Here is a 112,326-nt window from a genome sequence, read left to right on the forward strand (position 1 = left end):
GATTGTGTAAAAAGAAAGCAGTAAGAATGATTTTAGAATCTCGCTTGGCTTTTGTGCTAAAAATACTCAATACAAAGATTTATGTGTAAATTTTTTTTACAAATACTTTAATTAATGGGACATATTATTTTTTTGGAGAGATGAATTTAAATGTAAGTTTTATAATTTTTTTATTAATGTATTTATGCAATTATGTAAATAAAAATATTGCTCAGGAGTAAATATGCGTTTTTATCTAATGCTTCCAGCTTTAATTATAAGTGCAAATTTAGCCAGTGCTTATGATACTACCATTATTTATAATGGAGATAAACCTATTTTCAAACTTGATTTTTACAATAAAGGAGAAAATGTAACCTTTTTTGGGGAAACCCAAACCTCTCCTTATACTTTAAGCGAAGTCCAAAAAATGAGATCATTCGTGCAACTCAATTTTGGGCTAATATTATAGGTTCTCATGCAATTAACTCCGAGCCTATTCCTATAAGTGTAAGCACTGATAATATTGCTAATGCTAATGCATCTTCTTATGATTTCTTTCCTAATCCTAATATTTAATAGAGTGTTGCAAGGAGAAAGCATAGATGCTATCAGACAAGAGCTATTAGATGGTGAATTCTCTAAGGATGATGTAGAATATATAGGACATATCAATATGGGAACACTTGATTGGTATATAGCTTCACATCCTACTACTCTACCTAAAAATGGAGATCAATTTGAAACTTTCTCAACTTTTACTCACGAGCTTTTCCATGCCTTGGGTGTGTTATCCTTGACTTATGATGAAGAGACTTCAGAAACCTTTTTTCAAGATTCTTTAAATAGTTTTAGTAGTCACTTATAAGAATTCTAGAATTCCTTAAAAGCTGGTGATTTTAGAAAATTACATATTAATGCTATTTGCCATATCTTGATTTTGATGAAGGACGCTAGCTTGTTTTTTGGCTTTGATTAGTTTAAATGCCACCCAGACAATCTGAATAGGCAAGAAAAGACCCCAAAAAATACCAAGAACCGCAAGCTTGATGATTTTTATAAGCCACCAGCCACCAGCATTTGTGTGTAGCATAAGGGCATCATGCGTCTCTCCAGCCAAGCTAGTAAAAGTACCTACAAAGATTTTTAGTATATTTGCCACACACCAAGTGCCTATCATAGCTAGCCCTGCTGTGTCTCTATTTTCTGCCGTGTAATATACATAAAGCCCCACCACAAAGAAAACAGCCAAATAAACAAGCTGTATGCTAAGCCACCTGACCTCGCCTTTTGCGTTGCTTGCTTGCGCGCTTGCTTCTTTTTTAGAGCAGTTTAGACAAATAGCTTTATTATCTCTTGTATAAAGTGCGTTTTGAACGCAGTCTTTACAAAGTCCTACCCCGCAATCAACGCAAGTCGCCACAGCACCTATATTTTCGTGATAAAAACAATTCATTGTTTTCTCATTTTAACTAAAAATTCGGTGCTATTTTAGCAAAAAAATAAGTCAAGAGTTTTTTAAAAGATATTTTGAATAATTAAATAAAAAAGCCTATGATATTAATGGAGTAAAGGCTCAAGAAGAGATGCGAATAGTTCAAACCTAAGAAGAGGTAGAGGAAGCTGGCAAAAAAGAGATAGTTTTCTTGGCTGATGGAAACTCTGTTAATAATGATAGCCTTAGCAATGCTTCGGGTCATGCTTATTTTAAAGGAGAAAATGTCGCAGAAGTTATTAAAGATGTTATGCTAGGTTATGATAAAGTAAATGGCATACCCATTAATGGATGGGAGGCGGATGATTTAGATATGAGTCATATCGAACTTGATAATTCTTTGATGAGTCATCAAAATTGGCGCAATTACCTTTTTTATATGGAAGCAGAATTAGCCTTGCTTCAAGACCTAGGCTATGAATTTGATAGAAAGCTTTACTATGGAGATTCTATTTATGAAAGCAATCTAAATTGGCAAAGCGATCATGGTTATTATGCTAGACAAGATGGCAAATGGCTTGTAGGGGAATATAATCCAACAGAATATGGAGTGGGTTTGCATATTTATGGTAAAAATAATGCAGCCACTCAAAGCCATGATATCCTATCTAATGGTATAGCTGCAAGTGGTATTCGCATAGATGGAGCTAATAATGCATTGACTATAGCCAGTGGCACTAGGATTCATGCTTTGGGCGATTATTCTAATGCTTTGTTAGTTGTCTATGGTAAAAACCATATTATTAATCATAATGGGGAATTAAAAGCCACAGGTAAAGAGGGTATGGCTATCAATATAGATTTTGGAGGTAACATTTTGGGCAATGTTCAAGAATACCGTGGTTCTTATATGCATCAAATATCTGGTAGTAATCAAGACGATCTTGCGCGTTACAATCCAGATGGAGCCTTGGTTAAAAGCTTAAATCTTAGCTCTAATAGCTCTACCATAGGCTTTTTAACTTCCATTTATATAGCTGATAATGCTTATGTAGAAAACATTAATATAAGTCAAGGTGCTAAAGTAGAAGGGGATATTATTTCTAATTGGAATCCTAATAATGATTAAGTTATCAAACGACAATAAAGGTAAGTATTATACAAATCTTAATTTTGGTTCCACTAACTTATCAAGAGCTACTTTCAATGCCTTAGATAATGCTTGGAATATTAAAGCCAATATTCTAGGCTATGATAGCTTTAAAATGAATGTTAATGAGAATGTTAATCTACAGGGTAGTGCCTTTGTTTATGATTTAACAAATAAAGCCCATTTCGCTCTGTTAAAAGCAAAGATAATGTTAATCCTTCCGTGTTGTATATTAAAAATGATTTTACACAGAATCAAAATGCCGCTCTAACCGCAGGTATTAATGCTAAGGGGCAAAGCCAAGTATATGTGGGAGGTAATGCTAATTTAGAAAGAATTAGCAGTAATTCAAAACTACACTCCTTATGCTAAAAATTCAGGCGATATTTCTTTAGGCTATGCTTTGAATTCTTTAGTGCAAAATGGAAAAAATGAAGATATTGCTTTGCTTTTTGAAGAACTAGATTTTACTAGAGATACGCAAACTATTTCCCAAGGTTTAAATAATCTGAACGCTAATATTTATTTAGATAGCGCCAAAATTTCTCTAGATTTCCAAGAAGAACTTAATAAAGAAATTTTAGGTGATATAAGAAGGGAATACTCCAATGAATGGCAAAGCTTGGTAAGCCCATTTGGAAGCTATCAAAGCTCAAGGGCTAATGGGGATTTTAATGCTTATAAGGGCTATGGAAGTGGAGTAAAAATTAAAGCTATAAAAGAATTTGATCAATCTATTTTAGGGTTTAATGTAGTGTTAAATAATAATGATATAGATATAGATGATACTTTGGCTAATACAAAAACCACAGGGGTTTATGCAGGTGTTTTTTCTAAATATGATTTAGAGGATTTTTATCTTTTGGGAAGTTTTAGAGTGGGTTATGAACACACTAAGCTTAACAGAAATGTAAATATAGGAGCTTTTAATTCAAGTTATGATTCTAAGTTTAATTCTTATCTTACTAGCGAAATGTTAGGCGTAGGTAAAAGTTTCAATTATCAAGGAATAAGCTATGGACCTTTGGTATATATAGAACATAGTTTTTTGCATCGCTTAACTATTGATGAAGAAAATCAAAGTTCTACAGCTTTAAATATTGATTCTAAAAACTTCAATGCTTTAAATTCATTTATAGGGTTTGATGTAAATTATGAAAAAATTATCAGCAATAAAGCCATTATGAATTTTTCTTTCTTGGGTGGTTGGAATCATTATTTCTTGGATTATTTAAAAAATAATGCTAGTTTCAAAGGCGCAAGTTCAAATAAATTCTATGCTAAAAGCAAACTAAGCAATCAAGATTCTCTATACTTGCAAGGAGGAGCTGATTTTACTTATAATCAATTTTTCTTTACAAGATTGATGCTTTCAAGTGATATTAAAGATAATACAGACTTTAACACCAAGCTTGAAATAGGGGTTAAATTTTAAAATATAAGAAAATAAAGCCTTATAATATGGCATTATTGGACTTTATTTATGTCTTTAAAGCTCAAATGAATATTGGAATATTTGGAAAAATAAGAGAGAATCCAAATATAATGGCTCTCTACAAGTTAGGATGCAATTTATTAGTCAGACTCTCAAACTCCCACACTTTAAGGTTAAATATCCAAATAACACGAAAAATTTATTGATTGATATATAGGTATTTTAATTATTTTTGATACATGACATAAAAGCAATACAATAAAATGAATAATGACTAAATAATTAATAAAATTCGCAATACCTTGCTAACTATTAATTTATTTCATAAGCTCTGATTATGGGATTTTATTTGTTGAAATTAAGTAGTGGTACGCCCAAGAGGATTCGAACCTCTGACCTACGGCTTAGAAGGCCGTTGCTCTATCCAGCTGAGCTATGAGCGCATTTGGTACCAAAGGGGGGACTCGAACCCCCGACCTCCGGCTTATGAGACCAGCGCTCTAAACCAGCTGAGCTACCTTGGCATACCAAATAAAAAAGAAATGCAATTATACTCTTTTAATTTTAAAAAAAAATTAATTTTTAAATTTAACAAGAGTATTTTTTGGATTTTTTATAATGATGGTTTTAGTTATTTAAGGTTTGGGGGTGGGGGATATTTTTTGAAGTTTGTGGTGTAAATTTTGTAGAATCAGTAATACTAACTCATTGTATCAATTTGAAGATTCCCTAGATGAATGGCGTGAGAAAACTCTCGCAAGATTCTTTGGGTTTTGGCATCTTGATTTTTTTGCATAATATCATTGTAGTTGGAGGAGAGATTCTTATTGTAACTTTTTGTGTAGATTCCATCGAGATGATTGAGATTGTTTTGGAATTCTTGTGCGATTTCCCCCCATCCCTCTTGTGTAATTCCTAAAAACCATTGAATTTGATTTGATTCTTGGGGGTTTTGTAGAGTCTTTTCTCTTTGTTCCACTCGCTCTACACTTGCACTTAGATTCCCCGCTCTTGTTAGGATTTGTGCTACAGAGATTTTTTCATTAGGGGACATTCCCGCAGTTACTCTCTCAAAGGCTAAATATTGTTCATCACTCATTAACTCTAAGCTTATCATTCCGTAAGTAACACGCTCTTTTTGTAATAATTCCTCATTGTTGTTTTGAAAATCGCTTTCTCTAGATTGTATTTTTTGAGTAGCACCTATGGTGTTAGAATCGCTAAGTAAGCGATTAGCCTCATTAATAATTCCTCCTAAATTTCCTAGATTCCCTAAACCTTGATTGATTATCACTCACAAAATCCTTACAATTTTTTTGTAAGCAATTCAAGCAAAAATGATTCCAAAAGTTATTTTTAGGCATTCAAAAAAGAAGTTTTTTAAAATTTATTTTTAGTAAAGCACCTATAAAGGAATTTTAATTTATTATTGCAAATAAAATTTAAGCTTTTGAAATTCTTTCAGGACATTTTTAAGGATAAGGTTTTGGAAAAAATACTAGATATTATTGAGGGAATTTCCTATGAAAAAGGACTCCCTATTGAAAGTGTTATGGAGGTTGTCAAAGAATCGGTTATAAAAGTCGCACAGCAGACTTTAGATTCAAAGATTCTCTATGATGCAGAAATTAATAAAAAAAATAAAACTTTGCATTTATACCAAGTTATTAGTGTTTGTGGCGATGATGATGAAACAAAAGAAGACAAAGAACATTACATTCCACTCTCAGAAGCTAGGAAGCATGATGGTGAGATTAAGGTGGGCGATGAATTGCGTTATGAGTTGAGTTTGGAAAATATGAATCGCAGTGCTGTTAATACGCTATTTAGGGAGCTAGAATTTAGAATTCAAAGATTAGTTGAGACACAATTATTTGACAAATACAAAGCGCAAATTGGCAAAATTGTCAGTGGAAATGTGGTTAGAATTGATGATCTTGGAAATACTTTTGTGGAGATTGATGAGATTCGGGCTGTTTTGCCTAAAAAGAATCGGATTAAAGGTGAGGAGTTTAGAGTTGGTCAAGTTATAGGTGCGGTTTTGAAATATGTGGGGATTGATAAGCAAAATGGTATTAGCATTGAACTTAGTCGCACCACGCCCAAAATGCTTGAAGAGCTTTTAAGGCTAGAAGTTCCAGAAATCAAAGATGGTGAAGTGGAAATTGTGGCTTGTGCAAGAATCCCTGGAGAGAGAGCAAAAGTTGCTTTAAAAACTGATTCAATGAAAGTTGATCCTGTTGGGGCGACTGTTGGTGTGAAAGGTGTGCGTATCAATGCAGTCTCCAAAGAGCTAAAAAATGAAAGCATTGATTGTATTGAATTTTCAAACCAACCTGAAATTTATATCGCAAGAGCACTCTCACCTGCTTTGATTGTGAGCGTTGTAGTGGAGGATAAAAAGGCTGTTGTAAGTATTTCTAGCGAGCAAAAACCAAAGGCTATTGGTAAAAATGGAATTAATGTGCGTTTGGCTTCTATGCTGACGGGCTATGAGATTGAATTAAAAGAAATTGATCATGGCACTTTGGCTGATGGGCAAACAAAAGAGCCTGAAAAAAGTAATTTAGATATTCTTTCTTCTTTATTTAAAGAATAAGTTTTTACATTATTTTTAAAGGTTTTATGCGCTAGAATCGCATACTAAGACAAAGTATTTTAAGGTTTTTTAAATGATTAGTTTTATGCAAAAACACAAAAAGTATCTGGTGATAACTATTTGGGTAAGCACGATTGCTTTTGTTGGTGCTGGTTTTGTGGGTTGGGGGAGTTATGATTTTTCTTCTACAAGCAATGCCGTAGCAGTTGTAGGGGAGAATAAAGTTTCTATCAATGAAATGCAACGCGAATATTCTAGACTTTATGGTATTTATAATCAGCTAGTAGGTGGCACACTAGATGAAGAACAAGCCAAAAAAATGGGGATTGAAGAACAAGCCCTAAATAATCTAATCGTTAAAGCTTTAATGTTGAATTATGCCTATGATTTGGGACTAAGAGTAAGTAAAGAAGAGATTATACAAGAAATCACTTCCACAGAAGCATTTCAAAATAATGGGCAATTTGATGAACAAGTTTATAAGAAAATCTTACAGGAAAATCAGCTTAAACCAAAGGATTTTGAACAGAGCATTAAAGAAAACTTAATCCTAAAAAAACTTGATGCACTTTTAGATATACCACTTACACCCCTTGAGATAGAGACATTAGGTGCAGTGTATTCTATGGAAGATTTGGTGCATATTCAAGTGATTGATAAAAAAACTATTAATGTTAATCCAAACAATGAAGAGATTAAACGATACTGGGAAGAAAATAAAGATATTTACCAAACAGAGCGAGGATATGAGATTTCTAGTGTGTTTATTCCTTTGGATTCAGTTAAGATTCAAGAGAGTAATTTAAAAAGTTATTATGAAGATTTTAAGAATCAATTTTTGGATTCTGAGGGGCAAATAATCCCTTATGAGAAAGCTAGAGAGCAAGTGAGTGAGAAATATAAAGATGCTCAAGCTCAAAAAGAAGCTCTAAAAGAATATATTGCTTTGCGAAAAAATGAAAATCCTAAGGCAGAAAATTTGATTATTTATGAAGGAAATGGAGATTATGGTGCGGAGTTTATCAATCTTTTAAGTCAAGCTAAAGATCAAGAAACGCTAAAACCTATTAAAATCACTAAGGATAAGAAAAGTGGCTATATTACTGCTAAGATAACTAAAATTATACCTAGCAAACCCAAGCCTTATGAAGCAGCACAAGCTAATGCTAGAGAGGATTTTGTTAATGCTGAAAAAGTGCGCCTTTTAGAAGAGAAAGCTACTCAAAGTCTAGAGTCTTTTAAGGGTGTTGATGTGGGTTATGTTGGTTATGGAGAAACAAAAGCTTTAAAAGGTTTAACCAAAGAAGAATCACAGGAATTCATTCAAGAGCTTATGAATAGAAAGGAAGAAAAAGGCTATATTTTGCTAGGAAATAAAGCAATTTTATATAAAATCTTTGATCAAAGGGTGAAAAATTCTGCTATAATTAGCCAAAATTTAGACTTTCTAATACAAAATGGGGTACAAATTAAAGCAAGAATGGTCGAAAAAGAATTCTTGGATTATTTATCAAAAACTTATAAAATAGTTAGAAAAATCTAAGGAAAATAATGGAGACGAATTATAAAGGAAGCGAATTGGAGCAGGTCATACTAGGAATCGACATAGGTTCTACTAAAATTTGTGCTGTAATTGCAAATTGTAGGGAAGGGATTCCGCATATTATAGGGACTGGATTTCATAAATCGCAAGGCTTAAAAAAAGGGACAATTACTAATATTGAACAAGCGAGCCGAGCGATTAAAGAGGCCGTCAATGATGCAAAGCGAGTTGCAGGAACAACTAATAACAAAGCAATTGTTTCAATTTCAGGTGCTTATACCAAAAGCACAGATAATTCTGGAGTTGTGAATATACCTAATAACGAAATTGGAATTAAAGAGATTAATCGTGCTATTCAAACGGCTCTCTATAATGCAACGATTCCTAATGAATATGAAGTGATTCATATCCTGCCTTATAATTTTAAGCTTGATGATCAAGATTTTATTGATGATCCTATGGGAATGACAGGAAGCCGATTGGAAGTTTCTGTGCGAATCATTACCGCACAAAAATCTAGTCTAGGAAATCTTAAAAAAGCTATTAAGGCAGCAGGAATTGAGATACAAAATATTGTGCTTGCTTCTTATGCTTCTTCTATTGCTGTTTTAAGCGAGGATGAGAAAAATCTTGGTGTAGCATGTATTGATATGGGTGGAAGCACTTGTGAAATGATGATACATGTTGGAAATTCATTACGCTACAATGACTTTTTGGGGGTGGGTTCTAATCATATTACTAATGATTTGGCAATGGCATTGCACACACCACAAAGTATTGCAGAACGCGTTAAGATAGAGTATGGCGGATTGTTGAGGGCAGAAGAAGAATCGGGAAATCTAATTGAAATACCAAGCATTGGTGGAGATGACAATTCAAAACATCAAGTTTCTCTATCAACTGTGTATAATGTAGTTTATGCGCGAGTGGAAGAAACGCTAATGATTCTTGAAAAATCATTAGAAAAAAGTAATCTTAAAGAACAGCTTGGAAGTGGGGTTGTCTTAACAGGTGGTATGGTGCAGTTAGAGGGCTTAAGAGAACTTGCATCAGCTTTGTTTGGAATGCCAACAAGGATTGCCAAGCCAGTTGAGATAGATGGACTTTTTACGGATTTAAGGGGTCCGGAGTGTTCTACAGCCATTGGACTTATTTTATATGCCTCGGGAAAATATACAAACTATGAAATTGATTCAGAGAAAAGAATCCGTTATTGTAATGAAAAGCTAGAAGAGGGTGTAGGGCATTTTCACGATGGTATTAATTTGATGAATCCTCTAAGGGATAAAGCACATACGCCTAGCAGTCCTGTTAATAGTATTCCTAAGAGTGCTGCGGACATTAAGCAAGATCTTTCAGGAATCACAGAGATTAGAAAAATCACTACAAAAAATAACAATATTTTTGTGCAAATTTGGCAAAAACTAACACAAATGTTTTAATTTTGGGAAGGAGTAGATAAAGATGGTTGATGTTCAAGAAGTAAAACACGATTTTAATGCAAATATCAAAGTAATAGGTGTTGGCGGAGGTGGAAGCAATATGATTGGGCACCTTATTGCAACAGGCACTTATGATGGGATTGAACTTGCTGTAGCAAATACTGATGCTCAAGCAATTAGTACTTCTTTAGCGCCTGTAAGAATTCAGCTAGGTGCAAAACTCACCAAAGGTTTAGGAGCAGGCATGAAGCCACAAGTTGGTGAAGATGCAGCTTTAGAGAGTTATGAAGAGTTAAAAAAATTTTTAGAGGGCACGGATATTGTCTTTATCTCTGCTGGACTTGGTGGAGGAACAGGAACAGGAGCGGCACCTGTAATTGCAAAAGCCGCAAAAGAGGTGGGAGCTTTAACTGTTTCTATTGTGACTAAACCTTTTAGATGGGAGGGGCGCAAACGATCTGAATTAGCAGAAGAGGGTTATCGGAAGTTAAGAGCAGAGAGTGATTCTATTGTGGTGATTCCAAATGACAAACTTCTGTCTATTATTGACAAGAATCTTGGTTTAAAAGATAGTTTTAGAATTGTTGATGATGTTCTTGTAAGAGCAGTTAATGGTGTGAGTGGGGTGATTTTATCACATAGTGCAGGGGATATTAATGTGGATTTTGCTGATGTAAGAACCGTGATGAATCACAAAGGACTTGCCTTAATGGGTATTGGAGAAGCAAGCGGTGCAGATGCTGCTAAAGAAGCAGTAAAAATTGCCATTGAATCTCCTTTGTTTGATAATATGTCTATTAGTGGTGCAAAAGGCGTTTTGGTGCTTTTCTATCTTAATCCAGACTATCCAATGACAGAAATTTCTAATGCAATGGATGTGGTTTATGATAGCACTGATCCAGAAGCAGAAGTTATTTTTGGAACAACTACAGATGCAGCGGTGGAAAGAGATAAAGTAAGAATTACCATTGTGGCAACAGGCTTTGAAAAGGAAACTTCTCAAGCACAGACTACAAACAATGATGATAGCTCAACTTTAAAATTGGTAAATCCCAAGGATTTAAGTCAAAAAATCAATCAACAAACTTCATTGGTGAATGCTAAAAAGAAAGTAAGTGGTGATGACTTTGCTAATGAAGAATATCTAGAAGTTCCTGCCTTCTTAAGAAGACAAATGGATTAAAGGAAGTTTTTTCCTTTATTCCACTGTTACGCTTTTTGCCAAGTTTCTTGGCATATCCACATCATTTCCTAATCTTACAGAAATTTCAAGTGCAAAAATTTGAAGCGCGACCATCATTTCAAAGAATTCTTCCATATAATGGTGAGATTTGGAAATTTTAATCCAATCATCGCAACCCTCATAATATTCTGCGCTTAATGCACAAATCATCGCATCTCTAGCGCTTAATTCTTCAATATTGCTTTTGATTTTGTCATAAAGTAAGTTTTTTGGCATTAATGCAACACAGAATAATCCACTATCGGCTAAAGCAATAGGACCATGTTTCATCTCTCCACTAGGATAACCTTCTGCGTGAAGGTAGCTAATTTCTTTGAGTTTGAGAGCCCCCTCAAGCGCAAGAGGATAAAAAATATCTCTCCCAATAAAAAAGAATCCATGCCCATGTAAATAGCGCCTGGCAAGTCTTTTGATGCGTTCGTGCATTTTTTTATTAACTTCAGTAAAACGAGTGGCGTTAATCATTGTTTGGGCTTGTTGTTTGCATTCTTCTTTAGAGAGTAGATTTTTGGATTGCGCCAAATAACAAGATAAAATCCACAAAACCATTACTTGTGTAGCAAAAGCTTTGGTGCTCGCTACTCCTTTTTCGATTCCTGCTCTTGTAAGCAAACAAGCATCACTCTCCCTTACCATACTGCTATTATCAACATTGCAAATACTTATGGTTTTTAAATGGTTGTTTTTTGCTAGTTTTAGGGCTTCAAGTGTATCTGCAGTTTCACCACTTTGTGAAATAACAATAAATAGCTCATCTTTGTATAAAATAGGATTTTTATATCTGAATTCACTTGCAATTTCAACTTTGGTTTTGATTTTTGCTATTCGCTCTAGCAGATAGCTTCCCACAATAGCAGCGTGGTAGCTTGTCCCACAAGCACAAAGTGTGATGGAAGAAATATTATTGAAATCAAATTGATTAAGTTCTTCAAGGCTAAAGCTATCTTCACTAACTCTCCCCATCATAGTTTCTAATAAAACTTTATGTTGCTCATAGATTTCTTTTTCCATAAAGAAAGTAAATCCATCTTTTTGAGCAGAAAGTTTGTCTCCAGTTAGCTTTTTAATATTATGAAGCATTGAGAAGTTGTGAATATCCATTACACCTAAAGTGTTATCCTCAAGATAGCATACCTCTTTCGCAAGTCCTATTAGTGGAGCATCTGAGGAGGCAAAAAAGATTTCATCTTTTTCTCCCTTTCCTATGATAAGTGGCGATCCATTTTTGGCGTAAAAAACTTTATCGGGTGCCTTTTTTGTGATCAATAAGATAGCATAGGCTCCTTTTAAGTCAGCAATGGTTTGTTTAAAAGATTCTAGTGGATCGTCGTTTTTTTCTAAGTAGGATTCAAATAAATGCACGATGACTTCGGTGTCAGTTTGTGAAATAAAATGATGCCCTTCTTTTTGAAGTATTTCTTTGATGCTTTGGTAATTTTCAATGATTCCATTATGCACAACATTACTAAATTTTCCAAAATGAGGGTGTGCATTGGCTTCTGTAGGTTTGCCATGAGTAGCCCAGCGTGTGTGTCCAATGCCCACTCCAAAACCTGTTGAAGTGAAATTTTCACATTTTCTTTCTAAATTAATGATTTTGCCTACAGCCTTAAAAGTATGTAAAACTCCTTGTGAAAGCACAGAGATTCCAGCAGAATCATAGCCTCTATATTCTAATTCTTTTAAGCCATTTAGTAAAAGTGATTTTTTTTCATTATTGCCAATGTATCCAACGATTCCACACATAATTATTCGCTCCCAAAATTAAGTGTTTTATTGTGCCATAAAATGTGTAAATATAAGATAAAGAGAGGAAAGACAAGAAAGGGGAAGAGAGGCTAAATTTTTGCCTCTTCTCTTCTTTGAAGGTATTCCCAGCGTTCATTAACATCTTTTTGCCACTGCTCGATAATATGCTCATTTTCAGGTTTAAAAAGATGCTTAAATCTTGCTTGAGCACCAAGGTAATCACGCACAGGAACGATATTTTTAGGGCGGTAAGTGATTCTTAATTCGCGTCCATTGATGATTTCATAGAGAGGAAAAACTAAAGAATCGGTGGCTAAATCGCTCATTTCAATGGTTTGATTTGAAGGGAATCTCCACTCTGTGGTGCAGGCACTCATAGCATTGATAAAAGTTGGTCCTTCTGTCTCAATGGCAGTTTTGATTTTTTTGCTCATATCTTTCCATTTATTAGGGGCGACTTGCGCAACATAAGGAGATCCGTGTGCTGCCATAATAGAAAGTAGATCTTTTTTCTTGTCTTTTTTTCCGTAGCTAACGCGCCCTGCTGGAGTTGTTGTTGTAGAGGCACCAAGAGGTGTTGATCCACTGCGTTGTCCGCCTGTGTTGGCATACACTTCATTATCTAGGCAGATATAAGTAAAATCATGCCCTCTCTCAAAACAGCCGCTAATGAATTGAAAACCAATATCATAAGTTGAACCATCTCCCCCAAATGCTATAAATTTTGGTTCTTTATCACTATAAAGACGATTTTTTCGCTTTAAGGCTTTATACATTGCCTCCGCACCCGCAATGGCAGTGGAGCTATTTTCAAAACCAATGTGAATCCAAGGAACATCCCAAGAAGTGTAAGGATAAACAGCTGTGCTAACCTCTAGACAGCCTGTTGAAGTTGCAATTAATAAAGGATAGTTAGTAGCATTTAAAACTTCTCGAACAATGATTCCGTGTGCACAGCCCGGACAGAGTAAATTAGCACCTTCAAATCTTTCAGCTGCTTTTGAAAATTGTTTTAAATTTTTAATCTCACTCATAGTATTCTCCTTAGTTATAGCCCAATTTAGGACCTCTAAGTCCAATAAATTGTTGTGTTTTGTGGGTCAATTTTCCTGCTTTAGCATCACAATCAAGCTCTTTAAAAATCTCTTCTAAATGATTTTGTGTCAAATCTCTACCCCCAAGTCCGTAAATATAATTGCTTACAATTGGCTTTTTATCCATTGCATAAAGTGCTGCTACACCTTCATTAAAAAGCATTCCCATAGCACCAGCAGGCAAACTTCTATCTAAAAATGCAACAGCCTTGCAGTTTTGAAGAGCCTTGCTGAGTTGTTTATAGGGGAATGGTCGTAAAACGCGAATGCTAACAACACCTGCTTTGATGCCTTGTTCTCTTGCTTTTTGTGCAGCGATTCTTGCTGATTCCACGGTGGTTCCAAGAGCAACAATGATAACTTCTGCATCATCGGTTTGGTATTGTTCTACGACATTGTATTTCCTGCCTGTTAAAGCTTCAAATTCCTTGAAAGTTTTCTCGATAATAGGCATAGAATTCATAATGGCATTATGAAGTTGAGCTTTGTGTTCAAAATGCCAATCTTCTTCTGTTTGCGACCCATAAGTTGCGGGTTTGCTAAAGTCTAGCATCGCATTTTTTGGTTTATAATCCCCAATAAAACGATAAGCTTCCTCATCTTTAAGTGGGCGCACACTTTGAGCAGTGTGAGAGCAGATAAAACCATCTTGATGCACCATTACAGGTAGCCTCACTTCATAATCTTCAGCAATTTTAAAAGCCATAAGGTTGAAGTCATAAGCTTCTTGTGGATTGTAAGTGCAGAGATTAACCCAACCTGCATCACGTCCTAGATACATATCAGAGTGATCACCATTAACATTCAATGGGCTTGCTAGGGCTCGATTGACAACATTTAAGACAATGGGCAATCGCATACCAGCGGCTTGATAAAGCACTTCAACCATTAGCGCAAAACCTTGAGAGCTTGTTGCAGTTGCTACTCTGCCTCCTGCAGCTGCAGCACCAACACAGCCACTCATTGCAGCATGTTCTGATTCGACCATTACAAATTCGCCATCAATATAACCATTTGCAAGGAAACTTGCATAATTTTGAACAATAGGGGTTGATGGAGTGATAGGATAAGCAGAAACTACATCAATTTGTGCTTGGCGCATTGCGTGGCTTGCAGCCATATTCCCATCCCATACTTCAATTGTTTGTAATTCATAAACTGCTGCCATAATTAATCCTTTTTCTTTTCTTCTTTTGCAGGCCATTTTGCCAATGCCGCTTCGTTAGTTTCATAGTCGTTAAACATTAAAAGCGATTTTGGATTGGTGGGGCAGACATCAACGCACACACCACAGCCTTTGCAATGGACATAATCCACTCCTGTCATTTTTTCATCACGAACTAAAATGGAAGAATCGGGGCAATAAACCCAACAAAAATAGCAGTTGATACAATGTTCGTTATTATAAACGGGCTTTTCAACTCTCCAATGAGCCACACTTGCCTTATAAGAGCTATCGGGGCGATAATCTCTTTTGTCTGCGTGTTCTTGGACGATTTCATCACCTTTTGTTTCAAAAGGGAATAACACAGAGCCAATTTCAAATTCATTCCAGCCTTTATATTCCATAGTTTCCTCCTATTTCACTTCGTTGTAGGCTTTTTTGATGACTTCCATATTTGCATCAATAATTTTTTGAGGAAGTTTTTTGCCTAAGACTTTTTTAAATGATTCTAAGAAAAATTCTAACTCTAAAGTTTTAGAGACTTTGAGAAATGCTCCAAGCATTGGCGCATTTGGAATAGATTTACCAAATGCTTCTAGGGATAATCCAATGCAATCTAGCGTATAGATTTCTTTTCCATTTAACTCAGGTTTAGTTTTAAGAAATTCTTCTTTGCTTAAATGAGTTGTGATGATATATTTAGTATTTGCTTTTTCATTGGCGCAAATATCAGTGATATAAACTAATCCTGGGTCAATCACTAAAACATAATCGGGATTCATAAATTTTTCGTGATTCAAGATAGGTTGATCATCGATGCGGTTGTATGCAGTCATTGCTGCACCTCTTTTTGCAGATCCATAAAAGGCAAATGCTTGAACTTCTTTTCCTGTTCCTGCAACTACATCGGCTAAACCTTTAGCGCCCGTTACCGCACCTTGCCCTGCACGACTATGCCATCTAATCTCTAGCATGCTATCTCCTAAAATTTTATTACACCTTAAATTATAAGGGAAGCGCACTTAAAATGACTTTTAAAATTTTGGCTTAGTAAAAGAAAGATTATCTTTTTGGAAAATGATATTGAATCTTGGGCGGAGAAATTGAGTGAAAAATTTAAAAATTTCACTCCCAAACATCCTTAAATACTTTGTATAATGGAAATTGCCTCCAAAGAATCACGAGCAATCTTATCTGTATATTTTTGTAACACGCTTAAGGAAGCGTAGCCACTTAATACCCCAAAAGATTGAATATTTGCTTCTTTGGCTGCTAGGATATCTAAAGGCGTGTCTCCAATCATATAAATATGAGAATTTGAAATCCCTTTTGGCAGAGCTTCTAGCGCCTTTAAAATAGGTTCTTTATTGGGTTTTGGTTTGGTTACATTTTCTCTTCCAATGATGCAGTGGAAATATTGTAACACATTGAAGTGTTGAAGTAAATCTTTGGAATACAATCCAGTCTTGGTGGTTACAATTCCCAAATAAGCAAATTCATAAGCCTTTAGAATTGATTCTTTTGCATTTTCTAATAGAATCGTTTTTTTATTGCAGATTTGTCTGTAATGCTCTTTGTAAGCTGTGATATATTGTGGGCATTCTTTTTCTTCTATTCCAAGGGCAATGAAAATGTCTTCTAAGGTGTAGCCAATGAGTTTTTTGATGCTTTCTATATTGGGAGTATCTTTGTTAAAAGCTTTAAAAGCGGTGCAAAAGGATTCGTAAATGGCTTGAGTAGAATCAATAAGTGTCCCATCTAAATCAAACAAAACAATTTTATTTTTCATTATTTTAAGCCTTTGTTATTTTGCTGTAAAGTGGATAAATGGAATTTTATCTGTAATTACTTTAAGATACAAAAAGCTAAGATTCTAATTTTAATTTAATATTTTTGGAGTTTAATGCCTCATCGTTATGACAGAATCATCACTAAGCTTACAAGGCGTCCTTTAAGTCAAAATGAATTTTTACTCCTACTTGATGAGGTTGGTGGGCTTTTTAGTGAGAGAGAAAGTGAGTTAGAAATTATTAAAGGTTCTGGGATACCTTTGGTTTTTGCGCATGATAAAGTCTATCTTAAAACGACTTTAACTCCTATTTGCGAAGAAAGATTTTGCATTGTGGATATTGAAACTAATGGGCATAATCCTTTTGTGCATCAGCCCATTGAGATTGGGGCGATTGTGTATCAAGGAGGAAAAATTTGTGGAACTTTTCATTCTTTTGTATTTTGCGAGGAAATCCCTGAATATATCACAAAACTAACAGGAATCACATCCCCTATGCTAGAAAAAGCACCTAAGATTCATCAAGTTTTAGAAACTTTTAAATTATTTTTGGGGGATTGTGTTTTTGTGGCTCATAATGTTAGTTTTGATTATCAATTTCTAAGTAATGCACTTTATCGTTATGGTTTTGGGTATCTTTATAATCCACGACTTTGCACGATTAAACTTGCTAAAAAAACATTCACTTCTCCACGCTATTCTCTAGAATTTTTAAATGAATTTTTAGAAATTAGACATTCACCCTTACATCGCGCATTAGAAGATTCTAAAGTAGCTTTAGAAGTATTTAAAAAGTCACTTGAAAGTTTGGATAAAAAGATTTACACAAGTCATGATTTGATAAAATTTACAGAACATATAGATTAGATGGAGGAAATAATGCAAACCCAAAATTATCCTAAGAATTTTGAAGCAATTCCAAGCCCTTGTTATGTGCTAGAAGAGGACAAGTTTATTAAGAATCTGGAAATTTTAGATTCTATTCAAAAAGAAAGTGGAGCAAAGATTCTTTTGGCTCTTAAAGGTTATGCGCTTTGGAGAAGTTTTGATATTGCCAAAAAATACTTGAGTGGAATCACTGCAAGTGGGCTTTATGAAGCTAGGCTTGGTTATGAGACTTTTGGTGGTGAGATTACAACCTTTAGCCCAGCTTATAAATATGAGGAGATGCAAGAATTAGTTAAAATCTCTGATCATATTATTTTTAACTCTTTTTTGCAATGGCAGACTTTTAAGCCTCTGATTGATGAAGCAAATCAATGGCGTGAAAATAAAATACAAGTTGGTTTGCGAGTTAATCCTCAATATAGCGAAGTTACTCCTGCAATCTATAATCCTTGCATTAAAGGATCTAGACTTGGGATTACACCTAAAGAATTTAAAAAAGGAGTAAAAAAATATGGTTTAGAAGGTATTAGTGGATTGCATTTTCATACACATTGCGAACAAAATAGTGATGCGTTAAGAAGAACTTTGAAGTATTTCATTCAATATTTTGGGCGATATATTCCACAAATGCAGTGGATAAATTTTGGTGGAGGGCACCACATTACACGCAAAGATTACGATAGAGAATTGTTAGTTAAGATTATTAAAAAGTTTAAAAAACGATTTGAAGTGGAAGTGTATTTAGAGCCTGGAGAAGCGGTGGGTTGGCAATGTGGATTCTTAATTGGTAGTGTGATAGATATTGTGCATAATGGTGTTGATATTGCTATTTTAGATGTGAGTGCTACTGCACATATGCCTGATTGTCTTGAAATGCCCTATCACCCTATGGTAAGAAATAGCTATTTAGCTAAGGCTATTTCTAAAAATGGTCATTTAAAGCTTAAAGGAGAGCAAAAATATGCCTATCGCTTTGGTGGTCCAACTTGCTTAGCAGGGGATATTATTGGGGATTATAGTTTTAAAGAGCCACTAAAGCTAGGCGATAGAATCATCTTTGAAGATATGGTGCATTATACTATTGTAAAAAATAATACTTTCAATGGTGTTCCTTTGCCAAGTATTGGTATGATTGATAAAGAAGGGCGATTTAAACTTTTTAAATCTTATTCTTATGAGAATTACAAAGATAGAAATAGCTAAAAGCCATAAATAATAAAGACTAGAGTAGAATCTACCTTTTAGATTTTTTTAAAACAAAAAAGACTATAATGAAGTCTTTTTAAAGTGTGTGTAATTTAAATTACACAATGAGAAGCTTAACAATGAGTTTGTATTTAAAGTCAATATTAATGCTTCTCGAGTGAATTTAGTAAATTGCAAGGAAGTTTAACAATGAAAGGTTATGGCAAAATATTATTGGGAGCATTTTGTAGTTTGGTAATGTTTTCTGGTTGCTTTGGTGAAAAAGATTCTAAAGCACAGCAACAAACTATGGTTATTCCTGTCAATATTTATAAAGTTGCTTCAAAAGACATTCCTATTTCTTTTGAATACCCAACGCAACTTACAAGTCCCCAGAAAGTAGAAATCTATGCTAGAGTGGAGGGGACACTTTTGGAGCAGAATTTTGTAGAGGGAAATGTGGTAAAAGAAGGGCAGAAGCTTTTTAAAATTGATCCTGCAAAATATCAAGCCAATGTCAATGTTGCTAAAGCACAATTGCTTTCAGCTCAAGCAACTTTTAAAGAGGCTTCAAGAGATTGGGAGCGTTCTAAAAAACTTTTTGAGCAAAAAGCACTCAGCCCAAAAGAGCGTGATCAATCTTTATCGACTTATGAGAGCGCACAAGCAGGGGTTGCTAATGCAAAGGCAAACTTAGATAATGCGATGATTGATTTAGGCTATACTGATGTTGTTGCAACCGCAACAGGAAAGACAAGTTTGACAAACTATGATTTGGGAAATCTTGTTGGATCAGCCTCAAGTAATAACGCACTTGTTACGATTACTCAGCTTGATCCTATTAATGCAGAATTTTCAATTCCAAGCAAGGATTATTATTTTTTAAGAACGCTTAGTCGTAATAATTTAAAAGTTTCTTATATCCTACCAAGTGGAAATGCTTATAGTAAGGAAGGGAAAATAGATTTTATTGATAGTGTAGTGGATTCAAGCACGGCGACAATCAAGGCAAGAGCGGTTGTAGAAAATAAAGATTTTCTTTTGATACCTGGAGAATTTTCACGAATCAAATTAGAAGGATTAGTTGCCAAAGATACCATTGCGATTCCGCAAAATACATTACTTCAAGATTCTCAAGGAAGTTATGTTTATAAAGTGGTTGATGGCAAGGCGATTCAAACAAGAGTAGTTTTGGGACAGAGTGTGGGCAATAGTTTTTTAATTCAATCAGGATTACAAGAAGGCGATATAATTATTACTGATCAGCTTATTAAACTTCGCCCAAATGCACCTGTTAATATTATCAATAGCCAAGCACAATAAAAGGGAAAATCAATGTTTTCTAAATTTTTTATCAATCGCCCAGTTTTAGCGATGGTAATGTCTATTATTATTGTCATTGCGGGGGGATTATCTATTGCTTCGCTTGCAGTTGAGGAGTATCCGCAAGTTACACCACCGCAAGTTGTGGTTCAAGCAACTTATCCTGGTGCGAGTGCGGAAGTGATTTCTTCTAGTGTGGCTAGTATTTTAGAAAATAGCATCAATGGGGTAGAGGGAATGATTTACATGCAGTCTTCTTCTACTTCAAGTGGTAGTTTAAGCATTAATATTTATTTTACAAATGAGACAGATCCTGATCAAGCAACTATTAATGTTAATAATCGCGTCCAAGCTGTTATGAGTTCTCTACCTCAAGAAGTGCAAAGACAAGGAGTAACGGTAGATAAACGATCTTCTACTATTTTGGCAGTCTATTCACTTTTTTCTGATTCTCCTGCTCATGATACCACTTTTATTGCTAACTATGCTGCGATTAACATTTTAGAGGAATTAAAAAGGGTTCCAGGAGTGGGCGATGCAACACTTTTTAGTCGTCAAGAATATTCTATGCGGATTTGGCTCTCCCCTGATAAACTGACTAAATACAATCTAACTCCAGCAGAAGTTATTGCTCTTGTGCAAGAGCAAAATTCACAATTTGCCGCAGGATTTTTTGGTCAAGAACCTGTTAGAAAAGATTTGGATTTTACTTACACGGTAACAACTCAAGGAAGATTCACAACTCCTGAAGAATTTGGAAATATTCTAGTGCGCACAAATCCTGATGGATCTTCGCTATTGCTTAAAGATCTAGCAAGAATAGAGTTAGGAGCAGAAGATTATAGTGTGAATGCGTTTTATAATGGGCGTCCTGCTGTTGCCTTTGGATTGTTTTTACAGCCTGGAGCAAATGCTTTGAGTGTTGCTGAGGGAGTAGCAAAAAAAATAAAAGAACTCTCTCAATCTTTTCCAGAAGGGTTGCAATATGCAATTCCTTATGACACGACTTCTTTTGTTGATGTTTCGGTAAAGGAAGTAATTAAAACCTTTATTGAAGCCATAATTTTGGTTATTATTGTTATTTACTTCTTTCTGCAAAATTTTAGGGCAACTATTATCCCTGTGCTTGCGATTCCAGTCTCAATTATTGGGACTTTTGCAGGAATGTATTTGCTTGGATTTTCAATTAACCTTTTGACACTTTTTGGCTTAATTTTGGCTATTGGGATTGTGGTAGATGATGCGATTATTGTAATTGAAAATGTTGAGAGGCTTATTTCTGAAGAGAATCTTTCAGTAAAAGATGCCACCATTAAAGCAATGGAAGAAATAGCAAGTCCTGTTGTGGCAATTGTTTTGGTTTTATCAGCAGTTTTTATTCCTATTGCTTTTATTGGGGGGTTTAGTGGAGAGATTTATAAGCAGTTTGCTATTACCATTGTTATTTCTGTGGTTATTTCTGGATTTGTAGCTTTAACTCTTACCCCTGCTCTTTGTGTTTCTATTTTAAAAAAGATTGAACCTAAGCCATTTTGGATTGTAAAGAAATTTAATGATTTCTTTACTTGGCTTACGCATCAATTCACTGATAAGGTTGCCCATGCTATTAGGCGTGGAGTATTTTATGTGATTTTGTTTGTAGGATTGCTTGCGGTAACTTATGGTTTATTTACAAGAGTGCCAACTGGACTTGTTCCAGCTGAAGATAAGGGAATGCTTATTGTCTCTATGAAACTCCCACCTGCAACTGCTCTAAGCAAAACGTCAGATACGGCTTCTTTTATGGAAAGCACCATTCGAAACAATCCTAATGTAGAGGCAGTTATGGCATTGGCGGGTTATGATATGCTTTCAAGTGCGGTGAGAACCTTTGGAGGAACTGCGTTTGTAAAGCTTAAAGATTGGGATTTGCGAAAAGAAGAAAGTCAAAAATCTCAAGTATTAGCACAGAGTTTAACAGGGCAGTTAATGCAGAATCCTAATGCGGTTATTTTTGCTTTAAATCCACCTCCAATTATGGGGCTTAGCTTGACAGATGGTTTTGAGATATATATTCAAAACCGCACGGGAGGCTCAATTCAAGATTTGCAAAAATACACGCAAATGGTTTTGCAAGAAGCGCAAAAGCGCCCTGAATTAACCGGAGTAAGAACGACTTTGAGCGTGGATATTCCACAATACAATGTTAAGCTTGATAGGCAAAAAGCCAAATCACTTGGTGTGAATATTGATGATGTATTCTCTACGCTTCAAGCGACTTTTGGCTCTTATTATGTGAATGATTTTAATCTTTATGGTCGAACTTTTAAGGTAAGTATGCAATCTGAAAGTGCCTTTAGAGAATCACCGGATAATTTGCGTGATGTTTTTGTTCGATCTAATAATGGTGATTTGATACCCATTAGCTCGTTAGTTACTTTTGAGAGGATTATTGGAGCTGATGTGCTAGAGCGCTTTAATCTTTTCCCAGCAGCAAAGCTTATGGGAGATGCAGCGCAGGGTTATTCCTCAGGGGATGCGCTAAAGGCAATTGAAGAAGTTGCTAATCAAGTTTTACCCCAAGGGTATTCTATAGCGTTTTCAGGTAGCTCTTATCAGGAGAAAAATGCAGGTGGTACAGGTGCAATTGCATTTATTTTTGGATTGATTTTTGTTTTCTTGATTCTTGCAGCACAATATGAGCGGTGGTTGATGCCATTAGCAGTTTTAACAGCTGTGCCTTTTGCTGTTTTTGGTGCGATTTTGGCTACTTGGTTAAGAGGATTAAATAATGATATTTACTTTCAAATTGGACTTGTAATGCTTATTGCACTATCAGCTAAAAATGCAATTTTGATCATTGAGTTTGCAATGGAAGCAAGAGAGAAGCATGGCAAAAATATCTATGATTCTGCAGTGGAGGCAGCAAGATTGCGATTCCGTCCTATTGTGATGACTTCTTTGGCTTTCACCATAGGTGTTTTGCCACTTGTTGTAAGTAGTGGTGCAGGAGCTGCTAGTCGTCATGCTATTGGAACAGGGGTTCTTGGTGGAATGTTGGCAGCGACTTTCATTGCTACTTTTTTTATTCCTCTTTTTTATACTTATTTTGCGAGATTTGGAGAATTTCTTGGTAGTTTAAGGAAAAAGCATGAATAAGACAATATTAGTTTGGATTGGTTTGGGACTTTTGATTGGTGGTTGTTCTTTGTCTCCCAAATATGAACAACCAAAAGCAAATTTACCACAAGATTTTGGCGTGGAATATTCTAACGAAACCATTAGTCAAACTTGGTGGAAAGACTTTGGCGATGAATATCTTAATGGTATTGTTGAAGAAGCCTTAAAGAATAATTATGATCTTGCCATTGCAATGGAAAGAGTTTCTCAAGCAAGAAGTTCATGGGGATATGCAAGAAGTGATAGATACCCTTCTTTATCTGCTCAAGGTGAAGCAACAAGAAATAAGAAAAATCCAAAACAAGGAGAGTTTGACAATTATAATAATTTTTCTTTGAGCGGTATTTTGAGCTTTGAGTTAGACTTGTGGGGTAGGGCTAGAGATGCTGATAGAAGCGCTTATGCGACTTTGTTAGCTAGTAAGGCTAATCGCGATACGATTCGATTGAGTTTGATTGCTAATGTGGTAGAGAGTTATTTTGGAGTATTGACTTTAAATAATCAAGTGCAAATCTCTCAAAATACGCTTTTAAGCCGAGAAGAGAGCTATCAATATCGCAAAAAAGAATTTGAAGCTGGAAAAATTTCAGAAATTGATATGCAGCAGGCAAGATCAGAAATGGCGTCGGTTAGGGCACAACTTCAAAGTTTGCTAATGGAGAGAAATGCTGCGCAAACAGCTTTGATGATTTTGCTTGGTAGAGATCCGCAAGGAATTTTTAATGTGGCACTTCCTATGGAATCGCAAATACTTCCTAAAGCCCCTAAAGTGCCAGTTGGATTACCTTCGACGCTTTTAGAGAAAAGACCAGATATTGAAGCAGCAGAGCAGAATCTCAAAGCGGCTAATTTTTCTATTGGTGTAGCAAGGGCAGCGTATTTTCCAACCATTTCTTTAACGGGGCTTATTGGCTATGCTAGTCCAGAATTAAACGAATTATTTAGCAATTCTACTTCAACTTGGAATTATGGTGGAAATTTTGTGAGTAATGTGATTGATTTTGGGAGAACTAGCTCTAATGTGGAGCTGACAAAATCGCAATATAGAGAAATGCTACTCAATTATGGTCAGACACTTAGACAAGCTTTTGGTGAGGTAAGAGATTCGTTGTATAATCATAGTATGAGTTTTGAGCGTTTAAATAGCCTAAATGAACAAGTTGAAGCATTAAGGAGAACATTAGTGTTAGCAGAGTTGCGTTATAGGGAAGGTTATACTAATTACCTTGAGGTTTTAACAACACAAAGCAATCTTTTTGCAGCAGAGCTAACTCAGCAAAGCGCGAATCTAGAAAATCTTTCTTCAGTGATTAATGTTTATAAGGCTTTTGGTGGTGGCTGGGATAAAATCAAATATGCAGAAGAGGAATAATCAAATCCTTTTTGTGGATTTTGATTTATTTGCAACTAAAAATAACTTTTCCCCTAGCCATTTTTTCTACTTCTTTACCTGTTGGCATGACAATATCTTCTAGGCTATTAGAATCTGATTTTGCAAGAATTGCAGTGCTATGAAGTGGCATATTCTCCATTTCCGAAATTAATCCTAAAGAAATTTCTTTAATTGTGCATTGTTTGTCTAGATTTTTAGAATAATCTTGAGCAATTGTATTGGCTTTATCAAGCAGGGCTTGGTTAAGTTTTCTATCTATTTTTTCTAAATCATCTTTTTGAATGATTTTGGTGATTCTTGGAATAGGCAAAAGCAAATAATCATTGGAAGCAACCTGTTTTTGAATAAAGTCTAGGATTTTATTAAAATCTTGAGACTTTTCATCTTTAAATTCACAATTTAAGCTATAACTACTCTCAAAACCTTTTTGCTCTCTTGTATTGTTTTGATATTCATAAAAAGGGCTAATATCAAAACTTCCACCTTTACAAATCGAATTGTTTTTTAAAAAAGTGTTAATGGAGTTATAGGTTTGGATGATTTTATTTTTATTTTCTAGCGAGAGATTTTTCTCCTTATGGAGTTTCTCACTTCCAATGATTTGAATAACAGAAGAATAAGTTGTGGGAGATATTTTTGTGCGAATAGAGAGATCTTGCTTAATAAGCATTTCATTTGCATTTAAAGAGAGAGTGGCAAAAAGTAAAAGTAAAGCCTTTTTATACATGGGAATCCTTGTAATTTAAGATATTGGTATTATATCTTAAATTACAAGGATTCAAAAAGAATCCTTGCCTACTTATAACGCTTTTTTGGCGCTTTCTACAATTTTTGTAAAACTTTGTGGCTCATTCATAGCTATATCTGCTAGAATCTTACGATCTAGTGTTATCCCTGCCTTTTTTAGACCAAACATAAATCTAGAATAACTGATCGCATTGATTCTGCAAGCTGCATTAATCCTTACAATCCAAAGTTTTCTAAAGTCTCTTTTCTTTTGTTTTCTATCGCGGAAAGCATAACATAAACTTCTTTCTAATTGTTCTTTTGCTTTTCTGAAATGCTTATGTCTTGCACTATAAAATCCGCGTGCTAATTTTAAAACTTTTTTGTGGCGTCTTCTTCTAACGACACCTGTTTTTACTCTTGCCATTTTTTATTCCTTTACCATAATGTGGTGTGGTATTTCTACCAAACTTGCCCTAATTTAGGGGAATGACATACTAATGTATGAAACTTTAAATTTTTACGCCATGCAAAGCATTTTTTTAACTGATTCGCTATTGGCGCTATGAACATATTTGGGTGCATTAAGATTTGCAATTTTTCTTGGGCGCTTTTTAGTTAAGATGTGACTTTTAAAAGCTGAACCACGCTTGATAAGATTTTTTTTGAGTTTAAATCTTTTTGCGGCACCACGATTTGTTTTCATCTTTGGCATTGTTTTACTCCTTTCATAAGATAAATTATTTTTTTGGTGTTACTAACATATTAACATACCGACCTTCAATTTTATAGTCTTTGTCAATATTAGCAACATCTTCTAGCATTGCTGCAACTTTATTAAGCACTTCAAAGCCAACTTGAGGCTCACTCACTTCTCTTCCACGCAAAAATACACGGAATCGAACATGTTTATTTTCTTTTAAAAATTCTTTGGCGTGTTTAACTTTATAGTTAATATCGTTAATTGCAATTTTTACAGAAAGTTTGATTTCTTTGATTTCAATTTGTTTTTGTTTCTTTTTTGCTTCTTTTTGTCTTTTTTCTTGCTGATAACGGAATTTTCCATAATCCATAATCTTGCATACAGGAGGCTTAGCATCAGGCGCGATTAACACCAAATCCAAACCTTTGCTTTCTGCAATTTTTAATGCTTCATCAGAGCTAATTAAGCCATATTGCTCACCATCATCACCTACACAGCGAATCTCTGGAAAATCAATTTCCTCATTGAGGACTACATCAACATTTTTACTCAAAAGCTAACCTCACGCATTTTCTCCTTTGAAAATTTAATAAATTCATCAAATCCCATTGTGGATTGTTTTTTCTCCCTTCTATCTCTGATAGCTATTATTCTTTCTTTTTCTTCCTTTTCTCCTAGTACGACAATCATAGGCACTCTTTGCTTCTCGGCATTCCTAATGCGCTTATTGAGAGTTTCATTTTTGCTATCAATCTCTGCATATACATTGATATTTAAGAGTTGGTTGCGCAACTCTTTGGCATAAGATTCTTGAGCTTCTACAAGTGGAATAATAATAATCTGCGTAGGTGCGATAAAAAAGGGAAACTCACCTCCAAAATGTTCAGTTAAAATAGCAATGAATCGTTCAAAGCTCCCTAAAATAGCTCTATGAATCATCACAGGTTGTTTTGAAGAATTGCTCTCATCAGTGTATTCTAGTTTGAATCGTTCTGGCAAATTCATATCAATTTGGATAGTTCCGCATTGCCATTTTCTGCCAATTGCATCGGTGATTTTAATATCAATTTTAGGTCCATAAAATGCACCACCACCCTCATCAATTTTATAAGGAATGTTGCAAGTCTCTAAGGCATTTTTTAGAGCTTGTGTGGCTTCTTCCCAAACTTCATCGCTACCAATAGATTTTTCAGGTCGTGTGGAAATCTCCATTTCATAGCTAAAATTAAAAGAATCCATAATTTTTTTAGTAAAATCAATAATATTTTCTACTTCTGTTGCAATTTGGCTAGGGCGACAGAAAATATGAGCGTCGTCTTGCGTAAATTCTCTTACACGCAAAAGTCCGTGCAAAACTCCACTTTTTTCATGTCGATGCACAACTCCATATTCATAAAAACGCAAAGGTAAATCCCTATAACTGCGTAAAGTGCTTTGATAAACTTTGATATGTCCAACACAATTCATTGGTTTGATTCCGTATTCCACTCCATCAATTGTCGTAAAATACATATTTTCGCCATAATTACTATAGTGCCCACTCGTTTTCCATACAGCACTTTTTAGAATCTCTGGTCCCCTTACAGGCTCATAGCCTCTTTGAATCAAAGCTTTGGTTAAAAGCTTCTCAAGATTTCTGCGGAGACGCGCACCTTTGGGTAGCCAAATAGGTAATCCTGCGCCAATTTCTTCATCAAAAGTAAAAAGCTCCATTTCAGTGCCCACTTTTCTATGGTCGCGCTTTTTGGCTTCTTCCATTTGTCGTAAATACTGATTAAGACTTTCCTTATCAGCAAAAGCGATACCGTAGATTCTAACAAGCATTTCTGCTTTTTCATCACCGCCCAAATAAGCTCCAGCAATTTTAGTGAGTTTAAAGGCATTTAAGAGCTTTAAAGTAGGCAAATGAGGACCACGACAGAGATCTTCAAAGTCACCTTGTGAATAAATGCTTAATGTTCCATCACCTTGGGGGATTCTGCTAATAACAGCTTGTTTTAAATCATCACCCTTAAATTTTTCAATAGCTTCTTGGCGTGGCAAGTGGTATTTGGTGATTTGCTCACCTTTTTTAGCAATTTCTTTCATTTTAGATTCAATTTTAGCCAAATCCTCTTCGCCAATTTTGTGATTTACTCTAAAATCATAGTAAAATCCCTCTTCTACAACTGGACCTACAAAAAATTGGGCTTCTGGATAGAGAGATTTGATCGCTTCTGCCATTAAATGTGCACAAGTGTGACGCATAATAGCAAGTGAATCAGGGGAATTATCAAAATAAATTGGTTCGCCTTCTATTTTTAATTCAGAAGCAGTTTGTGTATCATAGATAGTATCGCTTGTTTTAAACCCAATAATTTGAGACATTATAGTTTGCCCTTTTAAAAAATTGGCTAGGATTATAGCAGAAAAAATAGAAAATATGGCTTAATCTATCCCAAAAAATAAAAAGCTTTTTGGGATATGAAAGTTTAGAAATTTAATTTTGGCGAATCTAAGTCGCTTTTTCTAGCAGCGAGTAAAATTAAAAGGAAAGTTGCAGCAACAAAATAGTATAAAAATGCGGGGACAGGAATTGGATCTCCAGTAGCATAAGAATGCAATCCCGAAAGATAGAAATTAACCCCAAAATAAGTCATTAAAATTGAATAAAATGCCACAACAGATAAAGAGGCAAAAATGTAGGGATTATCACCCTTTGGCAAGAATCGTGTGTGCAAAACTATAATATACACAACAATAGAAATTAATGCCCAAGTTTCTTTGGGATCCCAACCCCAATATCTTCCCCATGATTCATTTGCCCAAACTCCACCCAAGAAGTTTCCAATCGTTAGCATTGCAAGACCTAGAATCATCGCCATTTCATTGATGGTATGTAAGGTCAGAATAGTTTTGTCTATTTGGGGATATTTTTTGCTCCTAAAGATAAAAAGCCCCAAAGTGATTGCGCCAAGCATAAAGCAAAGCCCTAGGAATCCATAGCTTGCTGTGATGATAGAGACATGGATATTAAGCCAATAGGATTTTAAGACAGGGACTAGGTTACCAATTTGTGGATTCATAAAACCTAAATGTGCCACAAAAAGTGAGATTCCTGCTAAAAAGCTTGAAGTAGCTAGGGCTAGATAACTTCGTTTAAAGAAAAATACTCCAGCAAATCCTGCTGCCCAAGCGATATAAATCATTGATTCATAGGCATTACTCCAAGGTGCGTGTCCGCCCACATACCAGCGAAGTGCAAGTCCAATGGTGTGGCATAAAACTAAAAGCGCAATAAACAAATGGAGCATTTTTGTTGTTAAGATATCAGAGTTTTTATTTCTAAAGATTTGCACCAAAACAATGATAAATAAAATGATTCCTGCCAAGATATATAAAAGCGTGAGATTATCAAAGATATTATAGTGATTTAGAAAAATTTCTAAGTCAATTTTACTAGGACTTGGGAGCAAGTCAGCACCAAATTTTTGCTGCATGTGATCTAAAGCCTCAATAGCTAAATTAGCATTTTCCCAATTATTTTCAACTAAACCTTGATGAAAGCTTGCAAAATAGGCTCTAAAGAGTTTATGAATTTGTTCTCTATCTGTTTCACTAAATCCCACCATAGCTTCTGTAGGTGCATACCAAGTAGAAGTTTCTTGGCTTAAATCAGGAATAATTCTTAAAGATTGTGCAGTGTAGATGAGATAGGCAGCATTGATTCGTTCATCAACTTCAATAATATCCTTATCAAACTGATCTCTCATAGCAGGTTTTTTGCGATTGGCTTCTTCAAGCAGGTTGAGAAGTTTGTATTGGTCTTTGTGGAATGCATCATCAAAGGCAATATATTTTTGATTCTCATCTACTCCAACAAGCTTTTTAAGCTTAGGAGTTTTAATCGCAATCATTTTAACTTTTTTAAACTCATTGGGATACATCATCATTCCTAGGAATAACTGCATATTGCTAAGCCCCAAGAAATTGTCTTTTTTGGTTATTTTATGGATATATTCCATAGCAAGTGTGTCTATGGGTTTGACCCTGCCACCAAAATCTTGCACAAGAAGTTTTCCAAAGATTTTAGAATGTTGATTGGAGTTTTGCTTAAGAGTAGAAATCAAATCCAAAATACTTTCTTGTGTAATAGGGGGTAAATCTTGTTCTTGTGTGGCATTAGCATCGTTAGCATAAAGTGGTGTTTGGAGACTAAGAGCACCAAGCGCTAAAGAAGCAATAAGGGCTAGATTTTGAGCTTTGAGATAGCGACTAAGTTTATAGAAGCGACCATTTTTAGCAAAAAATGACCACAAAAGCCCTAAAGTTAGCATTGCATAGCCGATGTAAGTGGGGATTTTACCTGGGTCTCGATTCACTGATAGAATTGTTCCTTGCTCATCTTGGTCATAAGAAGACTGAAAGAATCTAAAATCGCCATAATCTAAAACATTATTCATAAAGATTCTATAAGGAGTTTCAGTTTTATCGGCTTCATCAATTACGGCTATCTCTGAAGCATAAGAAGAAGGACTCATAGAGCCTGCGTATCGTTCTAATTGAAAATCTTTTAATTCAATACTAAAAGGCAAAGTAATAGGGCGTGTTCCCCATTCTAATGCAAATTTAGCATCGCCTAAATCAAAGGGGATAGGAGTGTGATCCATAACATTTTTGACTACTTCAATAACTTCTTTGTTGTCTTGATAGCTCATTTCAACCTTTAAAATTTCTGGGCTTATTTTATCCTGCGCAGGAATGTATTCTAAGAATTTAATTTCCAAATTATCATTTCCAAAAGGCAGTTTATAATCAAATTTTTGTTGCACTAAGGGGCTGATAGTGGTTGGGAAAAAAGCGCGGTAGAATTTATCATCCATTTTAGCTAGGATAGTTAAAAATTCCTCTCGGGATTGTATGATATTGCTTTTCTCACCTTCGCGAATATGCATAACGCCCTCAAAGCCATAATAGCGAGTGATTGCAGCGCCGATAAAAATCACTACTAAAGAGGAGTGAAAAAGGAAACTCGCATATTTTTTTCGTTGCCAAGCTTTTGAAAGAATGAGTAATCCAACTAGATTTAAAACTAAAAGTAAATGCAATAAATCAAACCATTGTGCGTCATAGATTAGTGCTCTTGCAGAAGGTGTTCCATAGTCATTTTCTATGAAAGTTGCTACTGCACAAGCAGTGCCATAGCTGATTAACAAAATAAATGTAACCCAAAAATTACAAAATCCATGAATAACGCTATTAAGGAGTGTTTTTATTTGATTCATATTTGCCTTTCTGTGGAGTAAAATTGTAATTTTACTTTATTTTTAAATAACCATTGGTAAATCATTAGATATTTTGAGTTTGAAATAACTCTTGCAATTCTTTAGCAATCTCCTTCTCATCTTTGTTATCAGAGTTTTGAGATTTGATAAATTCTAATGTCGCTAAAAATCGCTCTTTTGGCATATAGCCTGGATAAACAAAGAGAGTTTTTCCGTGAGGAGAAACAAAAACAAGTGTTGGAGTTGGCTTAATGTTGTAAAGGCGCGCTAGTTCGGAGGTTTCTTGGGCATCTTTTAGGAAATCTACAGAATGAGATTTTGAATAACTTAAGTTGATATAATAAGGTGAGTAGCTATTTTGCAAGATAGTTTTAACCTTACTATCATCGCGAATAAGCTCTTTAAGCTTATCACAATATATACAACCATTAGCAGCAAAAACTAAAAAATAGGGCCTGTTGTCTTTAGTTGTGATTTTTTGTGTTTCAAAAAATACATCAGCTACTTCTTTATAAGAATTTTTATCAACATTTTGCAAAGCATCAAGTTGTTCTTGTGTGTTTTTTGCACCACTTGAAATAATATTTGAATCAAGCTTTTCTTCACAGCCAATCATTAAAAATGCTAAGACTAAAATAGAGAGTAAATTTTTGATTTTCATTTTTTTCCTTTCAAGTTATTTTTATAGTTACTTCTTAACTTACGCACTTCTTTTGTAAAGTTGAAGTAAGCAAGGGGTAATTTGAATAATTGTGCCCCCCCCCCGCAGTGTTTGCTTTTATAAAAGCTTCTCCTAGTTTATAAGTAAGACATTCTTTTTCTTTTAAAGATTCTTTGTAATCAGGATAAGATTCTAAATTAGGGAGTTTAAGATTAGGATTCTTTTTAATAGCTTCTTGGTATTGTTGTTGTTCTTGTTTGTGTTTATCTTTGATATAAGATAAAACATAAGGCATTCTAATATATCCTAGTAAAGATTTAGAATTCTCTATCATAGCTTGTCCTAGTTTGTATGATAGATGATTGTGGATTCTATCTTTGGCAGTTCCATAACGGATAGTAAAGTTTAGTTCTTTAGTTTTAGAATTAAGCTGTTGGTTCTTAAGGCTTAGTTCTTGATTCTTTAGGTTTAATTCTTTTTGAACAGAATCTAATTGATTCTTGGTTTGGGTGAGTTTTTGGGTTTTTGAAACTAATTCTTGTTTAAGAGAATCAAGAGAGATTTTAGTAGCTTGGGGTTCTTGGGTATTAGCCTTAATTTCTGGTTGTTGTATGATAGGTTTGGGTGTGATTGTTTCAAAAGTGAGATATTGAAATTTTTTTTCATAAGATGGTAAGGGAATGTCGTATTCACAATCTTTAAAATAAGCAAAACGATTTTTATTATTGTTGCAGTAGAGAGCATCATAGAGAAATTCCAGTCTTTCATTTGCAGTTTTTAGAGAGTCAAGCTTTTCTTCTATGGCTTTTGGAGAGAGGAATTGGGATTTGTCGTAGGTGTATTTGAAATCATCTTTAATCATTAAATTATACTGATGCGTGGTGTTTGAATCCCAATTATGCACACATTCTCTGCTCCAAAAAATATTGGTTTTGATTTCTTTAGCGGGATTTCCAGCATTAGCAGTATTTGAAAAGAATATTTTAGCGACAACACTTTTTGCGCCTACAATAGCACCTGATGCAATAAATGTTTTTTTTAAAAAAGCAACTTCTTGTCCTATCCAAGTATGATCTCCAATATAAATGCTCTGAGTGGGATTGATTCTTGTATTTGTATTGATATCGTAAATTAGATGGGGATCAGCATTTCTAAACCAAATAGAATGAGAAAGTAGGTTGCTATTTCCTATGATAATATGTTTTCTCTCGGATAAAAGCAATGATCTCTGTCCAAATGGATTAAAATAATTGTTATTGCCCACATAACAGATAGAATCTGTATGTATTGTAATGTTTAGCATTACAGCCCCATTGTCTCCTAAAAATACCACTGAATTATTACCAGCAAAAGTAATGTTGGTTTTTTTTAGAAAACATCGTGATGCGAGGAAAAGGATATTATTTGTGCCATTGAAAGTTATTTTTGAGGATTCTTGCTTACTTATATCCCCATAAATTATATTACCATTTTCTCTTAGGTGTTTTTGCATTTTTACTCCTAGCTTATTTGTCCTGTTTTTAAGATTCCTTTTGTTTGTTCTAAGATAAATCTTGCAAAATCCTCACTATCATTGAGACATTTGGAGACTCGGTAGTCTAAAATGCCTATTTTCTCTGCTTCTTGTTTGTATTGAATAGAGAGTTCAAAATCTGTTTCTGAATTATCAAGGCTAAAAGCAATAGGATAGATGATGAGTTTTTTCCCTTTGTAATTTTTCAAGTAATCTCCCAAGCTTGGCTCTAGCCATTTAACAGGTCCTAATTTAGATTGATAGGCAACTTGGATACTTGCAAACTCTAATCCTACTTTAGGTAGCATTTCTTTTAGTGTATCCACATTAGCTAGAATCTCTTTTTGATAAGGGTCGCCATTATCAATATTTTTTTGCGGAAGTGAGTGAGCAGAAAAAATAAGATGAAATGCTTTGGAATCTTCATCACCTAGAGTCTCTTTAATGCGATTTAAAATAGCTTTGTTATAGCTTTGATTATCAAAATAGTGCTTAATAAAATGCACTTTGGGCTGGTAATTAAGAGCTTTAAGAGCTTTTAGAAAATCATCATAAGAGCTTTGTGTCGTAGTATAACTAAAATGTGGATAAAGGCTAAAAAGCACCACTTCTTGTATATTTTTGCTTTGTAATTCTTTGGCAACAAGATTGGCAAAGGGTGGTGTGTAGCGCATTGCATAAGTGTAAAAGTAGCTATTATCTAGGATTTCTAGCTTTTGACAGAGTTTGAAAGTGTGCTCGACTAAAGGAGATTTATTGCCAATTTTTCTGTAGTTGTTTTTGGATTCTTCAAGGCGCCTATAGGTAATAAAACTCGCTACCATAGAGCGAAAAAAATTGCTTTTAATAGGTAAAATATAAGGATCATTAAACATATTTTTTAGAAAAACTTCAACTTCATCTAAAGAATTAGGACCGCCCATATTAAGAAGCACAACGGCTATATTTTTTGTATTTTGCATTAATTTACCTTTTTTGCATTAATCATTCCGCAGAAATTTTTACCTTCATAAAACTCGATTCTATAGACTTTACCTTTTTTGTCTAGTGAGAAGTTTTGATTTATATCTGTGGAGGTTAAAAATATTTCTTCTTCGCTTACCACACCATTTTTGGAATAACCAATCACATTAACTCTAGCTTTTGGGTTTTTTTTGATTAAAAATCCTTCTTGGAATTCTAGAGTTTTTCCAAAATTGACTTTTTTGGTAATACTTTTATCAATCTCTATTTCCATACTTTCAATGCTACATTGCATAGAAAAATACTCAGGCTTTAAAAAAGAGATTTTTTGGTGTCCGATATAGACTTCATAGCCATTTTTGACTTTTTTAATTCTCCCTAGTGGATGAGTAAAAGTGAATTGATTATCTTTTTTAAGTAAGGGGATAAAATTAAGTGTGTTTTTGATTTCGCTTAATTCAAGGGTGATATTGTTATTAATATTAAGAGTCTTGTAGTCTTTTACTTTATTTTCCACACCCTTTAGATCTAGAGTAAAATTGCGTGTATATTCTATGCCTAAGATTTGCATTAAAGCTTCAATGGAGTTTAATTGATAAAGGGTTTTGAGTGGAAGTTCTTTGATATTTTTGCTAGTTTCTATGGCAAGAGCAGGTTTTAAGTGAGTAATGGCATAATAAGTTAGAGAGTTTTGCTGTTCTTCATCTTTGAAGCGCGTTTCAGTGTTTCTTACTCCAAAAGTGTGAAAATCATAATGTAATTCTTTGTTGAGTTTGGTTTCAATTTCTTTGGCTATTTCATCAAGATTTCCAAAAGGAATGTTATCAAGCATCTTTTGATCGATAACATAAGTTTGTCCCCACGCCTTTGGATTAAAGATTGAATTTTCCCATTTTTCTCGGTAAAATCCGTGTCCATCGTGAAGGTTAATTACAAAATTTACTTTAGGACTAGTGATAATTTCTTTGATTCTAGCAACATTGTCAAAATCAGGATCATTAGGTGCAATATGGGCAAATTTACGATTCATATCCTTGTAGATTCCGCGCTTAAAGGCTAAAATACTATCAGGATTGAGATTGGGCACAACCAAAACATTGCCTTTTAGAATATGATAAGAATCTGCCAAAATACTAGGCGCAAAATATCCGCCAGGCTCATCCCCATGAATACCGCCAATGACAAGCAAAGTTGATCCATCGTTATCGCCTTTGAGTTCATAGAGATTAAAAGGAGTATTTTTGGCGTTTATAAAATTTAAGCCAAAAAGAAAAAGGATAAAGATTTTAAAGAAAAATAATTTCACAAAATTCCCTTCAGTGTCATCTTAATATAAAGTAAGCCATTTCTAAAATACGATGAGAATATCCCCACTCATTATCATACCAAACCATAACCTTTGCCATATCCTCTAGAACAAAAGTTAAATCCAAAGCCACAACTCCACTTAAGGGGCAATTGACAAAATCTTGAGAAACACCATAAGATTCATCAACGCCCAAGATTCCCCTTAAATGACCAAGTGCAACTTGTTTAAAAAGGGTGTTAATGGATTCTTGAGTGGCATTTTTTAGGAGATTAACATTGAGATCAACCATAGAAACATCAGCTACAGGGACACGCACACTATGTCCGTGGAGCTTATTTTTCATCTGGGGCAAGACTAAATGCAAGGCTTTTGCTGCTCCAGTTGTCGTGGGTATGATGTTAATTCCAGCAGCTCTTGATCGCCTAAAATCACCCTTTCTATGCACAGAATCAATGAGATTTTGATCATTTGTGTAGCTGTGAATGGTGGTTAAAATTCCATTTTTAACGCCAAAGTTTTCATCTAATAGTTTGATAACAGGGGCTAATGCGTTAGTTGTGCAGCTTGCATTAGAGATAATTTTTTCTCCCTTATAATCTTGATGATTGACACCAAGAACAAAAGTTTTTGTAGAATCTTTTGCAGGAGCTGATAAAATCACGCGTTTAGCTCCCTTTTGCAAATGGCATTCAACAAGGTCGCTTTCTAAAAATAATCCACTTGCTTCAATAACAATATCAGCTCCGCAAATATCAATTTCTTGCGGAGTTTTTGCATTGCTAAAGGGGATTTCTATACCATTAAAAACAAAACGATTAGTTTGTGAATTATAAGAATCTAAAGTGATGGTGTGAGTTTGATGGACAGAATCATGCACAAAAAGATAAGCAAGCATTTGAGAATCAGCAAGATCATTAATGCCAACAATTTCAATTTTATCCTGCATTTCGCATAGCGCAACGCGTGCAATGCAGCGTCCGATTCTGCCAAATCCGTTTAAAAAAACTTTAACTTTTTCCATTAATTCCACCAACAAGCGCTTTTAAAAGCGCAATTGTAACATAAAAAAATAAAGAATTAAGATTTATTTTTCGCTAAATTAGGGTATAATGTGATTTCTAAAATATTTATAAAAAAATAAAGGAAATGAAATGTCATTGTATGATAGAAAGCCAATGAATAACTATGGGCAGTATACAGAAAGTAGCTTTGCGCAAAGTGATATGGCATTGGTTAGCTTTGTAAAACAGACTTATCAGCTTTTTGCAGGTTCGCTTTTAGCAGCAACTATTGGTGCTTATATTGGTATTAGTACTTTAGGTGGTGTGGTAGCGCAGTATTACATTGGATTTGTAATTTTAGAGCTTGCATTGCTTGTTGGATTGTTTTTTACCAAAGCAAAACCGGGCATTAATCTTTTGATGCTTTTTGCTTTTACTTTCGTGAGTGGTTTGACATTAACTCCAATTCTTAGCAGAGTGCTTGGAATGCCTGGTGGAGCTTCTATTGTAGCACAGGCGTTTTTATTGACAACAGCGATTTTTGGCGTGATGAGTATTTTTGCGCTTCGCACTAAAAAAGATTTAGCGAGTATGGGCAAGATTCTGTTTATTGCTTTGATTGTTGTTGTGATTGGCTCACTTATCAATCTTTTTTTGGGAAGTCCGATTTTGCAAGTTGCAATTGCAGGGGTAAGCGCAATTTTATTTAGTATTTTCATTGCCTATGATACACAAAATATCGTAAGAGGACTTTATGATAGCCCCGTTACGGCAGCAGTAAGCCTTTATTTAGATTTTTTAAATCTCTTTGTGTCCTTGTTGCAATTGCTTGGAATCTTTGGATCTAGAGAGGAATAAGAGCTTTGAATCAACTCTCTGATTCAGAGTTAAGAATACTTGATGCCAATCTTAATCGTTTAAGAGAAGGTATTAGAGTAGTTGAAGACATTTTGCGCTATAGCTTTAATGAAAAAGCTTTGGCGCTCAAACTAAAAGATCTTCGCCATTCTTGCAGATTAAAAAATTTTCATTCTTTGTTGAATTCAAGAGATTCTCAAAATGATGTTTTAAAAACTTCTATACCACAAGAACAAATACGAAAAGGTTTGAAAGATATTGTGATTGCTAATTTTAAGCGCACTCAAGAATCAGCGCGAGTTTTAGAAGAGATTCTTAAGCTTCAAAAAATTGAAGAGAGTGAGCAGTTTAAAAATATTCGCTATTCTCTTTATATTTTAGAAAAAGAAATCTTTAATGCTTTGTTTATGAATTAGATTTCTTTCTTTTATTGCTTAAAGCAGCCAAGATTCCACCACAAGCAATTAATGCCATTCCTGAAATAACAAGGGCATTAGGAATCTGATCGCCCAAAATGATCCCCGCTAAAGTCGCCATAAAAATTGTAACATAGCTAATTGCTCCAATAATGGGTGGATTTCCTAGCATATAGGCTTTTGTAAGGTAGATTTGCGCATAAGTTGAGACAACTCCAAGCCCAAGGACTAAAATCCATTCATAAAAAGTAGGCATAACAAAAGGCATAAATAAAGAGATAGGGTAGTTTTCATAAGGAACAAGCTGTGTTAAAAGGGGAAGAAGTGAGCCAAAAAATCCTAATGAACCAATAATGATTCTAGGATCATAATTTTTGGCTAACTCTGCCACTGAGAGATAGGCTAAAGCAGCGGCTACTCCACTATAGATTCCTATGCTTAATCCCCAAAAGCTTAAATGGAGATTTTGAGGATTGGAGATGAGTAAGATTCCGCTAAAGCCAAGAAAAATAGCAATCCAGACTTTAAAAGAGACTTTTTGGCGGATAAAAAATACACTAAAAAGAGCCAAAAAGATAGGCGAGGTGTAAGAAAAGGCAAAGGCGATTCCAAGGGGCATCACAGACATATTATAAAAATATGCTATCATCGCACTTCCACCAGCAAAACCGCGAAAAATCAAAATAAATGGTCTGCCACCTTGTGGCGTTTTTGGGGGTTTGAGTGCTAGAGCAATGAGAACCCAAACAAGCCCAAAGAAATTTCTAGCAAAAGCAACTTCAATGGCAGGTAGATTTGGCGTTAAGACTTTAACAAACATTCCCATAAAAGTAAAAAGCAAGGCAGCAATAAGCATAGCTATAATAGCTTGTTTGTTTTGATACATTTTTATTCTTTTTTTGAAGTTTTGCTGAATCATACTCTTTTTAGTCTTATGGTTTAATTTGACAAAAGAGGTATTTAAGGGGTAAAATTTGCTTTTTAAAAGGGCTTTTATGGATAAAATTTATGGAACTATTGCGATTATGGGGCGACCTAATGCGGGGAAAAGCTCACTTTTTAATCGTTTTTGTAAATCAAGAATTGCTATTACCTCTGAGATTGCTGGGACAACAAGAGATGTAAAAAAGGCTAATGTTACTTTAAAGGACACTCCCTTTTTGCTACTAGATACAGGTGGGCTTGATGAGAGTGATTCTTTGTTTGTGCAGGTTACAAAACATTCGCATAGCGCTGGAGAGAGTGCGGATTTGATTTTGTATGTTGTTGATGGCAAAATGCCCCCAAATCCTTTGGATAAAAAAATCTTTTATGCCTTGCAAAAGAAAAATTCCAATATTTTTTTGGTGGTCAATAAAATCGACAATGACAAGGAGCAAAGTAACGCTTGGGAATTTAGTGAATTTGGTGCTTGTCATACATTTTTTGTGTCAGTATCCCACAATCGTGGAATTGGAAAATTAGAAGATAGTATTGTTAGGTTGCTAAAAAAAGATTCGCTCACACAGCTTTTTAATGTAGATGAAGAAGAATCATTGGAAGAGTTTTTGGAAGCTTCTGTGGCACAGGAAACAGAAGAAGTTATTAATATAGGGATTATAGGCAGAGTAAATGTGGGCAAAAGCTCACTTTTGAATGCACTTTTAGGGCAAGAGCGATCGGTGGTTTCTAGTAAGGCAGGGACAACGATTGATCCTGTTGATGAAATGGGTGAGATTGAAGGCAGAAAAGTAAATTTTGTGGATACAGCGGGTATTAGACGCCGAGGGAAAATTGAAGGATTGGAGAAATTTGCGCTTAATCGCACTAGAGAAATTTTAAAAAGATCAGATATTGCAGTTTTAGTTTTAGATGCTTCAAGTCCTTTTGTGGAGTTAGATGAAAAAATTGCTGGTTTGATTGATGAATTTAAGCTTGGCGTTATTGTGGTATTAAATAAATGGGACATTGCTCACAAAGACTACAAGGGGATTATGGAAGATTTTAGATTGCGCTTTAAGTTTTTGGATTATGCGCCTATTTTAACCATTTCAGCAAAAAATGGACGCCATATTCAAAAGTTAGAGCAAGAGATTTTGAAGGTTTATGAGCATTTTTCTTATCGTATCCCGACGGCTAAGCTTAATGAAATAATTAAGGAAGCCACGATGCGACATCCTATTCCAAGTGATAGGGGTAAGATTGTCAAGGTTTATTATGCGACACAATTTGAGACAAAGCCACCTCAAATTGCCTTGATTATGAATCGCCCTAATAGTTTGCATTTTAGCTACAAGCGTTATTTGGTTAATTTTTTGCAAGAAAGGTTTGATTTTAGCGGAACACGCATTATTTTTATTGCGAGAGGAAAAAATGCTTTTGAGGAAACAAAACAAAAGAATTTTGAGGAATAATTTATAGGTTTAGAATCTAAAAATGGAACGACTGAGTTTTAACTAATATCTATAAACACTTATTTTCAGTATTTATAGATTTTTTAAAGAAACTTAAAAGAATCCTATTTATAAAAAACAAAATTTCATCAATGCTAATCAAGGCTATAAAAAATTCTTTTTATATTTGTTTGTATAAATCAAAATTAATTGCTTTGCGAGAGAGATTCACTGCCAAACACCTTCATTTCGTGCTTTACTTTTGGCAATTAAATCAATATCCCCTTCTCTCTCACTAAGCCAAGTCCATTCCTTTACATTAAGAGTGAACCAATCACATTCAAGTAAATTGCAATGAGTAAACATTCCCAAACAACCCAAATCATACTTATCTCCCTTGCAATGATAAGTTTCTTTGTCGATTTTTATCATTCCTGATTCTTTGGCATATTCATCTATCCTTTTATACATATCTTCTAAATTATATTTGCCTTCTTTTAAAATCTTTTCTTCATCTAAAACTATTCTTGTGCCTAAAAGTGGGTATGCCATTTTTATCCTTTCATGCAATATTAATTTCAATTATAGAAAACAAAAGCTATTTTTCTAATATAATTTAAGTGATAGGTAGGATTGAATTTGCAAAAATTAAAAATTTGGTATTTAGCTTTTTATATTTTTCTTTCTTTTTTAAATTTATTTTATAGTATAATATTTTTGTTGTGATGATAAGAAATTAAGTTTTATATATTGCTTACGGAATTAGTTAGAGAATTTAGTAAAAAATTCGGTATTAATTCTTATGAAAATAATGCGGTTAATAAAAGGTAAGTATTATTTTGAAATCTGATTTTAGCCTAAGAATACAAAGGGTTTAAAATGGACAAGGGAATGAAGATTCTTGAACTTTATGGTGAGTTAGCAAAACTCTTACAAGATGAAGAATTAGTGAAAAATTTAAAAGAGCTTTATAAAAAACATCCTGAAAAATTTGATAATTTCAAAAAGGTTTCTGATTTTATAAAAGTTTTTGACACGCAAAATAAAAGGTAAAATTTTTTTGAGATTATAAATGCAAAGTTAAGATTTCACAAGGAGAAGAAAATGAGCAACAAAATAGAGAATTATCCAAACATAGAGAAGTTACAGACAATATTAAACGAATTAGCATTTCATCAAATACACCAAGCGTGGATAGACAAGAAAATTCCACAACACAGCTTGATAATACTAGAGAGATGGGCAGAGTTTTATCCAAATACAATCAAGAATCTAGGAATGTCAGATCTAATGACACTAGCATTACCACAAGCACAAATGGAGCTAGAAATCTTGGAGAGCAAAGAAGCGGACAAGAAGAGAGAACAGGGGCTAACAGATATGGAGATACTAGCAGAAGAGCAAATCAATCTCAATCAATACATAGCCATAGAACCCCAAATTTATTCTCCTTTGTTTCAAGAAATGATGATGAAAGATAAGGAGCAGACACAAGAAGAAACAATCAACGATCAGTATTGGAAACTACAACAAGAATTAATGGATATGAGAGAAAAAATCTTAAATCTGGACGAAAATTAGATTTTGTAAGCGATGATGAAGTCTATCTTGGCTCTTTAAAAGATAGATTTCAAAAAAATCTTCAAGCCATTAAGCTTTTAAAATATAGAACAAGAAAACCGCTATGCCACTAAACAAGAACAAGAAATTCTAAATAAATTTTCAGGATAGAGTGAATATTTTCTCTATCTCAATACCAAGATTATATAGCAAATTTAAATTTTAGAAAGACATAAATTGATGACTACTCAGGCAAAGCAGAAATTAATGAAAGACAAGCGGAAGTGGGTAGGCATAGTCATCCCCACCATCCCATATTTAATGACTTCAATTTTCGTAAATCCGCAAAGGATTTTAAAGCAAAATTAGAAGAATTTAGCAACAAAAATAAGAACCATACTCAAACCAAAGAAAAGGAGTTAAAATGATGAGTAAGCCCATAGTTATTAATAATCAACAAGTGCAATTTAACTTCAAAGATAATCAAATATTTTGCACTAGCCTAGATGTAGCTAAGGTTTTTGGGAAACAACATAAAAATGTTTTAAGAGATATCGAAAACATTTTAAATGATTTGCGAGAAATAGGGACTTCTAATGATCTGCTCAATTTTGAGCTTTCATTCAAAGTCCATAAAATACAAGGCTTTAAAGGTAGAGAAAGAAAATGCCCATATTATAATCTAACTCGCGATGGTTTCTCTCTTTTAGCAATGGGCTTTACAGGTAAAAAAGCTTTACAATTCAAAATCGCTTTCATCAATGCTTTTAATGAAATGGAAAAACTTTTACAAAAAGAAATTAAAAGCCCCAATAAATACTTAACAGATTTAATGGAACTCATTTATCCAAATTTACCACAAAACGATTACAAGGTTAGTGTGGTTATCACAGATAGCCCTTATTCCAAAGAAGCTAAAAATGTATTTTCTTTAAATTATCTTGTCGATAATCGCACACCAAAAGATCCAAAGAAGTTGCAATGAGTGATAAAGAATTACAAAAAGAAATATTAGCCTTAGAAAACGATGTTAAGCAACTAGAAGCAACTATTAATGCAATCAAGAAAAGAATTACTCATCTTAAAGACATTGCTTGGGATAGACAAAGCAAAAAAGAAAGCTCTCAAATGTATAAAGTATTAAAAGATACTAAAGAGCATACAAGAGTTAAAAGCAATGTAGGAGATATAAAAGTAGATAAAGACTTTATGGAAAAATAAATTAAAAAGCATTTAGATAATCCAAATTTAAGAGGAATGGTAACAACTAAAGAAATGCTTTCTTTTCCTAAGGTTGCTAAGGGCGTTAGGGTAGAATTTAACGTAGAACATAAAGATTTCACTTGGAAAGTTAAAGCAAATGATGAAAATATTCTTATATATGGAAGTAGAGAATATATACAAAACAATAAAGCAGTCAATAGGCTTTTAACAAGTTATAGTCAAACAGAAAAAGGAGAGAGAATAAATAATAGTGGGAATGGGCAGACAAAGTCAGCTCTGCCTCCGTTATTTAAAGACTCCAATTTTCGCAGACCCACTAACGAAAATATTATACCACAACAAAACCAATCTGTGAATGATTTTAAACAAAGTGGTTGATTTTATAAGGGAGTACAAAAGTATTTAACGAGCTATATCAAAGATAGTAATAATACTAGAATTTGCGACTAAGAAAGCAATAGTGGCATTTTTAGAATAGCAACAGATAAAATCAAAGGGGAGGGTCTCATCCCGCCACTATCCCCCTCTGATGAGATAATTATAACCTTTTATTCTGATAGAAATCTTAATAAACAAATGGAATTTAAAATATAAATGTTACGGATGCAAGGGTTAAAATCAATAAAATACAATATGGTGGCCACGACTGGACTTGAACCAGCGACCACTACCATGTCAAGGTAGTGCTCTACCAACTGAGCTACGCGACCTTTTAAAACAAGAAGCATTGATAAAAGAGAGTGAAATTCTATCAAACCGCTCTTTTATTTTTTCTTAAAAAAGGTTTGAAGAATGATGAGAAATACTCCAAGATTAATCATCATATCTGCAAAATTGAAAATTGCAAATTCAAATTTATAATGCCAATAAATATAATCTACAACGCCAATATGCAAGAATCGATCAAGAATATTTGAAATGCCACCACCAAAGATAATGCCAATAGGTAAAGAATGGGCTTGAAAAATTTCTTTATGTTTCCAAAGATAAGCAAAGATTCCAATAAGCAAAAGAATTTGAAGATATTTTAACCATTCTTTTAAGAAATCAAAGAGAGAAAATGCAACCCCTTGATTATAAGCAAGCACCAAAGAAATAATATTTCCTTGATATTCAAAGTTATTCTGCACAAACCACCACTTGATGGCTTGATCAATTAATAAAACAAAAAATAAGGCTAGAGAAAAACTAACTAAGGATTTTTTTGTCATCAATAAAGCTTTCCTTTAAAGAATGTTTCGCACTCGCACAAAACTTTTTCAAGCATTTTTGTGTCCTTGCCTTCAAGCAAGATGCGTAGTTTGTTTTCTGTTCCGCTGTAGCGAATTAAATGGCGAATCTTTTTGCTTTCAATTTCTTTAAGAAGCGTTTGGTAGTTTTCTAATGTATCTAAGTTGGGTTTGCTTTGGACATTGATATTTCTTAGGATTTGTGGATAGAGCTTGAAGCAATCAAGCGCTTTTGAGGCTGTTTTTTTGGATTGCAAAATATAAGCCATTGTCTGCAAAGCACTTACTAATCCATCACCTGTTTTGGCAAAATCACTAAAAATAATATGCCCACTTTGCTCCCCACCAAAATTAAGACCATTAGCTAACATACTCTCTAATACATATTTATCACCAACATTAGAACGGATAGTTTTAATTCCGTGTTCGCTTAGAAATTCTTCTAGGGCATAATTGCTCATAATAGTTGCCACTGCGGTATTGTTTTTTAGCGTGTTGTTTTGTTTGGCAGCAAGTGCTAAAACCCCAATGAGTTTATCTCCATGCACCACTTCACCCTTTTCATCAACAACTACTAATCTATCAGCATCTCCATCAAGAGCAAAGCCAATGTCAGCTCTTACTTTGCGCACTTCTTCTTGAAGCATTAAAGGTTGTGTAGCACCACAATTTTCATTAATATTAAAGCCATTTGGAGAATCATTAATCACAAAAACTTCTGCTCCAAGTTCGCTAAAAATCGTAGGAGCAACCTTGTAAGCTGCTCCATTAGCACAATCAAGCACTACGCGGATTCCATGTAAGCTTAAATCTTTTGGAAAAGAGTTTTTAATATGCACAATATAGCGCCCTACAACATCATCAATTCGCTTACTGGAACCAATTTCTTTGCCACTTTTTTGTGCAGATTCTAACAATGATTCATCATAATAGATTTTTTCAATGTTTTCTTCATCTTTTTCATCAATTTTATAACCACTTTTGCCAAAAAATTTGATTCCATTATCCATAAAGGGATTGTGACTAGCGCTAACCATAATTCCACCATCACATCGCATATCTTCTGTAAGATAGGCAATGGCAGGAGTTGGCATAGGTCCAATTTGAATCACTTCATAGCCCACCGCAGTTAGTCCGCTTACAAGTGCATTTTCTAGCATATAGCCACTACGCCTTGTGTCTTTGCCTACCAAAATTCGGTTAGTTTTAGAATGTTCTTGGTAGTAGATTCCTGCTGCAATCCCTAATTTTAAGGCACAAAATGCATTGAGCTTTACTCCTGCTTCCCCTCTTACTCCATCAGTTCCAAAAAGTTTCATAATGACTACCTTGAAATTTAGTTTTTCTTAAGCACTTTTATTTGCTTTTAATAAAAATTAAAATAAAATTTTAGCTTAAATTTTTTTATAAAAGGATTAACGCTCTATGGCAAATCATAAATCAGCAGAAAAACGTATCAGACAAACAAAAAAGCGCACAGAGAGAAATCGTTACTATAAAACAAGAATCAAAAATATGACAAGAAGCTTAAAAGAGGCGATTGAGGCAAAAGATCTTAGCAAATCTCAAGAAGTTATGAAGCAGATTAATCAAGCATTTCACAGCTATGTAAGCAAGGGAATCTTGACAAAAAATACTGCTGCAAGAAAAGTTAGTCGTTTAAATTCTTCTGTTAAAAAACTTGCTTTAGCTAACGCTTAAAGTTAGCTAAATTCCTAATTCATAAATGTTAGCTTCAAAATTAAAACCTTTCATTGATCGCTATGATGAGATTAGCAATTTGCTTATACAGCCGGAGATTCTAAGTGATATAAAAAAAATGACTGAACTAAGCAAAGAGCAGAGTGATTTAGAAAAGCTTGTCCAAAAATCTAAACAATATTTGAAAAATCTTGAAAGCATAGAAGAAAATAAAGGGCTTTTAGATGATAAGGAATTAGGGGATTTAGCCAAAGAAGAGATTAAAGAAGCGGAATTAGAAAATGAGAATCTAGAATCAGAAATCAAGATTCTATTGCTACCCAAAGACCCTAACGATGAAAAAAATATTTATTTGGAATTGCGCGCAGGAACGGGAGGAGATGAGGCAGGAATCTTTGTTGGAGATTTGTTTAAAGCTTATGTTCGCTATGCTGAATCAAAGGGCTGGAAAGTTGAGATTATTAGTTCTAGCGAAAATAATGTGGGCGGATATAAAGAAGTCATTGCTCTTATTAAGGGTAAGGGCGCATATTCTCGTTTGAAGTTTGAAGGTGGGACACATCGGGTGCAACGAGTGCCAGAGACAGAATCGCAAGGTAGAATCCACACTTCAGCAATCACCGTGGCTATTATGCCAGAAGTTGATGATGTGGAAGTGGTGATTAATCCTAATGATTTAAGGATTGAAGTTTTTCGTGCGGGCGGACATGGTGGGCAGTGTGTTAATACCACTGATTCTGCTGTGCGTATCACGCATATCCCAACAGGCATTAGTGTTTCAATGCAAGATGAAAAATCCCAACATAAAAACAAAGATAAAGCTTTAAAGATTCTAAAGGCTAGAATCTATGAAGCTGAGCTTGAAGCTCAAATGGAGCAAAATGCAGAAGCAAGAAAATCCCAAGTGGGAAGTGGAGATAGAAGCGAGAGAATCCGCACTTATAACTATCCGCAAAATCGCCTAAGTGATCATAGAATTAGCTTAACCTTGTATAGTTTAGAGGAGATTATGCTAAATGGTGATTTAGATCAGGTGATTGAGCCTATTATTGCTTATTTCCAAGCAGAAGCATTGCAAAATAGTGGAATTGCTTAGGAAATTGCATTTTTTAAGGATTTTTTTACATTTTTTTATTATAATTACAATTTTCTTACGGACAGATGGGTGAGTTGGCTGAAACCACATCCCTGCTAAGGATGCGTAGTCGCAAGATTACCGAGAGTTCGAATCTCTCTCTGTCCGCCACTTATTTCTTACCTTAACAAAATCCAATTTTTGAAAGTTTTGATTATTTTTTTGTATTTTAGTATTTTTTAAAAGTCATAAAAAATGCTTGATTGTTATAAAAAAGATTCTAGAAAATTAATTAGAATATACTTATTTGAGAATTTATAAAAGAGTTTATTTGTCTTTTGGATAAACTTTTATAAAATTTTCAAAAAACTTGGTTAAAATTCATAGTAAAAAAGTGGTGTGGTATGCTAGAACAAGATTTACAAATCAAACAAATTTTACAAGAAGCAAAGACTATTGCTATTTTGGGACTTTCACCAGATGAGAGTAAGCCTAGTAATAAGGTAGCAAAATACCTTTTAGAACAGGGTTATAGGGTGATTCCTATTTATCCTAAAGGTGGTGAGATTCTTGGGATCACTGCTTATTGCACTTTACAAGAAGCATTTAGTGGTGAGGCTAAAAAAGGTGGAATTGATATTTTAAATATCTTTCGCAAAAGCGAAGCGATTCTTGGAATAGCAAAAGAAGTGCTAAGTTTGGAAGCTAAACCAAAGTGCGTGTGGGTGCAGCTTGGTCTTTTTAGTCCCAAATCCAAAGAGATTTTAGAAAATCAAGGTATTTCATATTTTGAAAATTTATGCATTAAATTAGAACATCAAAGGTTGTTTGCATGATTCCATTGGCAAAAATTATGGATGCAAGCCGCAGATTAAAAGGGATAGCGGAGCATACAAAGTTGGCTTTTGCGCCAAAACTTAGTCAATTAAGTGGTGCAAAAATTTATGTCAAGCAGGAAAATTTACAAAATACGGGCTCTTTTAAATTGCGAGGAGCATTTAATAAAATTGCTTCATTGACTACAGAGGAGCGAGAAAAGGGCGTGGTTGCTTCAAGTGCTGGGAATCACGCTCAAGGTGTTGCCTATAGCGCAAAGCATTATGGAATCAAGGCAGTTATTGTGATGCCCGAATCAACCCCTTTATTGAAGGTAATGGGGGTAAGAGAGCTTGGCGCAGAGGCAATTTTATATGGTAATAATTATGATGAAGCTTATGCATACGCCTTGGAATATGCGCAAAAAAATAATTTGCATTTCATCCACCCTTTTGCAGATGATGAGGTTATCGCAGGGCAGGGGACAATCGCTTTAGAAATGATAGAAGATCAAAATAATCTCACAACTATTGTTGTGCCTATTGGTGGTGGTGGATTGATTTCAGGGGTGGCAGCTGCTTATAAGCAAATGTTGCCTAGCGTTAGAGTGATAGGTGTTGTGGCTCAAGGTGCTCCTGGAATGTATCACTCATTTTGCAAAAAGTCTATCCAAACCACGAAATCTGTGCGAACAATCGCCGATGGAATTGCGGTGCGCGATGTGAATGAAAAGAATTTTAATTATATCTTAGAATGCGTAGATGAGATTGTAGTGGTGGATGATGAAGAAATTGCTAATGCAATTTTGTATCTACTAGAAAAACAAAAATTAGTTGTGGAGGGTGCTGGGGCAAGTGTTGTAGCAGCGCTTTTGCATCAAAAATTTAAAATCAACCCAAATGAGTTAATTGGCTTAGTCTTAAGTGGTGGCAATATTGATGTTACTATGCTTGGCGTGATTATTGAAAAAGGTTTGGTGCGCTCTCATCGTAAAATGCGCTTTAGCGTGGTGTTGGTTGATAAACCTGGAAGTCTGCAATCTTTAAGTAATTTACTCTCAAAGCTTGGAGCAAATATTGTTAAAATTGATTTTGATAGGACTTCTACTTCTTTGGGTTATGGTGATGCAAATGTGATTGTAATGTTGGAGACAAAAGGCAAAGATCACCAAGAAGAAATTCGCGAAGAATTGCATAAAAATGGTTATGAATTTATAGAAATGTAGGTTTCTTTTGAACGAAAACAAAAAGGCTTATCTTTTTTTATTTTTTATTTTATTGATTGATTTTTTCTTACTTTTGTGGGTGGGCAAAAATTTAAGCATTAGTTTTTATGAAGCACAATCTTTTTTTAATCCGCGCGATTTTGCTGGATATTATGCCAAATTAAGTGTTTCTTTATTTGGTAGAAGTGATATTGGGCTTAGAATCGGATTCTTGCTTTTACATTTGTGCAATGGTGTTTTAATGTTTTTATTAGCAAAAACATTCTTAAAGCGCCCTAGTGATGCGGTGTTTTGCGCATTACTATTTTTGCTTTTGCCTGGTGTAAATGCAGGGGCGATTCTAATTTCTAATAGCGGAATCGTGATTTTTTTTAGCTTGTTTTTATGTTTGTGGCATCAAAAAACGCAAAAATTTCCTTATTGGCTTTTGCTGATGATGGCTTTTGTAGATAAGAGTTTTTCGTTGGTGTTTTTGGCTTTGATTTTTTATGGAATTGCTCATAAAAATACTTTTTTGGTTTTTGCCTCTTTAGTGTGTTTTGCGGTTAATATGTATTTGTTTGATTTAGGGATTGGAGGACATCCTGAAAGTCATTTTGTGGATATGATTGGACATTTGCTCCTTATTTTTTCTCCTTTGGTTTTTTTATATTTTTTATATATGATTTATCGATTTGCAAACTCTAAAGCTAAGCCTTTAATGTGGTATATTGTTGTGGTGGCTTTGAGTTTTATTTTTATTTTTTCATTGCGTCAAAGGGTGGATATTGAATCTTTTGCGGCTTTATTGATAGTTGGTATTCCTTTGATGGTGAATTTATATTATTCGGGGCTTAGAGTTAGGTTGCCTAAGTTTAAAGGGCGTTACAAAATTCCATTTAAAATTACATTGGCTATTTTGTTGTGTATGACGGGGTTGTTAATCTTTTCGAAGCCTTTGTTTGTAGTGCTTTCTAATGAGGAAAATCATTTTGCTTATCGGCATTATATTGCTCAAGAATTAGCAAAAGAGCTTAAAGAGCAAAAAATCAAGGCAGTTAGAACTGAAGCAAGAATGCAAGAGAGATTATTGTTTTATGGAATTCAAAAAGGGGGAAGAAAATTGAGCCAAATTCCCAAAAAAGATTCCATTAAAATCCCAATTATTTATTATGACAAAGAAGTTACCACATTTTATGTTCAATAAAGCCTTTAGTTTATTTGAGATTTTACTAGTTTTAGGAATTTTGGGTATTTTAAGTGGGGTTGGTTATTTATTTTATCCAAAATCTGCGTTAAATTTAGCTCAAGAGCAGATTATCAATCATTTAAATTACACGCGATTCTTGGCTTTGAATACCTCTAAAGATATTACGCAAAGCTTATTTTGTCAAAGTGATTTGTGCAAGGAAGAGAGAAGTAGATTTGAAGAGAGTTACTGGAGATTACAATTTTCTAATCTAAAAAACATTGAGTGGGCGTATTCTATCTTTAGTGATAGTGCAAGGAGTTCAAAGACGAAAAATTTTGATGATAGACCTATGGATTCTTTTGAAGTGGCAAGGGATCCTATGAGTGGAAAATATTTAAGCGTTTATACTTATAATAATACGAAATTTGCTAATACGCTAAGAGAGGGTGATTTGTCAATATCTAAAAGATATGGGGTGAGTAAAGTGCAAATGTATGGGGGCTGTGGGAATCAAAGTGGCGGTAGGGTGATTTTTGATAATAGGGGGTTTTTGAGGTGCAAAAAAACTGGAGAAAAGGTGAGTTTTCCAACTAAGGAGGTGGTTTTGGAATTAAGCGATCATTTTGGGAATCTACTTAGGGTTTGCATTTTTGAAAATGGACTTGTTAAAAAATGTTAAAAATTATGCAAAATTGTGTTACAATAAAAAAATATTTTTAAGGCTTAAAAGATTAAAACGACAGAAAAAAATAAAATTGCTAAAAAGCATTTTGGACAGAATTTTTTACAAGATGAGAAAGTTTTATCACAGATTGTCCAATCCATTCCCAAGGAATTTAGAAATTTAAAATTCATTGAAATTGGGGCTGGCTTAGGTGATCTAACAAATAAGCTATTAAGCTTAGGAAATATCACTGCTTATGAGGTTGATAAGGAATTAATCCCTTATTTGAAAGAGCGTTTTAAAGTAGCCCTTGAAAATGGACAATTAGAGCTCAAAATTGGCGATATAATAGAAATTTGGAGTGGAGAGAGTTTAGAGGATAAGCCTTACTTTCTTATTTCTAATTTACCTTATTATATTGCCACTTTATTGGTAGTTAAAGCAATCAAAGATCCATTGTGTAAGGGTTGTGTCGTGATGACGCAAAAGGAAGTTGCCTTAAAATTTTGTGCAATTCAAAATCAAAGTGATTTTAGTGCTTTAAGTGTTTTAGCCCAAAGCGTGGGGGAAGCAAAGATGCTTTTTGAAGTTCCACCAAGTGCTTTTGTGCCTCAACCCAAGGTAACTTCAGCCGTATTTTTGATAGAAAAAAATCAGATTCCATCAAGTGATTTTTTTGTAAAGCTAGAAGAATTGCTAAAGATTGCCTTTAGTGCTCCAAGAAAAACGCTTTTTAACAATCTCTCCAAGGTTTATTCTAAAGAAAAAATTATGGAAACTTTGGAGACATTAGGGATTGTTTCTAGTAAAAGACCTCACGAGATTGATACGACCGATTATCACCGACTTTTGAAATTACTATAAAAGGCGGATTATCATGGAAGAAAAAGAAACACAAAATACACAAAATATTCCTTCACAAGAAACAACAGAAACACAAAGGGAGCCAAATAAAAGGCGTTTTAGACCAAGAAACAATCAACAAGGAGAGGAAAAACAAGCTCAAAATGGACAGCATCGACACAATCAACGCTTTTCTAAAAAATCTCAAAATTCTACACAAGGCGATCAGAAATTTCGTAATAAAAATATGGGAGGCAAAGAATCAAGCCATATTGATTTAAAAAAAGCGGTGGAAGTGAATGCAAGAGTGCATCAAAATTCACTCACTACCTATTCTCAAGCACATTTTAATCCTAATGCAAAAGTTAGAATTACTCCTATTGGAGGACTTGGAGAGATTGGCGGAAATATGACAATCATTGAAACGCAAAATTCTGCCATTATTATTGATGCGGGGATGAGTTTTCCTGATAGTGATATGCATGGTGTTGATATTTTGGTGCCAGATTTTAGTTATTTAGAAGCGATTAAAGATAAAATTGCAGGGATTGTAATTACACACGCACATGAAGATCATATTGGCGCTATGCCTTATTTATTTAAAAAATATCAATTTCCTATTTATGGGACTCCACTTCCTTTGGGTTTAATTGGATCAAAGTTTGATGAACATGGGCTTAAAAAATTCCGCTCTCTTTTCCGCCCAGTAGAAAAGAGAAAACCCATAAGAATTGGTGAATTTGAGATTGAATGGATTCATATCACGCATTCCATTGTAGATTCAAGTGCTTTAGCTATTAAGACAGAAGCAGGAGTGATTTTTCATACAGGAGATTTTAAAATAGATCACACCCCAATAGATGGATACCCAACAGATTTAAATCGAATTGCACATTATGGCGAACAGGGAGTTTTGCTTTTGTTAAGCGATTCAACAAATTCGCACAAATCGGGTTATACGCCAAGTGAAGCAAGTGTTGGACCTGCTTTTGATACGCTTTTTTCTCGCGCTAAGGGGCGTGTGATTATGAGCACTTTTAGCTCTAATATTCATCGCGTTTATCAGGCTATTCAACATGGATTGAAATATGGGCGTAAAGTCTCAGTGATAGGGCGATCCATGGAAAAAAACCTAGAAATTGCAAGAGCTTTAGGATATATTGATTTGCCACAAAATATTTTTATTGAAGCACACGAAGTCGCAAAATATGCAGATGAAGAAGTTTTGATTGTAACAACTGGTAGTCAAGGTGAGACAATGAGTGCGCTTTATCGTATGGCAACAGATGAGCATAGGCATATTAAAATTAAGCCAAGTGATATTGTGATTCTTTCAGCTAAGGCGATTCCTGGAAATGAAGGATCGGTGTCTAATATTTTGAACTTTATTAACAAAGCAGGAGCAAAGGTTTATTATCAAGACTTTAGTGAGATTCATACAAGCGGACACGCTGCACAAGAAGAGCAGAAGCTTATGTTGCGACTTGTAAAGCCCAAATTTTTCTTGCCAGTGCATGGAGAATATAATCATATTTTAAAGCACAAAGAAACAGCTATTTCTTGTGGAATTGATGAAAAGAATATTTATCTTATGGAAGATGGCGATCAAGTGGAAGTAGCACATAATTATTTGCGTAAAGTCCGAAGCGTAAAAACCGGCAAAACATATATTGATAATCAAGTTAATGCAACTATTGCTAATGATATTGTTTTGGATAGACAAAATTTGGCTGAAAATGGGATTGTTAGCGTGATGGTGCAAATTGATAAGGCTAAAAATGCCCTTATTGGTAAGCCTAGAGTGCAAACTATGGGAATTATTGCGAATAAAGATATTATGAGTTTTAATAAAGAGATTGAAGAGTTTTTTAGCCTTTTTGTTAAAAATTGCAAAAAAGAACTCTATAATAGCCAAAAAGCAATGGAGAATGAGGTGCGTAATGCCCTAAGAAAGCTAATGTTTAAGAAAACTAAGCGTTATCCTATTATTTTTCCAAATATTATTTTTAACTAGAATCCTTGTGATTCTTGCCTAGATTTTATTGAAGGATTGAAATGTTTGAGTGGATTTTGAGTGCAGAAATGTGGGTTGCTTTGCTGACGCTCATTGGCTTAGAGATTGTTTTGGGGATTGATAATATTATTTTTATTGCTATTTTGGTAGGTAGGTTACCAAAAGAGCAAAGACAGAGGGCAAGAATCTTTGGTCTTGGTTTAGCCATGCTAACGCGTTTGATGCTGTTACTCTCACTTTTTTGGATTATGAAGCTTACAACTCCGCTCTTTAGCGTGTTTTCGCAAGATATTTCTGGGAGAGATATTATTTTGATTCTTGGAGGTTTGTTTTTGATTGCAAAATCTACCTTAGAAATCCACCATGATATTGATAATGCCGGTGAAAAGAGTGATGAAAATCTATTAAAAGAAGGAGCTAAGCGAGGATTTTTTAGTGTGCTTATTCAAATTGCAATTTTAGATATAGTGTTTTCGCTTGATTCGGTTATTACAGCAGTGGGAATGGTTAATAATATAGAAATTATGATGATTGCTGTTATTGTAGCGGTTTTGGTAATGATGCTTGCAAGCAAGAGCATTTCAGAGTTTGTTGATGAAAATCCAACCATTAAGATTCTTGCCTTAGCTTTTTTGATCTTGGTGGGCGTAACTTTGGTAGCAGAAGGTTTGGAATTTCATATTTCTAAAGGTTATATTTATTTTGCTATGGCATTTTCTTTGGGGGTGGAATCAATTAATATTTATATCAAAAAGAAACACGCTTCACAAAGGAAATCTTAAAAAATGGCTACCAAAACCCTAACTATTATTGATACTTTTGGTTTTTTATTTCGGAGCTACTTTGCACTTCCTCCATTAAAGAATCACAATGGATTTCCAACAGGACTTTTGACAGGCTTTGCAAATTTAATTATGCAGTTACATAAGGATTATCCTAAAGATTATCTAGTGTTTGCCCTTGATTCTAAAGGAGAAAATTTTCGCAAACAAATCGATCCGCTTTATAAAGCAAATCGCCCAGAAGTGCCACAGGATTTGAAATTGCAACTTGAGGTTGCCATAAGATGGGTAGAAGATATGGGCTTTAAAAATATTAGTATTGAAGGCTTTGAAGCAGATGATGTGATTGCTTCTATTAATAAGCAAGTCAATAAGCTTGATGTTAATGTGCGAATTATTAGCCACGATAAGGATCTTTATCAGCTAATTGATAAAGATACTTTTTTGTTTAATCCTAGTAAAAAAGAAGAAATTAGAGAAGAAGAATGTAAAGAAAAATATGGCGTTTATCCTAGTCAATTTGTAGATTATCAAAGTATTGTGGGTGATGGTGTAGATAATGTCCCCGGGGTGAAGGGCATTGGGGCAAAGGGTGCGGCTAATTTGCTAAATAATTTTGGTAGCTTAGATGCAATTTATGAGCATTTAGATGAGATTCCGCAAAAGCGAACTAGGGAGCTTCTAAGTGTGGCTAAAGACGATGCATATCGCAGTAGAGAGCTTGTAAGGCTTAGAGATGATTTGTTAGAAGAGTTTGATTTAAGTGAATGTAAAATGCCTCAAGACTCGCCCTTGCTTAAAATCTTGGATTCTTTAAGAGAATATGATTTAAATAGTATTTTAAAAAAAATAAACAAAAATGCTACACCTCAAATAAAAGATACGCCAATCAAATCACAAGAAAACAAGCAAAAAAAGCAGTTTGTTTATAAGCCACATTTGATTGGGAGTGATTTAGAGCTTAGGGAATTTTTTATGGCATTGCCCAAAGAGAGTATTTTTTCTTTTGACACTGAAACAACTTCTTTAGATGTAAGAAAGGCAAAGATTGTTGGCTTCTCTTTTAGTGTAAATGGTATAGATTGTTATTATGTCCCTATTGCACATAATTATTTGGGTGTTGAATCGCAAGTGAGTTTGGAATGTGCTAGAGAGTGTATTAAGCAGATTTTTCAATCTCAATGCGTGATTGGTCATAATCTCAAATACGATCTCGAAATTCTAAAAACAAATTTTGATTTTGTTACAGAGGATTTTTCAAAAGTACGCGATAGTATGCTTTTGGCTTGGCTTTTACAGAGTGATTCTCTTTGCAATTTAGATTTTTTGATGAAAAAATATTTTAATCACGAAATGATTCATTACAAAGACATTGTAGGTAAAAATGAAAATTTTTCAAATATCTCAATTCAGTGTGCATGTGAGTATGCTAGTGAAGATGCAGCAGCTTGCTATCAGCTTTATTTTAAACTTCAAAGCTTAGCGGATAAATCGCTTTTAGAGATCGCACAAAAAGTGGAATATCCCTTTATTCAAAGCTTGATGAGTATGGAGTTATTAGGTATTAAAATTGATTTGGAATATTTTTTAAGATTAAATGCGCAATCAAGAGAGAAGTTGCATCAAATCTCTGAAGAAATTTTTATTTTAGCCAATAAGCGCTTTAATCTTAATTCTCCCCAGCAATTAGCGAGTGTTTTGTTTGATGATTTAAAGCTACAAACAGGCAAAAAGACTAAAATAGGTTATAGCACTTCTGAATTGGTGTTAAATTCACTTTATGATTCGCATCCCATTATTCCTAAAATTTTGGAATATCGAGAATCTTTTAAACTTTATAGCACTTATATTGAGCCTTTGATTGAACACGCAAAAAATAACTTAGAGCATCGAATCTACACTTCTTTCATGCAAACAGGCACTAGCACAGGACGCCTTAGTTCCAAAAATCCTAATTTGCAAAATATTCCTGTAAAAACTTTAGAGGGAAGACGCATACGCGAGGGCTTTATTGCAAAAGAAAATTGTTTGTTAGTGAGTTTGGATTATTCACAAATTGAATTGCGCCTTTTAGCGCATTTTTCGCAAGATAAGGCAATGATTGATGCATTTTTACAAGATGCAGATATTCACCTAGAAACAGCCAAAAAGATTTTTGGGGAGGAAATAGCACAAGAGAAACGAGCAGTTGCCAAAAGTATTAATTTTGGTTTAATTTATGGAATGGGTCCTAAAAAGCTTTCTGAAACACTCAAAATTAGTTTTCAAGAAGCCAAAACTTATATCCAAAATTATTTCACTTCTTTTCCGATGATTAAGGATTTTTTAAAAAAACAAGAGGAATTTATTTTGGAGAATGGTTATTCTAAAACGCTTTTGGGCAGAATGAGAAAATTTGATTTTGATGGGATTCAAGAATATCAAAAGGCAGCTTTTTTAAGGGAGGGAATTAATGCAATTTTTCAAGGTAGTGCAGCTGATATTATCAAAATGGCAATGAATAAAATTATACACTCCTCTTTAGAATCAAAGTTATTATTGCAAGTGCATGATGAATTGATTTTTGAAACTCCAAAAGAAATAGCTAGTGAAGAAGCCAAAAAGATTGCTTTAATTATGGAGAATATTGCCACACTAAGAGTGCCGCTTAAATGCAGCATAAGTATTGGAGAGAATTGGGGGAAATTAAAATAGGTAAAAAATCACTTCTGTTTCTCTTTGGCAATTTCTCTTAGAGTGCTTTTGATGCATTCCATCTCTTTTGCCCATTCTTTCCATAGCCCTTTTCTTTTGTTTCTTGCAACACTCTCTAATGTTTCTAATTTTGTAATAACTTCTTCTTGAGTGAGATCAAAATATTGAACCACTCCATAACCATCTTTGATAATTTGCTCATTAAATAAATTTCCACCATTTTGCAAAAAACACCAGCCATTTTGATAGCTTAGAAAATATATTTGTTCAGAAAAAATTTTATTTTGTGTGTAATTCATTGCAAAATGGTGCATTGCTTTTAGAGTTTTTGGGTTAATTTCACAAATATCTGATTGGAAGTTTTTGCTAGGGGTAGCCACGCCATAAAGCTGACAATAAAGCCTTCCAAAATCCTTAGAATAAACTCCAAATAGTGCAGGGGCGTAAATGGACTTTAGAATTCCTTGTAAAGGAATGGGAGTAAAAACAAGCGAAAAGAGTGGCATACAAAATAAGGCTAAAACTAAAAAGGTAATCCTAAAAAATTTCATTGAATCCCGCTTGCTTTAAGAAGGCTTTGCACGTAAGGATTTTTTGGATTTTTAAAAACTTCTTGGGTTTTGCCACGCTCAAGTGCTTCGCCATTTTTTAAGACAATGACATTTTGACAAAGAGTAGCAATGACACTTAAATCGTGGCTAATGCAGAGATAGCTTAAGCGGTATTGTTTGGATAGTTTTAGAAGTAAATTAAGAATCTGTTTTTGTGTATTTTTATCTAAAGCACTTGTTGGCTCATCAAGTAGTAAGACTTTTGGTTTTAAAATCAAGCTTCTTGCAATACTCACTCTCTGCCTTTGTCCGCCACTTAGCTCATTAGGATAGCGCTCCAAAAAGCTTTCATCTAAACTTGTATCCAAAAGGACTTGTTTGATTCTAGCTTGGCAATCTTGGATATTGTGGGCAATTAGCCCTTCTGCTAGGATTTGGGCGATGGTCATTTTGGGATTAAGTGAGCTAAAGGGATCTTGAAAAATCATTTGGATATTTTTTCTAAAATCCCTTAATTTTTCTCCTTGAAGTAAAAAGAAATCTTGATTAAGTAAATCCACTTTTCCTTTGGATTCTACTAAGCGGCAAATAGCGTTTGCAAGAGATGTTTTACCACTGCCTGATTCTCCAATAATACCCAAACTCTCCCCCTCTCTTAACTCAAAACTAAGAGGTTTAAGAGCTTCAAAACTCTCCAAAGTTTTCCCCCAAAAGCTTTTTTTAGTAGGATATGAAACTTGCAAGTTTTCAACTTCTAAGAGTGGTTTTCCAAAATCTAAGTGAGTATTGTAAGAGAAATGAAGGGATTGCACCAAAAGTTTAGTGTAAGGATTTTGTGGATTTTTAAAAATATTTTGTGTAAAACCTCTCTCGATAATTTCACCTTGTTTTAATACAAGAATGGTTTTGCAGAGTTTGGAGATCACTAAGAGATCATGGCTAATAAACAAAACACTAAGATGAAGCTTTTTTTGTAAAGATTGCAAAAGCAAAAGAATTTGTTCTTGCGTGGTGGAATCTAAAGCGGTTGTGGGTTCATCAGCAATAAGAAGTTTGGGTGAGTTTGCAAGGGCGATGGCAATGCAGATTCTCTGCCTTTGTCCCCCGCTTAATTCATAAGGATATGATTCTAGCACTTTTTGTGGTAAATGGACATTTTCTAAAAGCTCTATTAATTTACTTTGAAGATCTGTTTTAGGGAGGTTTGGATTGTGGATTAAAAGTGCTTCGGCAAGTTGCTTTTTAATTTTATGAAGTGGGTTTAGGGCGCTAAGTGGCTCTTGAAAAATATAGCTAATTTCTTTGCCACGAATCTTTTGCATTTTAGTTGATGAGTATTGAAGTAGATTCTGTCCCAAAAAGTTAATTTCACCTTTTTGGTATTGGAGATTAGGAAGGAGTTGTAAAATGGCATTGCCTAGCATAGATTTTCCACTGCCTGACTCTCCAACAATCCCTAAAATACTCCCTTCTTCAAGTGTAAAAGAAATGTTTTTTAGACTAAAATTGCCAAGCTTTAAACAAAGATTTTTAATTTCTAAAAGTTTCATTATTTCCCTTTAAGCAATCTCGCAATCCCTCTCCAATGAAAACCAAAAGACAAAGTAAGATACTAAGAGTAAAAAATCCGCTTAAGCCTAGCCATGGGGCGTTAAGATTGTTTTTGCCTTGGGCTAAAATTTCCCCTAAACTTGCATTGGGTGGCGGTAATCCAAGCCCTAAGAAATCCAAAGAAGCTAGAGTGGTGATACTTCCGCATAAAATAAAAGGCAAATAGGTTAGCAAAGCCACAAGGGCATTAGGTAAAATATGATAGAAAATAATCCGATAGTGGCTTACTCCAAGCATTTTTGCAGCTTTAATATAATCAAGATTCCGCACTTTTAAAAATTCCGCTCTCACAAAAGGAACAAGCGCAATCCAAGAAAATAAAAGTACAGCAAAAAGGATAGTCCAAAAGGTCGGTTGCAATAAACTAGCTAAAATAATTAAGATAAATAAAATAGGCATTCCACTCCAAATCTCAATAAGTCTTTGTCCAAATAAATCAATTTTTCCTCCAAAATATCCACAAATAGCACCGATTAAAAGCCCAATAATGGAGCTAAAAAAGGTGAGAATAAAAGCAAAGAGTATGGAAGTCTTAAGCCCATAAAGCAAACGCGCCACAACATCTCTACCTAAATCATCAGTGCCTAGAGGATTTAAAAGACTTGGTGGAGTAGGAGCGGGAGAGGGTAGTGTATAGATAATTGTATCATAAGAATAAGGGATAGGTGGCATAATTAAAAAACCCTTTTGTTTGATTAGATCTTGCAAATAAGGATCATTGTAGTTGGCTTCACTCTCAAAATCTCCCCCAAAGGTAGTTTCAGGATAATTTTGAAAAATAGGAAAATAGCTTTGATTGTCATAGCGGATATAAAGAGGCTTGTCATTAGCGATAAATTCCGCGTTAAGGCTAATAATGAAAATCCCCAAAAAAATCCATAGGGAATAAAAGGCTTTTTTGTTGGCTTTAAAAGTGTGGTAATGTCGCTGTGTGAAAAATCCCATTTTATACCTTCTGGAAGTTGATTCTAGGATCAATTAAAACATAGAGCAAATCGCTAATTAGCGTGATGATTAATCCAAAAAGCGTAAAGAGATACAATGTCCCAAAAATCACAGGATAATCGCGCGTGATAATGGATTCATAACCAAGTAATCCCAGACCATCTAAAGAAAAGATAATTTCTACCAAAAGCGATCCGGTGAGCAAGATTCCAAGTAGAGCTTGGGGAATTGATGAGAGAATTAAAAGCATTGCATTGCGAAAAATATGTCCATAGAGCACTTGATTTTGGTTTAATCCTTTGGCAAAGGCAAGCTTGACATATTGTTTGTGAATCTCCTCTAAAAAAGAATTTTTTGAAAGCAAGGTCAAGGTCGCAAATCCGCCAACGCTAAGGGAGATGACTGGTAGTGTAATATGCCAAAAATAATCTTTTATTTTTTCTAATAAAGAAAGCGATTCGAAGTTGTCGCCTATGATTCCACGCAAAGGAAACCAACTAAAATAAGTCCCTCCTGCAAAGAAAATAATTAGTATCAAGGCAAAAAGAAAAGTGGGAATCGCATTGCCAATAATAATGAGTGTGCTTGTGAAGTGATCAAAAGGAGTGCCATTATGGATAGCTTTTTTAATGCCTAAGGGAATGGAGATAAGATAAATAAGCAAAGTGCTCCAAAGTCCAAGAGAAATAGAAACAGGAAGCTTTTCTACAAGGAGATCTAACACGGAAGCATTTTTGTAAAAACTCTCTCCAAAGTCTAAGAAAACATAGTTTTTTAGCATTAAAAAATATCTTTCCAGTAGCGGTTTGTCGAATCCATAAAGGGTATTAATTTTTTGGATTGTTTCTGAATCTAGCCCTTGATTTTTATAGATTCCACCACTAGAGACTTCACCTTGTAGATTCTGTGATTCTAATTTAGCAATCATTTGCTCAACAGGACCACCTGGGGCGGCTTGAATGATAAAGAAATTAAGCGTGATAATCCCAAAAAGAGTAGGAATAATAAGCAAAAGTCTTTTTAGGATATAAGTTCCCATACAAATTCCCTTAACGCCTAAAAGATGGATATTTTTCTTGTATTTTTAAAAGTTTATTTTCATTAACCCACCAAGTTTCAAATCCGACATCATAAATGGGTGTAATTTGGGGATGTTCTAAAAAATTCCAAAAGGCGATTCGGAAAGTTTTTGTATGAAAATGTGGAATTACATAATAATTCCACAAGAGCACTCTATCAAGTGCTCTTGTTGCAGTAAGCAAGTCTTGATAGTCTTTGGCGTTAATGATTTTTTGTATTAGAGAATCAATTACAGGATTTTTAATCCCCGCATAATTATAGCTACCCTTTGCATCAGCAGCACTAGATCCCCAAAAAAAGCTTTGCTCATTACCTGGAGAGAGGCTTTGGGGGAAAACTCCTACAATCATATCATAATCAAAGGCGCGAAGCTGATTAATGTATTGGCTAACATCAACTAATCTAATTTTCATTTCAATGCCTAAAATTTGCAAGTTTCTAGCAAAGGGTATGGCAACGCGCTCCATCGCAGGAGAAACAAGTAAGAGCTCAAAAACAAAGGGTTGATTATTTTTATCATAAAGCTTACCATTTTTTGTTGCAAAACCGGCTTCTTTAAGTAGTTTTTGTGCTTTTTTAAGATTGTCTCTATTGTTTCCATTGCCTTGTGTTATAGGGAGCTTGAAACTTTGGGTAAAAAGCTCTTGTGGGAGTTTATCTCTAAAAGATTCTAAGAGTTTTAATTCCTCTCCAAGTGGAATCCCAACACTTGCAAATTCGGAATTATCAAAAAAGCTTGTTGTCCTTGCGTATTGATTAAAAAAGAGATTTTTATTGCTCCATTCAAAGTCAAATGCTAACCCTAAAGCTTCTCTTACTCTAATGTCTTGAAAAATGCTTTTGCGTAAATTAAAAACAAAACCTTGCATTCCACTAGAGAGGGAGTGCAAGATTTCTTGTTTGATAATCTCGCCACTATTAAGCGCCTTGCCATTATAACCTAAAGCCCAATTTTTAGCACTCATTTCTTGTCTGTAGTCATACCTCCCTGCTTTAAAAGCTTCAAGTGCTACAGAATCATCTTTGTAATAATCAAAAGTGATTCTATTGAAATTAAAATATCCAATGCGCGTTGGGTGATCTTTTGCCCAATAGTTTTCTACTCTTTTGTAAGTGATGCTACGCCCAGCTTCAAAAGATTCAATTTTATAAGGACCACTTCCAAGTGGGATTCTAAGTGGGTTTGCTTTGGGGGTTGTGGTTTCATAATAGTGTTTAGGGAGAATAGGTAAATCCCCTAAAATTAAAGCTAATTCTCGATTTTTAGAATCTTTAAAATTAAAGCGAATAGTGTGTTTATCTACCACGATAGCTTCTTTAATGTCAGCATAGTAGCGATTCATTGAAGGATTTTCTCCGCGCGCAATGAGATTAAAGCTAAATTCAACATCAAATGCGGTAATTTCTTTGCCATCATTGAATCTTGCATTGGGATCAAGATGAAAAATCACAAAGGTATTGTCTTTTGCTCTTTGGATTTGTTTGGCAATAAGCCCATATTGGCTGCTTGGTTCATCTAAAGAGCGTACCATTAGTGTATCATAAATTAGATGTAGCCCTTGAGCACTTGTGCCTTTAAGCAAAAAATCATAAAAACTATCAAAAGTCCCAATGGCATATTCTTTGATATGTCCCATCTTAGGGGCATTGGGATTGACATAGTCAAAATGTTTGAAGTTTTTGTATTTCACTTCACCATTAATAGCAAAGGCATTGTCGCTGTAAGTGTCTGCGCTAAAAAGATTCAAAATAAAGAAAAAAAGAAAAAATAAATAACGCATTGTATTCCTTGGATTTTTTCAAAAAACTTTTTTGATTCTAGCAAATAAAAGATTATTTTTACTTAACATTTTATTAACATTTCTTCACTATACTTTCGCGTTTAATTTTACTTCAAAAGGATTAACAATGACAAAACAATTTCGCAATATTCACATTTATCTTAGCTTGTTTTTTCTGCCGGTTGCATTAATGTATGCGCTAACAGGGGTTTTGTATATTAGTGGGTTTAACCAAGATAGCGGAGCAACTAAGAACACTTACATTCTTAATGCCGAGATTGCTAAGGGGGGAGAAGTAGAGGCGATGTTGAATTATTTGCAAAGTAATAATATTCCTTTACCCTCTAAAACAGAGCCTACACTTAATAAACGCGGTGCTTTGAGCGTGGGTGGAGCGCATTATTCAGCAAGTATTGCTAAAAGCGGTGAAAATCAATGGACTATCACAACGCTAGAGCGCTCTTTTATTGGCGATCTTATTATGCTTCATAAAGCAAAAGCCAAATGGTATTTTGATGTTTTAGCTATTGGTTTTGGTATTACGATGGTTTTGCTTTACCTCTCTGGATTGATGATTACTCTTTTTAACTCTAAGAAAAATAGAAATATTCAATATGGGACAATTTTGGCAGGCTGTCTTGTAAGCATTGTTTTGGGCATTTTAAGTGTAATGTAGTCAAGAATGGATTTTTCCATTCTTGAATCTGCATTGCTTTTATTCTCTCAAATAATGCGTAAAAAGTTTCTTAAAGCTCACCAAACCAAAGAAGCAAATATCGTAATTAAAACAATCGAAAATAAATTAACCCATACGCCATATTTCATCATTTCTATTTGTTTGACATAGCCTGTTCCATATACAATTGCATTAGGTGGAGTTGCCACAGGTAGCATAAAGGCACAACTTGCACCAAATCCAATTACAAGCGGCAAGATATGTTCTGGCATTCCAATAGCTTCGCCAACTACTCCAAAAATCGGCACAAGTAGAGCAGCACTTGCTGTGTTGCTTGTAAATTCGGTTAGGGCAATGATGAAAAAGGCTACTACGATAATAATAATTAGCCAATGGCTATTGCCAAAGATTTGTGCTACACCATTTGCCAAAACTGCACTAGCTCCAGAATCTTTTAAAATCGCACTCAAAGCTAATCCCCCACCAAAAAGCCACAAAACACCCCAATCTGTATTGTTTTGAATATCTTTCCAAGTGGCTACTTTGGTAACCCCAATAGCAATTGCACAAGCAAGGGCAATAATGGTGTCTAAATCATCAATACCCCCCAAAAGAGAACTGATTTTTGCACTAAATATCCATGCAAGTGCAGTGAGGGCAAAAATGATTAGGATAATGGTTTTTTTGTGATTCCATTGTGTGTTTTCTAATTCTATGCTAAATTGAGTGTTTAAATTAGGCTTCAAAAGTAAATACAAAATAATGATGCAGCTAGGTAACATAATTAGCATAAATGGTATTCCAAGCTTCATCCAATCAAAAAAGTTCATTTGCAAATATGCAGCTGCAATTGCATTTGGTGGGCTTCCAACCAAAGTTCCAAAGCCTCCGATACTTGCACTATATGCCACACCCAAAAGCACAAACACAAAAGTATTGCGGTCTTTGTCTATTTTGAGATTAGATAGAATACCAAGTGCCAAAGGTAGCATAATAGCAGCAGTGGCAGTGTTGCTAATCCACATTGAAAGAAGGGCAGCAACACAAAAAAGCAGGATAATAGCTAAGCTCATTTTGCCTTTTGCTAAGTAAATGAGATAATTTGCAATGAAACGATCTAGTGCTTGAATATGCAATGCACTAGCAATCGCAAAACCTCCAAAAAACAGGAATATTACCGGATCAGCAAAAGTTTTTAATACGCTAGAGGTATTTTCTAAGCCAAAGATTACTGCCAAAAAGGGCACGCACAATGCAGTAATGGCAGTATGGGTAGCCTCTGTAATCCACAAAATCCCCACAAAAATCAAAATGCAAATCCCGATGTTTGCATTTCTCTCAAAGGGTAAAAAAGTATATAAAAGTGCAAAGATAAGAATATCAATTGCAATAATAATTAGAGATTTTTTTATTGATTCCAAATCAATTTTCCCCTATTTTTGGATTATTTGAACCAATTTTTGATTTTATCCACAAGCCCTTCTAGGCAGTTGATAGGCTTTGCTTCTTCATAGCCAAAAGATTGATGTAATTCATTGAGTAGTGATTTTTGTTTTTCTTCAAGCTTAGTAGGATAAGTAATATTAACAACAGCAATAAAATTTCCTTTTTTATTACCATTGACACTTTTCACACCTTCACCATGAAAAACAAATTGTTGTTTGTCTTTGACGCCAATGGGGATTTTAAGCTCTAATTCTTTGGTTAGTGCAGGAATCTTAATGGTTCCTCCAAGCATCACAAGAGTAAAAAACACAGGGACTTCTAAATAAATATCATTATGATGGCGGATAAAATGTTCATCTTCTAGAGCTTGGATTTCAATGTATAAATCTCCCCTTGTGCCATCTGGCATAAGATTCCCGCGTTGGGTTACTCGGATTTGATTATGACTATCAACACCTTCTGGGATATTGACTTCAAATTTCTCTTTTTCTTCTTTGTAGCCTCTGCCATGACATTTTTCGCATTTTTCACTAATCATTTGTCCGTTTCCATGGCATTTAGAGCAGGTTTGAGCAAAAGTCATAAAACCTTGTGAAAAAGTTTCTCTACCGCTACCTTTACAAACTTTGCAAGTTTCTACCTTTCCATCTTTTGCACCGCTTCCTTGGCAAGAATCGCAAGATTTTTTATAAAGGATTTCTATTTCTTTTTTGCAGCCAAAAACCGCTTCTTGAAAGGTTAATTCAAGGGCTATTCCCAAATCGCGCGGATATTTTTCATTTTTCTTACTTCTTTGGCTAAATCCGCCAAAACCTCCAAAATTGCCACCAAATACCGAATTAAAAATATCAAAAATACTCTCTCCCATATCGCTAAAGCCAAATCCGCTACTCTCCAATCCCTTTTTACCATAAGTATCATAAATTTGTCTTTTTTCGCTGTCGCTTAAGATTTGATAGGCTTCATTGACTTTTTTAAACATTTCTTCGGCTTCTTTATTATCAGGGTTTCTATCTGGGTGGTATTTTAAAGCCATTTTGCGATAAGCTTTTTTGATTTCATCTCCACTTGCATTGCGCTGCACTTCTAATATTTCATAATAATCAAATTCTTCCAAATTAATAACTCCTAATTATTTTAAAAAATTAATGGCAGATTCTAGCTAATTTTAACTAGATTTATTATTAACTTTACTCTTGGATTTGGGGTAGATTTATTGATTATTCATTTAGTTGCAGTTATAATCTACTTTAGATTTAATAGGCATTTTTTTAATATAAAAAGGCTAGGGTAATATTTTATGAAATCACTTCCAGAAAGTTTTGCAAAATTAGTAGAATCTTTAGAAAAACTTCCAAGCATAGGTAAAAAATCAGCAATGCGTCTTGCTTATTTTTTGGCTTTTGAAGATAAATTTAGTGCCTTGCAGATTGCCCATAATATTGAGCATTGTATGCAAGAGTTACGAATTTGTGAAGAATGTTTTGGGATTAGCAAAGAGTCAGTTTGCGAGATTTGTTCAAATGCGATGCGAAACAATGGCGAACTTTGTATTCTAACAAATCCTAAAGAGATTTTTTTATTAGAAGAGAGTGGCGAGTTTCATGGGAAGTATTTTGTGATCACTTCTTTAGAATCGTTAAATATAAAGTTTTTGGAAAACAAAATTATAAGAGACAAAGTAAGGGAAATTATTTTTGCGCTTAGCCCATCTTTAAATAGCGATAGTTTAATGCTGTATTTAGAAGACAAGCTTAGTCATTTAGACTTGCAATTTACCAAAATTGCACAGGGAGTGCCAACGGGCGTGAGCTTGGAAAATATTGATCAACTCTCTATTATACGAGCTTTGCAGTCTCGCGTGAAGATTTAAAAGGGGGGAATAATGGTAGAGATTATAGAGAATTTAAATCTTTATATTGTTATCATTGGTGTGATTTTGTTTATCAGTGTTTATGCAAGTAAAATTTCAGAGAAAATTGGAATCCCATTGTTGCTTATGTTTTTAGGGATTGGAATGTTGCTTGGAAGTGAGGGGATTGGTGGAATTGAATTTGATAATGCACTGCTAACTCAAGCCATAGGGACAATTGCATTGATTTTTATTTTGTATAGTGGAGGGCTTGACACTTTTTGGGAAGAAGTGAAGCCAGTTGCGATTAATGGAATCTTGCTTGCAACATTTGGTGTTTTAATTACAGCCTTGGTGATGGCTTGTTTTATTTATTTGATTTTAGACTTTACATTTTTAGAATCAATACTTTTGGGTTCGATTGTTTCTTCTACAGATGCCGCAGCAGTTTTTATGATTCTGCGTTCTCAAAAGATTAGGCTTAAAAATAATATCCGTCCGCTTTTGGAATTAGAATCAGGAAGCAATGATCCTATGGCAATTTTTTTAACAATTATTGTTTTGCAAATTCTTACGATGCCTCAAGCTAATGCGGTGAGTGAATGGTTTTTTTATTTTGTTATACAATTTGCGATTGGAGGGGTGCTTGGGCTAGTGTGTGGCTATCTATTCCCTAAGATTTGCCAGTTTATTAATATTTCTCAAGCAGGGCTTTATCCTCTTATTAGTGTAGCGTGGTTATTTATGATTTTTGGACTTTCTTCACTTTTAGGCGGAAATGGTTTTTTAAGCATTTATATTGCAGGAATTATGACAAATAAATTTGCTTTTCCTAATAAAGCACATATTATTGCCTTTCACGATGTGATTGCTTGGATGATGCAAATTGTAGTGTTTTTGGTTTTAGGTCTGTTGGTGTTCCCATCAGAACTCCCAGAAGTAGCTATTCAAGCCTTAATCCTTTCTTTAGTGTTAATTTTTATTGCACGTCCAATGAGTGTGTTTATTTCTCTAATGAAGAGTAAATATAGCACTAAAGAAAAAGCTTATATTTCGTGGGTGGGATTGAGGGGAGCAGTGCCTATTATTTTAGCTACTTATCCTTATGCTTATAAGCTTGAAAATTCACATATGATTTTTAATATGGTGTTTTTTATGGTACTTGTTTCAGTACTTTTACAGGGAGTTACGATTGGTTTTATGGCAAAACGACTTGGAATCATTGAAGAGTAGCTTGGAATTATTTTTGCTTTTTGTTTGCTAAAGAGATTCAATGTGAGGAGTTTTTGTGCGTTTTTTTGTTTTTTTGTTTTTAATGGTAGAAATTTTAGTGAGTTATGAAATTTATCAAGGAATAGCTCCTCAAAGCACTTATCATTCGCTATATGAAACAAGAAAGAATCGTTTGCTTGGTGTTTATGGGACTTATAATAAAGTAGAATCAGATGCTAATCTTGGAATTGTGGGTTTTGATTCTCAAAATCACGATTTAGATGAAAAACCTTTTGGGTTTGGAATAAAGGCAGGATATTTATTAAGCCCAAATCATAGAATCTCGCTTGGTTTTGAAAATACTTTAAAGAAAAATGGATTTTCTTATCGCACTTTAACTCTTGGTTATTCCTTCACTCCACGGATTCCAAATACACAAAGTTGGCGACTTTTGCTTGGAGTGGAAGCAGGATTGGCATTTGGAAAATTTGATTCTGGAAGTTTTGTGATTAATAATAGTGCTATGGGGAAACTTGATTATACTGGGCTAACTTATGGTGTTAGAGCTGGGGCAATTTATGAAATGCAATTTGGGGAGTTAGAGTTTGGCATTCAATCAAAACGATTAGATTTTGGGGAGGAGAGTAGTAGTGTGCTTATTAATGATGCTCCAACAGGGACGAGTTTGGATTTAAGCGACACTTCTAGCACGGGAATCTATTTTGGTTACAATTTCTTATTTTAAAGAGAATCTTTGATAAAGATTCCCAAAAATCCTTCTAAGAAATTCGTGTATCATCTCTTAGAAGAGCAATATGAAGCGTTTAATCATTATCATTCCATTACAACAGATTTGCCCGATCCATTAGGCGTTGCAAGACAATTTACAAGTGATAAAGTAGCGCTTTTTTGCGCTTTGTTTGCCTATGGAAATGCAAGGGCAATTGTGCGATTTTTAGAATCTTGTAATTTGTATTTTTTGGAGCAAACAAGCATTCAAAGCAATGCGTGTTTAAGCGAGATTCCCTATTGCACAAATAAGCCTTATCGCTTTCAAAACCAAGATGAAATACAAGATTTTTTTGAATCTCTTTTAATGAGTGGGAATTTATATGAAATTTTTTATCGAGCTTATAAAAAGGATTCTTTACTAAAGGGAATTGAAGCTTTGCAGAATCATCTCTATAACAATCTTCAAAACACAACAAAAGGCTTAGAATTTCTCATTGGCAAACCTCAATCTAATTCTCCTTTGAAGCGTTGGAATATGTTTTTGCGTTGGATGGTGCGTAAAGATTGCATTGATCTTGGATTTTGGGAGGGGATTAGGCGGAGTGATTTGATTTTGCCTTTAGATACGCATACCTTTAGAGTGTCTCAAAAGCTTGGTATTCTAAAAAGAAAAAGCTATGATTTAAAGGCAGCTTTAGAAGTGAGTGAGTTTCTAAAAAAGCTAGATTCAAAAGATCCAATCAAATATGACTTTGCTCTTTATAGAATTGGTCAGTTAGGACTTATTTAGCCCTTTAGACCAAGTAGAGTATTGAGCATTTCATCGATGGTTGAAACCATTTTGGCATTGGCGCTATAACCGCTTTGGTATTTGATTAGATTAATGAGTTCATCATCTACAGAAACTTCAGAAATCGCTTTGTATTCTTGTTTGACAGAAATATAAACAGCTTCTTTGGTTTCTAGTGTGATTTGTGTGCTTTCAGTTTGAGAAGAAACCCTTCCAGCAATATAGCGAAAATATCCACTAATAGTCTCACTTTGTTGTGTTCCATCTTGACTTGTAAAAGTGATTTTGTCATATTGGAGCTGTTGCATGAGGTTAGCAATTTCAAAGTTTCCATCAACAGGTTCTCGATAGGCGCGAATTAGTGTTGCATCGCTTTTGTAAGGTTCGGCAAGTTCAATATTATCCGCGCTATTTCCGGCAAAAAATCGGTTGATTCCAAGCGCTCCTGCAAAATTTGTCCCATCATCTTGAATAGAAATATAAATTTCCTCAGCAGGATTTTTTGAAGTAATGGTAAATGTCTTTGTCTCGTTATTGTAAGTAGCTACAAAGCGATCATCAAAGTCATCACTAGCATTCATATTGCCATTGTCATCAATGTTTGCATTGAGTTGATCTAAAACATCTTGCATACTTGTAAGATTGTCGATATTAACACTTCTTGAGCCAAGTTCTTCGCCTTTTTTGTTATACATTACTACTTTAAAACTTCCAGAATTGATATTGTAATCGCTAGTAACTAACGCATCTTGGCTGTTGATATTTAAGGTGTCGCTTTTTGCGCTTAGCTGCGAACTTTGTGCATAAATGTTGTTGGTTGCTTCAATGAGCCCATTTGCAAAGGTGTCTAAATCATTGATATAAACCTGTAATTTGCCCAAAGTTCCATTGCAATCTAACACTTCTTCAGTGCGGATTAAATCAAGTATAGCACCTACTTTTCCTTCATTGATAGCATTGGTAAGATTGTATTCTTTATGATCGCTTCTTAGATATTTAATTGTATAGATTCCGCTTGGATTTTGAGAATTATCAAGAGTGAGTGGATGAAATGAAGCGCCATCAACAATAGCTTTTCCGCCAACAGTGAGAGTGTAGCCATCATCAAAATCAGCAATATTTTCATTCACACAAGCACTGCCCATAACACCTTGTTTAAAAACATCACACCCAATGAGATTATTGATTTCAAATTCATATTGATCTCTTAAATCCCTTAAATCATTGGCTTTTTGATTGAGCTCTTTATATTCATATTCAGCGATTTTCTTATTAAGCTGCGCAATTTGCTCCCCTAGGCGATTAACTTCATCAACTGCCACCTTAAGTTCATTGTTTAAGCTTTTTTGAAGATTTACAAGCCTATCTCTTGTGTTAGAGATATTGTTAGCAAGTGTGGATGCTTGTTCAGCAAGGGCAATTTTTTGTGCAGAATCTCCGGATTTGGTCGATAAATCTTTCCAAGCATTAAAATAGTTTTGCAAGTCATTATAGATGCCCACTCCATCAACTTCGGGATAGTAAGATGAGGCTTCTTTTAAGCCTTCAAAGTTTTTTTCATAAAAGGTTTTTTCCGCACTTGCTTTTTTGTAGCGAGAAAAAGTGTATTCATCATGGATACGCTCAACGCTTAGGATATTTAATCCTTGTCCGATGACATAATTTGATGAAGTTTGAAGTGGTGTTTGTGCTGAACTTCTAACCACTTGGCGGGAGTAAAATTCATTATTAGCATTTGCAATATTGTGACTCACCGTATCTACCATAACTTGATGTCCGGTTAGTCCAGTATAAGGAGTGTTTAAAGAAGAAAGTAATCCACCCATAGCTTCTCCCCTAAACTTCAGTTTTTAAGAAAGAAGAATTGCTTAGAGTGCTTTTGCTATAGCCTTGTTGCTCTACAGGAACAATGTTGCGCAATAGTGAAGTGTAGAATTCAGAAACTGCTAATGACATTTTTCCAAAGCGATAATTAAGTTTTTTTAATTCTTCAAGTTTATCGTGAAGTTGTGCGGTGAATTCGCTTGCGCCTTCTCCCAAAAGCTTTTGTTTTTCCTCATAGCTTAGATCGGCAAGTGTAGCGTTTGGATAGTCTTTTTTTAGTTTTGTTTCAATGCTTTTGGCGTAAGCTTCTTTTTTGCGGATAAAGGAACTTGTTAGCTCTTCTTTTTGTGCGATTCTGGCAAAAATAGGTTCGTTTTTTGCTTCTTTGATATCTGAAATATCTTGTTCTGTAATTGCAATGAGTGCTTTAATGTCCTCTAATGCATCTTTTAAAAATTGCAAAGACATAGATAACTCCTAAAAGTGAATTATCTACTATCTAAGCAATTCTTGTGCCAATTTCTCTGCACTCTCCTTTAGATTGATTTGATAATTACCATTTTTAATGGCATTTTTGATTTCTTCTACTCTAGAAGAAGAAGCCTTTTGTGAAGAGGTTTTTTGTCTATCTTCTATCTGCTCATTTTTGGCTTGATTAACCGGTGATGTATTTTTATTGTTTATTTGATTAATCGTGCTTGAAAAAGCAGAATTACTCATTAAGTGACTAATCATTACTTTTTCCTTCTTTTGGTGTAAGTTTTATATCTCAATAAATCGACCATTTTTTTTAAAACTAAAGTTTTTTTCTGATATTTTTAGAAATGTCTTGCAAAAACTTCTCTGTTTCGGTCTTTGGCGGTGCTACATAGTCTTTCATATCATAAAGCGGAATATTTGCTCCCCCAATTTTTATGGTATAAAGTATGACAAAAAGCATAAAATAAATAAACAACCCAAAGCCAATGGAAGGTATAAACCAATCTTTCATTTTATTCCTTTTAGCTTTAAAAGTATAGCAAATTTTCTTATTTTTTAGATTAAGTTTGGTCTTAATATCTTTAAAAGATTCTTTTATTGTGGTATAATCTAGGACTTTAATATTTTTCTAAAGATTCCACAATAAAAGAGGTCATATGCAGCAAGTTAGGATTTTTGTGTTTAGAGTTTTTTTTGTTTTTGGGTGTTTTTTGTCAAGTTTAGTGGCGGCAAATATTCAAGAATCTCAATGGGAAAATGGGCAGACTCTGCTAACATTTTTTGAAAAAAATTCAATTCCTCTTAAGGTTTATTATGACTTGCCGCGCGAAGATAAAGAATTAGCCGATGAAATTGTTAGTGGAAATACTTTTTACACCCTTTATGATGAAGAGGGAAAATTACTGCAAGCCTTGATACCTATTAATGAAAACTCTCAACTGCATATTTACAAAGAAGATGCGACTTATGGAATGCGTGCCATCCCAATTGTTTATTTTGAAAAAGAGCATAATATAGCCCTTTCTGTGGAAAGTTCGCTTTATAATGATATTGTAAAATACACTGGCGATACCTTTCTTGCTTCAGATTTTATTCAAGCTTACAAAGGAAGTGTGAATTTTAAAAGACAAATCAAAAAAGGTGATAAATTAGCTATCATTTATGAGCGAAAATATAGATTAGGAAAGGTTTTTGGTAGTCCTAATATCAAGGCTTCTATTTTAAAAACAAGCAATGAGAAAAAGTATGTTGTTCGCTTTGATGATGGAAATTTTTATGATTTGGAGGGAAATAATTTAAATAAATATCTTTTTATGATTCCATTGAAATACAAGAGAATCTCCTCTCATTTTTCAATGGGGAGAAAGCACCCAATTCTTGGCTATAAACGACCGCATTTAGGCACAGATTATGCCGCACCAAGACACACTCCAATCAAAGCAGCCTCTCAAGGCAAAGTGATTTTTGCAGGAACTAAAGGCGGGTATGGTAAAACTGTGATTATTCAACATGAAAATGGCTATCGCACTCTTTATGGACATATGCATAAAATAAACAAAGGGATTAGGGCGGGGGTTTATGTTTCTCAAGGCAAACAAATAGGAACCGTTGGGAGCACAGGGCTTAGCACAGGTCCTCATTTGCATTTTGGACTTTATAAAAATGGCAGTGCTATTAACCCGCAAAAACATTTAAGAATTGCAACTATTAAGCTTAAGGATAAAGAGAAAGAGAAATTTTCTATTCTTGCAAAATCATTCCAGAATCAGTTAGAAACTATTTTGGCTAATAATCTTGAAAATGAGCCTTTTAAAAAAATGCAAAATTCCTATATAGTGTATCTTAGCGAGGAAATAGGAAATGATGAAGACTCCAAAAGAAATAACTAATATTCGTTTTTGTGCTTGTGAATCATCGCTTTATATTAAGCCCAAAAGAATGCTCTTTTGTGAAAATGGTAGAGAGAGAAGTTGGGATATTATTGAAGCACACGATAGCGTTGCAGTTCTGCTTTATCATAAACAAAAAGATTCTTTTGTGGTGGTTAAGCAATTTCGCCCCGCAGTTTTTTTGAAAGAACAAGTAAGAGAAAATAGGAATCTAAAGTGTGAGATTGGCTATACCTATGAGTTGTGCGCAGGGATTACAGATAAGCCAAATAAGACTCTAAAAGAAATTGTGCAAGAAGAAATTTTGGAAGAATGTGGTTATAGTGTTCCATTAGAAAAAATAGAGAAAATTACAGAATTTTATAGTTCTGTTGGGTTTGCAGGTAGCAAACAAACCTTGTTTTTTGCACAAATAGATGAGGAATTTAGAGTTCATAAGGGAGGGGGGATTGATGATGAGAATATTGAAGTTATTTTTGTTCCGCGCACAGAGGCTTATTCCTTTGTATTAGATGAGACTTATCCTAAAACCTCTGGAGTTATGTTTGCCTTTTTGTGGTATTTTAAGGAAAAAAATAATGAAAGGTGATTTTGCACTTCAAGAAATCACAAGAAAACTTGATGAAATTAAAGAAGTTTGGCAAATTTATGAGATTTTTGAAAAAGCAAAAAAAGAATTTAATAAGGAATATGAAACTCTATCAAAAGATAGAGAATCGCTTATTGATAGTTTTAATGAAATTTCTGCAAAAAACGCCCTTTTGCTTTCTCAAAACCAAGAATTAGAAACTAAAAATAAGCTTTTAGAACAAGCTTTAACGCAAAAACAAAAAGAACTAGATGAATTAGATTCTAAGAGCGTTTTAGAGGGGATTTGCTATGATTTTTCAAATCTTGAAGGTTTGTGTGAAGATTTGAAAGAGCATTTAGGAAAAATAGACACTACATTGCCCACAAAGCCAAATGCCTTACAAAAGCTAGAAGTCTCTTATCAACAGCATAAAAAGTTGGTTGCCAAACCTGCTAATTCCTATGTAACCTTAGCTGAAGCACAGAGGCTTTATGAGCGCATAAAAGTGTTTTTGGAGCATTTAAAATCACTGGATTTGGAGATTGCAAAAATGCTTTTGGAAGTGCGAGATTTAAAGAATCAATGTCAGAAGAAATACGAAGATTCTTATAACGAAATCCTCTAGAAGACTTAGAGTAAAATTCAAAATGAAAAAAATCAAAATCTTTGTCTCAGCCTTGGAATATTCAGCTAATATTCATCTTTATTATTTATTAAACGCATTACAAAAAAGAGAAGTAGATTTTGAAATTTGTGGGATTTTTGATTCTGAAGCTTTAAAGATAGAGAGCACTTTTAGTCCTAATGAATTTAGAGTAATGGGATTTGTTGGAGTTTTGGGGTTGATACCCAAGTTTTTTAGGATTAAAAAATCTCTAGTCGCATTAGCAAAAGAATGTGATTTCGCGCTTTTTATGGATTCTTCATCGTTTAATATACCCTTGCTTAAGTCACTTCATCAAGCTAAAAATAAACCGCATTTGGTCTATTATATCTTGCCACAAGTGTGGGCGTGGAAACCTTATAGGGCAAAGATTCTTTCTGTTTTTTGCGATTCATTGTGGGGGATTTTACCATTTGAGGGTCATTATTATCCAAAAACTTCAAATTTTTCGTATGTAGGGCATCCTTTATTAGATGAGATACCTTTTTCTTATACAAAGGTTAATTCTAGTAATCTTATAGCTTTTATGCCTGGGTCAAGAATTTCTGAGATTAAAGCCCTTTTTCCTATTTTTAAAAAGCTTATTAAGCATTTAAAAAAGATTAATAAAAAGGGATTATTGATTGTTCCAAAGCATTTTAAAAATCGTAATTTATTAGAAATTTATGGGGATTTGGAGGATTTTGAGATTTCTTTTGAGACCTATGAAGGATTAGGGCGCTGTGAGTTTGCTTTTGTTTGCAGTGGAACAGCAACACTAGAATCCACACTTCTTGGAATTCCTACAATTTTAGTTTATAAGGCAAGGTGGCTTGATTATTGGATTGCAAAAAGATTGGTAAAGCTTAATTATATTGGATTGGCTAATATTTTTTTGGAATTCCTTGCGTATGGATTACCTAAAAACAATAGTAATCCACAAAATTTTCCTATTCATCCAGAATTTTTACAAGATCAAGTAAAAGTAGAAGCTCTCTTAAAAGCCTTTTATGAATTTGATAATGAGAAATTTTTTGCACAGAAAGAAAAATTAATGGAATATTTAAAAAATGGAAGTGCAGAAAATTGTGCAAGAAAAATTGAAAATTTTGTGAAAAATTTACAAAACTAAAGGGCTTTTTAACTCTCTTTAGCATAGTATTATAAATTATTTTCAGTATTTTGGAGATTTTTGTGCAACCAATGACAGAATATGGCTATAATAAGCTAATTAATGAGTTAAAAAATCTTAAGGAAGTCGAGCGACCAAACAACATTAAAGAAATTGACACCGCAAGAGAACATGGGGATTTAAAGGAAAATGCCGAATACCACGCCGCAAGAGAAAGGCAACTCTTTTTAGATGCGCGGATTAATGAATTGACACAGCTTGTCGCAGAGGCTCGTGTGATTGATCCAAGCACTATTGCTCACGATAAAGTAAGCTTTGGATCAACTATTACGCTAGAAGATTTGGATAGTGAAGAGCAGTTTTGTTATACAATTGTTGGAGCAACTGAGAGTAATCCAGATAAAGGTTTAATTTCCTATCATTCGCCTTTGGCAAAGCAGCTTTTAGGAAAGGTTATTGGCGATGAGGTAACAATTCAACTTCCCAAAGGCAAAGTGGATTATGAAATTTTAGATATTTGCTATAAAGAAATTCAATTTTAGGTAGAAAAATGGCAATTTTAAAAATAAGAAAATTAGTCCCAGAGGCGATTTTACCAAAATATCAAACACAAGGTTCTGCAGGATTTGATTTGTGTGCAGTGCAGTCTGCTACTATTCCTGCTGGCAAATGGGCTTTGATTCCAACAGGCTTAGCTTTTAGCTTTAAAGAGGGTTATGAGATACAAGTGCGCCCAAGAAGTGGTTTAGCCTTGCAGTATGGGATTACTCTGCTTAATACCCCAGGAACAATTGATAGCGATTACCGCGGAGAAATTAAAGTGATTATGATGAATCTTGGCAATGAAGACTTTGTGATTAACAAAGGCGATAGAATCGCCCAAGCAGTCTTGTGTAAAGTCAAACAAGCTAAAATCAAAGAAGTGGAAGTGCTTGATGAGACTAAGCGCGGTGAGGGCGGATTTGGTAGCACGGGTAAATCATAGGCAAAAGGAGAAGTTTTGAGCTTAAAGCAAAATGTAGATTATATTAAAGAAGAAATCAATAATGATGAAAAAATGCTGGAGAGTTTAATACGATTTGAGGGGTGGTTTAAGCGATATAAGATTCCTTTGGTGATAGTTATAGCATTTTTGGTGATATTAGGTGTTGGTTATAGTGTTAATAGATATTATCAGGAGCAACAAAAAGAAAAAAATTCATCACTTTATCAAAAAGCACTTTTGGGTGATGAGGTAGCTATTGCTAGTCTTAAAGATTCAAAAAGTTTGCTTTATGATTTGTATCTTTATCAAAAAGCTCTAAAAGAAGAGAATGCAGCAATGCTCAAAGAACTTGAATCTTCAAAAGATCCTATGATTGCAAGGCTTTCAAAACAGCAAAATATAAGTTTAAAGGAAGATTTAAAAGAGCTTAACTCTAAAGATTCTAATGAATTAGGCTATCTTGAAGCTGCCTTTTTGGAGATTAAAAAGGGAAATACCAAGGAAGCAAAGGCAATTTTGGCAAAGATTCCTAATGATTCGGCTATTAGAGAAATTGCAAACTCTTTAGAACATTTAACCATTAAAGGAATTAATCATGCCAAATAATACATTAAAGATTCTAGTAGGGATTGTTTTATTAGCTTTTTTAAGTGGATGTGGCTCTAAATATTACTTTGAGCCCAAAGAGGAAGAAATTGCTAATGATATTTCTTATGGTGATTCTTTATCAAGTGATATTATAGGAATCACTCGCGATGGAGCAACTTTAGCAAGTGGGCAATTTATTACTAAATATTCTCAGATTCCAGAAGTGAAGTTGCCCAAAAATGCACGCTATCTTAATGAATCAGAGAAGTTTTATATCGCAACAACTAACAATAAAGAAATGTTATTAATCAATAAAGAAACGCTTAGTGAAAGTGTTATTGCTTTGGAAGGGAATCCAATTAGCGCTTCTATAGAGGAAAATTTGGCGGCTATTATTTTTGATAATAACTCTTTTGTGCTTTTTGATCTTGACCTTGGACGCACATTATATAAGCAAGAAAACGCATCAGCACCCACTAATAACACTTTGATTGCCTCACCTTATTTTTTGAGCGATATCGCTGTTATTCCAACCTTGGATGGTAAGCTTGTTATAGTAGATAAAAACACTCATCAAATGATTCGTAGCATTGTTGTTAATGGAGGTGAAAAATACTTTAATAATGTTATTTTTCTAGAAGCCATTAATGATAGAATGGTGGCAGCAACCCCTAAGCGCGTTATTTCTGTTAGCCCAAGCATTATTAATACCTTTGATGCTAATTTGCAGGACATTTTATTTTTTGGTGATCAAATTGTGCTTTTTACAACTGATGGAGAGGTGATTTTAACAGATAAAGATTTAAATGAAATTAGGCGCCAAAAATTCCCCTTTGCACATTTTAGCGCAGCAAATCACGGAGATAAAATTATGGTTTTAGAAACACAGGGTTATCTGATAAGTTTAAGTGAAGATTTACAAGAGTGGCAGATTTTTGCTTTGCCAAATAAAATCAAAAAACCGACATTTTCAGCAACAGGTAAGATTTTTGTGGGTGATGAAATATTAGAAGTGAATTGAAATGATTCTTTGTGATATTGGAAATACTTTTTTACATTTCTACTATCGCGGTAGAGTTTGGAAAGAAAATAGAAACAATCTTAGCCAAAAAGATTTAAATGAAGTGGTAATTTACATTAGTGTTAATCAAGAATCAACAAGATCGCTTCTTTTGTCGCATCCTTATTGTTTTGATCTTACGCCTTATATGAGTTTGGATACTAATTATAAGGGTTTGGGAATTGATAGGATTGCAGCTTGCAATGCCATTAGCGATGGCGTTATTATTGATGCAGGGAGTGCAATTACATTAGATGTTATGCATGGTGGTTTGCATTTGGGGGGTTGTATTTTGCCAGGGATTGCGCAGATGCAAAAAAGTTTCAAATCTATTCCAATTCTAGATTGCGGGATTAATCTCTCTGTCCCCTTGGATACTTTTCCACAAAACACTAAAGATGCTGTTAGTTATGGGGTTTTAAAGCCTATAATGCTTTTAATAGAAAATTTTTCTAAAAATAAAAAAATTTATTTTACAGGTGGCGATGGAAAATTTCTCTCGCGTTTTTTTGAAAATGCAATTTATGATGATTTACTTATTTTTAAAGGAATGCAAAATATTATTACAACAAAAATTACTTCCAAAGGAATCTATTTATGATAAAAATCGCATTGCCAAAGGGAAGAATTGCACAAGAAGCATTGAAGATTTTTGAAGGATATTTGCAAAGTCCGTTAGATTTTGAAGATAGAAAATTGATTCTCAAAAAACAAAATTTTGAATTTATGCTTGTAAGAAGTCAAGATGTGCCTGTCTATGTGGAGAGAGGTGCGGCTGATATTGGGATTGTGGGATTAGATGTTTTAGAAGAGAAGCAAAGCCATTTAGTGAGATTGCTAGATTTAGAATTTGGGAAGTGCAGGGTTGCTATTGGTTCGCCCAAAGATGTAGTCTTGGATTTTTCAAAGCCAAACTTAAAAATTGCAACTAAAATGGAAAATATCACAAAGGCTTATTTTTCTAAAAAAGCCATTAGTGTAGATATTATCAAGCTCTATGGCTCTATTGAGTTAGCACCACTTGTAGGAATGGCAGATGCTATTGTGGATTTGGTTGAAACTGGAAATACACTAGAGCAAAATAATCTTAAAATAGATGCGGTGATTATGGAAGTTAGTGCGTATTTAGTGGCAAATCCAAATAGCTTTTATATGCAAAAGAGAGAAATTTTGGAGATTCAAAAGTATTTTAAAAACTATATCAAAAAGGATTGAAAATGGGTCAGACAATTACAGAGAAAATTTTTTCAGAACATGTAGGCAAAGAGGTTTATGCAGGTGAAATAGTGGATTGTCCTATTGATATGGTGATTGGAAATGACATTACCACTCCTTTATCAATCAAAGCATTTGAGCAAAGTGGCGCAGAAAGTCTTGCCAATCCAGATGGATTCTGTATAGTGATGGATCATTTTATTCCCGCTAAAGATATTGCTAGTGCTAATCAAGCAAAAATCAGTCGCGATTTTGCTAAAAAGCATAATTTAAAGCATTTCTTTGATGAAAAGGATATGGGAATAGAACACGCTCTCTTACCCGAAAAAGGCTTGGTTGTGAGTGGAGATGTGATTATTGGGGCTGATTCACACACCTGCACTCACGGAGCTTTGGGCGCATTTAGCACAGGTATGGGAAGCACGGATTTGGCTTATGCGATGATTACAGGTAAAAATTGGTTTAAGATTCCAAATGCCATTAAGGTAGAATTTGTAGGTAAGCCCGCAAAGCACATTTATGGTAAGGATTTGATTTTAGAAGTGATAAGACAAATTGGCGTGGATGGGGCTTTGTATCAAACTTTGGAATTTTGCGGAGATGGCATACAATATCTAAGTATGGATGATCGATTTTCGCTCTGTAATATGGCGATTGAAGCAGGTGCAAAAAATGGAATCATTGCTTCAGATGAAATTACGCGTGAGTTTTTGGCTTCACGCAAGGAATTGCGCGCAAAGCCTAAAGAGTTTTATTCTGATGAAGATGCTAATTACACAAGGGTTTTGAAAATTGATATTAGCACATTAGAACCAGTAATCGCCTATCCCTTTTTGCCTAGTAATGGTAAGAGTATCTCTCAAGCGGTCAAAGATGAATTAAAAATTGATCAAGTTTTTATTGGAAGTTGCACAAATGGTAGATTAGCAGATTTGAAAATTGCAAGTGAGATTTTAAAAGGTAAGAAAGTGCATAAGGATGTTCGCCTTATTATTACTCCTGGAACTCAACAAATCTACAAAGAAGCACATCAGCTTGGATATATTGATATTTTATTAGAATCAGGTGCGTTGATTTCTAATCCGACTTGTGGAGCTTGTTTGGGTGGATATATGGGGATTTTAGGCGATAATGAACGCTGTGTCTCAACAACTAATCGTAATTTTGTGGGAAGAATGGGAGCAAGAAGTTCAGAAGTATATTTAGCAAATTCTGCAGTGGCAGCTATGAGTGCGATAAGGGGTAAAATTGCCGATCCAAGAGATTAGAGACAAAGATTGCTAATTGAATAAATATTACTTTTTGCGTTATAGAGAAGAAGTGCTAAATTCACTAAAAGGCAAAATCGTATAGGGGGTGCCGAGATTCTCGCCTTGTGCTTTTTGGTTTAGTGTGATAATAATAAATTTCTCACAAAATTCTCTTTCTTTAATTATCTTATTAAGTTTTTGTTCTAAAGTTTGGAATTGAATAAAAGGCAAACAAAGAATCCCAAGCATAGAATTAGGTAGATAAAAATCAAGCTTATCAGTAAAAAATACCACTTCTTTGAAATTATAGAGTAGCTCCAAAAAAACCATATTTTCAAAAAGTGTAGAAAAATTTCGCTCATAACTAACAGCATTTTTGAGTGTGAAATCATAAAAATAAAGCTTCTTGGGAGCAAGATCGTGTTCAAATTTTTCTACCCAAAAGAGTGTTTTGCTCTCTTTTAAAATATTGGCGTATTCATAGAATCGATCTTTAGAGATTTTTCCTTCTTTTTTGAGTTTGGTGTAGATTTGATGGAGAGAGACTTTTAATCCAAGATTTTGAATGAAATTTCTTAGAATCCAAAAGTTTGTTTTATCGTTGGCAAATGATTTTAGTAATTCACCTTTTTTATATTCATTAAGGGTTTCTGCTTCAAAAAGATTGCCGTATTTAAGATAGTGATTAAAAGAATCATGGGGAGTTTGTTTGTGGATTTGGAGATATTCTTTGAAAGTTATGGGTGGCATTTCTTGGGTTTGAAAATGTGGAAGCTCATAGGGAAATTGGCTAATTAGCGTGATATAGGGGAGATTTGGGAGTGGAAATTCTGGAGTGTAAGAATCAAGAATCAAAACTTCAATGTTTTTTTTGTGGCAAAAGGATTCAAGATTATTGAGATCTTGATAGGAATTGATTTTAGAATCAGAGAGATTAATGTAGAGTTTTTTGAGATTTTTAAAAGATTCTTGTTGGTAGTATTGCAAAATAAAATCAGTTTTTCCAATATTTTTGCTGCCATAAATTAAGTGTTGAGGTTTGAGACTTAAAGTGTGTTTGCGATGAACTTTTGAAAAATTTTTGGGATAACTTTCAAAAAGAATTTCTAAAAGCATAAAACAATCCTTAGAATATTTGTGGAGTGATATTTTATTTATTTCCTTTTTAAAAGGAAATAAATTACAAAAATTCTCTAAAAAAACTTCACAAAAGTGCGAGTTTTAAGTATAATTTCGGCTTCCAAAACATGGCATTGATTCAATCAATGAGTTCTTTATAAGGAAAAAAAATGGAAAAAATTAGACTTAAGTTGAAAGCGTATGATCATCGCGTTCTTGATAGATCGGTTGTTTCAATCGTGGAAGCCGTCAAGAGAACAGGTGCAGAGATTCGTGGTCCTATTCCACTCCCAACTAAAAAAAGACGATACACAGTCTTAAAATCTCCTCATATCAATAAAGATTCAAGGGAACAATTTGAAATTCGTGTTCATTGCAGAGTGATTGATATTGTTTCAGCAACTCCGGAGACGGTGGATAGTCTTACGAAATTAGATATGGCTCCTGAAGTGGATGTAGAAGTCCGTTCAATGGATAAATAAGGGTTATAAATGGAATTTTTAGTAGAAAAAATTGGAATGAGTAGAACCGTTGCTAAACCAAGTATTCCTGTAACATTGTTAAAAGTTAAAACTGCAAAGGTTTGCGAAGTTTTAGAAGGTGGTAAGGCGCTTGTTGCTTATCATCAAGGAAAAATACTTAACAAAGCGATTGCGGGGCAACAAAAAAAATATAATTTGGATAAAGAATTTAATAAGTTTGCAACCATTGAAGTAAGCAATGCAGAAGTGGGTGATTTGGATTTAGCGATTTTAGAAAGTGCAAAAAGAGCAAAAGTTTCCTTTAATACAAAAGGTAGAGGCTTTAGCGGTGTTATGAAACGCTGGAATTTCCAAGGTGGTCCAGGTGCTCATGGTAGTCGATTCCACAGAGCTCCAGGTTCAATTGGAAATCGTGAGTGGCCAGGTCGTGTTCAGCCGGGTAAAAAAATGGCAGGACATTATGGAAATGAAAAAGTTACCGTTCAAAATGAAATCATTTCATTTGATAAAGAAAATAATGTGCTTGTTTTAAAGGGTTCTGTTCCTGGATTTAATGGCGCATTTGGTAAGTTAAAGGTTGTAAAATGAGTAAGGCAATTATTTTAGATAATGGATTGAATAAAAGTGGCGAATTGCAATTGCCAGAAAGTTATAAGGCGATCAATTCTCACAATCTTTATCTCTATATTAAATCTTTTTTAGCTTCAATGCGCGCTAATAATGCGATGGCGAAAACACGCGGCAAAGTTAGCGGTGGTGGTAAAAAACCATGGAGTCAAAAAGGTGGTGGTAGAGCAAGGGCAGGGAGTATCACTTCGCCAGTGTTTGTTGGTGGTGGTGTTTCTCATGGTCCTAGCAACAACAGAAACTACAATCTAAAAGTTAATAAAAAACAAAAAAAGCTTGCTTTACAATACGCATTGCAAGAAAAAGCAGATAATGGTAGCTTGTTTGTTGTAGATAAGATTCAAATTTCAAGCGGTAAAACAAAAGATGCTAATGCAATGTTTAAAGCTTTGAATCAAAGAAATGTTTTATTGGTTTCTGAAATGTTTGATGAGAAAACATATTTAGCTTTTAGAAATCTTAAAAATTGTTACTTGATTGATGGTGCTGAACTTAATGCATATTTAGCAGCAACATTTAGATCTGTGGTGATTGAAAAAGCACTTTTTGAAGCTATCACAAAAGAGGGTTAAAAATGGCAAGTATTACAGATATTAAAGCAATTATGTATACAGAGAAATCTTTAAAGCTTCAAGAGCAAAATGTCCTTGTGGTTCAGACTTCTCCAAAACTAAGTAAGACACAACTAAAAGAAGTGTTTAAAGAATATTTTGGTGTGACTCCACTTGCAATCAATTCTTTAAGACAAGAAGGAAAAGTAAAAAGATTCCGTGGTGTTATTGGTAAAAGAAGCGACTTCAAAAAGTTTTTTGTAAAACTTCCAGAAGGTGCAAAAATTGAATCATTGGCAGTTTAAGGAGTAAAACATGGCAATCAAAACTTACAAACCATACACTCCAAGTAGAAGATTTATGAGCAATTTAAGCTCAGAGAATATCACAGCAAAAGCTAGTGTAAGAAAATTATTAGTTAAACTTCCTGTCCATGCGGGGCGCAATAACAATGGTAGAATCACTAGCCGACACAAAGAGGGTGGTGCTAAAAAGCTTTATCGTATCATTGATTTTAAACGCAATAAATTTAACATTGAAGGTAAAGTAAGCACCATTGAATACGATCCATACAGAAATTGTAGAATCGCACTTGTAACTTATAAAGATGGTGATAAGAGATATATCATTCAACCGAGTGGTTTAAAAGTAGGAGATACTATTATTTCTGCAGAAGGTGGTTTGGATATTCGTTTGGGTTATGCAATGAAACTTAAAAATATTCCTATTGGAACAGTTGTGCATAACATAGAAATGTATCCAGGTCGTGGTGGTCAGCTTGCAAGAAGTGCGGGTGCTAGTGCACAACTTATGGGAAGAGAAGGTAAATATTCTATTATCAGAATGCCAAGTGGTGAAATGCGATATATTTTAGGTGAATGTATGGCAACTATTGGGGTAGTTGGTAATGAAGATTTTGCAAATATTAATATTGGTAAAGCAGGTCGAAGCAGACATCTAGGTATTCGCCCACAAACAAGAGGTAGTGCGATGAACCCAGTAGATCACCCACATGGTGGTGGTGAAGGTAAGACAGGCTCAAGCGGACATCCTGTATCTCCATGGGGTATGCCAGCAAAAGGTTATAAAACAAGAAGAAAAAAAGCAAGCGATAAGCTTATTATTTCAAGAAGAAAAAAATAAGGAAAATAAATGGCTAGATCGATAAAAAAAGGTCCTTTTGTTGATGAGCATTTGATGAAAAAAGTGCTTAAAGCAAAAGAAGCAAAAGACAACAAACCTATTAAAACATGGTCTCGCAGAAGCACCATCATTCCAGAAATGATTGGATTTACTTTTAATGTTCATAATGGTAGAGCTTTCGTTCCTGTTTATGTAACAGAAAACCATGTTGGTTATAAGTTGGGTGAATTTGCACCTACAAGAACCTTTAAAGGGCACAAAGGTAGTGTCCAAAAGAAAATCGGTAAGTAAGGGAGAGAGAGATGAGTAAAGCATTATTACGATATATCCGCCTTTCACCTACAAAAGCAAGATTAATTGCACGAGAGGTTCAAGGAATGAATGCTGAATTAGCAATCGCTTCTTTAGAGTTTATGCCAAACAAAGCGGCAAAAATTATTTCTAAAGTGATTGCATCAGCGGTTGCAAATGGGGGCTATGAAGCAGAGAATGTTATTGTTTCATCTTGTAGAGTTGATGCGGGTCCTGTGCTTAGACGTTTTACACCTAGAGCAAGAGGTCGAGCAACTCCAGTAAGAAAACCTACTTCACATATTTTCGTAGAAGTAGCACAAAAAAGTAAGGATAAGTAATGGGTCAAAAAGTTAATCCGATTGGTCTAAGACTTGGTATAAATAGAAATTGGGAATCAAGATGGTTTCCTTCATTTGCAACAGCACCACAAAATGTTGCAGAGGATTATAAAATTAGAAAGTTCCTTAAAAAAGAGCTTTATTATGCAGGTGTGAGTGATATTTTGATTGAGAGAACTGCAAGAAAAGTGCGTGTAACTGTGGTAGCAGCAAGACCGGGAATTATCATTGGTAAAAAAGGCGCTGATGTTGAAAAATTAAAAGAATCACTTAATAAAATTGTTAATAAAGATATTTTCTTAAACATTAAAGAAGTGAAGAAACCACAAAGCAATGCACAATTAGCTGCTGAAAGTGTTGCAACACAGCTTGAAAGACGCGTAGCATTCCGCCGTGCGATGAAAAAAGTGATGCAAGGTGCGATGAAATCTGGAGCTAAAGGAATCAAAGTCAAAGTTTCTGGTCGTTTAGCGGGTGCTGAAATGGCAAGAACAGAGTGGTATATGGAAGGAAGAATCCCACTTCATACACTAAGAGCCAAAATTGATTATGGTTTTGCAGAGGCTTTAACAACTTATGGAAATATTGGTGTTAAGGTTTGGATTTTTAAAGGGGAAGTTCTTCAAAAAGGAATTCAAGCTGAGAAGCCACAAGAAGAGGGCGAAGCAAAAGCAACTCGTCCAACTAGAAAGAGAAGGGGGCAATAACTATGCTAATGCCAAAGAAAACAAAATACAGAAAGCAAATGAAAGGGCGCAATAGAGGAAAAGCATTCCGTGGCACTTCTTTAGCTTTTGGTGAATTTGGAATTAAGGCTATTGAACATGGTAGAATTGATTCAAGACAAATTGAAGCAGCGCGTATTGCAATGACTCGTGCAACAAAGAGAACAGGTATGGTATGGATTAGGGTATTCCCTGATAAACCATTAACTGCAAAGCCTCTTGAAACTCGTATGGGTAAAGGTAAGGGTGCTGTTGATAAGTGGGTTATGAATATTAAGCCTGGTAGAATTATTTATGAAATGGGCAGTGTTGATGAGACTTTAGCAAGAAGTGCCTTGGCATTAGCACAAAGCAAACTCCCTTTTAAAACAAAAATTGTAACAAGAGAGGGCGAGAATGAAATATACTGAGATTAATGAGAAAAGTATTCAAGAATTGCAAGAGCTTCTAAAAGAAAAAGAAACTTCTTTGTTTGAGCTTAATTTGAAACTTAGAACTATGCAACAAACAAATACAAGTGAGCTTAAAGCAACAAGAAAAGATATTGCAAGAATCAAAACTGCAATGAATGCAAAAAGGAGGGCTGAATAATGAGCAGTGTTCAACCACATAAAAGAATTATCTCTGGAAAAGTTGTAACAAAAGCTGGAGATAAAAGTGCAACAATTTTAGTTGAAAGACGTGTTATCCACCCAAAATATAGAAAAATTGTAAAGAGATTTAAACGCTATATTGTGCATGATGAAAACAATAGCGTAAAAGTAGGAGATGTAATTGAGGCGATTGAATGTAAGCCAATTTCTAAAAGAAAAGCTTTTACACTCCACAAAGTAGTATCTGTGGGAGTTGAATTATGATTCAAAGTTTTACAAGATTGAATGTCGCTGATAATAGTGGTGCAAAAGAAATAATGTGCATTAAGGTATTAGGTGGCAGCAAAAGACGTTATGCCACAGTTGGCGATGTGATTGTTGCTTCAGTTAAAAAAGCTCTTCCTAGTGGAAAAGTAAAAAAAGGACAAGTTGTCAAAGCAGTAGTGGTAAGAACTAAAAAAGAGATTCACCGCGAAGATGGTGCGCTAATTCGTTTTGATGACAATGCAGCTGTTATTTTAGACAGCAAAAGAGAGCCTATTGGAACGCGTATTTTTGGACCTGTTGGCAGAGAAATTCGTTATGCTAATTTTATGAAAATTGTTTCATTGGCGCCGGAGGTATTATAATGGCTAAGTTTAAGATCAAAAAAGGCGATATGGTAGAAATCATCACAGGTGATGACAAAGGCAAAAAAGCAAAAATTTTGCGTGTAATTCCTAAGTCTTCACAAGTTGTGGTAGAAGGTTGCAAATTGGCTAAAAAAGCCGTAAAGCCAACAGATAAGAATCCAAAAGGTGGCTTTATTGAAAAAGAAATGCCGATTCATATTTCAAATGTAAAAAAAGCGGAGGATTAATCTATGTATCAATTAAAAACCGCCTATAAAAATGAAATTAAGTCAAAATTAGCAGAAGAATTAGGAATCAAAAACCCTATGCTTTTGCCAAAGCTTGAGAAGATTGTTATTAGCGTGGGTGCTGGTATGTACGCAAAAGATACTAAAATTATGCAAAATATTGCAGATACAATTTCTTTGATTGCTGGACAAAAAGCAGTGATTACAAGCGCTAAAAAATCTGTTGCTGGATTTAAAATGCGTGAGGGAATGCCAATGGGAGTTAAGGTAACTTTAAGAGGAAATCAAATGTATAACTTCCTAGAAAAGCTTATCGTAATCGCACTTCCTAGAGTAAAGGACTTCAGAGGGATTCCGCGCAATGGGTTTGATGGAAGAGGAAATTATAGCTTTGGTGTAAATGAGCAATTAATTTTCCCTGAGGTTGTATATGATGATATTATGGTAAGCCATGGTATGAATATCACTTTTGTTACTTCGGCAAAAAACGATAAAGATGCCTTGAAACTTCTAGAGCTTTTTGGCTTACCTTTTGCAAAAGGAAAAATAAATGGCTAAGAAATCTATGATTGCAAAGGCTAATAGAAAGCCTAAATTTAAAGTAAGAGCTTATACAAGATGTTCAATTTGCGGAAGACCACATTCTGTTTATAGAGATTTTGGTATTTGCCGTGTTTGCCTTCGCAAGATGGGAAATGAAGGCTTGATTCCAGGACTTAGAAAAGCAAGTTGGTAAGGGGATAAAATGGTAAATGATATTATTGCAGATTCATTAACAAGAATCAGAAATGCAAGTATGAGAAGATTAGACACAACAACTTTGTATTATGCAAAAATTGTTGTTTCTATTTTGGAAGTGTTTCAAGCAAAAGGATTTATTGAAGGTTATAAAGTCATCGAGAAAGATAAAAAACAATCTATTAATGTTGTTTTAAAGTATGATGAAAAAGGACATTCAGTTATCAATGAAATCACTCGAATCTCTAAACCTGGGAGACGCGTTTATAAGGCAAGAAATGAATTAAAGCGCTTTAAAAACGGCTATGGAACCATTGTTGTAAGCACAAGTAAAGGCGTGATTGCTAATGAGGATGCTTATAAATCAAATGTGGGCGGAGAAGCCCTCTGCAGTATTTGGTAGGAGTATGTAATGTCAAGAGTTGGTAAAAAACCTATTAGCATTCCAAGTAGTGTTCAAGTTAGCATTGAAGGAAGCAAAATAGTTTTTAAGGGTGGTAAGATCACAAAAGAATTAGAAACTTATGGTCGTGTTGGAATTGAATTTAAAAACAATGAGTTAAGTTTCTCTCTTGCTGGAAGTGATGCGCAATCAAGAGCTTATTGGGGAACCTATAGAGCCTTAGCAAATAACATTGTTGTAGGCTTAACAGATGGTTTTACAAAGCAATTAGAAATCAATGGTGTAGGTTATAAGGCAGCAGTTAAAGGTAAAGTTTTAGAGCTTGCACTTGGATTTTCTCATCCTATTAACTATGACATTCCAGAAGGCATTGAAATAGCGGTGGATAAAAATCTTGTTGTTATTAAAGGTGCTGATAAACAACAAGTAGGACAAATTGCTGCAGAAATTAGAGAGTTTAGACCGCCAGAACCTTACAAGGGCAAAGGTGTGAAATATGTTGATGAGCGTATTATCCGCAAAGCTGGTAAAACTTCTAAAAAATAAGGATTAAGCAATGACAGACAAAATTATTAGAAAAAAGAGAAGTTTAAGAATCAAAAGAAAGCTGAGAATTCGTGCGAGAATCTTTGGAGATTCAGCAACTCCAAGATTAAGCATTTTTCGCTCTAATAGATATTTCTATGCACAAGTGATTGATGATGTAAAAGGTGTTACATTAGCAAGCGTTGATGGTAAGAAAATGGGGCTAAAAAACAACAAGGAAGATGTGAAAAAGATCGCTTCTAATTTGGCAGAATCTCTTAAAAAAGCTAATATCTCTCAAGTAATCTTTGATAGAAATGGATATTTATATCATGGCGTTGTTGCAAGTTTTGCTGATTCTCTACGCGAGAATGGAATTAGTTTATAGGGGATAATATGGAAATCAATAGAGAAGATTTTAAAGAGGTTGTTGTAAATATTGGTCGTGTAACAAAAGTTGTTAAAGGTGGGCGTAGATTCCGTTTTAATGCTTTAGTTGTTGTTGGCAACAAAGAAGGTTTGGTTGGATTTGGATTGGGGAAAGCAAAAGAAGTCCCTGATGCTGTTAAAAAAGCCATTGATGATGCATTTAAAAATATTGTAAAAGTTAATATTAAAGGCACAACAATTGCTCATGATGTTCAACAAAAATATAATTCAAGCATTATCTTACTAAAACCTGCTAGCGAGGGAACTGGAGTAATTGCTGGTGGTTCTGTGCGCCCTGTATTAGAGATGGCAGGTATTAAGGATATATTGACTAAATCACTTGGTTCTAATAATCCTTACAATGTAGTAAGAGCTACAATTGATGCGCTTTCTAAAGTAAAGGCATAAGGAGATTTTATGGCATTAGAAAATTTAGCACCTGCAAAAGGCAGTGTAAAAAAAATCAAAAGAGTAGGACGCGGTCAGGGTAGTGGTATGGGTAAAACCTCTACAAGAGGCGGTAAAGGACAGACTGCTAGAACGGGCTCTAAACAAAAAAGAGGTTTTGAAGGTGGGCAACAACCATTACAAAGAAGATTGCCTAAAGTAGGTTTTACAAGCAGGGTGATTAAACCTTATGTAATCAATGTGGAATTAATTAGAGCAATCGCTACATTAGAAGAGATTACTTTTGAAAGCATCAAAAGCATACATAAATTCCCTGCTTATACGACTAAAATTAAGTTAATTGGCGCAAGTGCAAGAAATCTTGCAGCAAAAATTAAAGATGAAAGAATTACGACAAGCGGACAAAAATAATGAATAAAACAATTGTCAATAAGATTCTAATTACACTAGGCTTTCTTTTAGCCTATCGTGTATTGGCTTATATCCCAGTTCCTGGGGTAGATACAGGTGTCATTAAGACTTTTTTTGATAATAACGCTTCCAATGCTTTGGGCTTGTTTAATATGTTTAGCGGAAATGCAGTTGAACGACTTAGTATTATTTCTCTAGGTATTATGCCCTACATTACAGCTTCTATTATTATGGAACTTTTAGCAGCTACTTTCCCCAATTTAGGCAAGATGAAAAAAGAGCGTGATGGTATGCAAAAATATATGCAAATTATCCGTTATACCACGGTGGTAATCACTCTAATTCAAGCAATTGGTGTTTCTATTGGGTTAAAAAGTTTGGGCACAGGTGCTAATGGTGCAATTATGATAGATATGAATGTCTTTATTGCAATTTCTGCATTTTCTATGCTTTGTGGAACAATGCTGCTAATGTGGATTGGTGAGCAAATTACGCAAAGAGGTATTGGAAATGGTATTAGTTTGATTATCTTTAGTGGGATTGTGTCTGGGATTCCAAGTGCGATTGCTGGGACATTTAACTTGGTTAATACCAATCAAATTAGTTGGTTAGTCTTGCTATTTATTATGGCAATTATTATTATTACAGTGGGTTGTATTATCTTTGTAGAGCTTGGAGAGAGAAGAATCCCTATTTCATATTCTCGCAAAGTGGTCATGCAAAATCAAGACAAGAGAATCATGAATTACATTCCTATTAAAATGAATCTAAGCGGGGTGATCCCACCTATTTTTGCTTCGGCTATTTTAATGTTCCCAAGTACGATTTTGCAGTCATCTTCTAATGCAATTATAATGCAGATCGCGGATTATTTGAATCCTAATAGTTATTTGTATAATGTTTTAATGTTTTTGTTTGTTGTCTTTTTTGCCTATTTTTATGCTTCAATCGTATTTAATCCAAAAGAGATTTCTGAAAACTTAAAACGACAAGGTGGATTTATACCTGGTATTCGCCCTGGAGAAGGAACGGCGAATTTCTTAACAGAAGTAGCAAATAGACTAACGCTTTGGGGTGCTTTATATCTTGCATTAATTGCAACATTGCCTTGGATTTTGGTAAAGGCTTCAGGAGTTCCTTTTTATTTTGGGGGGACAGCAGTTTTGATCGTTGTGCAAGTTGCGGTTGATACAATGCGAAAAATTGAAGCACAAATTTATATGAATAAATATAAAACACTAAGTGCAGTGGGTTTATAAATGTCAATTACAATTCGAAAACCATCGGAGATAGAATCTCTCCGAAAGGCTAATAAAATCGTTGCTAAAACGCTTAATTATCTAAAGGCAAATGTTAAGCCAGGGATTACACTAAAAGAATTAGATGCAATGGGTGAGGATTTTATTCGCTCAAGTGGTGGGATTCCAGCCTTTAAAGGTCTTTATGGTTTTAGTGGTTCAGTGTGTATATCAGTTAATGAAGTGATTATCCATGGGATTCCAACAGATTATGCCCTAAAGGAAGGTGATATTGTTGGGCTTGATTTGGGAGTTAATCTTAATGGTTGGTATGGAGATAGTGCAATCACTTGTGGGGTAGGTAATATTTCACAAGAAAATCAAAGGTTGATTGCTTGTGCTAAAGATACACTTTATTTTGCTATTGATCAAATTAAGGTGGGTATGCACTTTAAAGAATTAAGCTACTTAATAGAACAATTTATCTTGGATTATGGTTATGTGCCTTTGAGAGGTTTTTGTGGGCATGGGATTGGTAAAAAGCCTCATGAAGAGCCTGAGATTCCAAACTATTTAGAAGGAAGTAACTCCAAGCAAGGCTATAAAATCAAAGATGGAATGGTTTTTTGTATTGAGCCAATGATTTGTCAAAAAAGCGGAGAACCCAAAATACTTAAAGATGATTGGAGTGTGGTATCAACTGATGGATTAAATGGAAGTCATTATGAACACACCATAGCAATTATTAAAGGCAAAGCAGAAATTTTATCAAAGGAATAAGGAAACAGAATGGCAAAAGATGATGTGATTGAGATTGATGGAATAGTCAAAGAAGCACTACCTAATGCTACTTTTCGTGTGGAATTAGAAAATGGACATGTAATTTTGTGTCATATTGCAGGTAGAATGCGTATGAATTATATTAAGATCTTGCAAGGTGATAAAGTAAAAATCGAACTTACTCCCTATAGTTTGGATAAGGGAAGAATTACTTTTAGGTATAAGTAGTTTTTAATAAGTATTAGAATATAATACGCCCTTTATTGTAAAAACTTCATAGTCGTTTGGGTGATGAATGAGCCTTTGGAGGACTATAAACTCAATGTCTGATAATTTATTTTATTAGAAAGTGGTGGAATTTTTTCTTATTCACAATTCAAAGTGATAATTTTTGAGATTTTATATCTTAAAAGTGTTAAAAATATTTGGTGCTTGATAGAAGCATCAAAGTAAAGTTAGGAGTAAGCTATGAAAGTCAGACCTTCTGTGAAGAAAATGTGTGACAAATGCAAGGTTATTAAAAGAAAAGGCGTGATTCGAGTGATTTGCGAGAATCCAAAACACAAACAAAGACAAGGATAAAAAGGAAAGATAATGGCGAGAATTGCTGGTGTTGATTTACCCAAAAAAAAGAGAATTGAATATGCTTTAACTTATATTTATGGTATTGGTTTAAAAGCATCAAGAGATATTTTAAATGCAGTGAATATCTCTTATGACAAGAGGGTTCAAGACCTTGGTGAGGATGAAGTTTCTGCAATTGCAAAAGAGATTCAAGCTCATCATATCGTAGAGGGTGATTTGCGCAAAAAAGTTACAATGGACATTAAAGCACTTATGGATTTAGGTAACTATCGTGGATTACGACATAGAAAAGGCTTGCCTGTTCGCGGTCAAACAACAAAAAATAATGCAAGAACGCGAAAAGGTAAAAGAAAAACAGTTGGTAGTGCATCAAAATAAGGGGTAAATAATGGCTAAAAGAAATGTAACAAAAAAAAGAGTTGTCAAAAAGAATATCGCAAGAGGTATTATTCATATTTCTGCTGCTTTTAACAATACAAGCGTAACTATCACTGATGAAATGGGTAATGTAATTTGCTGGAGTACGGCGGGTGCATTAGGTTTTAAAGGAAGTAAGAAATCAACTCCTTATGCGGCACAACAAGCGGTTGAAGATGCTGTTTCAAAAGCAAAAGAACACGGTATTAAAGAGCTTGGTGTTAAGATTCAAGGTCCTGGAAGCGGTAGAGAGACTGCTGTTAAGAGTCTTGGAAGCATTGAAGGGATAAAAGTATTATGGTTTAAAGATGTTACTCCATTGCCACACAATGGTTGCCGACCACCAAAAAGAAGAAGAGTGTAAGGAGAGAGAATGGCAAGATATAGAGGTCCAGTAGAAAAAATTGAAAGAAGATTTGGGGTTAGCCTTGCATTAAAAGGTGAAAGAAGATTAGCTGGAAAAAGCGCATTAGATAAGCGCCCTTATGGTCCTGGACAACATGGACAAAGAAGAGGTAAAATCTCAGAATATGGAATCCAACTTCGCGAAAAACAAAAAGCAAGATTGATGTATGGAGTTTCTGAAAAGCAATTCCGCTCTATTTTTGTAGAAGCAAATAGGCTTGAAGGAAACACAGGGGAGAATCTTATTAAATTAATTGAGAGAAGACTGGACAATGTAGTTTATAGAATGGGATTTGCCACAACAAGAAGATTTGCAAGACAATTGGTAGTGCATGGACATGTTCTTGTAGATGGAAAGCGATTAAATATCCCTTCTGCATTTGTTAGTGCTGGGCAAAAAATTGAAATTTGCGAAAAAACAAAGAAAAATCCACAAATTCAGAGAGCTATTGAGCTTACTAAACAAACTGGAATTGTTCCTTGGGTAGATGTGGATCAAGAGAAAGTATTTGGAATTTTCACAAGATTGCCTGAAAGAGAAGAGGTTATTATACCTATTGAAGAAAGGCTCATTGTTGAGTTGTATTCTAAATAGTAGATAGAGGTGTTAGTATGAAAAGCATTAAAACTTCTCCTCATATTCCAACAAAAATTGAAGTTAAAGAAATTGGCGTTAATAGAGTTCAAATTACTGCATATCCATTTGAAAATGGATATGCTATTACTTTGGCACATCCATTAAGACGCTTATTGCTTGGTAGTTCTGTTGGGTTTGCGCCGGTTGCTTTGCGTATCGCAGGGGTTGCTCATGAGTTTGATTCAGTGCGCGGTGTAACAGAAGATGTTTCTCAATTTATTGTTAATTTAAAAACAATTCGCTTTAAAATTAAAGATGACAGTGATAGCATTAGTGTTGATTACGCTTTTAATGGACCAAAAGTAATTACAGGCGCAGATTTATCTAATGATCTTGTAGAAGTTGTAACTCCAGATGTGCATCTGGCTACTATCAATAAAGATGCAACCTTATCTTTTTCTATTGTAATTTATAAGGGCATTGGCTATGTTCCAAGTGAAGAGATTCGCTCTAATGTTCCAGAAGGCTTCATGCCACTTGATGCGTATTTTACTCCTGTAACGAGTGCGACTTATGCAACAGAAAATATGCTTTTAGAAGATGATCCAAACTATGAAAAAGTTATTTTTGAAATTGAAACTGATGGACAAGTAGATCCTTTGATTGCTTTTAAAAATGCTTTGAGTGTAATGCATAAGCAAATGTCTATCTTTAATTCAGAGTTAAATATAGAGATTCCAGAGGTGGCTATTTCTGAAGAGGAGCGTCCTGAACTAAAAGTATTATCACAAACTATTGATAGTTTGAATTTCAGTGCAAGATGTTTTAATTGCTTGGATCGATCTGGCATTAAATATTTGGGTGAATTGGTTTTATTAAATGAAGAACAAATTAAAAACATTAAGAATCTGGGTAAAAAATCTTTAGATGAAATTACAGCAAAACTTGATGAGTTAGGATACCCTGTTGGTCGAGAAATTTCAGAAGATTTAATGCAAATTCTTAAGAAAAAATTTTCTAATTAAGAAAAAAGGAAAAAGAAATGAGACATAAACACGGATATAGAAAGCTTAGTAGAACTTCTTCTCATCGTAAAGCTTTATTAAAAAATCTCTCAATTGCTTTGATTACAAGTGGTAAAATTGAAACAACACTTCCAAAAGCAAAAGAATTGCAAAGTTATTTTGAAAAGCTTTTAACAAAAGCTAGAACAAATGATTCTATGGCGCATCGCTTAGTCTTTTCTCATTTGCAACATAAAGAATCTGTTAAAAAACTTGTAAAAGAAATTGCACCAAAGTATGTTGGTAAAAATGGTGGTTATACAAGAATTATCAAAACAAGAGTGCGAACAGGTGATGCTGCTCCTATGGCATTTATAGAATTAGTGTAAGCATTAGCAATAAGTTTTCTTATTGCTACCCCTCCCCTTTTTTTAAATGATTGTGTAAATTATAATTATTTTTTACTTTATTTTAAAAAATCTTCCAATCTTACAAAAAATTAAAGTTTTCCTATGATAAAATACAAGGTTTTGTAAAACGCTTAAAATGATTTTATATAATTAGGAGGAAATAGATGGCAGAAAATGTCAATCGTAGGGATTTCCTTGGTATGACTCTTGGGGCAATTGCGGCTGTGGGTGCTGGTGCATCATTAGTTGCAATGAAGTCTTCTTGGGATCCTTTACCAAGCGTAGTTTCAGCTGGCTTCACAACTATTGATTTGAGCACAATGCAAGAGGGCGAGTATCGACAGGTAGAATATCGAGGAACTCCAGTGTATGTGATTAAAAAAACTGCAGAAATGAAAAAATGTGAAGAAAGAGATGTTGTTGTTGGGAATGCAGATTATAGCTTGGGGATTCAAATTTGTACGCACCTTGGTTGTATTCCTTCTTATGATACTAATACAACAGAATTTCATTGTGCTTGTCATGGTGGAAAATTTGATGCCTGTGGTAGAAATGTCTTTGGACCACCTCCAACTCCTATGGCGATTCCGCCTTTTAAAATTGATGGGCAGAAGCTTGTATTAGGCGAAGAAGGACCAGAGTATTTAAAATTAGTAGGTAAGGCATAAGGAGTTTTGATGGCACAGATTGAAAAAGCAAATGGCATTGTGGATTGGTTGGATAAAAGACTTGCCATAAAGCCTTTAATGAAAGTTTTAATGACAGAATATTGGATTCCTAAAAATATTAATTTTTTATGGGCAATGGGTGTTGTTTTAGTTGTTTTATTTACACTTTTAGTGATTTCGGGTTTATTTTTGTTAATGTATTACAAGCCAGATACAAAATTAGCTTTTGATAGTGTAAATTACACAATTATGCAAGAAGTGAAATATGGTTGGTTGTGGAGACATTTGCATGCAGTGAGCGCTTCAGTTTGTTTCTTAATTATTTATATCCATATGTTTGTAGCGATTTATTATGGATCTTATAAACGCGGTAGAGAAATGATTTGGATTACAGGTATGATTCTTTTTGGATTATTTTCTGCTGAGGCATTTAGTGGTTATATGTTGCCATGGGGACAAATGAGCTATTGGGCAGCGGCGGTTATTACCAACCTTTTTGGTGGAATTCCAGTGATTGGTGCTGATTTAGTTGTTTGGATTAGGGGTAATTTTATTGTTGCAGATGCGACTTTGACAAGATTCTTTATGCTGCATGTTGTGCTATTGCCTGTGGTTATTATGATAGTGATTGCTATCCATTTCTATTCTTTAAGAATCCCACATGTTAATAATGCTTATGGTGAAGAAATTGACTTTGAAAAAGAAGCAGAGAAGTTTAAGGCTGGAAATAAAAAAGAATCAAAAGTTATTCCTTTTTGGCCAATGTTCTTATCTAAAGATTTCTTTGTGGCAAGTTTCTTTTTGGCTATTTTATTCTATTTGACTTGCTATCATTATAGTTTTGCGCTTGATCCTATTAATTTTGATCCAGCTGATCATCTAAAAACTCCCCCACATATTTACCCAGAGTGGTATTTTTTATGGAGTTATGAAATCTTAAGAGGATTCTTCTTTAGTGCAGATTTAGGATTGATTGCATTTGGTATTGCAAATGTGATTTTTATGCTCTTGCCTTGGTTGGATAGAAGCAATGTTGTTGCTCCTGCTCATAAGCGCCCAGCATTTATGGTGTGGTTTTGGTTATTGGTAATTGATATGATTATTTTGACAATCTATGGTAAATTGCCTCCAACAGGGATTAATGCCTATATTGGTTTTGCAGTTACTATTGCATTCTTTGCATTATTGTTTGTAGTGTTGCCTATCATTACAAAACTAGAAAATAAAAAGAATAGTTAAGGAGTTGGAATGAAAGAATTCTTAGCATTAATTGTAGTAGTTGTTGTTGCAGGTATTATTTATTGGGGTGTAGAGCCTTTTGCGCATGGGCAAATGTATCCCAAAGTAGCTCCTGCAGACTATACTTTTTCAGATTTAAAGCCTCTTGAGATTCAAGAGGGAAATGCTGCAAATGGGAAGGAAATTGTTTTGGCTAATTGCGTTGCATGCCATTCTATTAAAACTGAAGGTATGGAAATGCCATTCTCTCCAGCAGACGCATTGGCTGCTTATGGGGTAGTTCCGCCAGATCTTTCTAGTGCTGCATTAATTTATGATAAAAATTTCTTAGCTAATGCTATTAAAAATGTCGCAGTAGCAACTAAGCAAACTCATAAATTTAGCGGCAATCATCCTATGCCCGCATATGATTGGATGAGCGATCAAGAAATAGCAGATATTGTAGCGTATTTACAAAGTATTACTCCAAAAGAAATGACAGATAAAGAAGTGTTTATTGATGCATGTGGAAGATGCCATGATATGAAATACGATAAATGGTATGCAGATGGTGGATTAAAGACTTATTTGGGAACAAAAGTGCCTGATTTATCAATGATGATTCGAAGTCGCAATTTGGAATATTTACACACCTTCATCAACGATCCACAAAAAAGATTGTCAGGAACTGCAATGCCTAGAGTTGGTTTGACAGAACAAGCTGAAAAGCAAGTGATTGCTTATATGGAAAGTGTAGGTGATAGCAAAAAAGCTGAAAGAGAATCGCTTGGTTGGAAGTTAGTTGTCTTTATGGTGCTTATGGGAGTTGTAGCTTATTTGTGGAAACGCAAAATTTGGCGTGATGCCCATTAAAAATTTTAAAAGCTAGTAGAAACTTAGGGTTTCTGCTTAGTTTTTAGTCTCATATAATAAGCTTGACCAAAGCTAATTCCACCATCATTGCAAGGTATCTCTCCATTTAAAAATATTTTTTTTCCTTTGAGTGCTTTAAGAGTGAGTTTGGTAAGAATCGCATTTTGAAAACAGCCACCACTTAAGAGAATTGTTGGATATTTTTGAGCAATAAAGCTAATGATATTTACAAAAGTTTGATGGAAGTTTAGAGCAATATTTTCTAAAGAAATGTAATTTTTCAAGTCATGATAGATTTCTTGTATGATAGATTCCCAAAGAATTGTGTCTTTTGAAATCTTAAAGGGATAGCTTTTAGCTTGTTTTTTGTGTTTTAAAGCCTTATAGGCAAGTGTTTCAAGAATCATTCCACCTTCGCCCTCATAGTTTGTTTTTTCCACAAGATTGCATATTGAAGCCACCATATCAAAGATTCTGCCAGCTGAATTGCAGGTGTAACTTTGCGTATTTTGATGCTGTTTGTAGAAAAAATCAATAATATTTTCTCCATAATCTTTTTTTAGGCTATCAATAAGTGGTAAATTCAAGTTTTTATAATCATCTCCAAAAGCAATAAATAGTGCTTCCATCCCTAATCTTCGCGTATCTTTGATAGCTGCTTCTCCGCCTAAGAGCTTAAAAGGGGCAAAAAAAGCTTTTCGTTTAAAACTAAGTGGTTTTTTTGGGTCATAAAATAAAAATTCACCACCCCAAATATTGCCATCTGCTCCATAGCCTGTACCATCAAAAATAACTCCTAAAACTTCTTGTCTAATTTTGTTTTCTGCGACATTGGAGAGAAGATGTGCAAAATGGTGTTGGATAAAATAAGAATCACTACCATCTAAAAATTCCCTTTGTACATAATTTGGATGTAAATCTCCGCAAAATGTGTGGATTTTAGCTTGATATTGTTGGCTAAAGAGTGTTAGATTTTGTTTGAAATTATTAATTGATTCAAGATTGTCTAAATCCCCCAAATGCGGACTTAAAAAAAGTTTGCTGTGGAGATTAAGGCAAAAAGTAGATTTTTGTTGAGCGCCAAGAGTGATGAAGTTTTTAGTGCTGTGTGGTGTTGGCAGTGGAATATCAGATAAATATCCCCTAGCACGCCTTAAAACTTGTGTCTTTTTCCCCAAAATTCTCACAAGACTATCATCAATGGGGTTTAAAATATCGCGATTGTAAAATAAAATACCATCACAAACGCCTTGAAGTTTTTGAGTGATACCATAAAAATCCTTAATGATCGGTTCTCCGCTTATATTAGCACTTGTAAAAACTAAAGGAAAATCAATATAAAAAAACAGCAAATAATGCAAGGCAGAATAGGGAAGTATGATTCCAAGAGTTGCGAGATTTGGTGCAATAAGGGAGAGAGGGAGATTGGTTTTAGCTTTAGAATAACTTAGCACAATGGGAGAGATGCTTGAGTTAAGCATAGTGATTGCTTGAGAATTTAAATGAGCATATTTTTGAGCCATTTGGATATTTTTGCACATTAGTGCAAATGGTTTTTTGGGGCGTCTTTTTCTTTCTCTTAGGTTTATTAGTGAATTAGCGTTGGTCGCATCACAGACCAAGGCATAACCACCAATACCCTTAATGGCTAAAATTTTACCTTCTTTGAGAGCCTTAAGCGCATTTTTGATAGGAGAATCTTTTTTGGTTAAGTGAGAGTGAATTTGAGAATCTGGTAAAAAATCGCCTTGATAATTGAATTCATCAGTAAAAAAAAGTTGCGGACCACAAGCGGGACAGCAGTTAATTTCTGAGTGGAATCGTCTTGAAGTCTTATTATTATATTCTTTTTGGCAGTTTTCACACATAACAAATGAATGCATAGCGGTATTTTTTCTATCATAGGGAAGCGTAGAAATAAGGCTGTATCTCCCTCCGCAATCTGTGCAACTAATAAAAGGATAAAGAAAGCGATGATTCTTAGGATCAAGAAATTCTTGTTTGCAAGATTCGCATAAGGCAATATCAGCAGGAATAGTGGCGGTTTTTATGGAGTTAGCTTGACTTTCTTGGATTAAAAAAGTGGAAAAGGTTTTTTTTATTTGGATTGGTTTTTTGGAGATTGAGATGATTTTGGCAGCTTTAGGGGGATTTTTTAAGTCTTTAAAAAATTGCTCTAGTTTTTCTTTTTTACCTTGAACAAGTATTTCTACGCCTTGATTATTGTTTAGCACATAGCCTTTTAAGTGATTTTGTGTTGCGATTTTATACACAAAAGGGCGGAATCCAACGCCTTGAACAATGCCGGTTAAATTAAGAATATAGGTTTTTTCCATTATCTTTTGAAGCATAAGCAAAAATGGATTAAAACAAGGTTAAAATTTTATCTTAGAGTTTTTAAGTAATGTTTGGAGGTTTGTGATGTTGCAGGGAATTTATGCAATTAGTGATGAAATTCTTACGCCTTATCAAGAGATTTTTACAATGTTAAGCAAGGCGATTAAAGGTGGGGTTAGTATTTTTCAGTTTCGCGATAAAACTCATCAAGATAATCAAATCGAATCTTTGGTAACAGAATTAATGGATTATTGCAAACAAGAGGGGGTTTTGTTTGTATTAAATGACAGAATTGAGTTGGCAATGAAGCTTCAAACAAAGGGTTTACATATAGGGAAAAAGCAGGAAGTAAATCCTTATAGTCTAGATGAATTGCTTATGATTCGCAAAAGTTATGGGGGGATTTTGGGTGTTTCTTGCTATGGAGATTTGCAGTTAGCGCAAAATGCTAAAGAGATTGGGGCAGATTATATTGCCTTTGGATCTTGCTTTACTTCTTCTACAAAAACACAGGCTAAGGTGATTTCTCTAGATTTATTTCAAAAGATTCAAGGAATCAAAAAATGTGCCATTGGTGGAATCAATCAGCAAAATATTCATCAATTACAAAATGCAGATATGGCAGCGTGTATTAGTAGTATTTGGAAGGGAGATATAACTCAAAATATTTTAAATCTTAAAAGAAATTGGAAAAAGATTTGAAATAGTGTTATAATCAAAGAAAGAGAAAAAGGAAAACAATGAAAAATTTATTTATTATTTTTGTAACTTACACAAAAGAGTTAGTAGAGATTGAAAAGATTCTTACTTCTCATAGAGAATATCTAAAAACAGGTTATGCAAGTGGGAATCTTTTAGCAAGTGGTCCCCAAAATCCTCGCAAAGGTGGAATCATTGTTGGGCAATTTGACAATAAGGAAGCGGCGGTTAATTTTACAAAACAAGATCCTTTTTATCTGCAAAATGCCGCCAAATATGAAGTGGTGGAGTTTGAACCTGTCTTGCACCAAGATTTCTTAAAGGACTTTTTGGCTTAGTTTGCTAGAGATTGTTTTTGATTAAGCAGGGTTTGTTCATACAAATCTCTATCAAAATAATACCACTCTAGCTCGGAGGGTATTGAAGTATCAGTGATATTTTGCTTTGGTGAATTTTGGAGTGAATTAGAGAGAGAATCTTTACTAATCCCATCAATTTTCCCTCCATTTAAAAAATAGTAAGTTACTCCCGCTCCAAGTCCAGCACCGACTAAAAAAGCATCTGTTTTGGGAGAAATGCAACCATTTAGCAAAAATCCTATTCCAAGCATTATAAGAAATTTGTTCATTGTTAATCCTCTATGTAAATTAACTTTAATAATTTTAAAACTCTAAGCACACTTTATTCCAAAATTAGATAAAATCTAATCTTACACAAGATAAAAGCAAAAAAGGCAGAAAATTATCAATGTTTGGAATGGGATTTTTTGAAATTTTAGTAATTGCAGCAGTGGCAATTATTTTTTTGGGTCCTGAGAAATTACCTAAAGCTTTGGTTGATGTTGCAAAATTTATTAAAGCAGTTAAAAGAACAATGGATGATGCCAAAGAAAGCTTGGATAGGGAAGTCAATCTTAATAAAATCAAAGAGGATGCTTTGGCATACAAAAATAGTCTCACACAAGGAGTGGAGAACTTCACAAAAGAAATGGATTTAAAAGAGCTTTCTTCTTTGGATTTTGAGGAAGATTTAAAACCGCAAATCTCAGAAACAAAAGAAGCACCACTCACTCCAAATAACACTAATCCTCAAACTTCTAATGTAAAAGAGGGGGTTAAGCCTTTGCAAACAAAGCAAACTTTGAGTTTTAAAGAAGATGCAAAGAGTGAAGAAAAATCCATTAAGAATCAATAAAAAGAAAGTGAGATAATAATGTTTGAAGATTTGAAACCTCATATTCAAGACTTGCGCAAATGTTTAGTTGCAATTACTATAACGCTTTTAATAACCTTTTTAATCTCTTTTTATTTTTGGGAAATAATTTTAGATTGGATGGTGGCTCCTTTGAGTGCAGCTTTACCAAAAGGGCGTGAAAGTGTTATTTTTACGCAAGTTGGAGAGGCATTTTTTACGGCTATTAAAGTAGCTTTTTTTAGTGGATTTATTTTTGCCTTACCTATTATATTTTGGCAGATTTGGTCGTTTGTAGCTCCAGGTCTTTATGATAATGAAAAAAAGCTTGTTATCCCTTTTGTGATTTTTGGAACTTTTTTCTTTTTATGTGGTTGTGCGTTTGCGTATTATATTGCTTTTCCGGTGGGTTTTCATTATTTGATTAATTTTGGTAGTCAGCTTTTTACTGCACTTCCAAGTATTGGGGATTATGTTGGATTCTTTGCAAAGTTAATGGTGGGATTTGGAATTTCTTTTGAGCTTCCTGTAATTACATTTTTTTTGGCAAAAATTGGACTAGTTACAGATAAAACTTTAAAAGATTATTTTAAATACGCTATCGTTCTTATTTTTATTTTGGCGGCTATTCTTACCCCTCCTGATATTCTTTCTCAATTTTTAATGGCGATTCCTTTAGCGTTTCTTTATGGTTTGTCTATTGTTATTGCTAAAATAGTTAATCCTTATAAAAATGAGACAGATGAGAATGAATGAATTATTGCTAGAGAGTTATGACTATAAGCTCCCTAAAGAGCTAATCGCTCTTAGCCCAATAATGCCACAAGAAAATGCTAAACTTTTGGTCTATGACAGAAAAGATTGCTCTATTGCACATACGACTTTTAGAGATTTTGCCAGTTTTTTACCCAAAAAGACTTTGTTAGTTTTTAATGATACTAAGGTAATTCCTGCTAGAATCTATGGTAAAAAACCACAAAAAGAAGCCTTGGGTGGTGGAAAAATAGAAGCTTTATTTCATAAAGAAATAGTGGAAAATTTATATTTAATGCAGTTAAAAGGACGATTAAAAATAGGAAATATTGTTGAGTTTGGAGAAGTTTTTGCAAAAATCCTTAAAGATTGTGGAATGGGGTTTAAGGAAGTTTCATTTTTTAAAGATGAAAAATGTTTGCATCCTCTAAGTCACCAAGAGTTTTTTGATTTTTTGCAGCAGTCTGGGCATATCCCTTTGCCACCTTATATTAAGCGTGAGGATAATCAAGAAGATAGAGTAAATTATAATTCTGTTTTTGCTAAAAATATGGGCGCGATTGCTGCTCCAACAGCTTCTTTGCATTTTAGCCAAGAGTCTTTTAGGGCTTTGCAAATGGACTTTGAGAATGCTTTTGTAACCTTGCATGTTGGTGCAGGGACTTTTATTGGAGTAAGCACAGAGAATATTTTGGAGCATAAAATGCACCAAGAAACTTTTGTAATACCTAAAGAAAGTGTGGAAAAAATCAAAAAAGCTTCACATATCACTGCCATTGGAACGACTGCCGCAAGAGTTTTGGAGTATTTTGCTCGCACCAAAGAAATGCAAGGAGAGTGTGATTTGTTTTTGCACCCCCAAAATAAGCCGATAATAACAAATGCCTTGTTAACAAATTTTCATTTGCCTAAAACAACTTTATTAATGCTTGTGGCTTCATTTGTGGGATTAGATGAGACAAAGAGAATTTATCAACAAGCCATTGAAAAGAAATATCGCTTTTATTCTTATGGCGATGGAATGTTGGTGCTATGAATTTTGATTTAACAACACAAGCTAATCAAGCTTTAGAATCTTATGCAAAATTGCTTTTAGAGTGGAATGAGATTCATAGTTTAAGTGGGGCTAGAGATTTGGAGAGTATTTATAAAAATATTCAGGATTCTTTATATCCTTTGGAATTCTTAGGTGAAACTTTAAGAAGCAAGACAAAGCTTTTTGATGTAGGAAGTGGGAATGGATTTCCGGCTGTTGCTTTAGGGATTGCGCTTGGAATTGAAGTTGTGTTATGTGAGCCTAATGCCAAAAAGGCTGCTTTTTTGCAGAATCTTAAATCACAATTGGGATTAAAAAAATTTATGATTTTACGCAAAAAGGTGGAAGAAGTTAAGTTAGATAAAAAGCCAGATTTGATAACTTCAAGAGCGACTTTTAGCTTGACTGGGTTTTTGCAAAAAACCCAGTCAATTATTGATAAAAATAGCTTGATTTTGCTTTATAAGGGTTCTTTAGTGCAAAATGAGATTCCTCAAGGATTGGAGTGTGAGTGCTTTCAGAGGGATTTTAGAAATTATTTAGTAATCAAAGGAGAGAATATATGATAAAGATTTTATTGATTATTTTATTGGTGGTTGGAATTTATTTTTTTGTCCGAAAGATTGGCTCTAAAAACACACAAGAAACTCACTCAAAAAAGCCTAATTGCGAAGAAATTATGCTAGAGTGTAAAAAATGTGGTATTTATATCTCTTCTAAAGAGGCAATTATTAGCAATGGTGAGTATTACTGCTCTAAAGAATGCTTGGAGAGATCCTAAATGCTAATTTTAAATCATAAGCTTATTAATCCTTTAAAAATTGTTTATGTAGATTCAGCTAAAGCCATTGAAAAAACTTTACCTAATGAATTTTTAGTGATTAATGGGGATTTGGAATTGGCAAAATTTTGTTATGAAAATGCAGTAGAATATGCCAGTGTGGTCAGGAATCTTACAGAGACATTGTTGCTTGTGAATCTTGGAGTAAAATTTTTAATTTGTGAAGATTTGCAAAAAGCAAAGGAAATACAAAAATTAGCTGAAAATTATTTATTTGATTCAAAAGTTTTATTGTGTATTTCATTGGACTACGAAATTGAACACGCTGCTAAGGCAGGGATTGATGGGGTAATTTTTTGGAAAATTTAGGGGAGTTTGAGCCATTTTGTGAATTAGATTTAGAATCGCAAAAAGCTTTGGCTAGGATTGCTACTTTAAAAAAATATAAAAAGAAAGAAATTATTTTTTATGAAGAAGATGAAGTTAGAGAAATTTATTTTTTAATTAAGGGTGGCGTGAAAATTTATAAAGTGGATAGATTTGATAGTGAAGTATTTTTTGGCATCTCTACAAAAGGTTTATTAAATGATTGTGATGATGTAAAAAAATTAGTATCTTTTATGAATGTGGAGTGTGTAGAAGATTCTTTGGTGGCTTGTTTTGGAGTAGAGGGATTGCAAGCTGTTTTTGATTCTTATCCACAGATTTTAAAAATGTTTTTCAAAGAGGCGTTTAAAAGGATTAAGGTTTTTGAAAATGTAGTTTTGAGAGAATTGATTTTTGATAGCACAGCTAAAGTTGCCTATTCTTTGTATTCTGATTTAGATGAGTTTAATACCCATAAAAAACAAGAAAATGCAGCTTTTTTGAATATTCAACCAGAAACACTTTCAAGGATTCTAAAAAAACTGCATCGCGATAATATAATAAAAACCAATCAAGCAGGAAAAATAGAGATTTTAGATTCGCATAAACTTCAAATGATTTTTAAACAGGATGCAAAATGACAAAAATCGTTACACGCCTTATCGTTATTGGCATTATCACAACAATTTGTGTAGGGATTATGATGGTTTCTGTTATTTTGATTAATCAAAGAAGCTTGCAAGATGGGTATTTGATTAATATTGCAGGCAAACAAAGAATGCTTACTCAAAAAATTACTAAAGAAGTTTTTATGATTAACTCTCAAAATAAGCAAGGATTTGATGAACTAAATCAGTCTATTAAGGATTTTGAAAGCAATCTTGATATTTTGCAATATGGCAGTCAGAATGAAAACATTAATGCATCTACTAATTTGACAATTATTAAGCAGCTTAATTCAATTAAGAAGCAATGGTTAGTCTTTAAAAAAGAGGTGCAAGATTTTCAAAAAAAGGTATACAATATCTATATAGATAGAAATTTTTTAGAGGATAATAATTTGGTAATTTTAAGGCTTTCAGATCGTATTGTTCAAACGATGGTGGAAGCAAAAATACCACAACACATGATTGATGAGGCGGGTAAGCAAAGAATGCTTATTCAAAGAATGGCGTATTTACTAATCCATTATACTAATCAATGGGATGGTGTTTCTTATCGTGAATTAAAAGAAGTTTGTGATTTGTATGATTCTATGATTTTAAGTTTTTATCGCAATAAAAATTATCAAAAATACCCTAATGTTTATAAGGCTATTAAGGAAAATTATGAGTTTTGGAGAGTTTATTATCGGCATCTTCAAAGTGCTATGGTTATACAAGAGGCAATAGTAGGGAACTTAAAAAATATTGCTGTGCAGAATACGGATTTGTTAAATCAGATTAACTGGATGGTGAATTATTATTCAGATGTTTCTACTCATTCACGCTCTTATTTGGAAAAATTTCAATATGTAGCGGCTTTTATTATGGTGCTTTTGGCATTGTATTCAATGAGAAATTTATTTAATATTCACACGCATCTTAAAAAGTTTGTTAAAAAAACCCAAATGTTAGCACAAGGTGACTTTAAGGGGAATCTAGCAGAGGTTATCAAGCTAGAGGGGGAAAGTGAATTGTCTCTTGCTTCAAAGAATCTTTCTAGTTTTTTAAATAAATTCCATATGGCAAAAGAAACTTCAAATCGTGCTAAAGAATTGAGTGATGATATTAGTCGAGAGATTTTAGAATTAAGTGAGGAAATTAGAGAAAAGCTTGAAATGACACAAATTAGTCAAAATAAAAGAAAAAGCATAGAAAACGCGATTAATTTGGGTGAAGATATAGCGATTCAATCCAGTGAGCAATTAATTGTTGTTGCAAGATTACTAGAAAAGCTCCATGCAATTTTGCAGGATATTGAAAAATCCTGCTAAGAAAAGGAAAATAAAAAGTAGATTCTAAATTTAAGTAAGCAAAAAAAAGATTGATTACATTCCCTTTTTGGCTTCTTCAAGTCTTTGCTGTTCAGAAATGTTTTGTGCAAGATTATCCCAGCGCAATTTAGCACCTCCTAGAAGATGAAAGTGCAGGTAAGGAATCTCTTGTCCTCCATCAATTCCGACATTGCTAATGATGCGGTAACCATTTTTGTCTAAACCTAGGGTTTTGGCGCATTCTTGGATAAATTCTGTCATTCCCGCCATTTCTTTGGGGCTTAATTGCTGGAAGTCTTTAGTGAATTTTTTGGGAATGATTAAGACATGAATGGGGGCTTTTGGGGCAATATCGTGGAAAGCAAGAAAATCTTCATTTTCTAAAACTTTATTACAAGGTGCTTCACCTTTGATAATTTTTTCAAAAATAGTCATTTGCAATCCTTTATTAAGAAGTTTTTTTGGAATTCTACCTTAATTTTGTGCAGTATTTTTTAAAAAATTAAGAAAAGTAAATCATTTTTTTATTACAATTTCTAAAAATAATTGACTTAGAAAACAGGAAGGAACTATTGGAAGAGGTATTTTCTAGAATTAATCAAGCTAAAAACACTGCAGAATTAGAAGAGATTCGTATTTCGGTGATGGGAAAAAAAGGAAGTTTGACTGCAAAATTTGCAGCATTAAAAAATTGCGATGAAGCCCAGAAAAAGACTTTGGCAAAAGAATTGAATTTATTAAAAATTGAATTTGAAAAAGCTTTGGCTAATAAAAAAGAAGAGTTAAGTTTTAAAGAATTGCAAGAGAAATTACAAGCACAAAAAATTGATGTTTCTTTGTTTAGTCCTTGTAGTTTTAAAGGCTCAAATCATCCAATTATGCTAATGTTAGATAGAATTGTAGAGTATTTTTTAAGTATGAATTTTATGATTAAAACAGGACCTTTAGTAGAAGATGATTTTCATAATTTTGAAGCCTTAAATCTTCCAAAATATCATCCAGCAAGAGATATGCAAGATACTTTTTATTTTAAAGATGGAAAGCTCTTAAGGACACATACTTCTCCTGTGCAGATTCGAACAATGGAATCTCAAAAGCCTCCTATTCGTATGATTTGTCCGGGGAATGTTTTTCGTTGCGATTATGATTTGACACATACGCCAATGTTTCATCAAGTGGAGGGTTTGGTTGTTGAGAATGGTAAAGATTCTGTGAGTTTTGCGAATTTGAAGTTTATTTTGGAAGATTTTTTAAAATATATGTTTGGGGATGTAAAGGTTCGATTTAGATCAAGCTATTTCCCTTTTACAGAGCCTAGCGCGGAAGTAGATATGAGTTGTATTTTTTGCAAAGGAGAGGGTTGTCGCGTTTGTTCTCACACGGGTTGGTTGGAAGTGCTTGGTTGTGGATGTGTGAGTGAAAATGTCTTTAGGGCAGTTGGATATGAGGATGTTAGTGGTTATGCCTTTGGATTGGGAGTTGAGAGATTTGCAATGTTGGCTTATAGTGTGCCAGATTTACGCGCATTTTTTGAAAGTGATTTGAGAATTTTGGAGCAGTTTCAATGAAATTTACAAGAAGTATTTTAAAGCATTTTTTACCTTTAGAGAATGTCAGTAGCGAGGTAATTTATAAAACATTAAATAAAATTGGTTTGGAAGTGGAATCGTTCCAAAAAATTTGTGCTCCAAAAAAGGTTGTGGTGGGCAAAATTTTGGAGTGTCAAAAGCATCCCGATGCTACTAAATTAAATGTTTGTCAAGTTGCAGTGAGTGGAAGTGAGGGCAATTATGAGATGCGACAAATTGTTTGTGGTGCTCCCAATGCTAGAGCAGGAATCTTTGTTGCTGTTGCGTTAGAGGGGGCTATTTTGCCACAAGTTACAATCAAAAAGGCGGTATTAAGAGGAGTAGAGAGTTGTGGTATGCTATGTTCTACGACCGAGCTTGGATTTCCTGCTATTAATGATGGAATTGTGGAGCTTGATGGAAGTATTGGTGTATTAGAGATTGGTAAAGAACTCTTGGAGTATCCACATTTTAATGATGAGGTTTATGAAGTTTCAATTACTCCAAATCGCGGTGATTGTATGAGTTTAATTGGAATTGCTAGGGATTTAAGTGTGGCGCTTAATTTGGAGAGAAAACCACTAGAATCGCTAAAAAGCACAGAAAATGCACCAGGTATTGGTCGTGTGTTGCAAATTACAGCAGAAAAAGGGCATGATTCTTCTTTGTTGTATTGCGCAATGGAGACAGAACCCATTGTGATTCCACTTTGTGTGAGTTTATTTTTAGCTTACAATGATTCTTTAGCAAAGCATTGGCTTTTAAATACTTTGAATTTTTCTACGCTAGTGAGTGGGGTGATTTTAAATGCTTATCCACAGACATTTTGTCAATTAGGCAAAGCTTCTGGGGAAAATAAAGTGGTGTTAAATATTCAAGTTGATGAGTTAGGTTTTGAGAGCGTTTATCATAATGGTAAAAAACTTTCTGTGATTGGCATTAAATCCTGCTTAAATGAAGAAAGCTTAAGGGATCTAGGAGAAGGAAGAGAGTTTATTATCTTAGAGGCAAGTTATATTCCTCCCAAAGTCATTGCACAGAAGGTTTTAGAAACTAAAAGTAAATCCAAAGTGGATCCTAAAGTTTTTCAGCGCACAGCCAGGGGCAGTAATCCTAATTTGCAAATGGGTTTTGATGTATTAGGTAAGCTTTTGTGTTGTGAAGATGTTATTTTATATAGCGATTCTCAAGAGCTAATTGCAACACAAAATTGCAATCCTATCACTATTAGCATTCCTTTAATAGCTAAGACAATTGGGGCTGGGCTGGATCGCACAAAAGTTGTGCAGATTTTACAGGCATTGGAATTTAAAATCGAGATTCCTGTGGATGAAAATTTGCTTGTGGTAACGCCACCACCTTTTAGACACGATATTTCAAGCTATCAAGATGTAGCAGAAGAAGTGATTAGATTTATTGGGATTGATGAGATTCCAAGTCAGCCTTTGGTACTCATTCAAGGTAATCAAAACAATGCTGAATCAAACTTTTATCGCTTTAAACGGCAACTAGCTAAAAAAGCAATTGGAGTAAATTTTAATGAGAGTGTGCATTTTGTTTTTCAAGATAAACAAAGGCTTCAACGATATGGCTTTGAAGTCTTGAAGGATGAGCTAGAATTGCTTAATCCTATCACTAATGAGTTAAATACTTTGCGAAGCACCTTGCTTTTAGGTTTGTTAGAGGCAGCACAATTGAATAAAAACAATGGTTTTAATGGGATTTCTCTAATGGAAGTAGGAGAAGTTTATGATTCTAATCGCAATCAAAGCACAAAAATTGCATTCTTGCAAAGTGGATTAGTAGCACAAGAGCGCTATCCTAATGCAAAAGGAATTAAAGGAGATTATTTTGCTTTTGCTAATAGAATCTCCCGTGTAATTGGAGAATTTTCATTGCAAGAAACGCAAAGCAAGGTAGGAATTTTTCACCCAGGACAATGTGCAAAAATAATTTATAACAATCAAGAAATCGGTATTCTCTCAGCACTTCATCCGCAAATTGCAGAAGAGTTTGGGCTAGAAGATACTTACTTGTGTGAAGTGGATTTAGAAAAACTCTCTAGCAAAAATCCACAAGTTGAAATGTATTCGAAATTCCAAAAAATCACTCGAGATTTAAGTGTGGTTGTA

Annotated in this window: 124 protein-coding genes, 4 tRNA genes and 3 pseudogenes (1 of these 131 cut by a window edge); 90 read left to right on the plus strand and 41 right to left on the minus strand. The window is 34.3% G+C overall.

The genetic code is table 11. The features are described 5' to 3' along the window. The first annotated feature begins 223 nt into the window (after positions 1-223). Complete coding sequence (locus MKD52_RS02460; RefSeq protein ID WP_242099136.1) at positions 224-451, plus strand: hypothetical protein; 228 nt, start codon at positions 224-226, stop codon at positions 449-451. A gap of 78 nt (positions 452-529) precedes the next feature. Continuing rightward, the gene (locus MKD52_RS02465) at positions 530-847 is read left to right on the plus strand and encodes a hypothetical protein (protein WP_242099137.1); all 318 of its coding nucleotides are present in this window, start codon (positions 530-532) and stop codon (positions 845-847) included. Positions 848-886: 39 nt separating this feature from the next. On the opposite strand, the gene MKD52_RS02470 is transcribed toward MKD52_RS02465, so the two are convergent. After that, on the minus strand, positions 887-1,435 hold the full coding sequence (locus MKD52_RS02470; protein ID WP_242099138.1) for a hypothetical protein: 549 nt from the start codon (positions 1,433-1,435) through the stop codon (positions 887-889). A gap of 103 nt (positions 1,436-1,538) precedes the next feature. Here MKD52_RS02470 and MKD52_RS02475 point away from each other — a divergent pair. Further along, a pseudogene (locus tag MKD52_RS02475) lies at positions 1,539-3,999 on the plus strand (autotransporter outer membrane beta-barrel domain-containing protein). Between the two features lie 366 nt (positions 4,000-4,365). Here MKD52_RS02475 and MKD52_RS02480 read toward each other — a convergent pair. The 3 genes from MKD52_RS02480 to MKD52_RS02490 all read right to left on the minus strand — a co-directional run bounded on the left by MKD52_RS02480 (position 4,366) and on the right by MKD52_RS02490 (position 5,293). Continuing rightward, positions 4,366-4,442, minus strand: a tRNA-Arg gene (locus tag MKD52_RS02480). Between the two features lie 3 nt (positions 4,443-4,445). Beyond that, positions 4,446-4,523: transfer RNA gene (locus MKD52_RS02485), tRNA-Met, on the minus strand. Between the two features lie 176 nt (positions 4,524-4,699). Further along, on the minus strand, positions 4,700-5,293 hold the full coding sequence (locus MKD52_RS02490) for a hypothetical protein (RefSeq protein ID WP_242099139.1): 594 nt from the start codon (positions 5,291-5,293) through the stop codon (positions 4,700-4,702). 192 nt (positions 5,294-5,485) lie between these two features. Here MKD52_RS02490 and nusA point away from each other — a divergent pair, with 192 nt between their 5' ends. The 4 genes from nusA to ftsZ all read left to right on the plus strand — a co-directional run bounded on the left by nusA (position 5,486) and on the right by ftsZ (position 10,766). Beyond that, complete coding sequence (gene nusA / locus MKD52_RS02495; RefSeq protein WP_242099140.1) at positions 5,486-6,598, plus strand: transcription termination factor NusA; 1,113 nt, start codon at positions 5,486-5,488, stop codon at positions 6,596-6,598. A gap of 73 nt (positions 6,599-6,671) precedes the next feature. After that, positions 6,672-8,141: a peptidylprolyl isomerase gene (locus tag MKD52_RS02500; protein ID WP_242099141.1), complete on the plus strand. Its 1,470-nt coding sequence runs from the start codon at positions 6,672-6,674 to the stop codon at positions 8,139-8,141. Between the two features lie 35 nt (positions 8,142-8,176). Then, on the plus strand, positions 8,177-9,583 hold the full coding sequence (ftsA, locus tag MKD52_RS02505) for a cell division protein FtsA (protein ID WP_242099897.1): 1,407 nt from the start codon (positions 8,177-8,179) through the stop codon (positions 9,581-9,583). A gap of 22 nt (positions 9,584-9,605) precedes the next feature. Continuing rightward, on the plus strand, positions 9,606-10,766 hold the full coding sequence (ftsZ, locus tag MKD52_RS02510) for a cell division protein FtsZ (RefSeq protein ID WP_112057853.1): 1,161 nt from the start codon (positions 9,606-9,608) through the stop codon (positions 10,764-10,766). Positions 10,767-10,781: 15 nt separating this feature from the next. Here ftsZ and glmS read toward each other — a convergent pair whose 3' ends face one another. The 6 genes from glmS to MKD52_RS02540 form a co-directional block, all read right to left on the minus strand. Then, positions 10,782-12,572, minus strand: a complete 1,791-nt coding sequence (glmS, locus tag MKD52_RS02515; RefSeq protein ID WP_242099142.1) for a glutamine--fructose-6-phosphate transaminase (isomerizing) — start codon at positions 12,570-12,572, stop codon at positions 10,782-10,784. Between the two features lie 92 nt (positions 12,573-12,664). Continuing rightward, positions 12,665-13,609 carry a thiamine pyrophosphate-dependent enzyme gene (locus MKD52_RS02520; protein ID WP_242099143.1) on the minus strand — a complete coding sequence of 315 codons (945 nt, stop codon included), beginning with the start codon at positions 13,607-13,609 and terminating at the stop codon, positions 12,665-12,667. A gap of 10 nt (positions 13,610-13,619) precedes the next feature. Continuing rightward, positions 13,620-14,837 (minus strand): 2-oxoacid:ferredoxin oxidoreductase subunit alpha, encoded by a 1,218-nt coding sequence (locus MKD52_RS02525; protein ID WP_242099144.1) that lies wholly within the window; start codon positions 14,835-14,837, stop codon positions 13,620-13,622. A gap of 2 nt (positions 14,838-14,839) precedes the next feature. Then, positions 14,840-15,238, minus strand: a complete 399-nt coding sequence (locus MKD52_RS02530; RefSeq protein ID WP_112057857.1) for a 4Fe-4S dicluster-binding protein — start codon at positions 15,236-15,238, stop codon at positions 14,840-14,842. 9 nt (positions 15,239-15,247) lie between these two features. Further along, entirely contained in the window at positions 15,248-15,808 is a 561-nt protein-coding gene (locus MKD52_RS02535; protein ID WP_112057858.1) for a pyruvate flavodoxin oxidoreductase subunit gamma, read from the minus strand. A 167-nt stretch (positions 15,809-15,975) separates the two neighbouring features. Next, positions 15,976-16,623 (minus strand): HAD family hydrolase, encoded by a 648-nt coding sequence (locus MKD52_RS02540; protein ID WP_242099145.1) that lies wholly within the window; start codon positions 16,621-16,623, stop codon positions 15,976-15,978. Between the two features lie 114 nt (positions 16,624-16,737). On the opposite strand from MKD52_RS02540, the gene MKD52_RS02545 reads away from it, so the two are divergent. The 5 genes from MKD52_RS02545 to MKD52_RS02565 all read left to right on the plus strand — a co-directional run bounded on the left by MKD52_RS02545 (position 16,738) and on the right by MKD52_RS02565 (position 24,550). Further along, on the plus strand, positions 16,738-17,490 hold the full coding sequence (locus tag MKD52_RS02545) for a 3'-5' exonuclease (RefSeq protein WP_112057860.1): 753 nt from the start codon (positions 16,738-16,740) through the stop codon (positions 17,488-17,490). A 12-nt stretch (positions 17,491-17,502) separates the two neighbouring features. Next, complete coding sequence (gene nspC / locus MKD52_RS02550; protein ID WP_242099146.1) at positions 17,503-18,714, plus strand: carboxynorspermidine decarboxylase; 1,212 nt, start codon at positions 17,503-17,505, stop codon at positions 18,712-18,714. Positions 18,715-18,906: 192 nt separating this feature from the next. Further along, a complete protein-coding gene (locus MKD52_RS02555) occupies positions 18,907-20,019 on the plus strand; it encodes an efflux RND transporter periplasmic adaptor subunit (RefSeq protein ID WP_242099147.1) in 1,113 nt (370 codons plus the stop codon). Positions 20,020-20,031: 12 nt separating this feature from the next. Beyond that, positions 20,032-23,157, plus strand: coding sequence for a multidrug efflux RND transporter permease subunit (locus MKD52_RS02560; RefSeq protein ID WP_112057863.1), 3,126 nt, complete (start codon positions 20,032-20,034; stop codon positions 23,155-23,157). Continuing rightward, on the plus strand, positions 23,150-24,550 hold the full coding sequence (locus MKD52_RS02565) for an efflux transporter outer membrane subunit (RefSeq protein ID WP_242099148.1): 1,401 nt from the start codon (positions 23,150-23,152) through the stop codon (positions 24,548-24,550). The genes MKD52_RS02560 and MKD52_RS02565 overlap by 8 nt, the downstream gene beginning before the upstream one ends. Before the next feature lie 25 nt (positions 24,551-24,575). Here MKD52_RS02565 and MKD52_RS02570 read toward each other — a convergent pair whose 3' ends face one another. The 11 genes from MKD52_RS02570 to gap all read right to left on the minus strand — a co-directional run bounded on the left by MKD52_RS02570 (position 24,576) and on the right by gap (position 36,731). Continuing rightward, positions 24,576-25,298 carry an SIMPL domain-containing protein gene (locus tag MKD52_RS02570; RefSeq protein ID WP_242099149.1) on the minus strand — a complete coding sequence of 241 codons (723 nt, stop codon included), beginning with the start codon at positions 25,296-25,298 and terminating at the stop codon, positions 24,576-24,578. A gap of 72 nt (positions 25,299-25,370) precedes the next feature. Next, positions 25,371-25,724 carry a 50S ribosomal protein L20 gene (gene rplT, locus MKD52_RS02575; RefSeq protein WP_006655207.1) on the minus strand — a complete coding sequence of 118 codons (354 nt, stop codon included), beginning with the start codon at positions 25,722-25,724 and terminating at the stop codon, positions 25,371-25,373. A 93-nt stretch (positions 25,725-25,817) separates the two neighbouring features. Beyond that, the gene (rpmI, locus tag MKD52_RS02580; protein ID WP_006655208.1) at positions 25,818-26,012 is read right to left on the minus strand and encodes a 50S ribosomal protein L35; all 195 of its coding nucleotides are present in this window, start codon (positions 26,010-26,012) and stop codon (positions 25,818-25,820) included. 25 nt (positions 26,013-26,037) lie between these two features. Further along, on the minus strand, positions 26,038-26,553 hold the full coding sequence (gene infC, locus MKD52_RS02585) for a translation initiation factor IF-3 (protein ID WP_112057866.1): 516 nt from the start codon (positions 26,551-26,553) through the stop codon (positions 26,038-26,040). Beyond that, positions 26,550-28,370, minus strand: a complete 1,821-nt coding sequence (thrS, locus tag MKD52_RS02590; RefSeq protein ID WP_242099898.1) for a threonine--tRNA ligase — start codon at positions 28,368-28,370, stop codon at positions 26,550-26,552. The genes infC and thrS overlap by 4 nt, the downstream gene beginning before the upstream one ends. A 101-nt stretch (positions 28,371-28,471) precedes the next feature. After that, positions 28,472-31,264 (minus strand): cytochrome c biogenesis protein CcsA, encoded by a 2,793-nt coding sequence (gene ccsA, locus MKD52_RS02595; protein WP_242099150.1) that lies wholly within the window; start codon positions 31,262-31,264, stop codon positions 28,472-28,474. Positions 31,265-31,328: 64 nt separating this feature from the next. After that, a complete protein-coding gene (locus MKD52_RS02600; protein ID WP_242099151.1) occupies positions 31,329-31,925 on the minus strand; it encodes a thioredoxin family protein in 597 nt (198 codons plus the stop codon). A 34-nt stretch (positions 31,926-31,959) separates the two neighbouring features. Continuing rightward, positions 31,960-33,417 (minus strand): hypothetical protein, encoded by a 1,458-nt coding sequence (locus tag MKD52_RS02605; RefSeq protein WP_242099152.1) that lies wholly within the window; start codon positions 33,415-33,417, stop codon positions 31,960-31,962. A gap of 8 nt (positions 33,418-33,425) precedes the next feature. Continuing rightward, the gene (gene hemH, locus MKD52_RS02610; protein ID WP_242099153.1) at positions 33,426-34,400 is read right to left on the minus strand and encodes a ferrochelatase; all 975 of its coding nucleotides are present in this window, start codon (positions 34,398-34,400) and stop codon (positions 33,426-33,428) included. Beyond that, positions 34,400-35,707: a M99 family carboxypeptidase catalytic domain-containing protein gene (locus tag MKD52_RS08655; RefSeq protein WP_242099154.1), complete on the minus strand. Its 1,308-nt coding sequence runs from the start codon at positions 35,705-35,707 to the stop codon at positions 34,400-34,402. The genes hemH and MKD52_RS08655 overlap by 1 nt, the downstream gene beginning before the upstream one ends. 16 nt (positions 35,708-35,723) lie before the next feature. Next, the gene (gap, locus tag MKD52_RS02620; RefSeq protein WP_242099155.1) at positions 35,724-36,731 is read right to left on the minus strand and encodes a type I glyceraldehyde-3-phosphate dehydrogenase; all 1,008 of its coding nucleotides are present in this window, start codon (positions 36,729-36,731) and stop codon (positions 35,724-35,726) included. A gap of 130 nt (positions 36,732-36,861) precedes the next feature. On the opposite strand from gap, the gene MKD52_RS02625 reads away from it, so the two are divergent. Further along, positions 36,862-37,569 (plus strand): Bax inhibitor-1/YccA family protein, encoded by a 708-nt coding sequence (locus tag MKD52_RS02625; protein ID WP_112057554.1) that lies wholly within the window; start codon positions 36,862-36,864, stop codon positions 37,567-37,569. A 5-nt stretch (positions 37,570-37,574) separates the two neighbouring features. Then, positions 37,575-37,985, plus strand: a complete 411-nt coding sequence (locus MKD52_RS02630; RefSeq protein WP_112057553.1) for a thiamine-phosphate pyrophosphorylase — start codon at positions 37,575-37,577, stop codon at positions 37,983-37,985. On the opposite strand, the gene MKD52_RS02635 is transcribed toward MKD52_RS02630, so the two are convergent. Next, the gene (locus MKD52_RS02635) at positions 37,975-38,871 is read right to left on the minus strand and encodes a DMT family transporter (protein ID WP_242099156.1); all 897 of its coding nucleotides are present in this window, start codon (positions 38,869-38,871) and stop codon (positions 37,975-37,977) included. The genes MKD52_RS02630 and MKD52_RS02635 overlap by 11 nt on opposite strands. Before the next feature lie 109 nt (positions 38,872-38,980). Between MKD52_RS02635 and der the strand changes: the two genes are divergently transcribed. Next, positions 38,981-40,378: a ribosome biogenesis GTPase Der gene (gene der / locus MKD52_RS02640; protein WP_242099157.1), complete on the plus strand. Its 1,398-nt coding sequence runs from the start codon at positions 38,981-38,983 to the stop codon at positions 40,376-40,378. A gap of 207 nt (positions 40,379-40,585) precedes the next feature. On the opposite strand, the gene MKD52_RS02645 is transcribed toward der, so the two are convergent. Continuing rightward, positions 40,586-40,909 (minus strand): hypothetical protein, encoded by a 324-nt coding sequence (locus MKD52_RS02645; RefSeq protein WP_242099158.1) that lies wholly within the window; start codon positions 40,907-40,909, stop codon positions 40,586-40,588. A 327-nt stretch (positions 40,910-41,236) separates the two neighbouring features. On the opposite strand from MKD52_RS02645, the gene MKD52_RS02650 reads away from it, so the two are divergent. The 4 genes and pseudogenes from MKD52_RS02650 to MKD52_RS02665 form a co-directional block, all read left to right on the plus strand. Further along, a complete protein-coding gene (locus tag MKD52_RS02650; protein WP_242099159.1) occupies positions 41,237-41,410 on the plus strand; it encodes a hypothetical protein in 174 nt (57 codons plus the stop codon). A gap of 185 nt (positions 41,411-41,595) precedes the next feature. Next, a pseudogene (locus tag MKD52_RS02655) lies at positions 41,596-42,085 on the plus strand (hypothetical protein); the annotation flags it as partial. A 259-nt stretch (positions 42,086-42,344) separates the two neighbouring features. After that, positions 42,345-42,902, plus strand: coding sequence for a Rha family transcriptional regulator (locus MKD52_RS02660; protein ID WP_242099899.1), 558 nt, complete (start codon positions 42,345-42,347; stop codon positions 42,900-42,902). Further along, positions 42,899-43,507 (plus strand): annotated as a pseudogene (locus MKD52_RS02665) (hypothetical protein); the annotation flags it as partial. The gene MKD52_RS02660 and the pseudogene MKD52_RS02665, both read left to right, overlap by 4 nt. A 268-nt stretch (positions 43,508-43,775) precedes the next feature. Here MKD52_RS02665 and MKD52_RS02670 read toward each other — a convergent pair. The 3 genes from MKD52_RS02670 to glmM all read right to left on the minus strand — a co-directional run bounded on the left by MKD52_RS02670 (position 43,776) and on the right by glmM (position 45,689). Next, positions 43,776-43,851 (minus strand) — tRNA-Val (locus tag MKD52_RS02670). Between the two features lie 54 nt (positions 43,852-43,905). Then, entirely contained in the window at positions 43,906-44,352 is a 447-nt protein-coding gene (gene lspA / locus MKD52_RS02675) for a signal peptidase II (protein ID WP_242099161.1), read from the minus strand. Then, positions 44,352-45,689 carry a phosphoglucosamine mutase gene (gene glmM / locus MKD52_RS02680; RefSeq protein WP_242099162.1) on the minus strand — a complete coding sequence of 446 codons (1,338 nt, stop codon included), beginning with the start codon at positions 45,687-45,689 and terminating at the stop codon, positions 44,352-44,354. Before glmM ends, lspA begins: the two co-directional genes overlap by 1 nt. 106 nt (positions 45,690-45,795) lie before the next feature. Between glmM and rpsT the strand changes: the two genes are divergently transcribed. The 11 genes from rpsT (at position 45,796) to polA (ending at position 57,355) form a co-directional block, all read left to right on the plus strand. Further along, the gene (gene rpsT, locus MKD52_RS02685) at positions 45,796-46,071 is read left to right on the plus strand and encodes a 30S ribosomal protein S20 (protein ID WP_006655229.1); all 276 of its coding nucleotides are present in this window, start codon (positions 45,796-45,798) and stop codon (positions 46,069-46,071) included. Between the two features lie 25 nt (positions 46,072-46,096). Further along, a complete protein-coding gene (gene prfA, locus MKD52_RS02690) occupies positions 46,097-47,167 on the plus strand; it encodes a peptide chain release factor 1 (protein ID WP_242099163.1) in 1,071 nt (356 codons plus the stop codon). Positions 47,168-47,226: 59 nt separating this feature from the next. Further along, a tRNA-Ser gene (locus tag MKD52_RS02695) sits at positions 47,227-47,317 on the plus strand. Between the two features lie 233 nt (positions 47,318-47,550). Beyond that, positions 47,551-47,982 carry a CoA-binding protein gene (locus MKD52_RS02700; protein ID WP_112057546.1) on the plus strand — a complete coding sequence of 144 codons (432 nt, stop codon included), beginning with the start codon at positions 47,551-47,553 and terminating at the stop codon, positions 47,980-47,982. Beyond that, the gene (ilvA, locus tag MKD52_RS02705) at positions 47,979-49,187 is read left to right on the plus strand and encodes a threonine ammonia-lyase (RefSeq protein ID WP_242099164.1); all 1,209 of its coding nucleotides are present in this window, start codon (positions 47,979-47,981) and stop codon (positions 49,185-49,187) included. Before MKD52_RS02700 ends, ilvA begins: the two co-directional genes overlap by 4 nt. A 7-nt stretch (positions 49,188-49,194) precedes the next feature. Then, positions 49,195-50,373, plus strand: coding sequence for a hypothetical protein (locus MKD52_RS02710; protein WP_242099165.1), 1,179 nt, complete (start codon positions 49,195-49,197; stop codon positions 50,371-50,373). Further along, positions 50,363-51,037: a prepilin-type N-terminal cleavage/methylation domain-containing protein gene (locus MKD52_RS02715; protein ID WP_242099166.1), complete on the plus strand. Its 675-nt coding sequence runs from the start codon at positions 50,363-50,365 to the stop codon at positions 51,035-51,037. Before MKD52_RS02710 ends, MKD52_RS02715 begins: the two co-directional genes overlap by 11 nt. A gap of 132 nt (positions 51,038-51,169) precedes the next feature. Beyond that, a complete protein-coding gene (gene rsmA / locus MKD52_RS02720; RefSeq protein WP_242099900.1) occupies positions 51,170-51,886 on the plus strand; it encodes a 16S rRNA (adenine(1518)-N(6)/adenine(1519)-N(6))-dimethyltransferase RsmA in 717 nt (238 codons plus the stop codon). Positions 51,887-51,899: 13 nt separating this feature from the next. Next, the gene (locus MKD52_RS02725; protein ID WP_242099167.1) at positions 51,900-53,879 is read left to right on the plus strand and encodes a ribonuclease J; all 1,980 of its coding nucleotides are present in this window, start codon (positions 51,900-51,902) and stop codon (positions 53,877-53,879) included. Between the two features lie 41 nt (positions 53,880-53,920). Beyond that, on the plus strand, positions 53,921-54,661 hold the full coding sequence (locus MKD52_RS02730; RefSeq protein WP_112057540.1) for a TerC family protein: 741 nt from the start codon (positions 53,921-53,923) through the stop codon (positions 54,659-54,661). Positions 54,662-54,664: 3 nt separating this feature from the next. Continuing rightward, positions 54,665-57,355: a DNA polymerase I gene (gene polA, locus MKD52_RS02735; protein ID WP_242099168.1), complete on the plus strand. Its 2,691-nt coding sequence runs from the start codon at positions 54,665-54,667 to the stop codon at positions 57,353-57,355. 8 nt (positions 57,356-57,363) lie between these two features. Here polA and MKD52_RS02740 read toward each other — a convergent pair whose 3' ends face one another. Genes MKD52_RS02740 through MKD52_RS02760 form a run of 5 tightly spaced genes read right to left on the minus strand, consistent with a single transcriptional unit; the run spans position 57,364 to position 63,323 of the window. Beyond that, positions 57,364-57,906 carry a thermonuclease family protein gene (locus MKD52_RS02740; RefSeq protein WP_242099169.1) on the minus strand — a complete coding sequence of 181 codons (543 nt, stop codon included), beginning with the start codon at positions 57,904-57,906 and terminating at the stop codon, positions 57,364-57,366. Beyond that, positions 57,903-59,456, minus strand: a complete 1,554-nt coding sequence (locus MKD52_RS02745) for a dipeptide ABC transporter ATP-binding protein (protein WP_242099170.1) — start codon at positions 59,454-59,456, stop codon at positions 57,903-57,905. Before MKD52_RS02745 ends, MKD52_RS02740 begins: the two co-directional genes overlap by 4 nt. Further along, positions 59,437-60,462 carry an ABC transporter permease gene (locus tag MKD52_RS02750; RefSeq protein ID WP_242099171.1) on the minus strand — a complete coding sequence of 342 codons (1,026 nt, stop codon included), beginning with the start codon at positions 60,460-60,462 and terminating at the stop codon, positions 59,437-59,439. The genes MKD52_RS02745 and MKD52_RS02750 overlap by 20 nt, the downstream gene beginning before the upstream one ends. 1 nt (position 60,463) lies before the next feature. After that, positions 60,464-61,501 (minus strand): ABC transporter permease subunit, encoded by a 1,038-nt coding sequence (locus MKD52_RS02755; protein WP_242099172.1) that lies wholly within the window; start codon positions 61,499-61,501, stop codon positions 60,464-60,466. 10 nt (positions 61,502-61,511) lie between these two features. Beyond that, positions 61,512-63,323 carry an extracellular solute-binding protein gene (locus MKD52_RS02760; RefSeq protein ID WP_242099173.1) on the minus strand — a complete coding sequence of 604 codons (1,812 nt, stop codon included), beginning with the start codon at positions 63,321-63,323 and terminating at the stop codon, positions 61,512-61,514. A gap of 127 nt (positions 63,324-63,450) precedes the next feature. Between MKD52_RS02760 and MKD52_RS02765 the strand changes: the two genes are divergently transcribed. Further along, complete coding sequence (locus MKD52_RS02765) at positions 63,451-63,999, plus strand: hypothetical protein (RefSeq protein ID WP_112057533.1); 549 nt, start codon at positions 63,451-63,453, stop codon at positions 63,997-63,999. A 77-nt stretch (positions 64,000-64,076) separates the two neighbouring features. Here MKD52_RS02765 and MKD52_RS02770 read toward each other — a convergent pair whose 3' ends face one another. Beyond that, positions 64,077-65,420, minus strand: coding sequence for a DASS family sodium-coupled anion symporter (locus MKD52_RS02770; RefSeq protein ID WP_242099174.1), 1,344 nt, complete (start codon positions 65,418-65,420; stop codon positions 64,077-64,079). Between the two features lie 23 nt (positions 65,421-65,443). After that, positions 65,444-66,562 (minus strand): molecular chaperone DnaJ, encoded by a 1,119-nt coding sequence (gene dnaJ / locus MKD52_RS02775; RefSeq protein WP_242099175.1) that lies wholly within the window; start codon positions 66,560-66,562, stop codon positions 65,444-65,446. Between the two features lie 183 nt (positions 66,563-66,745). On the opposite strand from dnaJ, the gene recR reads away from it, so the two are divergent. From recR to MKD52_RS02795, 4 genes are read left to right on the plus strand one after another with little or no spacing between them, the layout of a single operon-like run. Further along, on the plus strand, positions 66,746-67,318 hold the full coding sequence (gene recR / locus MKD52_RS02780) for a recombination mediator RecR (protein WP_242099176.1): 573 nt from the start codon (positions 66,746-66,748) through the stop codon (positions 67,316-67,318). Positions 67,319-67,330: 12 nt separating this feature from the next. Then, a complete protein-coding gene (locus MKD52_RS02785) occupies positions 67,331-68,530 on the plus strand; it encodes a potassium/proton antiporter (RefSeq protein WP_242099177.1) in 1,200 nt (399 codons plus the stop codon). A 55-nt stretch (positions 68,531-68,585) separates the two neighbouring features. Continuing rightward, positions 68,586-69,254: a hypothetical protein gene (locus tag MKD52_RS02790; protein WP_242099178.1), complete on the plus strand. Its 669-nt coding sequence runs from the start codon at positions 68,586-68,588 to the stop codon at positions 69,252-69,254. 9 nt (positions 69,255-69,263) lie between these two features. Beyond that, positions 69,264-70,031 carry a TIGR02757 family protein gene (locus MKD52_RS02795; protein ID WP_242099179.1) on the plus strand — a complete coding sequence of 256 codons (768 nt, stop codon included), beginning with the start codon at positions 69,264-69,266 and terminating at the stop codon, positions 70,029-70,031. Here the strand turns inward: MKD52_RS02795 and flgK are convergent. The 4 genes from flgK to MKD52_RS02815 all read right to left on the minus strand — a co-directional run bounded on the left by flgK (position 70,028) and on the right by MKD52_RS02815 (position 72,846). Beyond that, a complete protein-coding gene (gene flgK, locus MKD52_RS02800) occupies positions 70,028-71,857 on the minus strand; it encodes a flagellar hook-associated protein FlgK (RefSeq protein ID WP_242099180.1) in 1,830 nt (609 codons plus the stop codon). The genes MKD52_RS02795 and flgK overlap by 4 nt on opposite strands. 10 nt (positions 71,858-71,867) lie before the next feature. Further along, on the minus strand, positions 71,868-72,323 hold the full coding sequence (locus MKD52_RS02805) for a hypothetical protein (protein ID WP_181566549.1): 456 nt from the start codon (positions 72,321-72,323) through the stop codon (positions 71,868-71,870). Between the two features lie 27 nt (positions 72,324-72,350). Next, a complete protein-coding gene (locus MKD52_RS02810) occupies positions 72,351-72,590 on the minus strand; it encodes a flagellar biosynthesis anti-sigma factor FlgM (protein WP_242099181.1) in 240 nt (79 codons plus the stop codon). Positions 72,591-72,651: 61 nt separating this feature from the next. After that, positions 72,652-72,846 (minus strand): hypothetical protein, encoded by a 195-nt coding sequence (locus MKD52_RS02815; RefSeq protein WP_112057524.1) that lies wholly within the window; start codon positions 72,844-72,846, stop codon positions 72,652-72,654. Positions 72,847-72,991: 145 nt separating this feature from the next. Here MKD52_RS02815 and MKD52_RS02820 point away from each other — a divergent pair, with 145 nt between their 5' ends. The 11 genes from MKD52_RS02820 to leuC are packed head-to-tail and all read left to right on the plus strand — an operon-like array spanning position 72,992 to position 81,686. Then, entirely contained in the window at positions 72,992-74,224 is a 1,233-nt protein-coding gene (locus tag MKD52_RS02820) for a peptidoglycan DD-metalloendopeptidase family protein (RefSeq protein WP_112057523.1), read from the plus strand. Beyond that, the gene (locus MKD52_RS02825) at positions 74,199-74,813 is read left to right on the plus strand and encodes an NUDIX hydrolase (protein WP_112057522.1); all 615 of its coding nucleotides are present in this window, start codon (positions 74,199-74,201) and stop codon (positions 74,811-74,813) included. The genes MKD52_RS02820 and MKD52_RS02825 overlap by 26 nt, the downstream gene beginning before the upstream one ends. Further along, positions 74,803-75,420 carry a hypothetical protein gene (locus MKD52_RS02830; RefSeq protein ID WP_242099182.1) on the plus strand — a complete coding sequence of 206 codons (618 nt, stop codon included), beginning with the start codon at positions 74,803-74,805 and terminating at the stop codon, positions 75,418-75,420. Before MKD52_RS02825 ends, MKD52_RS02830 begins: the two co-directional genes overlap by 11 nt. A 22-nt stretch (positions 75,421-75,442) precedes the next feature. Next, the gene (gene lpxB, locus MKD52_RS02835) at positions 75,443-76,570 is read left to right on the plus strand and encodes a lipid-A-disaccharide synthase (RefSeq protein WP_242099183.1); all 1,128 of its coding nucleotides are present in this window, start codon (positions 75,443-75,445) and stop codon (positions 76,568-76,570) included. 56 nt (positions 76,571-76,626) lie between these two features. Next, entirely contained in the window at positions 76,627-77,112 is a 486-nt protein-coding gene (gene greA / locus MKD52_RS02840) for a transcription elongation factor GreA (protein ID WP_112057560.1), read from the plus strand. Between the two features lie 8 nt (positions 77,113-77,120). After that, positions 77,121-77,555 (plus strand): dUTP diphosphatase, encoded by a 435-nt coding sequence (gene dut / locus MKD52_RS02845; protein ID WP_242099184.1) that lies wholly within the window; start codon positions 77,121-77,123, stop codon positions 77,553-77,555. A gap of 15 nt (positions 77,556-77,570) precedes the next feature. Then, positions 77,571-78,161: a hypothetical protein gene (locus MKD52_RS02850; protein WP_242099185.1), complete on the plus strand. Its 591-nt coding sequence runs from the start codon at positions 77,571-77,573 to the stop codon at positions 78,159-78,161. Continuing rightward, positions 78,151-79,164 (plus strand): hypothetical protein, encoded by a 1,014-nt coding sequence (locus tag MKD52_RS02855; protein WP_242099186.1) that lies wholly within the window; start codon positions 78,151-78,153, stop codon positions 79,162-79,164. The genes MKD52_RS02850 and MKD52_RS02855 overlap by 11 nt, the downstream gene beginning before the upstream one ends. 1 nt (position 79,165) lies before the next feature. Then, positions 79,166-79,804, plus strand: a complete 639-nt coding sequence (locus MKD52_RS02860; protein ID WP_112057517.1) for a type III pantothenate kinase — start codon at positions 79,166-79,168, stop codon at positions 79,802-79,804. After that, entirely contained in the window at positions 79,801-80,418 is a 618-nt protein-coding gene (hisG, locus tag MKD52_RS02865; protein ID WP_112057516.1) for an ATP phosphoribosyltransferase, read from the plus strand. Before MKD52_RS02860 ends, hisG begins: the two co-directional genes overlap by 4 nt. A gap of 2 nt (positions 80,419-80,420) precedes the next feature. Beyond that, entirely contained in the window at positions 80,421-81,686 is a 1,266-nt protein-coding gene (leuC, locus tag MKD52_RS02870; RefSeq protein WP_242099187.1) for a 3-isopropylmalate dehydratase large subunit, read from the plus strand. A gap of 39 nt (positions 81,687-81,725) precedes the next feature. On the opposite strand, the gene MKD52_RS02875 is transcribed toward leuC, so the two are convergent. After that, positions 81,726-82,784: an ATP-binding protein gene (locus tag MKD52_RS02875; protein ID WP_242099188.1), complete on the minus strand. Its 1,059-nt coding sequence runs from the start codon at positions 82,782-82,784 to the stop codon at positions 81,726-81,728. A 173-nt stretch (positions 82,785-82,957) separates the two neighbouring features. On the opposite strand from MKD52_RS02875, the gene rpsJ reads away from it, so the two are divergent. The 32 genes from rpsJ (at position 82,958) to MKD52_RS03035 (ending at position 99,488) form a co-directional block, all read left to right on the plus strand. Then, positions 82,958-83,269, plus strand: a complete 312-nt coding sequence (gene rpsJ, locus MKD52_RS02880) for a 30S ribosomal protein S10 (protein WP_006656785.1) — start codon at positions 82,958-82,960, stop codon at positions 83,267-83,269. Positions 83,270-83,278: 9 nt separating this feature from the next. Next, on the plus strand, positions 83,279-83,857 hold the full coding sequence (gene rplC, locus MKD52_RS02885) for a 50S ribosomal protein L3 (RefSeq protein ID WP_242099189.1): 579 nt from the start codon (positions 83,279-83,281) through the stop codon (positions 83,855-83,857). After that, positions 83,854-84,468 (plus strand): 50S ribosomal protein L4, encoded by a 615-nt coding sequence (rplD, locus tag MKD52_RS02890; protein ID WP_242099190.1) that lies wholly within the window; start codon positions 83,854-83,856, stop codon positions 84,466-84,468. Before rplC ends, rplD begins: the two co-directional genes overlap by 4 nt. Before the next feature lie 2 nt (positions 84,469-84,470). Beyond that, positions 84,471-84,752 carry a 50S ribosomal protein L23 gene (locus tag MKD52_RS02895; RefSeq protein WP_112057511.1) on the plus strand — a complete coding sequence of 94 codons (282 nt, stop codon included), beginning with the start codon at positions 84,471-84,473 and terminating at the stop codon, positions 84,750-84,752. Positions 84,753-84,762: 10 nt separating this feature from the next. Then, positions 84,763-85,590, plus strand: a complete 828-nt coding sequence (gene rplB / locus MKD52_RS02900; RefSeq protein ID WP_112057510.1) for a 50S ribosomal protein L2 — start codon at positions 84,763-84,765, stop codon at positions 85,588-85,590. A 9-nt stretch (positions 85,591-85,599) separates the two neighbouring features. Then, entirely contained in the window at positions 85,600-85,881 is a 282-nt protein-coding gene (gene rpsS / locus MKD52_RS02905) for a 30S ribosomal protein S19 (protein ID WP_006655274.1), read from the plus strand. Positions 85,882-85,892: 11 nt separating this feature from the next. Beyond that, the gene (gene rplV, locus MKD52_RS02910) at positions 85,893-86,222 is read left to right on the plus strand and encodes a 50S ribosomal protein L22 (RefSeq protein ID WP_112057509.1); all 330 of its coding nucleotides are present in this window, start codon (positions 85,893-85,895) and stop codon (positions 86,220-86,222) included. Further along, positions 86,222-86,929, plus strand: coding sequence for a 30S ribosomal protein S3 (gene rpsC, locus MKD52_RS02915; RefSeq protein WP_006655275.1), 708 nt, complete (start codon positions 86,222-86,224; stop codon positions 86,927-86,929). Before rplV ends, rpsC begins: the two co-directional genes overlap by 1 nt. A 2-nt stretch (positions 86,930-86,931) precedes the next feature. After that, positions 86,932-87,357, plus strand: a complete 426-nt coding sequence (gene rplP / locus MKD52_RS02920) for a 50S ribosomal protein L16 (RefSeq protein WP_006655276.1) — start codon at positions 86,932-86,934, stop codon at positions 87,355-87,357. Beyond that, positions 87,344-87,538 carry a 50S ribosomal protein L29 gene (gene rpmC, locus MKD52_RS02925; protein ID WP_006655277.1) on the plus strand — a complete coding sequence of 65 codons (195 nt, stop codon included), beginning with the start codon at positions 87,344-87,346 and terminating at the stop codon, positions 87,536-87,538. Before rplP ends, rpmC begins: the two co-directional genes overlap by 14 nt. Further along, positions 87,538-87,804: a 30S ribosomal protein S17 gene (rpsQ, locus tag MKD52_RS02930; protein WP_006655278.1), complete on the plus strand. Its 267-nt coding sequence runs from the start codon at positions 87,538-87,540 to the stop codon at positions 87,802-87,804. Before rpmC ends, rpsQ begins: the two co-directional genes overlap by 1 nt. Continuing rightward, a complete protein-coding gene (gene rplN / locus MKD52_RS02935; RefSeq protein WP_006655279.1) occupies positions 87,801-88,169 on the plus strand; it encodes a 50S ribosomal protein L14 in 369 nt (122 codons plus the stop codon). Before rpsQ ends, rplN begins: the two co-directional genes overlap by 4 nt. Further along, positions 88,169-88,399 carry a 50S ribosomal protein L24 gene (rplX, locus tag MKD52_RS02940; RefSeq protein WP_006655280.1) on the plus strand — a complete coding sequence of 77 codons (231 nt, stop codon included), beginning with the start codon at positions 88,169-88,171 and terminating at the stop codon, positions 88,397-88,399. Before rplN ends, rplX begins: the two co-directional genes overlap by 1 nt. Before the next feature lie 3 nt (positions 88,400-88,402). Continuing rightward, on the plus strand, positions 88,403-88,957 hold the full coding sequence (gene rplE, locus MKD52_RS02945) for a 50S ribosomal protein L5 (RefSeq protein ID WP_112057508.1): 555 nt from the start codon (positions 88,403-88,405) through the stop codon (positions 88,955-88,957). Further along, positions 88,950-89,135: a type Z 30S ribosomal protein S14 gene (locus MKD52_RS02950; protein WP_006655282.1), complete on the plus strand. Its 186-nt coding sequence runs from the start codon at positions 88,950-88,952 to the stop codon at positions 89,133-89,135. The genes rplE and MKD52_RS02950 overlap by 8 nt, the downstream gene beginning before the upstream one ends. Before the next feature lie 9 nt (positions 89,136-89,144). Further along, positions 89,145-89,540 carry a 30S ribosomal protein S8 gene (gene rpsH, locus MKD52_RS02955; protein WP_112057507.1) on the plus strand — a complete coding sequence of 132 codons (396 nt, stop codon included), beginning with the start codon at positions 89,145-89,147 and terminating at the stop codon, positions 89,538-89,540. 9 nt (positions 89,541-89,549) lie between these two features. Continuing rightward, positions 89,550-90,086: a 50S ribosomal protein L6 gene (rplF, locus tag MKD52_RS02960; protein ID WP_242099191.1), complete on the plus strand. Its 537-nt coding sequence runs from the start codon at positions 89,550-89,552 to the stop codon at positions 90,084-90,086. A gap of 10 nt (positions 90,087-90,096) precedes the next feature. Continuing rightward, positions 90,097-90,453, plus strand: coding sequence for a 50S ribosomal protein L18 (gene rplR / locus MKD52_RS02965; RefSeq protein ID WP_112057505.1), 357 nt, complete (start codon positions 90,097-90,099; stop codon positions 90,451-90,453). An 8-nt stretch (positions 90,454-90,461) separates the two neighbouring features. Next, positions 90,462-90,902, plus strand: a complete 441-nt coding sequence (gene rpsE, locus MKD52_RS02970; RefSeq protein WP_006655286.1) for a 30S ribosomal protein S5 — start codon at positions 90,462-90,464, stop codon at positions 90,900-90,902. 9 nt (positions 90,903-90,911) lie between these two features. Then, positions 90,912-91,313, plus strand: a complete 402-nt coding sequence (gene rplO / locus MKD52_RS02975) for a 50S ribosomal protein L15 (RefSeq protein WP_242099192.1) — start codon at positions 90,912-90,914, stop codon at positions 91,311-91,313. Next, positions 91,313-92,572 carry a preprotein translocase subunit SecY gene (secY, locus tag MKD52_RS02980; protein WP_242099193.1) on the plus strand — a complete coding sequence of 420 codons (1,260 nt, stop codon included), beginning with the start codon at positions 91,313-91,315 and terminating at the stop codon, positions 92,570-92,572. The genes rplO and secY overlap by 1 nt, the downstream gene beginning before the upstream one ends. Continuing rightward, positions 92,573-93,331 carry a type I methionyl aminopeptidase gene (gene map / locus MKD52_RS02985; protein WP_242099194.1) on the plus strand — a complete coding sequence of 253 codons (759 nt, stop codon included), beginning with the start codon at positions 92,573-92,575 and terminating at the stop codon, positions 93,329-93,331. A gap of 9 nt (positions 93,332-93,340) precedes the next feature. After that, positions 93,341-93,559, plus strand: a complete 219-nt coding sequence (gene infA / locus MKD52_RS02990; RefSeq protein WP_006655290.1) for a translation initiation factor IF-1 — start codon at positions 93,341-93,343, stop codon at positions 93,557-93,559. 240 nt (positions 93,560-93,799) lie between these two features. Then, positions 93,800-93,913 (plus strand): 50S ribosomal protein L36, encoded by a 114-nt coding sequence (rpmJ, locus tag MKD52_RS02995; RefSeq protein WP_005022299.1) that lies wholly within the window; start codon positions 93,800-93,802, stop codon positions 93,911-93,913. A 12-nt stretch (positions 93,914-93,925) separates the two neighbouring features. Continuing rightward, entirely contained in the window at positions 93,926-94,294 is a 369-nt protein-coding gene (rpsM, locus tag MKD52_RS03000; RefSeq protein WP_005022300.1) for a 30S ribosomal protein S13, read from the plus strand. A gap of 10 nt (positions 94,295-94,304) precedes the next feature. Then, positions 94,305-94,697, plus strand: a complete 393-nt coding sequence (rpsK, locus tag MKD52_RS03005; RefSeq protein WP_005022301.1) for a 30S ribosomal protein S11 — start codon at positions 94,305-94,307, stop codon at positions 94,695-94,697. A 9-nt stretch (positions 94,698-94,706) separates the two neighbouring features. Beyond that, positions 94,707-95,333: a 30S ribosomal protein S4 gene (rpsD, locus tag MKD52_RS03010; protein ID WP_112057501.1), complete on the plus strand. Its 627-nt coding sequence runs from the start codon at positions 94,707-94,709 to the stop codon at positions 95,331-95,333. A gap of 17 nt (positions 95,334-95,350) precedes the next feature. Continuing rightward, positions 95,351-96,340, plus strand: coding sequence for a DNA-directed RNA polymerase subunit alpha (locus MKD52_RS03015; RefSeq protein WP_242099195.1), 990 nt, complete (start codon positions 95,351-95,353; stop codon positions 96,338-96,340). 17 nt (positions 96,341-96,357) lie between these two features. Continuing rightward, a complete protein-coding gene (rplQ, locus tag MKD52_RS03020; protein ID WP_242099196.1) occupies positions 96,358-96,708 on the plus strand; it encodes a 50S ribosomal protein L17 in 351 nt (116 codons plus the stop codon). 185 nt (positions 96,709-96,893) lie between these two features. Then, positions 96,894-97,397, plus strand: coding sequence for a Rieske 2Fe-2S domain-containing protein (locus tag MKD52_RS03025; RefSeq protein ID WP_112057498.1), 504 nt, complete (start codon positions 96,894-96,896; stop codon positions 97,395-97,397). Between the two features lie 9 nt (positions 97,398-97,406). Beyond that, on the plus strand, positions 97,407-98,636 hold the full coding sequence (locus tag MKD52_RS03030) for a cytochrome bc complex cytochrome b subunit (protein ID WP_242099197.1): 1,230 nt from the start codon (positions 97,407-97,409) through the stop codon (positions 98,634-98,636). 9 nt (positions 98,637-98,645) lie between these two features. Beyond that, complete coding sequence (locus MKD52_RS03035; protein ID WP_242099198.1) at positions 98,646-99,488, plus strand: c-type cytochrome; 843 nt, start codon at positions 98,646-98,648, stop codon at positions 99,486-99,488. A gap of 23 nt (positions 99,489-99,511) precedes the next feature. Here the strand turns inward: MKD52_RS03035 and hypF are convergent, their stop codons facing one another. Then, positions 99,512-101,824: a carbamoyltransferase HypF gene (gene hypF, locus MKD52_RS03040; protein ID WP_242099199.1), complete on the minus strand. Its 2,313-nt coding sequence runs from the start codon at positions 101,822-101,824 to the stop codon at positions 99,512-99,514. Between the two features lie 85 nt (positions 101,825-101,909). On the opposite strand from hypF, the gene MKD52_RS03045 reads away from it, so the two are divergent. Both MKD52_RS03045 and MKD52_RS03050 read left to right on the plus strand, forming a co-directional pair. Further along, on the plus strand, positions 101,910-102,527 hold the full coding sequence (locus MKD52_RS03045) for a thiamine phosphate synthase (protein WP_112057494.1): 618 nt from the start codon (positions 101,910-101,912) through the stop codon (positions 102,525-102,527). A gap of 38 nt (positions 102,528-102,565) precedes the next feature. Next, complete coding sequence (locus MKD52_RS03050) at positions 102,566-102,862, plus strand: YciI family protein (protein ID WP_242099200.1); 297 nt, start codon at positions 102,566-102,568, stop codon at positions 102,860-102,862. Here MKD52_RS03050 and MKD52_RS03055 read toward each other — a convergent pair. Beyond that, the gene (locus MKD52_RS03055; protein ID WP_112057492.1) at positions 102,859-103,152 is read right to left on the minus strand and encodes a hypothetical protein; all 294 of its coding nucleotides are present in this window, start codon (positions 103,150-103,152) and stop codon (positions 102,859-102,861) included. The two genes, MKD52_RS03050 and MKD52_RS03055, sit on opposite strands and share 4 nt — an antisense overlap. A gap of 119 nt (positions 103,153-103,271) precedes the next feature. Here MKD52_RS03055 and tatB point away from each other — a divergent pair, with 119 nt between their 5' ends. From tatB to MKD52_RS03095, 8 genes are read left to right on the plus strand one after another with little or no spacing between them, the layout of a single operon-like run. Further along, a complete protein-coding gene (tatB, locus tag MKD52_RS03060) occupies positions 103,272-103,718 on the plus strand; it encodes a Sec-independent protein translocase protein TatB (protein ID WP_112057491.1) in 447 nt (148 codons plus the stop codon). Positions 103,719-103,736: 18 nt separating this feature from the next. Beyond that, positions 103,737-104,471, plus strand: a complete 735-nt coding sequence (tatC, locus tag MKD52_RS03065) for a twin-arginine translocase subunit TatC (RefSeq protein WP_112057490.1) — start codon at positions 103,737-103,739, stop codon at positions 104,469-104,471. Then, positions 104,464-105,504 carry a tRNA preQ1(34) S-adenosylmethionine ribosyltransferase-isomerase QueA gene (queA, locus tag MKD52_RS03070; protein WP_181566550.1) on the plus strand — a complete coding sequence of 347 codons (1,041 nt, stop codon included), beginning with the start codon at positions 104,464-104,466 and terminating at the stop codon, positions 105,502-105,504. Before tatC ends, queA begins: the two co-directional genes overlap by 8 nt. Further along, complete coding sequence (gene rsmG, locus MKD52_RS03075; RefSeq protein WP_242099201.1) at positions 105,501-106,070, plus strand: 16S rRNA (guanine(527)-N(7))-methyltransferase RsmG; 570 nt, start codon at positions 105,501-105,503, stop codon at positions 106,068-106,070. The genes queA and rsmG overlap by 4 nt, the downstream gene beginning before the upstream one ends. Next, positions 106,067-106,285: a PP0621 family protein gene (locus tag MKD52_RS03080; RefSeq protein ID WP_112057487.1), complete on the plus strand. Its 219-nt coding sequence runs from the start codon at positions 106,067-106,069 to the stop codon at positions 106,283-106,285. The genes rsmG and MKD52_RS03080 overlap by 4 nt, the downstream gene beginning before the upstream one ends. Further along, positions 106,286-106,654: a hypothetical protein gene (locus MKD52_RS03085; RefSeq protein WP_242099202.1), complete on the plus strand. Its 369-nt coding sequence runs from the start codon at positions 106,286-106,288 to the stop codon at positions 106,652-106,654. After that, the gene (locus tag MKD52_RS03090) at positions 106,642-107,292 is read left to right on the plus strand and encodes a Crp/Fnr family transcriptional regulator (RefSeq protein WP_242099203.1); all 651 of its coding nucleotides are present in this window, start codon (positions 106,642-106,644) and stop codon (positions 107,290-107,292) included. The genes MKD52_RS03085 and MKD52_RS03090 overlap by 13 nt, the downstream gene beginning before the upstream one ends. After that, positions 107,289-108,626 carry a type IV pili methyl-accepting chemotaxis transducer N-terminal domain-containing protein gene (locus MKD52_RS03095; RefSeq protein WP_242099204.1) on the plus strand — a complete coding sequence of 446 codons (1,338 nt, stop codon included), beginning with the start codon at positions 107,289-107,291 and terminating at the stop codon, positions 108,624-108,626. The genes MKD52_RS03090 and MKD52_RS03095 overlap by 4 nt, the downstream gene beginning before the upstream one ends. 54 nt (positions 108,627-108,680) lie before the next feature. Here the strand turns inward: MKD52_RS03095 and MKD52_RS03100 are convergent, their stop codons facing one another. Then, positions 108,681-109,061 (minus strand): histidine triad nucleotide-binding protein, encoded by a 381-nt coding sequence (locus MKD52_RS03100; protein ID WP_112057483.1) that lies wholly within the window; start codon positions 109,059-109,061, stop codon positions 108,681-108,683. A 137-nt stretch (positions 109,062-109,198) separates the two neighbouring features. Between MKD52_RS03100 and pheS the strand changes: the two genes are divergently transcribed. Together pheS and pheT are read left to right on the plus strand one after the other, a co-directional pair. Continuing rightward, complete coding sequence (pheS, locus tag MKD52_RS03105; protein WP_112057482.1) at positions 109,199-110,194, plus strand: phenylalanine--tRNA ligase subunit alpha; 996 nt, start codon at positions 109,199-109,201, stop codon at positions 110,192-110,194. After that, positions 110,191-112,326, plus strand: the 5' portion of a protein-coding gene (gene pheT, locus MKD52_RS03110; RefSeq protein ID WP_242099205.1) for a phenylalanine--tRNA ligase subunit beta. 240 nt of this gene lie beyond the right edge of the window; the window shows 2,136 of its 2,376 coding nt (coding positions 1-2,136); its start codon is at positions 110,191-110,193; the stop codon falls past the right edge of the window. Before pheS ends, pheT begins: the two co-directional genes overlap by 4 nt.

This window comes from Helicobacter sp. CaF467b, assembly GCF_022664765.1.
Taxonomy (GTDB): domain Bacteria; phylum Campylobacterota; class Campylobacteria; order Campylobacterales; family Helicobacteraceae; genus Helicobacter_D; species Helicobacter_D colisuis.

What these genes read in the sequence shown, in the direction of transcription:
- MKD52_RS02460 (WP_242099136.1), top strand. Translation starts at nt 224, where the DNA reads ATGCGTTTTTATCTAATGCTTCCAGCTTTAATTATAAGTGCAAATTTA.
- MKD52_RS02465 (WP_242099137.1), top strand. Translation starts at nt 530, where the DNA reads ATGATTTCTTTCCTAATCCTAATATTTAATAGAGTGTTGCAAGGAGAA.
- MKD52_RS02470 (WP_242099138.1), bottom strand. Translation starts at nt 1,435, where the DNA reads ATGAATTGTTTTTATCACGAAAATATAGGTGCTGTGGCGACTTGCGTT.
- MKD52_RS02500 (WP_242099141.1), top strand. Translation starts at nt 6,672, where the DNA reads ATGATTAGTTTTATGCAAAAACACAAAAAGTATCTGGTGATAACTATT.
- ftsZ (WP_112057853.1), top strand. Translation starts at nt 9,606, where the DNA reads ATGGTTGATGTTCAAGAAGTAAAACACGATTTTAATGCAAATATCAAA.
- glmS (WP_242099142.1), bottom strand. Translation starts at nt 12,572, where the DNA reads ATGTGTGGAATCGTTGGATACATTGGCAATAATGAAAAAAAATCACTT.
- MKD52_RS02520 (WP_242099143.1), bottom strand. Translation starts at nt 13,609, where the DNA reads ATGAGTGAGATTAAAAATTTAAAACAATTTTCAAAAGCAGCTGAAAGA.
- MKD52_RS02525 (WP_242099144.1), bottom strand. Translation starts at nt 14,837, where the DNA reads ATGGCAGCAGTTTATGAATTACAAACAATTGAAGTATGGGATGGGAAT.
- MKD52_RS02530 (WP_112057857.1), bottom strand. Translation starts at nt 15,238, where the DNA reads ATGGAATATAAAGGCTGGAATGAATTTGAAATTGGCTCTGTGTTATTC.
- MKD52_RS02535 (WP_112057858.1), bottom strand. Translation starts at nt 15,808, where the DNA reads ATGCTAGAGATTAGATGGCATAGTCGTGCAGGGCAAGGTGCGGTAACG.
- MKD52_RS02540 (WP_242099145.1), bottom strand. Translation starts at nt 16,623, where the DNA reads ATGAAAAATAAAATTGTTTTGTTTGATTTAGATGGGACACTTATTGAT.
- MKD52_RS02545 (WP_112057860.1), top strand. Translation starts at nt 16,738, where the DNA reads ATGCCTCATCGTTATGACAGAATCATCACTAAGCTTACAAGGCGTCCT.
- nspC (WP_242099146.1), top strand. Translation starts at nt 17,503, where the DNA reads ATGCAAACCCAAAATTATCCTAAGAATTTTGAAGCAATTCCAAGCCCT.
- MKD52_RS02555 (WP_242099147.1), top strand. Translation starts at nt 18,907, where the DNA reads ATGAAAGGTTATGGCAAAATATTATTGGGAGCATTTTGTAGTTTGGTA.
- MKD52_RS02560 (WP_112057863.1), top strand. Translation starts at nt 20,032, where the DNA reads ATGTTTTCTAAATTTTTTATCAATCGCCCAGTTTTAGCGATGGTAATG.
- MKD52_RS02565 (WP_242099148.1), top strand. Translation starts at nt 23,150, where the DNA reads ATGAATAAGACAATATTAGTTTGGATTGGTTTGGGACTTTTGATTGGT.
- MKD52_RS02570 (WP_242099149.1), bottom strand. Translation starts at nt 25,298, where the DNA reads ATGTATAAAAAGGCTTTACTTTTACTTTTTGCCACTCTCTCTTTAAAT.
- rplT (WP_006655207.1), bottom strand. Translation starts at nt 25,724, where the DNA reads ATGGCAAGAGTAAAAACAGGTGTCGTTAGAAGAAGACGCCACAAAAAA.
- rpmI (WP_006655208.1), bottom strand. Translation starts at nt 26,012, where the DNA reads ATGCCAAAGATGAAAACAAATCGTGGTGCCGCAAAAAGATTTAAACTC.
- ccsA (WP_242099150.1), bottom strand. Translation starts at nt 31,264, where the DNA reads ATGAATCAAATAAAAACACTCCTTAATAGCGTTATTCATGGATTTTGT.
- MKD52_RS02600 (WP_242099151.1), bottom strand. Translation starts at nt 31,925, where the DNA reads ATGAAAATCAAAAATTTACTCTCTATTTTAGTCTTAGCATTTTTAATG.
- MKD52_RS02605 (WP_242099152.1), bottom strand. Translation starts at nt 33,417, where the DNA reads ATGCAAAAACACCTAAGAGAAAATGGTAATATAATTTATGGGGATATA.
- hemH (WP_242099153.1), bottom strand. Translation starts at nt 34,400, where the DNA reads ATGCAAAATACAAAAAATATAGCCGTTGTGCTTCTTAATATGGGCGGT.
- gap (WP_242099155.1), bottom strand. Translation starts at nt 36,731, where the DNA reads ATGGAAAAAGTTAAAGTTTTTTTAAACGGATTTGGCAGAATCGGACGC.
- MKD52_RS02625 (WP_112057554.1), top strand. Translation starts at nt 36,862, where the DNA reads ATGTCATTGTATGATAGAAAGCCAATGAATAACTATGGGCAGTATACA.
- MKD52_RS02635 (WP_242099156.1), bottom strand. Translation starts at nt 38,871, where the DNA reads ATGTATCAAAACAAACAAGCTATTATAGCTATGCTTATTGCTGCCTTG.
- der (WP_242099157.1), top strand. Translation starts at nt 38,981, where the DNA reads ATGGATAAAATTTATGGAACTATTGCGATTATGGGGCGACCTAATGCG.
- MKD52_RS02645 (WP_242099158.1), bottom strand. Translation starts at nt 40,909, where the DNA reads ATGGCATACCCACTTTTAGGCACAAGAATAGTTTTAGATGAAGAAAAG.
- MKD52_RS02650 (WP_242099159.1), top strand. Translation starts at nt 41,237, where the DNA reads ATGGACAAGGGAATGAAGATTCTTGAACTTTATGGTGAGTTAGCAAAA.
- MKD52_RS02660 (WP_242099899.1), top strand. Translation starts at nt 42,345, where the DNA reads ATGAGTAAGCCCATAGTTATTAATAATCAACAAGTGCAATTTAACTTC.
- lspA (WP_242099161.1), bottom strand. Translation starts at nt 44,352, where the DNA reads ATGACAAAAAAATCCTTAGTTAGTTTTTCTCTAGCCTTATTTTTTGTT.
- glmM (WP_242099162.1), bottom strand. Translation starts at nt 45,689, where the DNA reads ATGAAACTTTTTGGAACTGATGGAGTAAGAGGGGAAGCAGGAGTAAAG.
- rpsT (WP_006655229.1), top strand. Translation starts at nt 45,796, where the DNA reads ATGGCAAATCATAAATCAGCAGAAAAACGTATCAGACAAACAAAAAAG.
- prfA (WP_242099163.1), top strand. Translation starts at nt 46,097, where the DNA reads ATGTTAGCTTCAAAATTAAAACCTTTCATTGATCGCTATGATGAGATT.
- MKD52_RS02700 (WP_112057546.1), top strand. Translation starts at nt 47,551, where the DNA reads ATGCTAGAACAAGATTTACAAATCAAACAAATTTTACAAGAAGCAAAG.
- ilvA (WP_242099164.1), top strand. Translation starts at nt 47,979, where the DNA reads ATGATTCCATTGGCAAAAATTATGGATGCAAGCCGCAGATTAAAAGGG.
- MKD52_RS02715 (WP_242099166.1), top strand. Translation starts at nt 50,363, where the DNA reads ATGTTCAATAAAGCCTTTAGTTTATTTGAGATTTTACTAGTTTTAGGA.
- MKD52_RS02725 (WP_242099167.1), top strand. Translation starts at nt 51,900, where the DNA reads ATGGAAGAAAAAGAAACACAAAATACACAAAATATTCCTTCACAAGAA.
- MKD52_RS02730 (WP_112057540.1), top strand. Translation starts at nt 53,921, where the DNA reads ATGTTTGAGTGGATTTTGAGTGCAGAAATGTGGGTTGCTTTGCTGACG.
- polA (WP_242099168.1), top strand. Translation starts at nt 54,665, where the DNA reads ATGGCTACCAAAACCCTAACTATTATTGATACTTTTGGTTTTTTATTT.
- MKD52_RS02740 (WP_242099169.1), bottom strand. Translation starts at nt 57,906, where the DNA reads ATGAAATTTTTTAGGATTACCTTTTTAGTTTTAGCCTTATTTTGTATG.
- MKD52_RS02745 (WP_242099170.1), bottom strand. Translation starts at nt 59,456, where the DNA reads ATGAAACTTTTAGAAATTAAAAATCTTTGTTTAAAGCTTGGCAATTTT.
- MKD52_RS02750 (WP_242099171.1), bottom strand. Translation starts at nt 60,462, where the DNA reads ATGGGATTTTTCACACAGCGACATTACCACACTTTTAAAGCCAACAAA.
- MKD52_RS02755 (WP_242099172.1), bottom strand. Translation starts at nt 61,501, where the DNA reads ATGGGAACTTATATCCTAAAAAGACTTTTGCTTATTATTCCTACTCTT.
- MKD52_RS02760 (WP_242099173.1), bottom strand. Translation starts at nt 63,323, where the DNA reads ATGCGTTATTTATTTTTTCTTTTTTTCTTTATTTTGAATCTTTTTAGC.
- MKD52_RS02765 (WP_112057533.1), top strand. Translation starts at nt 63,451, where the DNA reads ATGACAAAACAATTTCGCAATATTCACATTTATCTTAGCTTGTTTTTT.
- recR (WP_242099176.1), top strand. Translation starts at nt 66,746, where the DNA reads ATGAAATCACTTCCAGAAAGTTTTGCAAAATTAGTAGAATCTTTAGAA.
- MKD52_RS02785 (WP_242099177.1), top strand. Translation starts at nt 67,331, where the DNA reads ATGGTAGAGATTATAGAGAATTTAAATCTTTATATTGTTATCATTGGT.
- flgK (WP_242099180.1), bottom strand. Translation starts at nt 71,857, where the DNA reads ATGGGTGGATTACTTTCTTCTTTAAACACTCCTTATACTGGACTAACC.
- MKD52_RS02805 (WP_181566549.1), bottom strand. Translation starts at nt 72,323, where the DNA reads ATGTCTTTGCAATTTTTAAAAGATGCATTAGAGGACATTAAAGCACTC.
- MKD52_RS02810 (WP_242099181.1), bottom strand. Translation starts at nt 72,590, where the DNA reads ATGATTAGTCACTTAATGAGTAATTCTGCTTTTTCAAGCACGATTAAT.
- MKD52_RS02815 (WP_112057524.1), bottom strand. Translation starts at nt 72,846, where the DNA reads ATGAAAGATTGGTTTATACCTTCCATTGGCTTTGGGTTGTTTATTTAT.
- MKD52_RS02820 (WP_112057523.1), top strand. Translation starts at nt 72,992, where the DNA reads ATGCAGCAAGTTAGGATTTTTGTGTTTAGAGTTTTTTTTGTTTTTGGG.
- MKD52_RS02825 (WP_112057522.1), top strand. Translation starts at nt 74,199, where the DNA reads ATGAAGACTCCAAAAGAAATAACTAATATTCGTTTTTGTGCTTGTGAA.
- MKD52_RS02830 (WP_242099182.1), top strand. Translation starts at nt 74,803, where the DNA reads ATGAAAGGTGATTTTGCACTTCAAGAAATCACAAGAAAACTTGATGAA.
- lpxB (WP_242099183.1), top strand. Translation starts at nt 75,443, where the DNA reads ATGAAAAAAATCAAAATCTTTGTCTCAGCCTTGGAATATTCAGCTAAT.
- dut (WP_242099184.1), top strand. Translation starts at nt 77,121, where the DNA reads ATGGCAATTTTAAAAATAAGAAAATTAGTCCCAGAGGCGATTTTACCA.
- MKD52_RS02855 (WP_242099186.1), top strand. Translation starts at nt 78,151, where the DNA reads ATGCCAAATAATACATTAAAGATTCTAGTAGGGATTGTTTTATTAGCT.
- MKD52_RS02860 (WP_112057517.1), top strand. Translation starts at nt 79,166, where the DNA reads ATGATTCTTTGTGATATTGGAAATACTTTTTTACATTTCTACTATCGC.
- hisG (WP_112057516.1), top strand. Translation starts at nt 79,801, where the DNA reads ATGATAAAAATCGCATTGCCAAAGGGAAGAATTGCACAAGAAGCATTG.
- leuC (WP_242099187.1), top strand. Translation starts at nt 80,421, where the DNA reads ATGGGTCAGACAATTACAGAGAAAATTTTTTCAGAACATGTAGGCAAA.
- MKD52_RS02875 (WP_242099188.1), bottom strand. Translation starts at nt 82,784, where the DNA reads ATGCTTTTAGAAATTCTTTTTGAAAGTTATCCCAAAAATTTTTCAAAA.
- rpsJ (WP_006656785.1), top strand. Translation starts at nt 82,958, where the DNA reads ATGGAAAAAATTAGACTTAAGTTGAAAGCGTATGATCATCGCGTTCTT.
- rplC (WP_242099189.1), top strand. Translation starts at nt 83,279, where the DNA reads ATGGAATTTTTAGTAGAAAAAATTGGAATGAGTAGAACCGTTGCTAAA.
- rplD (WP_242099190.1), top strand. Translation starts at nt 83,854, where the DNA reads ATGAGTAAGGCAATTATTTTAGATAATGGATTGAATAAAAGTGGCGAA.
- MKD52_RS02895 (WP_112057511.1), top strand. Translation starts at nt 84,471, where the DNA reads ATGGCAAGTATTACAGATATTAAAGCAATTATGTATACAGAGAAATCT.
- rplB (WP_112057510.1), top strand. Translation starts at nt 84,763, where the DNA reads ATGGCAATCAAAACTTACAAACCATACACTCCAAGTAGAAGATTTATG.
- rpsS (WP_006655274.1), top strand. Translation starts at nt 85,600, where the DNA reads ATGGCTAGATCGATAAAAAAAGGTCCTTTTGTTGATGAGCATTTGATG.
- rplV (WP_112057509.1), top strand. Translation starts at nt 85,893, where the DNA reads ATGAGTAAAGCATTATTACGATATATCCGCCTTTCACCTACAAAAGCA.
- rpsC (WP_006655275.1), top strand. Translation starts at nt 86,222, where the DNA reads ATGGGTCAAAAAGTTAATCCGATTGGTCTAAGACTTGGTATAAATAGA.
- rplP (WP_006655276.1), top strand. Translation starts at nt 86,932, where the DNA reads ATGCTAATGCCAAAGAAAACAAAATACAGAAAGCAAATGAAAGGGCGC.
- rpmC (WP_006655277.1), top strand. Translation starts at nt 87,344, where the DNA reads ATGAAATATACTGAGATTAATGAGAAAAGTATTCAAGAATTGCAAGAG.
- rpsQ (WP_006655278.1), top strand. Translation starts at nt 87,538, where the DNA reads ATGAGCAGTGTTCAACCACATAAAAGAATTATCTCTGGAAAAGTTGTA.
- rplN (WP_006655279.1), top strand. Translation starts at nt 87,801, where the DNA reads ATGATTCAAAGTTTTACAAGATTGAATGTCGCTGATAATAGTGGTGCA.
- rplX (WP_006655280.1), top strand. Translation starts at nt 88,169, where the DNA reads ATGGCTAAGTTTAAGATCAAAAAAGGCGATATGGTAGAAATCATCACA.
- rplE (WP_112057508.1), top strand. Translation starts at nt 88,403, where the DNA reads ATGTATCAATTAAAAACCGCCTATAAAAATGAAATTAAGTCAAAATTA.
- MKD52_RS02950 (WP_006655282.1), top strand. Translation starts at nt 88,950, where the DNA reads ATGGCTAAGAAATCTATGATTGCAAAGGCTAATAGAAAGCCTAAATTT.
- rpsH (WP_112057507.1), top strand. Translation starts at nt 89,145, where the DNA reads ATGGTAAATGATATTATTGCAGATTCATTAACAAGAATCAGAAATGCA.
- rplF (WP_242099191.1), top strand. Translation starts at nt 89,550, where the DNA reads ATGTCAAGAGTTGGTAAAAAACCTATTAGCATTCCAAGTAGTGTTCAA.
- rplR (WP_112057505.1), top strand. Translation starts at nt 90,097, where the DNA reads ATGACAGACAAAATTATTAGAAAAAAGAGAAGTTTAAGAATCAAAAGA.
- rpsE (WP_006655286.1), top strand. Translation starts at nt 90,462, where the DNA reads ATGGAAATCAATAGAGAAGATTTTAAAGAGGTTGTTGTAAATATTGGT.
- rplO (WP_242099192.1), top strand. Translation starts at nt 90,912, where the DNA reads ATGGCATTAGAAAATTTAGCACCTGCAAAAGGCAGTGTAAAAAAAATC.
- secY (WP_242099193.1), top strand. Translation starts at nt 91,313, where the DNA reads ATGAATAAAACAATTGTCAATAAGATTCTAATTACACTAGGCTTTCTT.
- map (WP_242099194.1), top strand. Translation starts at nt 92,573, where the DNA reads ATGTCAATTACAATTCGAAAACCATCGGAGATAGAATCTCTCCGAAAG.
- infA (WP_006655290.1), top strand. Translation starts at nt 93,341, where the DNA reads ATGGCAAAAGATGATGTGATTGAGATTGATGGAATAGTCAAAGAAGCA.
- rpmJ (WP_005022299.1), top strand. Translation starts at nt 93,800, where the DNA reads ATGAAAGTCAGACCTTCTGTGAAGAAAATGTGTGACAAATGCAAGGTT.
- rpsM (WP_005022300.1), top strand. Translation starts at nt 93,926, where the DNA reads ATGGCGAGAATTGCTGGTGTTGATTTACCCAAAAAAAAGAGAATTGAA.
- rpsK (WP_005022301.1), top strand. Translation starts at nt 94,305, where the DNA reads ATGGCTAAAAGAAATGTAACAAAAAAAAGAGTTGTCAAAAAGAATATC.
- rpsD (WP_112057501.1), top strand. Translation starts at nt 94,707, where the DNA reads ATGGCAAGATATAGAGGTCCAGTAGAAAAAATTGAAAGAAGATTTGGG.
- MKD52_RS03015 (WP_242099195.1), top strand. Translation starts at nt 95,351, where the DNA reads ATGAAAAGCATTAAAACTTCTCCTCATATTCCAACAAAAATTGAAGTT.
- rplQ (WP_242099196.1), top strand. Translation starts at nt 96,358, where the DNA reads ATGAGACATAAACACGGATATAGAAAGCTTAGTAGAACTTCTTCTCAT.
- MKD52_RS03025 (WP_112057498.1), top strand. Translation starts at nt 96,894, where the DNA reads ATGGCAGAAAATGTCAATCGTAGGGATTTCCTTGGTATGACTCTTGGG.
- MKD52_RS03030 (WP_242099197.1), top strand. Translation starts at nt 97,407, where the DNA reads ATGGCACAGATTGAAAAAGCAAATGGCATTGTGGATTGGTTGGATAAA.
- MKD52_RS03035 (WP_242099198.1), top strand. Translation starts at nt 98,646, where the DNA reads ATGAAAGAATTCTTAGCATTAATTGTAGTAGTTGTTGTTGCAGGTATT.
- hypF (WP_242099199.1), bottom strand. Translation starts at nt 101,824, where the DNA reads ATGGAAAAAACCTATATTCTTAATTTAACCGGCATTGTTCAAGGCGTT.
- MKD52_RS03045 (WP_112057494.1), top strand. Translation starts at nt 101,910, where the DNA reads ATGTTGCAGGGAATTTATGCAATTAGTGATGAAATTCTTACGCCTTAT.
- MKD52_RS03050 (WP_242099200.1), top strand. Translation starts at nt 102,566, where the DNA reads ATGAAAAATTTATTTATTATTTTTGTAACTTACACAAAAGAGTTAGTA.
- MKD52_RS03055 (WP_112057492.1), bottom strand. Translation starts at nt 103,152, where the DNA reads ATGAACAAATTTCTTATAATGCTTGGAATAGGATTTTTGCTAAATGGT.
- tatB (WP_112057491.1), top strand. Translation starts at nt 103,272, where the DNA reads ATGTTTGGAATGGGATTTTTTGAAATTTTAGTAATTGCAGCAGTGGCA.
- tatC (WP_112057490.1), top strand. Translation starts at nt 103,737, where the DNA reads ATGTTTGAAGATTTGAAACCTCATATTCAAGACTTGCGCAAATGTTTA.
- queA (WP_181566550.1), top strand. Translation starts at nt 104,464, where the DNA reads ATGAATGAATTATTGCTAGAGAGTTATGACTATAAGCTCCCTAAAGAG.
- rsmG (WP_242099201.1), top strand. Translation starts at nt 105,501, where the DNA reads ATGAATTTTGATTTAACAACACAAGCTAATCAAGCTTTAGAATCTTAT.
- MKD52_RS03080 (WP_112057487.1), top strand. Translation starts at nt 106,067, where the DNA reads ATGATAAAGATTTTATTGATTATTTTATTGGTGGTTGGAATTTATTTT.
- MKD52_RS03085 (WP_242099202.1), top strand. Translation starts at nt 106,286, where the DNA reads ATGCTAATTTTAAATCATAAGCTTATTAATCCTTTAAAAATTGTTTAT.
- MKD52_RS03095 (WP_242099204.1), top strand. Translation starts at nt 107,289, where the DNA reads ATGACAAAAATCGTTACACGCCTTATCGTTATTGGCATTATCACAACA.
- MKD52_RS03100 (WP_112057483.1), bottom strand. Translation starts at nt 109,061, where the DNA reads ATGACTATTTTTGAAAAAATTATCAAAGGTGAAGCACCTTGTAATAAA.